Raw genomic sequence first — 96,966 nt, 5'->3', positions numbered from 1 at the left:
TTTTATTGACTAAAAACGGTACTAATCAAAATAGTCGATGTTTTTCAGTGCCCTCATTTGCGTCGGGAATTTTTTTACAAATATTTTTAAATTATCGTTTTAATAAAAGCTATTGATAAGGCTTTGTCGTTTTCAAGTTGGGATTTTAGTTCTTCAATAGAGTTAAATTTTTGTTCTTCTCTAATATGTTTTAAAATTGAAATTTGTAAATTATGGTTGTATATATCTTGGTTTAATTCAAAAAAATGGACTTCTATAGATTGTTCATTGTCTCCAATAGTAGGATTATTTCCTATGTTCATCATTCCGTAAAAAAGGGTGTCGTTTATTTTGCAAGAAACAATGTAAACACCATTCTTAGGTAGTAATTTATATGTTTCAGATAGTTTTATATTGGCCGTTGGGAAGCCAATGGTTCTGCCAATTTTTTTTCCTTCAACAACTTTTCCAGAAATAAAATAAGAATAGCCAAGATATTGATTGGTTAATTTGATGTCGCCTCCTAATAAAGCTTTTCTAATTTTAGTAGAACTAATAGCAATTTCGTCAATTTCTTTGGCGCCAATTTGTGCTACTTCAAAACCATATTTTTCCCCAAATGCAATTAAATCATTAATATCGGCTGTTCTGTTTTTGCCAAAACGATGATCATAACCAATAATGATTTTCTGAATATTTAATTGATCAACCAAAATATCTTTAACAAAATCTTCTGCAGTTAAATTAGAAAAAGCAGCATCAAATGGATGAATAATTAAAGTGTCTATCCCAAAATTTTCTAATAAAATAGTCTTTTCATCAATCGTATTAAGAAGTTTAATGCTTGAATCTTGATTTAAAACCATTCTTGGGTGAGGAAAAAAAGTAAGAACAACAGATTCATAACGACCTTTTTCGGTTCCTTTTTTTAACTTATCTAAAATAGATTTATGCCCTAGGTGAACTCCGTCGAAAGTTCCTAAAGTAAGTATGGTTTTCTTAGATGTTTTAAAATCAAATATCGAATGGTACGTTTTCAAAAGAAATTATTTTTGCAAAGATAAATTGACTTTATTAAAAATTTTAGTTTTAACCAATTAATATTATTTCAAATGTTAAAATATTCTTTTATATATATGAAATTTATTTTGTAAGGCATTGTTATTCAGTTTTTTTAATTAAATTTGAAATCCTAAATTTTATTTTAACTAAAATATTAACCAAAAATGAAAAAAACATTACTATTTTTATTTTCGTCTTTTTTTGCAGTTTGTTCAGTATCTGCTCAAAATGACAACTTTTGGAAAGAAGTTAGTCCAAATGCAAAAATGGTCAAACATCAATCTGTAACAAGAGATGATTTTCCTACAGAATTTAAATTGTTTCAACTAAATGTAGAAACAATTAAACAATCATTATTAAATGCTCCAGATAGAAAAGAAATTGGCGCAACAGGTGTTATTGTTACTATTCCAAATACAAATGGAAAATTTGAACGTTTTGAAATGTTCGAAGCGTCAAATTTTGATGAAGAATTGCAGGCTCAATATCCTAATATTAGAGCTTATGCAGGAAGAGGTTTAGATGATAAAACAGCTCAAGTACGTTTGAGTTTTGGAATCAATTCTTTACAAACAATGGTATTTAGAGCAAATAAACCAACCGAGTTTATGGAGCCTTATACACAAAATGCAACAATATTTGCACTTTACAGTAGAGATAAGGTAAATAAGAAATCACCTTTTACTTGTTTGACAGAAGATGAGCAACAAATTGCTAATCTAAGAAAAAATGCAAATGAAACATTTACGAGTAATGCAAATTTAAGAACATTTCGTTTAGCATTGTCTTGTGTGGCTGAATATTCTAATTATTTTGGAGCTACTAGTGCTGCGCAAAGCGGTCTTGTATTAACTGCTTTTAATAACACGATGACTCGTGTTAATGGTGTTAATAATAGAGATTTTGCTATACACATGAATATAGTTGCGGCTTCTACTAATGTAATATACTACAACCCAGCTACAGATCCTTATTCAGATGGAGCTACAGGTTCAGGTGGTGCGTGGAATGCAGAGTTACAAAACAATTTAAGTGATAATTTAACTGGATTATCTACTTCTTTAGCTGCGAATAATGCAGCTTATGATATTGGACATTTATTTGGCGCTTCTGGTGGTGGTGGAAATGCAGGTTGTATTGGTTGTGTTTGTACTAATGATACAGCTTCAACTATAGATAAAAATAAAGGTTCTGGATTTACTTCTCCTGGAAACAACATTCCTTCTGGAGATACTTTTGATATTGATTACGTAGCTCATGAAATGGGTCACCAATTAGGTGCTAATCATACATTCACACATTCAAATGAAGATAATGCTGTTAATTATGAACCAGGTAGTGGCTCTACAATTATGGCTTATGCAGGAATTACTTCTAAAGATGTTCAAGGAAATTCAGATGATTATTTTCATGCAGGTAGTATTGGCCAAGTTCAAACAAACATGACCGGAAAAACATGTGATGTTGAAACTGCTTTAGGGCATGGAGTGCCGGTTGTAAATGCAGGTGCTGATTATACAATTCCTAAAAGTACTCCTTTTACATTAACTGGATCTGCAACAGATTCTGGAGGAGGCGCTTTAACTTATTGTTGGGAACAATATGATGACGCTACTGGAGCAAGTCAATTATGTAGTATAACTAATTTGTCAGCTGGAGATAATGATTGTGTACCAGTTGGAACAAAAACAACAGGTCCGGTTTTTAGATCGTATCAGCCAACAACTTCTCCATCAAGAACTTTCCCAATATTACAATCTGTTTTAAATGGTTCAGTTAGTACAACTGGATCTGAAATTGCAGTTGAGTTCTTGCCTTCTGTAGCAAGAACATTAAATTTTAGACTAACAGCAAGAGATAATTCAATTGTTGGAGGTGGCGGATTAACTAATTTTGATGATGCAATTGTTACAGTAGCAAATAAAGATGCTTTAACAGTAACTTATCCATCTGTTGCAAATTCAAATGTTTATGCAATTGGATCTACTCAAATTGTAACTTGGTCTGGAACTACTAGTGGAACTACAGGACACCAAACTATTGCGGGTGGATCAACGGTAGATATTTTATTTTCTAATGATGGTGGATTAACATTTCCATACACTTTAGTTGCAGGAACAACTAATGATGGTTCTCAATCGGTAACTTTACCTGCTGGAATTTCTGGAGCAGATTGTAGATTTAAAGTAAAAGCTAGTGGTAATATTTTCTTTAATATAAGTAAATCATTTGCTGTTGGAAACTATACCTACCAACCTCAAGATGTATGTACAGATTATGTTATAAATTTTGGAGGGCTTGCTATTCCTGAAAATTCAACAAGTTTTGTTGGATACAGTGTAACTGTTCCAGATGCTTTTGTTTTAACAGATGCAAATATTAAAGTTGAGTTGACTCATGGTAACTTAGGTTCAATATTTTTAGGAGTTAGACCAGGTCATCTTGCAACAGGAGTTACTCAATTTTTTAATGGTTCTTGTTCAGGTTCTGCGAATATGAATTTAAACTTTGATACATCTGGATCAGCTTTAAATTGTGCCGCATCTACAAGTGGTGCAAATACAATTCCTCCTGGCACAGGTTCAGCTGTTGCTATAGATGGTTTTAATGGTAATTCTGCCGCAGGTAGCTGGGTGATTTTCTTTACAGATGCTGTAGTTGGAGATGGTACTACAGGAACAATTGAAAAAGTAACATTTAATTTATGTAGATCTGAAAATGTAGCAGTACTTGCAAATGAATCATTTGGATTAGATAATTTCACTTTATATCCAAACCCTAACAACGGTAACTTTAACATTCAGTTCAATTCTAATTCTGGAAATGAAATTAAAATAAATGTTCATGATATAAGAGGAAGAGAAATTTATTCTAAATCTTATACGAACAACGGTTTGTTTAATGAAAATTTACAATTAAGCAATGTTCAATCGGGTGTTTATTTAGTAACTGTTCAAGATGGTTCTAAAAAAGAAGTTAAGAAAGTTGTAGTTCAATAATTATAATTTTTTTATAATAATTTTAAAGAGAAGGCTTTAGCCTTCTCTTTTTTTGTGATTTTGTTAAAAAAATAAAAAAAAAAATTATATTTGTTAATTAATTGTAAACTTAACCAGAAAATGAAGAAAAAATTATTTTTATTAACACTTATGCTTTATGGTTTTTTTGCTTTTGGGCAAAATAAGCAACCAAGTGTAAGTCAATCGACAGGAGATTTTAGTGCTTCTGTTTCAAGAGCTAGAACTTTTGCGCCAAATGGCATAGTAAGATGTGCTTCTACAGAGTATACGAAAAGCAAACAAGCTAGAAGAACAGTTCCAAGTGATGATGTTTTTGAAGCTTGGTTGGCTCCTAAAATTGCAGAAATTCAAAGATTAAGACAACTTGGGAGATTGCCTTCGGTTATTAAAATTCCGGTTGTTGTACACGTAATTCATAACGGAGATGCTGTGGGTTCTGGAGAAAATATTTTGGATGGACAAGTATTGTCGCAAATTACCGTTTTCAATCAAGATTATAGAAAATTGACGGGTACTCCTGGTTTTGGTGCTGGAGTAGATACCACTATCGAATTTTGTATGGCTCAGGTTGATCCTTCTGGAAATCCTACTAACGGTATTGATAGAAGAAATTTAGGAATTGCAAGTTTTAATAGTGCTGCGGTAGAAACTGCTAAAGCAAATACTATTTGGGATCCTACTAAATATTTAAATATGTGGACATTTCGTTTCACTGGAGATTTAAATGGTGTTTTAGGTTATGCTCAATTTCCAACCGGATCCGGTTTAGATGGTATGCCTACAGAAGATTGTATTACAGGTGAAGCTTCAACTGATGGAGTGGTTTGTAGTTTTAATACATGGGGTTCTCGAACTATTTTTCCAACAGGATCTTATGGAGGAACTCAGTATGACAAAGGGAGAACTATGACACATGAAGTGGGGCATATGTTTGGTTTACGTCATACTTGGGGTGACGGAGATTGTACAGTTGATGATTTTTGTGCTGATACCCCAAATTGTTCTGCAGATTATTATGCCGGAGCAGGAACTGGCGGATGTATTGCACCAACACAATGTGGTGTTACAAGACAAATTCAGAATTATATGGATTATTCTGATGATGGTTGTATGAATATTTTTACACAGGATCAGAAAGATAGAATGCTTGCTGTATTAATGAATTCTCCTAGAAGAGATGATTTATTAGTGTCAACTGTATGTACTTCCTCGTCTCCATATATTCAATTTAAAAGACCAGTGTGTGAGCAAAGACCTGTAAAATCAGTAATAGAAGGCAATGGTTGTAGTTATACTGAATTTACAGTTCCATTAAGTATAGACAAAGCGCCTTCTGCAAATGCTGTTGTTACATTTATGGTTGATGGTACTTCTGTTGCAAATGCATCAGATATTCAAATTATGACTCCTTCAGTTACTTTTAATGCGGGTTCTACAGCGGAGCAAAATTTAGTTTTTAGAGTTTTAAATGATGTTTATGTTGAAACGGATGAAGAACTTGTTTTGACATTTACCGTTAATGCCAATGGAGGAAATGCATTGGCAAATCCAAATGGAGGTAGTCTTTTTAATTTGAAAATCATGAATGACGATACAGCACTAGCAGCAGTATTACCAGGGCAACAAATTTTCTATGATGGATTTGAAACATATCCAGATTTCACAATTGGTAATGTTGGTGGATGGACAATGCTAGATAATGATGGCAAATCTACATATGTTGATGATACGTATAATTTCCCTAATGAAGGATACACAGGAACTTTTATAGTTTTCAATCCTAGTCAAACTACACCATCAGCTGCGGGTTCTGGTTATGATGCTCATTCAGGAAGTAAAGGCTATTATTGTTATAACGCAGAAACTCCAGCTCCAGCTTTAAATAGTGATTATATCTTTACACCTCAAATATCTTTGGGAACTAATAGTCAATTGAAATTTTGGGCAAAAAGTTTAACTAATAATTACAATGGAGGAGAACGTTTCAAAGTATTAGTTTCTACGACTAACACAAATCCTGCCAGTTTTACTTTAATTTCAACTTTCCCTTACACAATTCCGCCACTAACATGGACAGAGTATACTTATAATTTATCAGCATATAATAATCAAAATGTCTATATTGCAATTCAATGTGTTTCTGCTGATGAATTTGTGTTTATGTTAGATGATGTTGAGGTGCTTTCTGATGTTGCAATTGCTATTGAATCAAATGTGAATACTCCAACTGCAGGTCAAAACATTTTGTCAGGATCAGGTACTGCGGCTTTTATGGATCAAACAACAAGAGATATTGCTGCGAGAGTAACTGTTAATGACGCTAGTAGCTATGGTTGTACATCAGCAGCTGTAACTAGAGCTGGTTCAAGTGCTTTACAATACGGATCATCAGTAAATGTTTTAGATTATGCAATGTCTAAACAATTTACAATTACACCAGCTAGTGTTGTTTCAGGAAATGCAACAATAACCTTCTATTTTACAGAAGCTGAAATTGCAGGTTGGGAAGCTTTTACAGGAAATAATAGATCTTTATTGTATGTGGCTAGAGACGGTGTATCAAGAGAAGTTCAACCTTTAACTATTGGTTCTTTTGGTACGGGGGTTACTTTAACAGCTACATTTACAGGAGGAATTCAAGGAGTTTATTCTTTTGCTAGACAACAAAGTTTACCAACAGATAATTTTGAATTTAACGAAATCGGGTTGTTTCCTAATCCAAATAACGGAACTTTCAATATTCAATTTACACCTTCGTCAGAAAAAACTAACGTTGTGATATTTGATGTAAGAGGAAGAGTTATCTTTGATCAACAATATCAAAACAATGGATTGTTTAATGAATCAATTCAATTAGATAATGTAGAATCTGGAATTTATCTAGTTAAAATTCAAGATGGTTCTAGAAAAATAACTAAGAAAATTATAGTAGAATAAGTATTTTACTTTAAAAGTACTAAAAAGAGAAGGCTACAGCCTTCTCTTTTTTTTTGTAATTTAACATAAAAAGCATAAATTTGTTTATTAACCCAAAAAATAACTATCAAAATGAAAAAAAAATTACAATTTTTTTTAGCAATTATTTTGTTTGTAAACTTAGGTTTTGGACAAGGTAATTTCTGGACTAAAACTTCTGAAGACAAACTGAAAAGTAATGAAAAGATGGATAGAGATGTTCATCCGTCAAGATCTCAATTATTTCATTTAGATTTTAGCGCATTTAAAGAATTACTGTTGAGCGCTCCAATGGAAAATGCAACATTATCATCAAATTTAATTGTTCAATTTCCTGATTTTGAAGGGATTTTAAAGAATTATAAAGTTTTTGAAGCTCCTGTAATGGAAAAAGAATTGTCTGATAAATTTCCTTCAATTAGATCCTATTCGGCTCAAGGAATTGATGATCCAACGTCAACATTAAGATTTAGTATAACTCACTTTGGATTACATGTAATGTCGCTTTCTGGTAAAATGGGTACCTATTACATAGATACATATACTAAAGATTTAAATAATTACATCATTTACAGTAGAAAAGATGTTCAAAAGGCAAGAACCTTTGGCTGTTTTGTTCAAGATAGCGATCCCGCTTTTGAAACAAATAAAGGATATGAAAATCAAATTTTAGTAAATGATGGAAATTTACGTCAATACAGATTAGCGATTTCAAATACCATTGAATATGCAGCATATCATTTAACCGCAGCAGGAACTCCTGCAGGAGCTTCCTTAGCTGTAAAAAAAGGAGTAGTATTATCTGCAATGGTTGTAAGTTTAACCAGGTTAAACGGGATTTATGAAAGAGATATGTCTTTACGAATGAATTTAGTTGCTAATAACGATTTGGTTATATTTATTGATTCAGACAGCTATACTAATTCGCCAACAATGATTGATGAAATACAACCTATAGTTGATGGACTAATTGGTTCTGCAAATTACGATATGGGGCATGGATATTGCACTACAGATTCTGGTATTGCTCAAGTTTCGTCGGTATGTGGATCCGGGAAAGCAAGAGGAATTACTGGAAATCCTGCTCCAGTAGGTGATCCATTTGATGTAGATTATGTTGCACATGAGATGGGACACCAGTTTGGAGCTAGTCATACTCAAAATAATAATTGTAACAGATCTGCAGCTTCAGCATATGAGCCAGGAAGTGCGAGCACAATATTAGGTTATGCTGGAATTTGCGCACCTAATGTTCAAACAAATTCAGATGCTCATTTTCATGCAAGAAGTATTTTACAAATGACTTCATTTGTAACAAGTGGAGCTGCATCTTGTAGAGCAATTAGTGCCAATGGAAATATAGCACCAGTTGTTAATGCTGGGGCAAATTTTACTATTCCTAAAGGCACTGCTTTTATTTTAAAAGGGTCTGCTACTGATGCTAATGGCGATGCTTTGACATATTGTTGGGAGCAATATAATAATGAAGTAACTACCCAGCCACCTTTACAAACAGCGACAACTGGGCCAAATTTTAAATCATTACCACCAAGTACATCACCAAATAGATATATGCCAGCGTTTTCAGATGTATTAAATGGTAATTTAGCTCCCACTTGGGAGGTTGTCCCTAATGTGGCAAGATCTATGACTTTTGCTTTAACTGTAAGAGATAATAGAGCAGGTGGAGGAATGACGAATAGAGATGATATGGTTGTTACTACTGCTAATGTAGGCCCTTTTAGAGTTACTAGTCCTGTTGCATCTACTTCTTGGAACACAAGTAGTTCTCAAACAATTAGTTGGGATGTAGCAGGTACAACTGCTAACGGTATTAATACCGCTAACGTAAATATATTAATTTCAACAGATGGAGGAGCAACATTTTCTACATTAGTTGCAAATACTGCTAATGATGGTAGTCAGTTAGTTACTTTGCCTTCTACACCTGCTTTAAATTGTAGAATTCTTATTGAAGCAGTTGGAAATATTTTCTATGCAGTTTCACCTAATTTTTCTTTAGGGTATGTTGTTACAACAACATGTAACACTTATAGTGGTACATCTATGCCAATTGTTACATCTGCAGGATTTCCTGCAAATCAAATAGGCACCATTAATGTTCCAATGACAGGTCAAATAAGTAGTATTAGTGTGTTTAATAATATCACTCATAGTTATTTGTCTGATGTTGTAACAGATATTAGTAGTCCTGTTAATCCATCTACTTTTGTTAAAGTTTATAACAGATTTTGTGGAGCTACAAATGGTACGTTAAATTTAAATTTAGTTAACAGTGGAGTGGCTGTAAACTGTACAGCAGGTGGTGCAACATTACAAACAGTGGGTTCTGGAGAAAGTTTATCAGTATTTAATGGACAAAATCCACAAGGGAATTGGACATTAAGAGTTTATGATGTTTATACTGGTGATGATGGAAACTTAAATTCATGGGCGATTGAAGTTTGTACTCAATCCATTACTTTATCAAGTGATAACTTTGGATTAGAAAATTTCACTTTATTCCCTAATCCAAATAATGGTAATTTCAATATTCAGTTCAATTCTAATTCTGGAAATGAAATTAAAATAAATGTTCATGATATAAGAGGAAGAGAAATTTATTCTAAATCTTATACAAATAATGGGTTGTTTAATGAAAATTTACAATTGAGTAATGTTCAATCTGGAGTTTATCTTGTAACGGTTCAAGATGGTTCTAGAAAAGAAACTAAGAAGATTGTGAAAGAATAATCTCTTAGTTTAATAATTAAAAAAAAGCGCCAAATTATAATTTGGCGCTTTTTTATTTTATAGTTCCCGAAATCTTTTTAATCTTATGGTCAATATTTAGAATTTCAAATTCTAAATTAAAGGAGGTGGTTTTTTCTTTTTTTTTGAGGTTTAGTTTTCCTTTTATAATAGTGAAAATTCCGGCTTGCCCTTTGCAAAAACAATGCTTCCCAAAAATCATTTTAACTAATTCAAGTTTGTCGTCCTTTAAATTAATTTCATCAAACTGATTTGGGATTTCAAATAAAACTTCTTCTCTATAACTATTGTCTTGGAATGTTGTATCTACCGTTTTGTTATATTCAAATTTAATAATAGAAGTTTTTGAATTATCTGTTAATTCATAATATATGGCACCAGTTGCATCTGTTTTAATATTTAAACTTTTATTTTCGATTAAATTAGTTGTGCATTTTCCGTCATTAGGACAGGAACTACTAGATGTTTTTTTAACAATTGAATTATTAACTTGATTTTTTGCACAATTACAGCTCATGCATAGAAAACTTAAGAATAATACAGCTTGTTTCATATATAAATTATTTATTTTCCATTATAAGTATTCATAGTGTTGTTTAAGCCTGCTAAAGCAAACGATTTTACTATTTCTGAGCTTATTTCAAGACGTTCTTTTAGTTTTTCTTTTTCTTCGGCATCCCATTCTCCTAAAACATAGTTAACTTGTTGTCCTTTTTTAAAAGCATCGCTTATTCCAAATCTAAAACGAGGATATTCAGTTGAGTTTAGTAAAAGTTGAATGTTTTTAAGTCCGTTATGACCACCATCGCTACCTTTTGTTTTAATTCGAATAGTTCCAAAAGCTAAATTCAAATCATCGGTTATGACTAACATGTTTTCTTTTTCAATATTTTCTTTTTCTAACCAATGTTTTACTGCTTTACCGCTTAAGTTCATATAGGTGTTTGGTTTTAATAGTAATAAGGTTCTACCTTTTATTTTGAGTTCGGCAACTTCGCCTAGTTTTACCGTTTGAAACGAAATACCTTCTTGATTAGCAATGTAATCTAAAATTTTAAAACCGATATTGTGTCGCGTATTTGCGTATTCTGAGCCAATGTTTCCAAGCCCAACAATTAAGAATTTCTTCATTGGAATAGTGTCTTCTTGTTTGTTTTTCTTAAATAAAGTTAAAAACCAATTCATGTTGTAAAAGTAGTGCAAAGTTTAGAAAGTTGAAAGCATAAAAAAAGCACCAGTAAAAACTGATGCTTCTTTTGTATAGTTTGTAAAGAAATTATTTTTTCTTTTTTCCACCTTTTTCTGCTTTTGCAGCTTCTTGAGCAGCTTTCATTGCAGCACGAGAAATTCTTACTTGACAAACAACAGTGTTGTCTGGGTGCATTAATTTGAAATTGTTTGTTTCTAATTTAGTTACATACAATTTGTTACCCATTTGTAATTCAGAAATACTTGCTTCAACAAAGTCAGGTAAGTTTTTAGGTAAAGCTTTAACTTTTAAACGACGTTGGTTTAAACGTAAAACACCTCCTAATAAAACACCTGGAGAAGTTCCTGTAATTTTAACTGGTACTTCCATAACGATTTCTTTGTCGTCACTTAAATTGAAGAAGTCAATGTGTAAAATTTTGTCAGAAACTGGGTGAAACTGAATGTCTTGCATAATAACATTATGAGACGCTCCGTTTAACTCAATTACAACTGTGTGCGCGTTTGGAGTGTAAACTAAATCTTTAAATGCTCTTTCGTCTGCAACAAAATGAACTGGCTGATTTCCTCCGTATATAACGCAAGGAACCATTCCAGCATCACGTACGGCTTTAGTTGCCTTTTTACCTACGTTTTCTCTTTCTGATCCTTTAATCGTAATTGATTTCATTGTAAAATATATATAATTAATAAATTCTTATTAAGGTGGTTGTTCTTGATTACATCAAAAATTTACCACTAATTGAGGTGTTATTTTGTACCATATGCATTACTTCTGCAAATAATGGTGCACAACTTACCACTCTTATTTTATTTGATTCTTTTCCTAACGGAATTGAATCGGTAACAATTAATTCTAATAATTTAGAATTTTCTATTTTTTCATATGCTTCACCAGATAAAATTGGGTGAGTACATATTGCTCTAACACTTAATGCTCCTTTTTCCATCATAACATCAGCTGCTTTTGCTAATGTTCCTCCGGTGTCTATCATGTCGTCAACTAAGATAACATTTCTACCTTTTACGTCTCCAATCAACTCCATAGTGTCAATTACATTCGCTTTTTTTCTTTGTTTGTAACAAACCACTACATCAGATTCTAAAAATTTAGAATACGCATAGGCTCTTTTTGAACCTCCCATGTCTGGAGATGCGATGGTTAAATTTTCTAAATTTAAACTTCTCACATAAGGCAAAAAGATAGTTGATGCAAACAAGTGGTCTACTGGCTTTTCAAAAAATCCTTGAATTTGATCGGCGTGTAAATCCATTGTCATGATTCGAGTTGCTCCAGCAGTTTCTAAAAGTTTTGCAACTAATTTAGCTCCTATTGGCACTCTTGGCTTATCTTTTCTGTCTTGTCTTGCCCAACCAAAGTAAGGAATTACCGCTGTAATATGTCTGGCAGATGCTCTTTTAGCTGCATCTATCATTAATAATAATTCCATTAAATTGTCTGCACTTGGAAATGTAGAACAAACTAGGAATACGCGCAATCCTCTTATTGATTCTTCAAAAGAAGGCTGAAATTCGCCATCACTATATTTAGAGAACGTAACTTTACCCATTTGAACGCCATACTTTTCAGCAATTTGTTCAGCTAAGTACACACTCTGAGAACATGCAAAAATTTTTGCTTCCGGTTCTTGATACAGCATGTTAATTTATTGTTTAGTAGTTAGTTAGTGTTGTGTCGTGTTAACGAGGTGCAAATTTAGAAATAAAATCGAACTCTGAAAGGATATTTTTAACTATTTTTTTATGAATTGCAGAATTATTTTTTACATTTGCATCCTCTTAATGATAAAATTATCATTTTCCATTGCCCGGATGGCGGAATTGGTAGACGCGCACGACTCAAACTCGTGTACTTAGGTGTGTGGGTTCGATTCCCACTCCGGGTACGATTTTAAGTACAAAATCAACCAAAACCCCTTAAATCATTCGATTTAAGGGGTTTTTTCATTTTCAATCCCTCCAAATTATTCAAGAAATAGCATTCGCAAGGTGTCCAATTAGGTGACCTATTTTGAAAATCAAAAAAGGGTCCCCTAAAATGACGGAAAGCCCAATAAAATAAGGCTGTTCAATCATTAAACATCTTGACTAAATAATAAAGAATTAGTAAATTATTTAATCAAAAGGTTACCAGACTATGAATGCAAAAATCTCTTCAACATTTATTTTGAAGTCCGCTAAAACGACTTCAAAAGGACTAATTCCAATTTACATGAGAGTTACTGTAGATGGAAAACGATTCGAAATTTCTACCCAAAAACAAGTAGAAAAATCCAAATGGTCAACTGAAATGCGCAAAATGAAAGGAAATTCAGAAGAAGCTCGTTCAGTGAATGAATATCTAACATTGTTAAGCAACAAATTGTTTGAAGCTCAAAAACAACTACTTCTGGAGAATGAAGTAATCACATTTGAAACATTACGAAATAAATTATTTGGTAAAGAAGAAAAAGCAATCACCATTGTAAAGGTGTTTAAAGACCACAACGATAAAATGGATAAACTTATTGGAACTGAATATTCCTATAACACTTGGAAGAATTTCAAAACTACTTTGTCACATTTTGAAAAGTATCTTGTAGGGAGTTATAATGTTTCGGATGTTCCTGTTAAGAAAATAGATTTTGCAATGATGACCGGATTTGATTTTTATCTAAGATCTACTTTGAAGTGCAACAACAATACGACTATTAAATATGTAAAAAGTGTCGGTAAAATCATCAATATCTGTCTTGATAATGGTTGGATAGAAAAAGACCCACTATCTAACTACAAAGCCAAACTCAAAGTTGTAGAGAGAGAATATTTAACCGAGCTTGAAATTGAAAGTATGTTGAACAAACAATTCGTGATACCTAGATTAGAACTTGTAAGAGACATTTTTGTTTTTAGTTGTTTTACAGGTTTAGCTTATGTGGATGTACAGCAGCTTAAAAAGGAAAATATTAGTATTGGGATTGATGGTAGTAAATGGATTTTTAAAAATCGTCAAAAGACAGATATAGCTTCAAAAATTCCATTGTTACCAGTTGCAGAAATGATTATTGATAAATATTCTGAGAATCCAGTTTGTTTGAACACAGGTAGTATTCTTCCTATTCTCTCTAACCAAAAAATGAATGCTTACTTAAAAGAAATTGCTGATGTATGCGGAATCAACAAAGAGTTAACTTTTCATATTGCACGACACACTTTTGCAACAACTGTAACATTGAGTAATGGTGTTCCAATCGAAACCGTAAGCAAAATGCTAGGACATACTAACCTAAAAACAACGCAGCATTATGCTAAGATTTTGGATAAGAAAATCAGTGAGGATATGCTAATTTTGAAGGATAAATTTAAAAGTTTGCATAAACAGGAAAACAATGAAAAGGTAAGTTTGACTTTATAGGAAAACTTTTAATTTTTTAACATTTTACTTGCAATATTATTAATAGATTTTAGTTTTATTTGACAAACTAAAATCTATTTTTTTTATGATAGCAAGTATAAAAAACAATTGTTTGGTAGATTTTGAACACGAATTAAGTCTAATCCTTAACACCTATTCAAATGAAGTAGAAAAAGCAAAAAAAATTATTATTTTCATTGAAGACATTCTAAAACAATTAACCGACTGGCTAAAAAATCATGTCTTCGAAACCACTCAAGAAGAAATCAAATTCTTCAAAGAAATCAAACCGAATATTGTAGCCAAACTGATTTTCTATAAAGAAATACTCTTATTAGTTGCTACATTACCTTTAGACAAAAATAAACGAGTAAAACACTTTGAAAAAAAGTTGTATGCAATCAACCAATTCCACAGAAAAAACAGAGAATTCATCAAATATATAAAAACCCATTCCACCCATTTTGATGAATTGTACTTTACTAGGAAAAAGTACAAAGACTTGTTTTTGAATGATTGTTCAGTCATAATTCATGATGCAAAATTATGTACGTCTTATGATTATTTACTAGCTGAAGTAATCGCTTTTGAATTGCTTGCGCTACACATTGAAAATCGTATCGATAATTTAAACCAATCATGTGCAATATCTACAAACAAATTTAATTCCAACCTACATTGGACAGCCAAAAAAGTAGATTTAATCGAACTCATTTACGCCTTACACGAAGCTAAAGTTTTTGATAATGGTCAAGCAGATATAAAAGAGATTACCCACGTTTTTGAAAAAGCTTTTCAAATCGATTTGGGTGATAACATCACTAGAAGCTTCATTGATATCAAAAACCGAAAATCGGATCAAACCCGATTTTTAAATCAGTTGCAAGCTGCACTAGAAATCAAAATCGAAAATGATTTAAACTAAAAACAACTAATTTCCCTCAAAAAGCATAAAAATCGTTCCCAAGTTGGTACCAACTTGGGAACTTTTCTTTTTCAAATGCAATTGTTTTGTACCAAATAACTTCAAAACATAGCATTATGAATTTCAATCACAAAGCCCTGTTCCCAGAAACAGACAACATCGAACTGCTAAACCACCAAATGGTAACAAAAAGAGATTTACTAAACTTTGGAAATTTTCTACTTCGTGAAATCAAAAGCTCAACTACTCAAGAAACACTTAACAAACCTTGGCTCAAATCAGCCGAAGTCCGTGAAATTCTAAAAATCTCCCCTGGCACCCTACAAAACCTCCGAATCAACGGCACCCTAAAATACAAACGAATCGGAGGCATCATCTACTACAACTACGAGGATATCGTAAAAATGCTAGAAAAGTAATATGGAGAAAACACAAACACCTGCAACGGCACTTGTGAAGTATGTATCTGCAAATCTCATACACAAAGTTGTCATACTGAGCTTGCCAAAGTATCTCCTGCAAAGTAGGCTAACCCTTGAATGCAGTTCAAGCAGCGCTTATCACTAATTACTATTCACTAATCACTCATTCATGAACTACATCAAACACCTGACCGGCTTCTTCGAAAAAGTAAGCGCCGATTACGACCTCAACCCAACACACATAAGCCTCTATATGGCCATATTTCAACTATGGAACCAAAACCGTTTTCAAAATCCAATTAGCATTTCACGTGATGAATTGATGCGCATCAGCAAAATTGCATCAACAGCAACCTACCACAAATGCATGAAAGATTTAACCGAAAGAGAATACGTGATTTATAAACCATCATTCAACCCATTTAAAGGTTCCATTTTGGAAGTCTGCAACCTAGATTTTTTCACCAAACCAGTTCCAAAAAAAGAACTAAAAAAGCGTGCAACCAAGTCAAAAAATGACCAAGCCATTGAACAGGTTGATGAACAGGTTACTAAACAAGCGCTGAACAAGCATCAAACAAGCTCTAAACATGTACCTTATATAAACAATATAAACAATACAAACATTATAAACATAGCTAAGCAAGAAATTTCAAAAAATGAAAAAAAATTGATTTCAGGAAATTCAAATTTTGATGAGGTTGTAGTAACGGATTTAAAAGAAGAAAAAAAGTTGCGCGAAAAAAAGAAGAAAATAGAAATTAATAAAACTACTCCAAGTCTTGAAGATGCCCAAATCTACTTCCTCGAAAAAAACTTTCCCGAAATCGAAGCACAACGGTTCTTTAACTATTTCGAAAGCAACGGCTGGTTAGTCGGTGGTAGAACCAAAATGAAAGATTGGAAAGCAGCGGCAAGAAATTGGATGCTTAACACAAAGAAGTTTGGAAACAAACCGAATAATTCTGTTAGAACAGAAACCAAAACAATAAACCTCAACCCAAACCACCTTCACGTAACTAATCAAAAAAATTATGGAGAAGCACTTTAATACCATCAAAGACACTTTCGTTATCCAAAACGGAATCAAAGTCTATAACTTCAATTGGTGCTTAAACTACATCGAGTACCAGGGCAAACTCATCTACGGTCGTTATTTCAAAATTGAAGCCATCGACCACCAAACCATTTTCAAATTGGTAATTTATGCTATTCGAGATGAAAAAATGGCTTTAGAGCTCAATTTAGACCTTCGGAAAGGTATTTTATTGTCGGGACCAATTGGATGCGGTAAAACGTCAATTATGGCATTAATTCGACCATTTTTTTACCACAAACACGACTACAAAATTAAAACATGTAGAGAAATATCTTTCGAATTCGCAAAAAATGGCTTCGAATCACTTCATCATTACACCCAAAAAGAACACACGCAATCACGTTTAATCGGCTACTGTTTCGACGACTTAGGAGCCGAACAAAACATCAAACACTACGGCAACGACCTCAACGTCATGGCAGAAATAATAATCTCACGCTATGAAGATTTCGTTCAAAATCAATCCATTACCCACATCACCACAAACCTCTCTGCCAGCGAAATCGAAACCCTCTACGGTAACCGCCTCCGCTCCCGAATGAGGTCAATGTTCAACCTAATTACCTTCAGTAATGAATCCAGGGATAAAAGATAAATTTTTAATGCCATGGGTTTGTCATACCGCGCGAAGCTAGGTATCTCCTACGAAGTAGGCTTACTATTTTAAGCGCAGCTTAAAACCACAACCTGAAACCTTAAACTTGAAACAAAATGAACAAACAACTAAACCCTCGCCAAATAAAAACCATCCAAAACTTCTGGAACTGGTTCCAAGACAACGAACAAGCAATTTACCACGCCTACAAACTAGAAATCAACAAAGGCGAAGTACTCTTTCACCTTCAAAGAAACCTCAACTTCGTTTCCAAACGAATTGAATATTTCATTACTAAACACCCACAAGATGAAAACAAATTAAAGGTTTTCATAACAGCTCACGGCTACAGAAAACTATTCCCTAAAATGAAAGAGTTACAAGAAAAAATACCAATCCTAAACTTCTTCTCAGTTCAAGTTTACATAACACCATTAAATCTTGAAATCCCAACACTACCAAGCGATTTGTTAGAAGCAATCCAAAGCACCCAAATCAAATTAGAAGATTACAATGCCGCAACTAAAAAAATAATTCTGACATTGTATTGCAAGGAAAACGATTGGGAGTTGAATAAAAAAAGAATGGAACGTTATGCGTATCTATTATTGCTTTTTACTTTGGGTGAAATCAAATACAAAAAACACATAGAGGACTTCAATTGCGAATTAAATCCTCAAAACACAAACGGCTTGCTAACATTATCAGAATTACCTGAATTCATAGACTATCTTGCTAAAATAAACTACAGTAGAAAACTAAAAATATTCTTTGAGTAAACTAATCTAGTCAAGTTTTTTCAAAATAAGTCAATCTAATTTATTTTATATCAATGATTAAATTTTTTAATTTGTTTTATTATCAATTAATCTTAATTATTGTGAAATAACTTATTTTTAATACTTAAGATTTTTGTAATATTGTATCTTCACCAATTGTTTATGATTACTACTAAACATCAACTAATTAGGTACAATAGACTAGATAGATGCTTTCAAAATTTTGGAAGAGAATATACTATTGATGATTTGTTGGAATTAGTTAATGAAGCTATAATTGAATATGATCCAAAAAGTGAAGGTATTCAAATAAGAACTTTAAGGAAAGATATTAGCTTCATGAAAAGCGAATCAGGTTACAATGCTCCAATAGAGGCAATAAAGGGATCTAACGGAAGTTATTTTTATAGATATACAAATAAAAATTTTTCAATCAACAAGAGTCCTTTGAATGATACAGAAGCAGAACAGCTGAAAAACGCAGTTTCGATTTTAACACGTTTTGAAGGAAGTCCAGAGTTTGAATGGGTAAATCAACTTGGACCATTATTGAATGATAAATTTGGTTTAAAAAATCAGGATAAAAAGGTAATGTCATTAGAATCAAATATTGATTATAAAGGTTACGATTACATTACGCTATTGTTTAATGCAATAATTAATAAGACGGTTCTTAAAATAAATTACGAACCATTTGGGAAAGAACCATACGATATAATTTTTCATCCTTACTTCTTAAAGCAATACAACAACCGTTGGTTTGTTTTTGGATACAATGAATTCAATCAAAACCCACATTGGAATTTAGCATTAGATAGAATCAATGGAAATATTGAAACTATCAAAGAAAAATATAGAAATGATGATACCGACTGGCAAGATTTCTTTGATGATATTATTGGTGTTTCTAAAAACATAGACAGTAAAATGGAGGAGGTCAAATTGGTATTTAATAAAGAACAAGCACCTTATATAGAAACCAAGCCACTGCATTGGTCACAAAAAAACAAGTATCTTGATGACGGTTCATTAGAAATAAGAATAAAAGTGATGCTAAATTATGAACTTGAAATGAGAATACTTTCCTTTGGTGAAAAGGTAAAAGTATTAGCTCCAGAAGTTTTAGCAACTAAAATTAAAGAACGAATTATAGAACAATTAAGCAATTATTAAACTGTGCACACATAATGCACAATTCTGATATACATTTGCAGAGAAGTTTAAAATCAACTATGAATAAAGCATATTACAATAGCGACCGAGTTAAGAATATATCAAACGAGATATGGCGCATTTTTGATTATTTAAGAACCTCTATTCCTGCTGAAGATTTACATGTGCTTCTCTTTTTTCTCTCTGGATATAAAGATGGTCTTTTTGATACACTTCAAGAAGAATATATTGACCTAAATAATGATCTAATTGATTACTACCATCGAGATAGAAAATACTACAATATTGCTGAGGTTTACTCATCAATTATTAGATTTATCCCAAGACAAAAATTAAGTGAAATTGTATTACTATTTAATAGAATAAATCAAAATGAGTTACAAGAATTTTTTCCAGAAATTTTTGATTCAATTCTATATAGGATATCAAATGCTCAAGGAAAAAATTCAGGTGAATTCATTCAACCACTTGAAATTAGTCGATTAATAATGAATTTGGCGGACTTAGATAAAAATGCAACAGTTTACAATCCATTTGCTGGATTAGCATCCTTTGCTACATTTCTACATCCTTATCAAAGATATTACGGTCAAGAAATAAATCATCGAACATGGGCTTTAGGCTCTCTACGCCTTATGGCTCATAATCTAGACCATTTTGATTATAAACTCGAGGATTCAATTGAAAATTGGATGAATTTTAGTGAGTTCGATTTAATTGTTGCTAATCCTCCTTTCGGAATTAAAATACCAAGACATTTTACTAATGGTGCAAATTCATCAGTCGAAATGTTCCTAATTGAGAAAAGTTTACAGCAACTTCCTAAACAAGGGCAATTGATTGCAGTTTTACCTCAATCATTCTTATATACTTCTAACAGCAATGAAAAGCGATATAGAGAATATTTAGTTAACAATAATTCGATTGATACAATAATTTCGCTTCCGTCTGGTATATTGAAACATACATCTATTCCTATCTGCATAGTAAAATTTAGAAAATATCCAGTTAATCAAGGATTTATCAAATTTGTTGATGCTTCCGAATTTGCTTTTAAATCATCGGATAAGAAAAGTAAAGTTCTTGATGATTTAAGATTAGTAGAGTATATAAAAGCAAATATTCAAAATGAATTCATTAGAAATATTGATTTTTTACAAATTCAAGATAATGATTATAATTTAAAAGTTAATCGTTATTTAAATGAAGAGGATTTTGATGGTATTAAATTATCTGAAATAGGTACCTTCTTATCTGGAACAAGAAGCGCAAGAGAAAGTGTTGCTAAACTTGTTAAAATTAAAGATTTAAAGGATGATATTGTAAACTTCTATTTAGATTCAAATACAATTGAATTTAAAGAAATACCAAGTAATAATGTTAGAAAAATTGAACAAGACTGTCTTCTTGTAGCAGTTAGATGGAAAACCCTTAAACCAACGTATTTTAAATACCAAGGTGAAGCAATCTATATATCTAATGATATTTTTGCTATCAAAATTGATGAAAATAGAGTAAATATTAATTATTTGATAAACGAACTTAGTTCTGATTATGTAAAGAAACAGTTAGATAGATACAAAATATCTAGTGTTATTCCTATGATTAGAAGAGTAGATCTTTTCAACTTGAAAATTGTATTGCCTTCTTTAGAAGAACAAAATAAAAAATATTTTTATCAAGCTGAAAAATATTTATCTACAAAAGTTGAAGAATTCAATACGGTTTACAAAGAACAAGAAATTAATGTAAATGATGAAAATAGCTTTTTAAGACATCAAATTGCTGGTTCTTTAAAAAATATAAGAGGTGCTTTTGATTTTGTTAAAAGAATATTAGAGGAACAAGTAAAACAACAAATTCCTGATTTAGATAATTTAAAAGCTGACGCAAGATTAGAAACTACTTTGTCTAGTTATATAAATATCATTGATCGTGATTTAATTTCTGTTAATAAAGCCGTTAACAAAGCTGGGGATAAAATTGACCTATTAGATTTAAACATTGAATATTTTGATTTACTCCTATTTATCAAAGAATATGCTGAAAGTCTAAAAATAAGAGCTAAAAACTTATTTACAGTAATACTTGATTTAGATGAAAATGCAATTAAAGAGTATGGCATTTCAGGTATTCAAATTCATGGAGACAAAGACATTATTAGAAAGATGTTTGATAATTTAATAGAAAATGCTGAAAAACATGCTTTTACCAATAGTATCAATAGTGGTAATAAAATCAAAATAGAATTACTATATGATTTTGAAGATGACAATGTTCAAATCGATATTTCTAATACAGGAAACCCACTGCCTGAGAGTATATCTCATGATTCTATGATTAGAAAAGGTAGTTCGTCCGGTAAAAATGCAGGAGATGGTTTAGGCATTTGGTTTGTTAATGAAGTAATGAAAATTCATAAAGGTAAATTTAGTTATACTGACGAAACTGGACCAGAGGGAATTGATGGAGAATATGTAACAACTATGGAATTAACTTTTCCATTAATACAAGCACTATGACAAAATACAAAGTAATTTGGTTTGATGACGAGCATGAAAAGTTTCAACCAATTAAGGATCAGGCAATCTTAGAAGATATTCAATTGATTGGTTATTCAAATTCAAAAGAGGGAATTCCCGAATTAAGAAATAATTACAAAGATTATGATGCTGTTGTTCTTGATGGACTATTTTTTAAGGATAGTGATCATCAAGGAACTGATATCGATGATTCAGCTTTTGGAGAAGTTGCCAAAGTGCTTAGTGAATTAAAAGCACAAAATAAAATTCTGCCTTGGTTCATATTTTCAGGACAGAAATCATTTGTAAAAGATAAAAATAGTTTTGTTGAATTATTTAAAGATACTTCTTTTGCTAATGGTAAAGTCTTTGATAAAAATAAAGATGAAGACTTTAAAGAACTATTAGCTGAAATAAAAAAAGCTGCGGATAGTAATCCTGAAAGAAAAATCAAAATTTTTAATTCCGAAGTATTCTCCATCTTTGAAGAAGGCATTTTACCTATTGAAATTGAAACACAATTATTGTCAATTTTCAAAAAACCATTTTACAATGACAAAGCTGAATTAAAATCAATTTTAGTCAACTTGAGAAGTATTCAAGAAAGCATATTTATTAAACTAGAAGGAATTGGTATTTTACAAAAAAGTATGAAACCAAATATTAAATTTAAACATCTTTCAGGTAATATCATGCGAAATAGTTCAGGTGAATTTGTACCAACAACAACTGTATATCAAACACCAGAAATTGAAAGCTTACAAAGATGGATATACTTCACTTGCGGAACTTATATTCATCATTTAGAAGATGAACATTATAATGGGTATTTAATCTCTAACTATGCTGTAAAATCTATGTTTTCAGGATTATTAGAATTACTCCTTTGGTTCAAAAAGACTTATAAAGAAAATATTTAAAACAGACTCAATTACAAACCATGATAACCGGACAATTAAAATCACAAATAGACGCAATATGGAGCACCTTCTGGACAGGAGGAGTTACTAATACCATAACAATAGTAGAACAATTAACATACCTCATCTTTATTAAAGATTTAGATGAAACAGAAACCCGTAACGAACGAAAAGCCTTACGTGGTTTCAAATACACGCCTATTTTCAGTCCTGACCAACAAAATTTCCGTTGGAAAAACCTAAAAGAAATGGATGTTGCGGCTCGTCACGATATTTTCACAAATACAGTTGATGGTATTTTTCCATTCATTCGTTCATTAGGGAAAGAAACAAGTCTTTTCGCAACACATATGAAAGGAGCAACATTCGGCATTTCTAAAGCTTCAGTACTCGACCAAGTAATGGAGAAATTAGAAAATATCGACATGTCAAACCAAGACACAAAAGGAGATATTTACGAATACCTATTATCAAAGTTAGAAGGTGGTGGAACTGCTGGTCAATTCCGTACACCAAGACACATCATTAAATTGATGGTCGAACTAATGCAACCCACTTTGGAGGATATCGTTTGTGACCCTTCGGTAGGAACTGCGGGATTCTTAGTTGCTGCCAAAGAATACATCGACAAGCACAATGATGTCACTAAACTAGACAAATACGCTGACCACATCAATAAAAAGATGTTTAATGGAACAGAATTCGATGCAACGATGTTGCGTATTGCCTCAATGAATTTATACTTACATGGTGTTGAAGAACCAAACATTATGGATGTCGATGCCGTATCAAAAGACAATACAGTAGCAAATGCATATACTTTAGTATTAGCGAATCCTCCATTTAAAGGAACAATTGACAAAGAAAGTATCGCACCGGGGTTAAAAAACGTAACCGATACTACTAAAACAGAATTACTATTCTTAGCCCTTATGCTACGCCAATTAAAAACAGGTGGACGTGCAGCAGTTATTGTACCAGATGGTGTTTTATTTGGTAGTGGAAAAGCATACAAAAGTATCCGACAAGAAATTATTGCAAACAACAAATTAGAAGCAGTAATCTCTATGCCGAGTGGTGTTTTCAAACCGTATGCCGGAGTAAGTACCGCTATTATTATTTTCACAAAAACAGGTACAGGTGGTACAGATAATGTTTGGTTTTACGATATGTTAGCAGATGGTAAATCATTAGATGACAAACGTAATTTATTAGTTGACGAAGAGTTGTTTATGGACTTTGCTTTTGGTAACGCTTTAGAAAATGCAGATGAAAAACTAAAGCGAAGCGTACACGAGAAATTCAATTTACCGCAAATTCTAGATCATTACCGTTATTACAAAAGTGATTATTTCAAAAAAATGCATGGTAAAAAAGGTGAAGTGTTACACGTAAAAGATGTACCAGAAAATTTAGGATTTAACCATTTTATGGGAGAAACATTAACGCACGATTATAGCGACAGAACCTCTCAAAGTTTTTTAGTGCCATTCAAGGAAATCAAAGCAAATGATTGGGATTTATCTATAAACTCATATAAAGAAATTGTTTACGAAGATGTCGTTTATGATGCTCCTAAGATTATTATAGATAGAATAACCGACACCGAAAAAGAAAGGTCAAAATTGATGTCTAATCTTAAAAGTAATTTATAGTGGTAGTTGATTTAAATTACGTTCCAAAAGGTTGGAAAAAAGTAAAAATACCAAAAGTCTTATTTTTTCAAGAAGGACCAGGTGTTAGAAATTGGCAATTTACCGAAACAGGTGTTAAATTATTGAATGTTGGTAATATCAATAATGGTAAAATTGATTTAAGTAAAACAAGCATCCATTTATCTGAAGAAGAAGCAAATGGTAAATACAAACATTTTTTGGTAGATGATGGTGATTTATTAATTGCTTGTTCTGGTATTGTTGTAGATAATTTTCATAATAAAATTGCTTTTGCAGAAAAAGAGCATTTACCATTGTGTTTAAATACAAGTACAATGCGCTTTAAAGCTTTGAATGACGAGGTAGATTTAAACTATTTTAAATACTATTTACAAACGGTTCATTTTACAGCACAATTAAAAAAATTAATTACAGGTTCAGCGCAACTTAATTTTGGGCCAAGTCATATTAAAAAAATCGACTTGCTGTTACCTCCACTAGAAACCCAAAAACACATAGCTCAAATTCTAGATGATGCCGCAGCTTTACGAAACAAAACAGAACAATTGACAAAAGAATATGATGCTTTAGCACAGTCTATTTTTTTAGACATGTTTGGAGACACTAAATTAAATCCTCTTAAATGGGAAATTGCAACTTTATCAGAAATATGCACTGAGATAATTGACTGTCCGCACTCGACACCTAATTATGTTGATTATGAAACTGAATTTCCTTGTATAAGAACTACTGAATTACAAAATGGAAATATAAGTTGGAAAAGAATGAAATATTTAGATGAAGTAGGTTATAAATTACGAATAAAAAGATTAAAGCCTCAAGAAGGAGACATTATTTATGGTAGAGAAGGAACCATTGGTGAAGCAGCTTTAATTCCTAAAAACATTAAATTAAGTTTAGGGCAAAGAGTTATGTTATTTAGAGCCAATTATAAATTAGTAAATAATGTATTTTTACTTAATGTGATTAGATCTAAAGGCTTACTCCATCAAGCATTAAGAAAAAATACTGGTTCAACAGTTAGCCATGTTAATGTAAAAGATATTAAAAATTTCAAAATAATTCTTCCGGATTTAGAGCTTCAAAAGCAATTCGCTGAAAAAATTACTTTAATCGAGCAGCAAAAAGAATTAGCCAAACAAGAACTCAAAGAAAGTGAAGATTTATTCAATTGCCTATTGCAAAAAGCGTTTAAAGGTGAACTAGTCTAATTATGATAAATGAACAAGATAAAATACGAGCAGAAAAAATTTGTATTCATGAAGCAGGTCATTTAATTGCAAGTAAATTACTTGGCTTTAAAACCAATGGTATTTCCATTAAAATTTATCCAACAATTGGACATTCAGGAGAAGCTACTATTATTTTACCTACTCCAGAGATTACTAATAATGATAAATTAATAGAATATTTAGAAAAACGAGTTCAAATTTTATATGCTGGAGTTATTGCACAATTTACAGATATCGATAAAAATTTTGATAATGAAAATGCATTAAAAGAATGGAGAAATGGTGGCGGAATGGTAGATTATGCAAAAGTTAGAGAGTTAACACATATACTAAGAAATATTAAGTATCCTACTACATCTGAAGAAGATGAACAACAACTAGAATTAGATAAATTAGACCAGGTAAATTTTGCTAATTCCGTAAAAATTGTATTTGAAAACATTATAGAAATCCATAGAATAGGTAAATTATTATCATATAAAGTATTACAATATGATATAACTTATACTTTAACCGAAGATGAACTATTGTAAAAATAATGTTATGAAAGACGTCTTTACACTACAAGAAATTGCCAATTGGCAATTAGAACCAAAATCATCAGGAGTAGAATTGCCTTCTATTCAAAGAGGTTTTGTTTGGAAACCAAAACAAATTGAGGACTTATGGGATTCTATCTTAAGAGGATATCCTATAGGTTCTTTTTTATTTTCAAAAACAAGTACCAACCTGCATCTAATGGATGGCCAACAAAGGGCTACATCTATATTCTTGGGCCATTTCAATCCATATCATGCAAATAATGCTACCACAGCTTGGTCTATAAAAGGAGAATTACCTATGATTTGGTTAGATATAAAACCAGAGAATAAACCCGACAATAGTAAATTTCTAGTGCGTCTTACAACGCGTTCACATCCTTGGGGCTATCAACATCGTGAAAACAATAAAGTACTAAGCGTTTCCGATAGACATAAGGCGCTTGAAATATTTAAAAAACACAAGGATAATAGTGGTGGTTACACTTCGTTTAAAAACACTACAACTTTTCCTTTTGATGCTTGGTTTCCATTACCCTTAGCTTTTTTTATAGAAGCAAATAGTACGGATGAGGTAATTGAAAAAGCGCAACAGCATTTACCTGATTATTTTAAAACACTTAGAGGTAGTTTTGAAGATAAAGAAGAATTCATAAGGATATTAAAAACCGAATTAAAACAAGACCTCGAAAGTATTTGGAACACGGTACAAAAATCAAAATCAATTATTATTAAATCAAATATAATTGAACATGAAGTTTTAAATGAGGAAAACGAATCAGAAAACCCTACACTGTTTGTTAGGATAAACTCTTCAGGCACAACCTTAACAGGTGACGATTTAATTTACTCCATTTACAAAGCCATATTTCCAGACATTAAAGACTTAATGGAAAATATGAATTTAGAATTTATTGCACCTACGCAAGTGCTTTCTTTAGCTTCTCGAATAGTTGTATCTGATTTAGAAGATAATAAGTTTATAAAGAAAATCAATGTGCGAGATTTTCAACGAAGAATAAAAAACGACGATTTCAAAGAGGGTTTAAAAAATCTCTTTCAATCCGAACAATTAAAAAAGTTATTCCAACAAGCAATAGAAATTTTATCTTGTAGAGAAAACGATTTGTTTGAAGGTGAAGTTCCTCCAGTCATTATAAAACAGTTTATAAAAAGTAATCAAGATTTGTTTTTATTCGTTGTGTATTGGCTACATATCAATAAAGTAGAATTAAATAATCAAATTAAATTGAAAATGGTTGGTAAACTATTCTCATTTGCTTGGTTTGGTTTCGACAATCTTCCTAAATTATGGAATAAAAAAATCACAAATACAAACTTTTGGGAAGAACCACTAAATGAATTAATATGGTGGAATGATAGTGAGGGAATCGAATTCTTAATGAAACCCAATTTGTTGAGAGAATATTATCTACAATCGGAAGTAGAAAATAGGTTTATAAAAGAAGATAATGACAGATGGGGACTTTTAGAAAGTGGCGTTGGTGAAAGAATAATACAATATTACAATGATGTCAAATTTCAAGAATATGATTTTCCTAAAGCAAATGAATATTTCAAGAAATTTATAAATAAAATTCAATACAACAGACAACTAATTTTATTAGCACAAAGAGAATATATAAACACCACTTTTGGAAATTATAACCAAATGGATGATTTAGACGATACAAATGTTCCTTGGGATTGGGACCATATCTATCCAAGTGAATGGGTTTATCGAATGGTAAATTGTAATCGAAGTATTCGAGACTGGAATAATACTAACGGTAATTTCCGCGCTTTATCACTAGAGCAAAACAGAAGCGAAAGTAATTCACATTCACCAAAAGTTAGACTTAAAGAAGAAGTAAATAGAGAAATATCATTTGTAAATAAGGATTGGGAATATTGGCAAAATATTGATGACCGAATTAAGGATAACAAAGTCGAAAACCATTTTAGAGCAATAACTTCACGAATGATAAATATTTACGAAGTGTTTTGGAACGATTTTAAAATAGATGAGTTAATAGATTATGAAAAATTATAAAAAGGAATCATATCCAGAAGATATAAGTGTTTTATTAAGTTATGCTGATGAAGTAGCAAAAAATATTTTAGCAAATCTGAATAATAAAAACGCTAAAAGAGTCTGTGATTTATATACTGAAATCAACGGAAAAATAATCCGTAACAAAAAGCAATTTGAAGATTTAGGTTATACTCCAAATGAGTCAAATGAATTCAAAGGTTTATATATTTTTGGAGAAGAACAAAACGGTAATGTAATTCCAGTATATGTTGGCATTAGTCGTTCAGTTTTTCGTAGATTAAAACAACATGCTTGGGGAAAATTACATAATGAATGTACATTGGCTTATTTAAAAACAAAGCAACAGAGAACAGAAATTACTAGAAAAAAGGTAACTAACGAAGACATGCTACCAGCAAAAACAATAATTCAAAATTATAAAGTCGCATTAATTCCTGTAAAAAATGATTACGATTTATATTTCTTAGAGGTAGTTTTAGCAGGAAAATTCAGAACAAAGTGGAATAGTTTCAAAACACATTAGTATCTTAGCGTTATGGAAACAAACTTTCAGTTTTTAGCAGAAGAATGGGCTGACTTTCACCAAAGAAGTGTAAAAGCAGAACAATTTGTGGTTACTGACCCTCGTACTTCGTTAACTTATGCACGTATGGCATTAGAGTTAGCTGTAAATTGGATGTTTACAAATGATGAAGAATTATCGCTTCCTTACGACACTTCGCTAAACTCATTAATGAAACAAAGAGAGTTTCAAGAACAATTTCCACACAAATTGTATAGTGAAATCGATTTAATTCGAAAAGCAGGAAATTTAGCAATTCACAACAAACCTGTCACCAAAACAGATGCTGAAAAAATAATAGAAAACCTTTTCTATTTTTCAAGATGGTTTGCTCAATCTTATACAAAAAATAGTTTAGGTACGATTCCAATGTTCAATTGGGAACTAATTCCTACTGAAGGACAAGAAGCGCTTTCCAAAGCAGATTATAAAAAAGTTCAGGATAAATTTGAATCTGATTTAGAAAGATTCAAAGACAAATTAGAGCAAGAAGCAGAAAAAAATACGGCCTTAGCTAATCAAAATGAACTATTTAAAAAACAAATAGAAGCATTACAAGCTCAAATTGAGGTCAACAAAAAAGCGGCTAACACAGCCGATACAACAAATCATCCGCGAAACGAATTTGAAACTCGTAAATATTTTATCGATGTTTCACTTCGTGAGGCTGGTTGGGATTTATCTGGAAGTAAAGACAAAGAATTCAAAGTGCAATTCATGCCTAGTTCCACAAATACCTCAGAAACTGGTTATGTTGATTATGTGCTTTGGGATGATGATGGTTTACCATTAGCTGTAGTTGAAGCAAAAAAAACTATGGAAAATGCAAGCAAAGGCGAAAATCAAGCACAATTGTATGCAGATAGTATTGAAAAAATGTTTGGTCGTCGCCCAGTTATGTATTATTCAAATGGTTTTGAAACGTATTTATGGGACGATCAGTTCTATAAAAAATCAAGAATTGTTCATGGTTTTTATACCAAGAAGGAACTACAAACACTAATGTTCAGAAGAGTTAATCGAGAAGACATTAGAGAAAAAGCGATAGATACAACCATTACTGACAGAACATACCAATTAAGAGCAATCAGGTCTGTAGCAGAACATTTTGCAGGTAATGACAAGTCTAACAATAGACTAATAGGAACACATAGAGCGGCTTTATTAGTTTTAGCAACAGGAACTGGTAAAACGCGAATCAGTATTGCCTTGTCAAAATTATTATTAGAAGCCAACTGGGCAAAAAGAATATTATTTTTAGCAGATAGAAAAAGTTTAGTAAGTCAAGCTAAAAATAATTTTGTCAAGCTAATGCCTGAGCATTCTTGTGTTAATTTATTAAAAGAGAAAGATAATATCGAAGCTCGTATCGCTTTTTCAACCTATCCAACGATGATGGGATTAATTGATGGTTCTAAAGAAAAAGACAAGCGTTTTTATAGCGTTGGACATTTTGATTTAATTATAATAGATGAAGCACACCGTTCCATTTATAAAAAGTACCAAGCTATATTCGATTATTTTGACGCACTGTTTTTAGGATTAACAGCTACTCCAAAAAACAGTATTGATAAAAACACGTATTCCATTTTTGGATTAGCTGATAAAACACCTACCGATGCCTATACATTTGAGGATGCGGTAGCAAACAAACATTTAGTACCTTATAATACCATTGAAGTACCTACTAAATTTTTAAGAAGTGGTATCCATTATGATGAACTATCCGATGAAGAAAAAGAAGAATTTGAAGATGAGATTTTAGATGGTGAAAAGGCAACGGGTCAAGAGATTATACCTTCTAACGAGCTTAATAATTGGCTATTCAATAAAGATACCGCGCTGAAAACACTTAAATTTTTAGTGGATAATGGAATTAAAAAAAGAGCTGGTGATGAAATAGGCAAAACGATAATTTTTGCAAGAAATAAAAAACATGCACAATTTTTAAAAGACATGTTTCTGGAATTAGACCCAGAACGTTATGGAAATGACTATGTAAAAGTAATTACGCATGGAGAACCAAAAGCAGAAGAATTTATTCAACGTTTTTGTGATGAAGAAAAAGAAAGATTACCACAAATAGCTATTTCAGTAGACATGATGGACACTGGAATAGACGCGCCAAGTTGTGTAAATTTAATGTTTTACAAACCAGTCAAGTCATATGCTAAATTTTGGCAAATGATTGGTAGAGGTTCTCGTTTACGTCCAAACCTATTTGGAGAAGGTCAGGATAAAGAGAACTTTCTAATATTTGATTTATATGGTAATTTCGAATTCTTCAGAGAAAATCCAAATGGAATAGAAACTGGAACTCAAAAAAGTTTAACTGAAATTGTTTTTGGATTAAAATTACAATTGGCTTTATACCTAAAAGAGGAAAATTTTAAAAACGATAGCGAACTACAAAAATACAGTGAACGATTATTGAATGAACTTCACAATTCCATTATTGAATTAAACAAAGAACGTTTTGATGTTAAGATGAAAATCGAAACGGTAATGGATTTTTCCAATAGAGAAGTTTGGAACCATTTAGATAAAAAAGAATGTAAAACCATTTTAGATGTTTTAGCACCTTTGGTAAGACCAACTAAAGAGGATTCAGATTTAGCTCGTTTTTACGACAAAATGATGTACACATTAATGCTAAAACGCATTGAAACGCCTAATACAGAAGAGTTTTTAGCAACGTTAAATGTACCAATAACAAAAGTAGCCATCATTTCAAAGAAGCTTTTAAAGAAGACTACAATACCTGAAATTAAACATAAGGAAGATCTCGTAAAACTACCATTAAATGAAGATTTTTGGAAAAATAAGGGGTTGAATCATTTAGAAAAAATCCGTGCTGGCATTCGTGAACTGGTAAAATATATTGACCCAGTGGATCAAAAATATGTCACAACAAATTTCGAAGATGCAATTCTTGAAGATCAAATTATAACTACAGTTTTTGGTGAAGGAAACCCTGAACCGTATGGTAATCCTTTTGTTAACAACAAACACCGATTAGAAGAGATAATTCGTGAAAATAAAAACAATCTAACCATCAAAAGAATTCAAGAAGGGCAACCAATTACAGAAGCCGAATTGAAATCATTGGAAAAGATGTTGTTTGCAAATAAAATTAATAAAGAAGAGCTCGAAAAAGAAATCGGACACAAATTAAATTTAGTTGATTTTATAGTGAGCCTTATTGGCCTCTCTTCCGAAAAAGTAAATGAAGCATTTGCTAAATTCACAAACAAATACCAATTATCCGCAGTACAAATTGAGTTTTTAGATACAATCAAATTATTTCTAACGACAAACGGAAAAATTAATCCTGAAAAACTTTATGATTCACCATTTAAAAATTACCATAATTTAGGAATCGATGGAGTTTTCAATGAAGAACAAGCCGATAATATATTTACAATATTAAAAGATTTTGATACTCCCAAAACAGGAAACTAACCTACTATTTTTTTAATTTTTTTCTATTAATTAATCTTATTTACTGCTGTGCACTTGTAATGCATAGTACTGATAGATATTTGCATAGTGAAACTATAAAAAAAATAAAAATGAATTTAGAAAACAATCAATTGTTTTTCTTTGTTGACAAAATTAAGTTGCAAAGTGAAAACATGCAAAAGTACCGAGATCAAATTAACAATCTCAAAGAAAAGTTAGAAGACAAAATTAAAAATGACCAAAGCAACGGGCTTAAAGTAACCAAATTTCTTTTAGCAGGTTCTTGGAAAAAAAGAACAATTCTTAAAGCTTCAGGAGACAATCCAATAGACATCGACTTAGTGCTTTTTGTAGGTGGTGATGAAAACATTCACAACGATTTAAAAAAACTACATGACTATATTGCCAAGTACCTTGAGGAAATCTATCCTCAAAAAGACATTCGTAGAGATGTTGATGCTGAAAACAATACTAAATCAATAACCATTCGTTTTTCTAGTTCAGGACTTGAAGTAGATATTGTTCCTGTAGTTCCTATAAGCAAACCTGAAAGATATGTTTGGCAACCACAACGTGGTGGCGGTGGTAAATACATCACAAGTGTAGAAAATCATTTAGATTTTTCTCTACAGAAACGTCAAAACAATCCTAGTTATACAGCAATTGTAAGAATGTTAAAGCACTGGAAAAATTATAAAGAACTTAAACCAACTGATTCTGAAGGGGGTATTTCTTCTTTCACAATAGAATTAATTGTTGCTTATTTAGATGAAAAGTATGGTGTTGAATCTAATATTGAAGAAGCTATAATTCGCTTTTTCCAATTTGTTAGTGGAGCAAATTTTCCAGAAATAAAGTTTAATCACGCAATCAATACAATTCCATATTATAATACTCCAGTCTATATTGCAGACGACACTAATAATGAAAACAATGCTGCAAAAAAAATAGATGAATCAAAATGGAAAGAAATTGTAGAAGAAGCTGAGAAAGCTTTTGATGCATTGAATTATGCTCAATCAATCAAAACAGAAGGGGCAACCATCGACGAATGGAAAACAGTTTTTGGTCCAACATTTAACATTAAATAAGCATGTACAACACTAGAACAAACACAAATACCTACACGGTAGTAGATATTCGCAAAACATTTGAATATTGCGAGGCAGATATTAGAACAATTGCAAGAAGAACCGGTAAATGGTCAATGGATTATGTTGACAACTTGATGCATGATATTTTAAAACTAGCTGAAAATGGATATTTAGATACAGTCTCTATAGCTTTAAGAGATAACAACGATTACGTAAAAAGAGCTACCAAATTTACAATAAATGAGAGTGGTAATGCCACAGACAGTGCTCGCCCGGGGCAAAATAATGATTGGGAAAATATAGTAAACACGCATTTGGTAGTATATCTTTCATATTCTTATAAATGGCATGCTTTAACAGAACAAGAGCGAAGAGATTTTCAAACAAATAATTATTTCAGAATAAGTTGGACATCAACAACTGATGATACATCTTTTTCTCACCTAAATTCGGGTAATGCCCAACTTTATGCAAACAAAGGATACGAACTTCAAAAAACAAATTTTAAATAATGGCTACAATCTTTGATAACATTACGGAGCTTCCAAGTAAGGAAGTCCAATCACAAACAGAATCTTTAGTAGGTTTTGAAAATAAATTTAATAGGATTTACAACAATTTAAAATTGTTATTAGACCAATCTGGATTGTCTGAATGGAGCAAAAAACATCATAAGGTAGAACTTCCAATTATTCAACAGTTACAAGAAAAGTACCCGTTGATTATTATGTCGGGTGATGCAGGTACTGGAAAAACAATTTCTGCAACTGCAATTGCCGATAGAATGACACGCGAATTAAAAAAAGAGGGATTCTTTTTAAAATTGAGTACTCGAGTTCGTGGAGAAGGTTTACATGGTGAAATGGGTAAACTAGTTAATGACGCTTTTGCTCAACTCAAAGAACAGGCGGGTAAAAATAGATTAGCATTTCTATTAATTGATGAAGCAGATGCAATTGCCACAACTAGGTCGACAAGTCAAATGCATCAAGAAGAAAAGGCAGCAGTAAATACCCTTATTCAAAAAATTGATGAAATCAGGGAGTTAAAAGGACGTGCAATAGTATTTATGTCAACAAACAGATTACATTTTATCGATGAAGCAATTTTAAGACGAGCAGCAATTGTTTTGGAATTTAAAAGACCAACTAAAGAAGAATGTATCGAACTTTATCAAAAAAGTTTAGTAGGTTTGACCTTTACTGAGCAACAACTAGAAGAATTAGCAGAGTTATCACTTAAAAAAGATACTGATAAAATTGGGTTTTCATTTTCAGATATTAGATTGAAAGTTTTACCTGAAGCGGTTGCCAAGGCATTTCCTGACCATCCCTTAACTTTTGAAATAATCAAAGAAACAATCATTTCTATAACACCTAGTCCAGAGATAATATGACAACAAGAAAAGCTAATATTACCGTTTTATTAATATTTGGTACATTTATTATTTTCCGAACAATTTTTCCACCTGATGAAAATGATACTTTTTCAGAGACATTGTTCAATCTATCGATTGAACTAGTTGGAGGTATTATATTGTTAGCTATTTTAAATATACTTCAAAATATTAACCGTTTATACTTCTATTTCCAAACAAAAATAGTATTAAGAAAAAAAGAGATAAGATTATCAATAGCATATCTTTTTAGAATTAAGGTAGATGGCAAATATTTATTAGTAAAAAATAGCAGAAGAAATTATTACCAACCAGTTGGAGGAGCATTTAAAACTTTACCTGGCTCTGAAAAAATATTTGAAAAATTAGAAGTCAAATCAGATAGATTAATTGAAACTGAAAAAGGAATTGCAAAAAATGACTTACGCGTTTTTGTAAAAGGAATAAATGTAATTGAATTTATTGAATGGTTTAATTCAAAAGAGGATCGTGAAACCTCACCTTGGAGAGAATTTTGTGAAGAACTTATATCTACAAATATTTTACCTTGGAAACAATTCAGATTTATTGATTATAAATTTAAAGGAACTGTTCAAACTCCTATACTAAATCTTGATAGTGGTGATAAAGGTATTTTTATTTATGAAATTTATGATTTGGTTATCAATGATGATCAAAAACCTATACTTGAAAGTCTACTAGAAAATGGTGATTCTGATAAATATATTTGGGCAGATGAAAACCTTATAAATAGATTAGGTCATAGTGAAAGTCGTAAACAATATATTTATGAAATTGCAAAACACACTAAATGGGCATTAAACATGAAGTGGAGTAAAGATTAAGCATTTAAAGAATCTAGATCTTTCATTATAAAAGGTTTTTTTATTTATACAAATGCCCCAAATAGTTTTTAACTTTTTGGGGCATTTTTTAATTTTTTCTCCATTCCTTTTGCTGTGATTATTGGTCCAATTAGATATATTAAAAAACAACCTATGAAAATAGGAATCACAATTAAGAACATAAACTTTATTATATCATTATCTGAAAATAGTGAAAAATCAGGACTGAATTTTATAAAAATAAAGTAAACGGATAAAAATAGTAACAATGCAATTCCAAAAATAACATTTGAAAAAAACTTTCTTCTTTTACTTAGCTGAATTTCAATTTTTTCTCCGTTAAGGTTAAGTAAATTCTTTACTAATTTGATATCTTCCCAAATATAGTTTCCTGACAATTCATTTTTAAATTGAATGTATTTATCAATAGATTTTTCATTAGTTTTTATACCAGTTTGTATGTAAAAATAGGATTCTTTTAAATCAGGCAAAATAAAATCCTTTTTAAAATCGGTATCGTATGTCTCAAAAAGCTTTGTAGATTCTGAAGCATACAATATTTTTTTTAGCTTTTTTCTATGTAATGTATCAAATATTTGAAACAAAGGTTGAATAGAAAATGCGCTAACAATAGCTACAACAATTGGAATTAAAACAGATAAAGATTCTAAATTCATATTTAAAAGGAAATACTAAGTCCCAAACCTTTTGAATTAGTAATAATGCTTATATTTGTTTTTTCAATAAATGTGGTTTTGTTAAGTGAGCTATTGTAAGTATCTATAGATTCTCTGATATTTTTTGAAGCACTAATTTTAACAGGAATTCCAACACCAGCAGTAACTAAACCAACAATAAGTATTGTTGACGAACCACTTCCTCCGCTATTAGCAGTAGATAAATTTGCAAGTCCTCCACCAACAAATAAACCTAAACCACCACCAACAAGAATATCACCCAATAAGGCATTGCTTTTCCCTTTTTTATACTGAGATAAGGCATATTCGTTTTTACTTAATAGTGCTTCAATTTTATCTGAAGATAAGCGTTCATCTTTTAAATATATTTTTGAAGCTGATTTATATCGTAATTCTTCCGATATTACAACATCTTTTTTGATTATGGTATCTGACTTTTTATCGTTTAATACAGCTTTAGTTTCAACTTTAGTAGGAATCGGTTGATAAACAATCGCCCCTGTATTATCAACTATTTTCTTGATGGACTTAAGAGAAAAAGACATTTCCTTATCAGCATCATTTTGAAACGATACACTATCATTCGCAATAACCAAATTTTTAAAATACAAATTTGAATTACTGTTAAAGGTTATATAACCCGATTTTACTTTTTGTTGTGAGTAACAAAAAAGTGAAATTAAAAATAAGAGTAAACTAAGTTTTTTTTTCATTGTTTTAAAATTTATTATTTTGATTTATCATAATAGATTTCAATATCAAATTATTCAACAATTTTAATAGGTATTTTAACTTTACTTTCTATAATCCCATGATAGACTTTTACTTTATTTATTCTAATTGTCTGTAAAATATCCCAAGGAGTTTGTTTTTTATAGTTAGTAGAATCGCTGTATAATTGAATTTTAGAATAATATTGGGTATTTTTATCAAGAGTTACATATTTTACCCTATCATCATCGTTATATATTGATTTATTTAAAGTCAATGAATATTCAAAAAAAATTTCTTGCTTAGGATATATAAAAAAGTTTTTTTCAATATTATTTTTTTCAAAGAAATTAAACTGATTTGATTTATAACCTAAATATTTATTTTTAAATTGATTGTAATCATTTATAAATGTTAATATACATTCATTGCTTTTAGATTGAGGTTGTTTTTGAAAATGATACTTTAATTCTTTATTTTTTGAATCAAAAACCCTCATATTTATACCAGCTTTATTAATTCCATCTATTTTATACCCACCATATTTAGATCCATTTACATAGTATATTTGATTTGAATTATTTTTAATACTAAAGCGAATAATATTGACACTATCTTTATCACTATCTTTTGAAAAGCTATATAAGTTGTTGTTTAAAATTTCAATTTCCAAATCATTTTTCTTTTCATTTGTGCATGAAATAAAAATTAATGATAAAAATAATATTAATTTCTTGATCTTATATTTTCCCATTCTCTAAGCATTAATTTATAAAATTTATTTAATTGACCTACCACGCCACTATCTGAATTTCCCATTCTATATTCGTAAGCATATGCGTCATATTCGTGCATTGCCCAAAAGCCTCCTTCGCCTAAATATCCGTTCCCATAAAGACCTTGCCAATATTCAATACGACTTCCATACCCTTTATAAGGAACCGTGTATTGGAATGCATGTCTAAATTCGTGAAATAAAGTTGAAGCAAGTTTGTAATTTGTCAAATTCTCTGATTTATTGATTAAAACTTTGTGTGATTCACTTTTATATTCTCCAACTGCTCCATCATAATCATAATCAATTTCAGGCTTATTACCTAATTCAAATGACTCTTTCAATCCTTCTACATTATTAAACAAGTCCTGTGTCCCTTCATTATTAAATTTTGGAGTTGCGTACGGACTTAAAACATATTTCCCATTTGCATCTTTTTTAAATCTGCTCAACAAAGTCTTTTTTGAATATAAATCATGCGCCAAATGATTCAATCCACTTACTATCAATCCTTGTCTTGCACCTGCCCAAAAATCTCCACCAGCAATTGTACTACCAATACCACCACTTAATCCTCCAGAAGCTAGTGTAACAGCCTTAAATAATCCTGGCTTACTAACTTTAAAGCTATTAGCTCCACTACCCCCAATTTGAGCTACACCTGTACTCATCATAGAACTAATTGCGCCACTTGCAAAACCACTTGCAAAACTACCCCCTTCAATTTCACTCATCATACCTCCAGTTGTAGCATGCAATGCAGCTTGCATTGCACCTACACTATAGGCATTGGTAAAGGTATTCGTGGCTATACTACCTATTCCAAAACTTATAGCTCCACTTATAGCTCCCATGGTTCCAGCTTTTCCAGTACCATACCAAAACGGTACGCCATTTATAGAATTACTAATTCCGTTTGTTAAAATTGCAACTGCAACAGCAATACCAACTGCTGCTAAAAATGCTAACTCTCCAGTAGGGTCTGTATAAAGTAATGGGTTATTAAATACATATCCATATCTGTTGTAACTTTGGGTGTTTTCAGGCTCCTGTACATAATTATCTGGTGACATAAACCTCCTTAATACTGGGTCATAAATACGCCCGTTCATGTGTATTAAGCCAACAGTTTTTAGATGCTCGTGCCCAGTATAACCTCTGTCAATAAGCAATCCATTAACCCAGCCTAAAGCATTTGGTGTATGAGTCGTGGTTCCAATAACAGCTTCAACTAAATTTCCCCAAGCATCAAAGTATCTTTTCTCAACAATTGTTCCATTTGCATCAGCTTTAGAAATAGCTAATATAGTGCCTTGATTATCTCTGTGTAAAAAATATTTATCATTACTTACTAAACTTCCATCGTCTAATATATCAACCTTCATATAATTTGCATTATATGGATCTCCTGTAATATAAGTAATAATTTTTGTTAATGTGCCTTCTTTTACTATTTCAATAGCTTTATCCGCAGAATAAAATTTTCTATTTGGTCTATCTGTTGGAGTAGTAGATAAGCTTCCGTAATAACTTACACTTCTTGTTTTTAAAATGGAATAATCATAAGAAATTCGATCTTTTCCTGCTAAGTATATCTCTGTAGGATTCTTAAAAGCATTATATTGAATTTCAGCAAATCCTCTTGAGCTATTTACATTTGTTCCATTTGAGTTGAAATTTACACTTTGAAGTTTATAATTTTGATCATTATAATTATATTTTCCTACAGCTGTATTAGAGGTCATTCTTCCTCTTTTATCGTAAGTGTATTCTTGTGTGGTAACACCATTAACGGCTTCTTCTAACAATCGATCTAAATCATCATACTGATAAGTTTCGTTCTTGCCAAAAAGCACGTTTTCTCTACTATTTAATACATTTTTTAAATTATCATAACTGTAGTTAATATTTAAAATGGTTTGAGTGTTTGAGAAATGTTTTATTTTTTCTAAATGAAAATTACTACTATTGTAATCCGTTTGTATTTCATAACCGTTTCCAAATTCCATATTTGTAGTTAATCCACGAGAATTAACACTATTCACTTTCCAAATTAAATTTCCTGTTTGGTTATCTATTTGGCTGGTAAGTATTCCATTGGCATCATAAGTGTTTTTCACTTCTGATGTTGTTGTGTAATTCGGTGAATTTAATGTAGTTTCTAAAGTAGTTTCATCGACTCTTCCATAGGAATCATAACTTATGCTTGTTTCATAAGTAAATTCTGGTGTTACTTCACTCTTACCAGTTACTCTAAAATGTGGATCATCATATAAAGTTGTATAAGTGTAATTTTTACCATTATAAGTCCCACTTATTGTAGTTGGTAATTGTGTTATGTTATCATAATCATATGTTTTGTTTATGATGGTATTTTCGGAAGGACTATTGGTGTTTTCTGTCAGAAGTTTTCCAGTAGAATCATAAGTGTAAATTGTTGTACCACCTTTTGGATTAATTTCTTTTTTAATTCTACTAAAACCATCATATTCGTATATATAAGTTCCTGCTGATGGGTCAATTAATTTTGTTTTATTTCCCCAACCGTCAATTTCAATTGTGGTTTTTATTCCTTCATAGTTCGTTTCTTTTAATGAGCCATTGGCATAATATTTATAATAGATTATACCTCCTGGGTCTTGTACTTTGACAACTTTACCCATTGCATCAACCCATTTAGATGTTTTTTTATGACCATCTTCAACAGAAACTTTTAAACCTTCATAACATGTAATTATATTTTTACCACTAGATGTAGTTACTTTTACTGGTCTATCTAAATAGTCATATTCGGTAGTATTCCATAATACGGTTTCTCCCTCGAAATAAGGCTGACTTTCTTTTATTTTTTTCCCGAAAATGTCATATTCAACTTCTTTAACTAGCCATTGGTCATTAAGAGTTTGGGTTTTCGTTTTAATAACCCTATCGAAAATATCATAGATACTTATGGTTTCAATTCCTCCCTCCCTTTTGTTAGATATTGAGTAATATCCTAACGGCTCAGATGGTGTAATGTTTTTAGTTATTCTAGTTTTCTTGCCTAAAAAATCAGTAATTTCTTTTACGTTCCCCCAATTATCGTATCTGTAAGAAGTTGTATGACCAAGAGGTGATATTTCAGAAAGAACTCGTCCAATTGCGTTAACATTAGTTGTTGATTCTAACAAATCTGGTGAAATTGTTTTTGTTAAAAATCTATTTGTTGTATCATATTCAAATGATGTAGTTATTGAAGTTGAAATACCAGCCGTCGACACAGTACTTGTCTGTATTTCCCCAAAAGGATAGTAGGTTAGGTCTGTTACAATGGCAGGCGTTCCATTACCATATTTTTTTGTTTGCTGAATGGTACCATTTGGGTTGAAAATTTGTTCTTCTTTTGTATAAAACGAATCACTACCTCTAAATGTTGTATTTTCGGTTTTAATGATTTTTCCAAAGAAATAATGATCACTATTATTGAATTCGGGTGAATATGTGAATTTTTCAATAGAAGAACCTTGACTACTGTAATTTGTGTTAATTTGCTTTAAAAGTAAATCACCAGCAATATCATATTCAAAACTTTTTGTGATTATGATATTTTTTAAATAGTCGGTATTTATTTCAGCTGTTGTAAGTATTTGATATCGATTATTCCCTTTGTCAATTCTTTGATTAGTCAATTGAGATTTTGTAAATATAGAATTGTCATTTAAACTACCATAGGTAGTAGAAATCATTGCATTATCTAGTAATGGGTTAAAAGTATTAACTCTCCAAAAATGAGCTGTGAAGAGATTTTTCATTCTGTATTTTCCACCTTGCAAACTACTCTCATAAGGATCACTTATAATAGTCTTTTGAAATCCAATAAACCCTTTCCCGCTTAAGTTTTGTACTGCATTTTGATAACGATATTCTTTTGTAATAATATTATCATCAAATACGGTATGCATTTTATTTACTAGATAAGTAACACCTAAATTTTTGTTGACATGGAGTGGATAATTTAGATTCAAATTTGTTGTACTATAAACATCTTCTTGGTTATTGTTATTTTTTTCAACCATTGGTTTGTATTCTACAACTTGTTTAACAGGACTTCCGTTGTCAACAATTTTAATTTGACCTTCTCTAAAATTATCATTGTTGACAATATATTTTACATCTATTTCTTTTCCAATATCATAGACTCTTAATCCAGATTTATAAGTGTTTAAAAAATTAAAATCACCATAATTTAAAATGAGTGAAATTGGACTTATAGTTTTATTATTTAATGGTATTGTAGTATTTAAATTTTCAAAAACTTGATTGCCATTAGTTAGTGTCTTTGTTTCATGAAATATTATCTTGTTTGCATAACTTGAGGTAATAGTTTCGTTAGGAATAAAAACCATTTCTCCATTAACAAACTGCATATGACTAGGTATTACAAAATCATTCAAATGTTCCAATTGTATGTTTTTTAAACTTCCATTAGAGTTGTATTTTGCCTTTCCAAATTTTCTAAATGAAATTAAATCTGTTTTACCGTCATTATTGAAATCAATAGGGAGAATTCCAGAACTACCATATTCCGTATAACTATAACTATCAGGTGTGCCTGACCAAAACTTTTCCCAACTTGAAGATTTTTTTATAATATTTCTTTGTGAAGGAGCAAAATAAGCTATCTTTTCTTGAGTGTAGTCCTTTTGGGTTTTTATAAAACCTGTTCCTGTATTAATATATTCCCACCATAAATGTGTGTCTGTTTCTATTTTTTTAAGTTCTTTAGCAGCTGTGGAACCCTCAATACTATAAATTTTTTGAGGTGTTATGAAATCAGTTAAACCATCACCATTATAATCTCCAAATAATAATGGAGTTTTTTCAGTAAAATTTGAAAGAGGAATGTTAGATAAGTTAGTTCTTGAATTTAGGGTCAAATTTTGAGTGTCAAAATCATAAACAGTATATTTAAAAGTATCTTTATCAACAGTTAAAATTTCAGGTATTCCATCACCATCAAATTCTATCGGATAAAAATCACTTTTAGCTATTAATCCGGTGTTAGTTACTTCATTCAGAGTAGCATTTCCTTCGGATAATTTTCCAATTTCAAAAAAATAAATTTTCTGTGGTCTTGTCTCATTTGAATGTTCGATGATGATAATATCGAATAATCCATCATTGTTGAAATCTCCAGGTATAATCTTTCTTTCTTCTTTGTCTCTTTTATATTGATTAATTAATGGATGTATTTTTGTTAATCCACCAGGTAAACTAATTGTTATTGTTTTAATTTTACTTGGAGATAAACTTCTTACTTTGAAGGTGTATTTGTCAATTAAATTTGTGGCTGTTGAAGGGTTGGTCGATGTGCCAATATATTCTAATTTTGAATATATTATGACATCATTTTCAGATATTTTATTATCAAATAATGCTCGACCTACATACAAGTCCATTGACTCTGTATATTGCCATTCTAACCAAGTGTTTGATTTGGAGTTATATAATGAATATTCATTGTCTTCAAATTTTACCTCAAAAATTGGAACAATATCACCAGTACCAAAAAAATCACCTGTTGCAACGCCTCCTAAACCTTTTATAGGGTGACTAACTCCTCCATATGTCATATAACCGCTAGGATATTTAGACCTTCCATATTCTACAGATAAATCTGCTGACGTAGAATTATTATAGCCAAAATTTAATGGTTTTAATACAGCACCATTTTCATTTTCAACTTCAATCTTCACTAATCTTTCAACAGTATTTCCTTGGATAAAATCATGTGTCAGTAAATATTTTCTGTAAAGTCCTCCACCAGATGATAAATATGGTGTTGTAACAGTAATATTACTTAAAACTTTAGTTGAAATATATTGAACCCCATTTCTATATGATTTTACAGGTGTAGTTCTGTTATTATAATTAAAATTCACAAAGAATTTATCATTGCTCACTGAAGTACCACCATATGATATCATGGTCAGGTTTGGTACATTTGAGTTTACACTGTAGGAGTAATGAACTTCGTTATCCAAAGAATCTTCTAAAATGGAGATGTAGTGTTGCCCAAATACTAATTCTTTGTATTTTGCAATTTTTCCATCAGTATATTGAATAATAAAACTATATTCAGCTCCAATTGCATTTTTTGTAATTTTAATTTTTGAATAGGTTTCTGTTTCAAATGTTGTTGCATTAATTTGAATTAATCTTTGACCATCAAGATAAAAAGGATCTTGATTATTATATTGATTTCCTATGGTTATTCCATCAATATATTGACTTTTTCCTCCTTGAGTAATTGTTGACACCCCTATGATATTCCATCCCCAACCAGCTTGTCCATTCCCCGATTGACTGTTATATCCTAAAGCAAGATTTGGTTGAAAATTATTAACTCCTTTCAAAACCTCAATAGGCAACATATAGGTTAGTCCCCCAAACTGATTTACATTCATTTCTCCCTTTAGAGATGGTATTGTGTCTAAACTTGAAGAATCGAATCTTGCATTTAAATCAACATTGTCGGATCTATAGCCAGAAGTATTATATTGTAATTGAATAACTTCTTCTTGAGCAAAAGAAGTTTGTATAAATAAAGAGAATAGTGCAATTAATAATTTAATTCTGCTCATAATTTCATTAAAATATGTTAGAAATGGTTGTCTATATTTTTATTACGTTTCTTGATATAAATTGTCCTGTATCTAGTTCAAATTTTATAATATACAACCCTGTAGGATAAAAAGACAAATCAACTGTAGTTCCTGATTGTGTTGGGGAAATAGTAGTTATATTTATATTTACTCCGTTCGAATTTGTAACCTGCATTTCAGTAAGCTTACCATTTATGCTAGCATCCCATGTAACATTCAATATAGAATAAGTAGGATTTGGGAATAAATAAATTTTTGAATCAATTTCTTCTATTTCAGATTCAGTATATTCTGTAGTTGTAACTGGTACTTCATCATCTGGGTCACAATTAACAATAGAAGTGGTGTTGCCTGAAACATCATAATTGAAACATAAGCCTTCAACTTCATAAAATCCCGACGGACTTTGATCAATTTCACTAATGACTAAAGAACAAGTGTTTAATAGAATTTCATTACTATATTCTTCCCAAGTAATAAAGTTGTAATTAGTAAAAAGAGCATCCAATACTGTAGGTATAGTTTCGAAATTTTGAATTGCTGGTAAATAATCGGATTGTAAAGGAGTTGGACTTCCAATTTCATATAATCCATTACTTGCTAAATGAACTGATGTAGAAGAGTAAAAATCATATCCAAGAGGGAGTGTTACAGCATCACTTGAATTGTTTTCAGTGCCATCTGGATATCCATACCCTACTGTTATTTCTTGTATTTTAAAATTATTACAATTTGTTGTATTAATAAAACCTACATGAGTTCTTATGGTTTCAAATGCATTTCGTAATATTATTTTATCTTGATATATTATTTTACTTTCTTGACCTTGAGTATTAGGAAACATTATTGGAAAGTAGTTGTTATTTGGAAAGTTTGGGATATTAACTCCAAGATTTATTGCTCCCTCATCTCTAAAGGCAATAATTAAAAAATCTCCTGAATTAATTACAGCATCATCAGGGAACTTAAATTTACCTATGTAATCTGTTATTGACCATTCTTTTAGAGAAATATCTTTATCAGAATAATTATATAACTCAATATATTCGCCTAGATGATGATGGAATACATCTCTTAAATCATTATTTTCTTCATATGGTGTGTCAAAATGTACTTCAGTAATTATAATTTGCGACCAACTTGTAAAACAAATTATATTTAATAAAAGAAGAAAAGTTATTTTATTTATTTTCATAATTACTAATCAAATTGATTCGACATTAGTTTTGTTCTAATCCCATTTAGTCTCTGGTTGTGAATTGGCTTAGAAACTAGAGCTTTATTTTTATTTATTTCAAAAATGATTTTTAGTATTTCATCTTCAGGAGTTTTATTGGTTTCCATCAATGCAATACTTATGGTTTGTAATGCTTTATCACTTTTGTTAAATTTTTTAAAATACCTAACGCATAGTAAGTTAAATCTATCAATATAATGAGCCGATGATATACCAGAGATTGAATCTGCAAAAACTAATAAATTATTTTTAGCTTCACTTTCATTTCCTTTAAATATTGAAAGCTTAAATTTTCTTGAATTAACTTCAAAATAATGATTTGGTCTAAATCTTAAGGTTAAAGCAGTATTTAATAAGTTTTGAATTTCAGAAGGGTTTCCGGTACCATCTTTCTTGTATCTTCTTAATAAAATATCTATCAATGCAATTTTAGACCAAAAAGTATTTTTAGCAGTGTCATTTAGCCTTTCAAAGTTCTCTAATGCATTTAATCGAGAATGCTTTTTACACATCCTTCTAGCTAATCTTAAGGTATTAACATCAGATGTATTGTATTGATAGAAAGCGTTTAGTTTTTGTATAACCTTATTCGGATTGTTATTCTTACTATATTTTTTTATTAGAATAATGTAAAGTTCTCTTATGTATTTAGCTCTTTTTTGATTTACAGGCTTACTTAAAAGATCACTTAATTTATTTTCAAGTGTAGCAACATTAAGATTTTTAAATCGCTTTTTAAAATTTGTCTTATTGGTTTTTCTGTAATTTTTTAAATCTAGATTTTGTCTTGCATCAACAATATTTGCTTGTTGAAGTAATTTTCTTTCAGCTTTAACAAATTGTTCATCATATTGAATATTTGTTGGCTCATTATTTTTTAATTGTAAGAAAACAGCTTTTGATAATTCAAGTAAATCTTCTTGACTATTTAATTGATTTACATATTTAGTATTTCCTAAGGCAAGTCTCATATATTCTTTAGCAACTCTCTCTTTCAATACTAAATTAGTAGGATTTTGATTTAAAGCTGTACTATACAACTGTAGAACCTCAAGTTCTTTATACTTATCTTGCAATAAAACTTTTCTAAGTCCATCATAAGCTCTTATTTCATTAGAGTCTAAAGCAATTACTTGATTATATATATTTGTCGCTAATGTCAATTCTCCATTTCTTCTTTTAAGAGCAGCTTCTCTTAAAAGTTGTGGAATGGTTTGAGTAGGCTTGTTGTCAAATAAAAAAGAAGATATTTTTAATGAAGTATTGCTAAATAAGCTTAAACTAAAAAAACCTAATGAAGAAGTTGCAATAAATTTTCTTCGATTTGTTGCCATAAGAAAGTGTTTTGTAGGAGAAAAAAGAGGAAGAGAGGATTTGAACCCCTATAATTTAAATGCGTATCTTACCGATGCTAATTTGATTAATTTACTTCCTCTTATGGTGCAAATATATAAAACATTTCTTACTTACAAAAAAAATGTTAAAGCTTATTAATTTATTTTTCTTACATATTTATAATTTTAAACGAGAAAAATAACAATCTTATTTGTTTAGTAATCTCCATCTACTTTAATTTTTTATCATTCAATTAAAAATATTTTATAATCTATATTTAACTAGAAGCGAAAGGTTCGGGCATTCTTGGTTTCCATTTTCCCGCTATCCGTTAAACACGGTATCACTTCTATCGGGGCTAGAAAGTAAGCAAATGGCTTTCTTGTTTTCTTTCTTTTTAATAGGAACGCTTCGCTAAGTTATTTGCGCCCACCCAGTCCAACGCTCCCCACCGCACAAGTGGTATTTTGTGTGTTTTTAGCACTTGTTTTCCCAAGAGTAAGTCAATAAAAAAAGGCTCCCTGTTTTCCCAACCCCTCGCGCACAGTCCGCCTTTTTTTATCCACTTACACCCAATCCCAAAAACAAACGCTAAAAACACACAAAAACCACTCCCAAGCTATTATTACATAATAAACCTTATAATTCATTCCCAACACCCCACGCAGTCCCCCTGAAAGTTATAAGGGTTATTATGTAAAATATCCGCGCCCAGCCGCACCCACCCGAAAAAGAATAGGAACGCTACCGCTAACGTAATTTTCATTGTTTTTTGAAAATGCCTCCCATTTCCAGTAGACCAAAACTGCTAACTGAAAACCGCGACTGCCAACTAAACCATAAGGCATTATCAAAAATCAAATTTTCCACACAAGAGTATGGTTTTCTTTTTCTAATTTTTTATTAAGATTTATTGTCAAACCGAGCGAAGTCGAGGTCGTCCATCAAAAAAAGAAAACCACACCCTTGTTCCGCTACTGCCCAATCACTAGGAAGTATTATATTGTTTTTTGAAGATGCCTCTCATTTTCATAACACTTTAACTGCTAACTGAAAACCGCGACTGCCAACTAACTCATCAGGCATCCTCAAAAATCAAACCACCACAAGAGTGTATTTTTATTTGCATCAACAACCGATTCACCAAGTAAGCAAATAAAAACACACCCTTGTTTACGTATCCTGATTGAATAATCCCTGTATCCGTTTTCATAAGAACATTAGGGGTAAACATTTTTACAAAAAAAAGGATAAAAAAGAAGCCAAAGGTTTGTTCCGGGTATTCAAAAAAGCAAGTTCAAGCCTTCGGTTCCGGATAAAATCTCCACCCATACATTTTCAATACCACAACATTTACTTAGCGTTTCCACAGACGCATATGGGTAGTATTTTACCCGTAAAACTTGCTTTTTTGAAACCCTCTACAAGGCAAGACGGCTTTCTTTTTTTTCCTTTTTTCTTTTGCAAAAATGTGTGTGGGGCATCTCGGTCTTCAATCACATTTCGGGCAATCACGAAGGAAAGACGAAGGAAGTTAACCTGTTAAATCCTTGTACTATGGACACAATTTTTATTAAAACCCACCAACCTGGGGCGCACTATGCCAAACCGCACTTTTTCGTATTATCAAAAGGACTGAATAGCGGAAAACCAAGCAATGAACCTTTTACAAACAGCTTTGTACTTGTATTTCAAACCGAAGCTCAAAAAGAGGACATTTTTTGGATAGCCATGAGCCTATGGAAATCCAAATTCTGGATGCCTTTTCTTCGCGGTTCGGTTATTCCGTTCTTATCTCTCTATGAATTCAAAAAAGAGTTCAATCCAAAAGCCACCCGATTGATGCGTGAACACGAGCTACATCATAAAAACATCCAAGCACTCAAGCTGCTGCAAGAACAAGAAAACCACTACAACAAAAACATTCACCTCATCAACGAGCTCAAAAACGCCATTATGATGAGGTATAGAATGAAATAATACAAAGCCTGGACAAACTTGTCTGGGCTTTTTTATTGAAATTGGATAGAAATTAAAATAAATGTATTTATATTTGAAAAACGCTGCAAACTAGCGCATATACACCCAAAATTGGTTATGTTGGCGCTATTTTGTAGCGCATATCAACGAATTAGCTTAAAATATAAAGAAAAGTACATAAATTAACACTTATGAAAGAACAAATTCAAGAGATATTTAAATCAAAAGACTTGAAAGAAATTTCTATTGAACTTGTTGAAAAAGTTTTAGATGACCAAATAACCGACGAAATTGTTAAAGAATTACCAATACTTAAGTCAATTGTAGCTGTAAAAAATGTCTACAACTCATATACTGATAGAATTTTCATAAAAAAAGCTATGAATGTTCTTCTTGAGCTTGGTGATTTAAACGAAGATGAAAAAAACACTTTACTAGATGATTTAGATGATGAAGATGAATCATCTGTTGAAAAAATTTTAATGGCAATTGATAAATTAGAAAACATAAAAAAATGTAAAGTTTTCGGTCGACTATGTAAATTAAAAGCTAAGGGTGAATTTTATTCTGATTACTTTTTAAGACTGACTAACTTAATACAAACAGCATACATTGATGACTTGCAATTGATAAAAGAATTCAGACTAAATGAAAGAAAAGAAATTTTTGAGGAAGAATATTATCCATTAATTAATTTGGGGCTGATATTTCAAGAACGTTCAGAACAAACCCCAATAGAAAGAAATCACCAATATGAGGAATATGATCCAGAATTCAAAGGTGGAGAAATTAAATTCTACTATAGATTAACCGACATTGGCGAATATCTTTATAATTATTACAATCAACTTTTTCCTGAAGATTTATAATTAACAACAAAAAATTAAATGTTATGGTACTACTATTTTTTTTACTTATTGTAGCAATAATAATTATATATAAACTGAATGACAAAGTTGAGGATGACAAAGTAATTAAGAGTAATTATAGTTGGAAAGAGGAAATTCTTTCTTTAAAAGAATCTATACAAAATCTCGAATCTAGAGAAAATGAATTACTTCAAAAAAATATGATTGATGAAATAAGCAGAAATAAAGAAAAAATTAAAGAATATAGAAATAAAATAATAAAATTAGATACTTATATCTACAATAACGAAAAATATCTAAAAGAGAAAGGACGTATTTAAAAAAAACATCTGCTAAACAGGTTTCACGTTATTTCGGGTTTTGCGCTTTATTTAAGGTTTATTTTTTTTTTTGAAATTATTGCATAATCGAAAGTTACAGCTTCTTTAATCCGCTACAGACCTAAAGCCTGGTAACGATAAAGTAAAAAAGCCTAGTCTAACGCGACTAGGCTTTCTAATACTCAGTAAAGGTTACCAATCAAAACTGAGTTTATTTCTTTTTTGAGGTTAGGCGTTTTAAAAGCACCGTAACACCAAAACTCACTACTGCTCCAATAAAGGCTAAAACTATTGTTTTTACGACATCTGCTGAGGTTAAATTAGGTATAACACTCAATGCAAATCCTCCAAAAGTTCCTGCCTTCAAAGTTAATGAATTATCCATTCCCTCCAACGTCAGTTTCGGGCTTAACCTCATCTTTTTTGTTATCTCGGGTGTCATCCTGAGCTTGTCGATGGCTTTTATCTTCAACAGTAATTTGGCTTACTGCTGATAAAACACCACCTGCAACGGCAGCATAACCCGCAACAGTTACTACAACAGCAGGTAAAGCTACTGGAGCAGCTACAATGCTTCCACTTACTGCTAATAAGGCTAATCCAATGGTGCGCAACACCTTAAAAAATTTCGGAGTGGGTGCCTTAGCACGTTCTACTATATTCATAATCTTTCTTTTTTTGTCATTCCCCGAGTTATCGGGAATCTCTATTGTACAATTAATTCTACACTTTCTTTATTATCTAAAGCTTTATAAACTAAGTCTTTCAACTTTGTAAAAGCATTTCTAGATAGCAAACCTAATCCTGGTCCAGAAAGTTTCGTAACGGGAGCAATACAGCCACGTAATTCCTTTTGTGCATTATTGGCAGGATGTATCAAAATATACGTTCTGTTCGGCACATCTACCAATTCCAAATGCCATTTGTATTTCGCACTATATCGCTTTCTAATAAAATATTTCCCTTCCGGAATACAGGAAATCCCACGTTCATTTCGTTTCCACGGCAATTCAATAGTATAACTAATCAATTTACCCTCACATTCCAATTTTCCATTCGTTCCATCAGGGAAATAAGTTCTTGTCAAAAACAGCACCATAACTGTAAACTGAGACTGCGAATGTCAACTAATTAAACCCCTCCGTCAACCGCAACAATCGATAACGGGTTAAAAGCACCATTTTTCAACGGATACATTTGCCCATTAATTTGTTGGTAAAACTCCACACCAAGTGCCAAAACAAGTGGGTGAGTAGAGTTAGCTGTAACAGTATTACTCAAGTTAATTACAGCCGTAGCCGTAGCATCCCAAGGTAAAATCGCTGTTTCAGAAGTAGCCACTTCATACGATTCTCCTGTAAAGTCAATTGCAGCACCACCAGAAATCACTTTAAAGTGAGTAGTTCCACTAGGAGCAGCAATCATATTTGCAGGAATAAAAGAAGGGATACTAACATCTAAAGTACCTGCCACACGGTCAATATCCGTAGTAAAAGGAGCAAACAAAGAAGTTCCTAATTTCCCACGAATATTAAATTCAAAACCAAGAACCAATTCAATTTCACCATCAATTACATTTCGTAATCCTCTATCACTCACTGCATCCATTTGGATAACTTTTACCATTTGTTGCGTCAAACGACTCACCATTCTACCATCCGCAGAATTCAACAATAGTGGGCGTAAAGCTGTTCTTAAAAGCTTACCTGCTTTCCCAGCTCTACCAAATTCAGAACCGTTCTCACGCGTTCTTTGAAACGCAGGGTCACTAGCAATTCTACTAGCATCAATACCACCTTTCTCACGAGCCAAATGCCCATCCTGCGTTTTATAAAAAGTAATATCCCCGATAGTACCTTTTAATTTAATTATGCCTTTCTGTCTAGCCATAACTTCAAAATTTTAATTCAACATTCATTCACTTTCACAAATCATTCAAAACTCGGTTGCAACACTTTCTGAAATAATTACTCGGCAAATTTCCCACACAAAACCAAATAAAAAACACAACAATGTCTAAAATGTCCAAAGTCAACATTTTTGTCTAAATATTTCTTTTTTTACTCAAAAGTAAAATCTCAAATCGGCGTAAATCCGAAACAAGAATTAAGTAATTTTAAGCTATCTCAAAGCCAACTCAAAAGCTAGGTTAAAGTATGAATCGACCATTAAAAAGAGCATGCATATATCCAAAAGATATACAGCTCATAACAGGAAGAAGTAATCGTCAAAGCTCAAGACTATTGAATGACATAAGAAAGTCACTCAATAAGCCTAAAAAGAGCTTAGTAAGTATTCAGGAGTTTTGTGAATATACAGGCTTAAAATTTGAACAAGTTGAACCTTATATTATTGGGTAAATTGATATTAATTGCTTATATTTGTGTATGCTATTTCAATATAATTGAAATCATATTTAAGGGGACTAATTCGGTGACCATTCAAATTTTAGAATTTGAAACACCCGAAAATAAAGAGGATGTTGGGGTTTGTTCGATTCCCACTCCGGGTACTAAACCTCTCAGAAATGAGAGGTTTTTTTATTTATTTTCTTTCAAAGTATATTTAAATTTTTATATTTGATAACTATAAAAAAGAAAAAGATGAAAAAGCAATTTGTTTTAGCAATTATAATAGGTGCAACGTTATTAGTTTCGTGTAAAAAAGACGAAGAAGTAAAGGTAGTTGAAGGAACACAACAACCTGCCCAACCTTTTTCGGGTGAAGCTTGGTTAAAACAAAGAGTTGGAAATCAAGGTCAAGCAAAACCAACACAAATACAATCTCAACCACAACAAACTACTCAAGGCTCAGTTCAAACTGCTCCCGGAATGAATCCTCCGCACGGACAGCCAGGACACCGATGTGAGATTGCAGTTGGAGCGCCTTTAAATTCAGTTCCTTCACAAAAACCTCAAACTACTCCTCAGGTGGTTACCCCTAAACCTGTTGAAAAACCGGTATTGAATGTTAATTCTAATAATGGTTCAGCAACTATAGTTGGAGCATCAACGGCTCCAGGTATGAATCCTCCTCACGGTCAAGAAGGTCATCGTTGTGATGTAGCTGTGGGAGCTCCATTACCAAAAGAATAATAAATTAGCTAAACAATTTTTTATTTACTGTTCCTGATGCAATCCAAGAGGAAATTAAGCCTAGAATTATAATAGTCATTACAACAATTCCTATGTTTTTCCATTCAAAAAGAACGGGATAGGGCATTGTGGGTGTAATCATTATAAAAGAAAAATGTTGTTGGAGTAAAATAATACCAATTGCTATTCCTAATCCAATTAGTAAGCCAAAAAGAGTAATAATAATTCCTTGGGTAAAAAAGATGGTTCGAATTGAAGCTTGTGTAACTCCAATATTGTATAATGTTTTTAAATTATCTCTCTTATCTATAATAATCATTACTATAGCTCCAGCTAAACAAAATAGAGTTAAAATAACTACTAATGTGCTAAATAAATAAATAAATAAATTTTCAGATTGTAGCATTTTATACAACGAGTCGTTAAGTTGTGCTCTGTTTTTAATTTTTATTGATTTTCCTAAAATAGAAATTAGCTCTTTGCGAACAATATTTTCGTCAGCAGAAGGTTTTAATTTGATTTCAAGATTAGTGATTTCGTTGTTTTTTAATCCAAGAAACTGTTGTGCTAGCTTCATAGAGCAAAAAACATATTTGCCGTCTAATTCTTCGTTTATAGAATAAATTCCAGAAGGGAGAAGTGCAATTTTATTAAAAGCTTCGTTTGGGTTTTCAATATCTGCTTTTCCAGGTTTTGGAACGTATGCTTCTAATGCATTATTGTAGTCAAATAAACCTAATCCTAATTTTCTACTAATATCGGCTCCAATAACTACATTTTCAGAATCAGGTTCAAACCATTCTCCTGCATATAAATGTTTATTAAAGTCTGTAATTTTTATGTATTGATCGTCAACGCCTTTTATGAATGCAAAAGTTTCTTTGTTATCATACATAAAGTAAACTCGTTCTTCAATAATTTTACTAAATGAGATGATATATTCACTTTTTTTAAGTAATTCTTCTTGTTTTTCCGTAACTAAAAATGTTTTACCTGTAACAGTTTCAATTCGCAAGTCTGGGTCAGATGCATTAGCGAAATTTAAACTAAACTCTCTTAAACCACTAAAAACAGATAAAAAAACAAAAAGCGCCATAGTACTGGCTATAATTCCAACAGAAGCAATTCCGGTAATAATGTTTATTGCTTTGTTTTTACTGAAACTTACAGCATAACGTTTGGCTATGTAAAAGGAAAGGTTCAAATTACGATTTCTTTCTTTTTTCTAATAAATCAGGATTTTCAATAGGATTTTCATCTCCAGTTAAAGCCTTGTCTATTTTTTCTATATAATCTAAACTATCATCAATATAAAATATCAAATTAGGTACTTTACGTAATTGATTTTTTACACGTTGTGCTAAGTCATGCTTAATAAGAGGTGCGTTGCTTTTTACAGCTGCTAAAATTTCGGGAGCCTTATCTGTAGGAAATACACTTAAATGAACTTTTGCAATTGATAAATCGGAAGTTACATTTACTTTAGAAACCGAAATCACTAAATTATTGATATTATTTTTACGGATTTCTCCTTGTAAAATCGAAACTAAGTCGTTTTGCAAAAGAGCTCCTATTTTTTTTTGTCTATTTGTTTCCATGGTGCAAAAATACATAAAAATTTATCAAGACGTATTCTTTTATGGCTTTATGTAAAAGTGTCTTAAGTATCGTTTATTGTTTTTTGTTAACTTTGTTTCTTTAAATTAATTTTATAAAGGATGAGAAAGATTGAACATATTGGTATTGCTGTTAAGAACTTAGAAGAATCTAATATGGTTTTCGAAAAGTTATTCGGACAACCGCCATATAAACATGAAGAAGTTAAAAGTGAAGGTGTTAAAACTTCTTTTTTTATGAATGGTCCTAATAAGATTGAATTATTAGAAGCAACAAGCCCAGATAGTCCAATTGCTAAATTTTTAGAAAAAAAGGGTGAGGGAATTCATCATATTGCTTTTGATGTGGAGGATATTTGTGCTGAAATTTCTCGTCTAAAAGGTGAAGGTTTTGTTGTTTTAAATGAAATTCCAAAGAAAGGCGCTGATAATAAGTTAGTTGCATTCCTTCATCCAAAGGGTACAAACGGAGTATTGGTAGAGCTTTGCCAAGAAATTAGATAAAGTTTAAAAAAGATTTGCGTGCAATAAAAAATAGTCTTAATATTGCATCCTCAATACTGGTCCTATAGCTCAGTTGGTTAGAGCACCTGACTCATAATCAGGTGGTCCCTGGTTCGAGCCCAGGTGGGACCACATTATTGTTTTAGAATAAAATAAGAATGCTTACTAATTAAAAATTTAAGTTTTTTCTAAAAAAAACTTGTAAAGTATAAAATTATTTATATTTTCGTATTTCTATAATAAGTTTGTGTTTCACAATATTAACATATTATTAAATAATTTCTTTTTTTAGTAAAAGAATGATATAAATTATACTTTTACCCCCTATAAGAATGATTATGAATAAAGTTATAACAATTTTAGTAGTACTTTTTAGTATTCAAGGTGTTTTTGCAGCAGATCCTGCTCCACCACCTCCTACGCCACCACCGCCACCTGGGTTACCTGTTGATGGAGGTTTGGTTGTGTTATTTGTTTTTGCATTAATTTCTGGTTATTATTTATCTAAGAAATATATATCTACAAAAAAAGGCTCTATATAAGAGCCTTTTTTTATTTTCTTAATTCGTTTAACCGACTCACATATTTCCCTATAACATCAAATTCTAGATTTACGATTGTTCCAATTTTAAAAGTATTAAAATTTGTATGGTCGTAAGTGTAAGGAATAATGGCAACACTAAATTCATTTAATTTAGAATTTACAACAGTTAAGCTTGTTCCGTTTATCGTAATCGAACCTTTTTCAATTGTAATATTGTTTAAAGAGGCATCATAATCAAAAGTAAAAACCCAACTTCCATTTGCTTCCTTAATATTAGTGCAAGTTCCAGTTTGATCAACATGTCCTTGAACAAGGTGTCCGTCTAATCTGTCTCCAAGTTTCATGGCGCGTTCAATATTTACAATGTCGCCTACATTCCAAGTTCCAATAGATGTTTTATCAATTGTTTCTTTAATTGCTGTTACAGTATAGTTCTTGTTTTCAATTTTAATAACAGTTAAACAAATACCATTATGTGCTACACTTTGGTCTATTTTTAACTCATGAGTAATTTCAGATTCTATTGTTAAGTGTAGGTTTTCCTGATCTTTTTCGATTTCTTTTATAATTCCTAGCGTTTCTATAATTCCTGTAAACATAACTGATTTAATTTTACTAAATTTGCACTTCAAAAGTAAGCAATAAATCACATTTGTTATGGTTAAAAAAGCAGAAAATATAATTGTAGGAATTTCGATTGGAGATTTAAATGGTATTGGAAGCGAAGTCATTTTAAAAACCTTCGAGGATATTCGAATGTTAGAATTATGTACACCCGTAATTTTTGCTAATGTAAAAATCATATCTTTTTTAAAGAAGGAATTAAAATTAGATCTTGCCATTCATGGTATTGATAAAATAGAACAATTAGTTGTTGGTAAAATCAACGTCTTAAATGTTTGGAGAGAAGGAGTGAATTTAGAGTTTGGAAAAAATGATGATGTTGTTGGTAGTTATGCAATAAAATCTTTTGTAGCTGCAACAAAAGCATTGAAAGAAGGTTTGGTTGATGTTTTAGTTACCGCTCCCATTAATAAGTATAATATTCAGTCGGAAGAATTTAAATTTCCGGGACATACTGATTATTTAGATAAAGAGTTGGAAGGTGATGCTTTAATGTTAATGGTTCACGATGATTTGCGTGTTGGTTTACTAACGGATCATGTTCCAGTAAATGAAGTAGCGAAGCATTTGAATGAAAAATTAATTTCAAGCAAAATCAAAACTATCATTCAAACGTTAAAACAAGATTTTGAAATTGAAAAACCAAAAGTGGCAGTTTTAGGATTAAATCCACATTCTGGAGATAATGGTGTTATTGGTCAAGAGGAAGAAAAAATTATAAAACCTGCTCTTAAAAAATTATTTGAGGCTGGTAATATGGTTTTTGGTCCTTTTTCAGCAGACGGATTTTTCGGTTCGGCACAATATGAGAAATACGATGCGGTAATTGCAACGTATCATGATCAAGGATTAATTCCTTTTAAAACGTTGTCGTTTGGTAATGGAGTAAATTACACAGCAGGGTTAAATAAAATTAGGACTTCGCCAGATCATGGCACTGCATATGAAATTGCAGGTAAAGGAGTGGCTAATCACGAGTCATTTAAAGAGGCCGTTTATTTAGCAATTGATATTTATAAAAAAAGAAATGACTATCATGAGCTGATTAAAAACCCTTTAAAAACAAAAGAAAAGCAGTTATAAACAAAAAAATGTTTACAACTAGTTTGAATTTATAAATATTTTATATCTTTGCACACCTTTTAAAAAGGTAAAACTGTTGTTATGAACAATTTAAAAGAATATTTAATTCCTTTTGTGGGATTAAAATTAGGGAAGCATCAGTTTGATTATCAAATAGATAATACGTTCTTTGAGAGCTTTGATTATGATGAATTTAATAATGTATCAGTCAAAGTAGATATTGTTTTGGAGAAGAAAAGCACAATGCTTGAGCTCGATTTTAAACATAAAGGGACAGTAAATGTACCTTGTGATGTTTCAGGAGAAGAGTTTGATTTGCCAATAAAAGGAAAATTAAAACTTTTAGTTAAGTTTGGAGATGCCTTTAATGATGATAATGAGGAGTTGCTCATTTTACCTCATGGTGAGTTTCAAGTAAATGTGGCGCAATATATATATGAGTCTATTATATTGTCTGTTCCTCTAAGAAGAGTACATCCAGGGATTAAAGACGGATCTTTAACCCATGTAATCGAAAAATTGGAATCGCTTTCTCCAGGAGAAAATAAAAAAGAAGAAGAACAAAATAATGATATTGACCCTAGATGGGAGAATTTAAAAAAACTATTAACGGATAAATAAAATAGAACAATGGCACATCCTAAGAGAAGACAGTCGTCTACAAGAAGAGATAAAAGAAGAACACATTACAAAGCGACAGTTGCTCAAATCGCAACATGTCCAATAACTGGTGAGGCACACTTATACCACAGAGCTTACTGGCATGAAGGTAAAATGTACTACAGAGGTCAAGTTGTAATTGATAAAAATGAAGCAGTAGCTTAATTACGTCAAAAAAATAGAGAAAACTCTCACTTTGTGGGAGTTTTTTTGTTAAGTAACCATTCGATTATAATTTATAAAATCGAATAGGATTCGTTTGAAATTTTTTTTGTAATTTCCACCACTTTTTGAATCCTAAAAGTTCAAGAGGAAAAATTAATCGAAGATGAATAAAATAACAGCAGCAATTACGGCAGTAGGTTCTTATGTTCCCGACTTTGTTCTGTCGAATCAAGTTTTGGAAACATTAGTAGACACTAATGACGAATGGATTACCACTCGTACCGGAATTAAAGAAAGAAGATTGTTAAAAGAAGAAGGACAAGGTACTTCTTTTATGGCAATTAAAGCCGCTCAAAACTTATTAGAAAAAGCTAATTTAGATCCTAAAGAGATTGATTTAGTGATTATGGCAACGGCAACACCAGACATGCCAGTGGCATCAACAGGAGTTTATGTGGCTACTCAAATTGGAGCAACTAATGCATTTTCATATGACTTGCAAGCTGCTTGTTCTAGTTTCCTTTTCGGAATGTCTACAGCATCAGCATATATAGCATCTGGAAAATACAAAAAAGTTTTATTAATTGGTGCCGATAAAATGTCATCAATTATTGATTATACAGACAGAGCTACTTGTATCATCTTTGGTGATGGAGCTGGAGCTGTTTTATTTGAACCCAATACAGAAGGTTTAGGATTACAAGATGAAATCTTAAAAAGCGATGGAATTGGAAGAGAATTTTTAAAAATTGAAGCAGGTGGTTCTATTTTACCTCCTTCTGAAGAAACCGTTAAAAACAAAGAACATTTTGTTTTTCAAGACGGAAAAACGGTTTTCAAATACGCCGTTTCTGGAATGGCCGATGTAAGTGAAAAAATCATGCAACGAAACAATTTGTCTCACGACGATATCAATTGGTTAGTAGCACATCAGGCAAACAGAAGAATTATCGATGCAACTGCTAATCGTATGGCATTAGACGAATCAAAAGTCTTAATCAATATTCAAAAATACGGAAATACTACTTCGGCAACCCTACCTTTATTATTATCAGATTTCGAAAACCAATTAAAAAAAGGAGATAATATTATCTTTGCAGCTTTTGGTGGCGGATTTACATGGGGTGCTATCTATTTAAAATGGGCTTACACAAAATAAAAACTAACTAAACTAAATCAAATAGTATGGATATTAGAGAGATTCAAAACCTAATCAAATTTGTAGCCAAATCAGGCGCTACAGAAGTAAAATTAGAAATGGACGATTTTAAAATCACCATAAAAACGACTGCTGAAGGGACTGAAAGCACTACAACTTACGTGCAACAAATGCCAATGCAAGGTGTTCCTCAAATGGCAGCTCCTCAAGTAGTAGCATCTCCAGCTGTTTCTGACGCGGTTGCTGCTCCAGCTTCTGATGATAATTCAAAATATATTACAGTAAAATCTCCTATTATTGGAACTTTCTATAGAAAACCAGCACCAGATAAACCAATGTTTGTTGAAGTAGGTTCTACTATCGGAAAAGGAGATGTTCTTTGTGTAATTGAAGCAATGAAATTATTTAACGAAATCGAATCAGAAGTTTCTGGAAAAATCGTTAAAATTTTAGTTGACGATTCGTCTCCTGTTGAATTTGATCAACCATTATTCTTAGTTGATCCATCTTAATAAAGTTAGAAGTTAGCCCTTCGACGTAGCTCAGGATGACAAGAAGGTAGAACGTCTATCTTTATAATTGTCTAATTGACACATTGTCTAATTATCTAATGAAAGAAACATGTTTAAAAAAATATTAATTGCCAATAGAGGGGAAATTGCACTTCGTGTAATTAGAACTTGTAGAGAAATGGGCATTAAAACCGTTGCGGTTTATTCTACAGCAGATGCTGAAAGTTTGCATGTAAAATTTGCTGATGAAGCGGTTTGTATTGGACCTCCTCCAAGTAATTTATCGTACTTAAAAATGTCTAATATTATAGCAGCAGCAGAAATAACAAACGCAGATGCTATACACCCAGGATACGGATTCTTATCTGAAAATGCTAAGTTTTCAAAAATTTGTCAAGAACACGGTATAAAATTTATTGGAGCTTCTCCTGAAATGATTGATCGTATGGGAGACAAAGCATCAGCAAAATCAACTATGATTGAAGCAGGTGTGCCATGTGTACCAGGATCTGTAGGTATTTTAGATTCGTATGAAGAAGCCGAAAAATTAGCCGATGAATTTGGTTATCCAGTTATGCTTAAAGCAACTGCTGGTGGTGGTGGTAAAGGTATGCGTGCTGTATGGAAAAAAGAAGATTTATTAAAAGCTTGGGAAGGTGCTCGTCAAGAGTCTGCAGCAGCATTTGGTAATGATGGCATGTACTTAGAAAAATTAATCGAAGAACCACGTCATATCGAAATTCAAGTAGTTGGAGATTCTTATGGAAAAGCGTGTCACCTTTCAGAAAGAGACTGTTCAGTTCAACGTCGTCACCAAAAATTAACAGAGGAAACTCCGTCACCATTTATGACTGACGAATTGCGTGAAGCAATGGGAACCGCAGCAGTTAAAGCAGCAGAATACATTAAATACGAAGGAGCTGGAACAGTAGAATTCTTGGTTGATAAACATAGAAATTTCTACTTCATGGAAATGAATACTCGTATTCAAGTAGAACACCCAATTACAGAGCAAGTTGTTGATTATGATTTAATTCGTGAGCAAATTATGGTAGCGGCAGGTGTGCCTATTTCGGGTAAAAACTACTTTCCACAATTACACTCAATTGAATGTCGTATAAATGCAGAAGACCCTTACAACGATTTCCGCCCTTCGCCAGGTAAAATTACGGTTTTACACGCGCCAGGAGGTCATGGAGTTCGTTTAGATACGCATGTTTATGCTGGATATACAATTCCACCAAATTATGACTCTATGATTGCTAAGTTGATTACAACTGCTCAAACTAGAGAAGAGGCTATCAATAAGATGAAGCGTGCTTTAGATGAGTTCGTAATTGAAGGAATCAAAACCACAATTCCATTCCACAGACAATTAATGGACGAACCCGATTATGTGGCCGGAAATTACACTACAAAATTCATGGAATCTTTTGTAATGAAAGACCCTCAAGAATAAAAAACCAAAAAGCGATTTCAATTTGAAATCGCTTTTTTTATGTTTGTTATTTTTAATCACTAAAGATTAGTTTTAAGTTTTTTTTCTTCAATAATTAATTTATTGAAAAACAAGAATAGCCAAAAGTGCACAAAATTAAATCCAAACATAAAATTGTTGTCAACTTCAAATGAGTTTACATAGAATATCATGTTATAAGGTAATGCGGCAAATCTTGCTGATAAATCACCATCATCAAATATAAAGAAAGAAATATCTGGGCCAAGTAAAAACTTATATGAAAACCCAAAGAATACAAACGTAAACACCTGAATTAAGTTTGTTATTGCAAGAAAATACAAAGAAGGTTTTACCACTCGATTAAGATAAACAGATGAAATGGCTATAACATTTAATAAACTAAAAGTGAAGAAAAACAAGGTGTTAAATTTAAAATCAAATTCTAAAAACACACTTATAATACTGGGAATTAAACAGATTAGATTAACAATTATGTAATAGATTATTATGTATTTTTTCATTTTTGATTTTCATTTTTTTTAGTTGAATCTTCTCAAATTTGAATTCAGATTTTTATCCTAAACTTTTAGTTAATTTCTTTTCGGTTTTAATTGATTTTTTTGAACTTGTCCTTGAACTTTTAAAGTGTTTCTTTTAACCAACCAAAAAATTCTTTTTGCCAAACCAACGCATTTTGTGGTTTTAATATCCAATGATTTTCATCTGGGAACAATAAGAATTTACTTTTTATTCCTTTTAATTGAGCCGCTTGAAACGCTTCTTGTCCTTGTCCAATGGGTACGCGGTAATCTTTTCCGCCTTGGATAATTAAAATTGGTGTATTCCAGTTGTTGATTAACTTAATTGGATTGAATTCGTTATAGGTTTTTTGTGCTGTTTCATTGTCTTTTTCCCAATAAGCGCCACCAGAATCCCAATTCGTAAAGAATACTTCTTCTGTAGTTCCGTACATACTTTCAGTATTAAAAATACCAGCATGAGCAATAAATGTTTTGAAACGATTTTTATGAATTCCGGCTAAATAAAAAACTGAATATCCACCATAACTCGCTCCAACTGCTCCCAAACGTGTTTTGTCTACGTATGATTCTTTAGCCACATCATCAATAGCCGCTAAATAATCATCCATTACTTGTCCGCCCCAATCGCCTGAAATTTGTTCATTCCAAGCCGTTCCGTGTCCTGGCATTCCTCTTCGGTTGGGTGCTACGATTACATAACCTTGCGAAGCCATTAATTGGAAATTCCATCGGAAAGAATACGATTGTGTTAGTGCACTTTGTGGTCCGCCTTGGCAGTATAAAAGCGTTGGGTATTTTTTTGTTTTATCGAAATTTGGAGGTAAAATTACCCAAACCAACATCTTTTTACCATCGGTAGTTGTAACCCATCGTTTTTCTGTTTTGCAAGAATTAATTTTAGCGTATGCTTCATTATTTACTTTCGTAATTTGTTTCCAAGTTTTCTTCGCTAAATCATACGAACATACTTCTGGCGCATGGTTCATATCGTTTCGAGTTACTAAAACCGAAGTTCCTGAAAAACCAACAATCGCATTCACATCAAAATCATCATTTGTTAATTGTGTTACTCGAACAGCAATTCTAGTTAATCCTGGAAAATTAACCTCAAATAATTGTTTTGTCCCTTCAATTGGCGCAATGAAATACACTTTCTTTCCGTCTTTACTCCAAGTGTAACTGTCAACTGTTCCGTCCCAACCAGAAGTTAGATTAAGATCTATTCCTTTATGGCGAACAATAATATCATTTTTATCCGCTTCATAACCATCTCGTTTCATTTGTAACCAAGTTAAATCGCCTTTAGGTGAAAATTGAGGAGCAATATCATAACCTAAATTCCTTTCGGTAAGATTTTTGGTAATTTTTGTAGCCAAATCGTATTCGTATAAATCGGTATTGGTGCTCGTTGCGTATGCAGTTCCTACTTTCTTTTTACAAACATATATGATTTTTGTTCCATCAGGCGACCAAATATAATCTTCATCACCACCAAAAGGTTTTTGAGGTGCATCAAACGGTTCGTTTGGCATAATATCAATTCCAACAGCATCTTTTTTGTTTTCCGAATAGAAAACATGGTTGTGAGTTCCGTCGTTCCAAGTGTCCCAATGACGGTAATCTAAACCCGTATACACTTGTGCCGTAGTTTTTGATAATTCTGGATAAAGATCTTTTCCTAATAACTTTTCTACTTTTACTTCTTGAGAAGATAAAAAGTACTTTCCGTCAGGAGAAACGTTTTTATCAGCTAATAATGATTTATAATCTTCCACCAAAGTAGCATTTCCACCTTGAACGGGAATTGTATAATATTTTGAATTGATATTATTTTCTTCGATAGAAGGTGTTCCTACTTTGAAAACCAATAATTTTCCATCTTTCGAAATTCCTAATGGAGTAACTCTTCCTAACTGCCATAAGGTTTCGGGAGTCATTACGTTTTGTGCGGTTGCAGCAGTTATACTCATAATACAAGTAATTAGTAAGGCTAATTTTTTCATGGTTGTAAATATTAAAGGTATAAAAATACAAAATTAAACGCATAAAAAAACCGCTCAATTACTGAGCGGTTTAGATTTCCATTTATTGAAATTATTGTTTGATAAAACGTTTCATGTTAGTTCCGTTTGCGCTAGTAACTTCAATCATGTAAGTTCCAGCTGCTAAATTTCCAACATTAATAGTATTATTTTCTACTTTTCCATTTCCTAAATCTTGACCCATAGCGCTGAAAATTCTGTATGAACCTTCACCTTCAAATCCAGAAATATTTAATACATCTCCTTTTACAGGATTTGGATATAAACTTATTGTGAATGGATTTAACTCGCTTTCTTTTGCACTAGAAGTTACATTGATTGTGTAATCTTCAACTTGTCCATATGAAAAAGATTCACAAGATGTTGGTACGCCATTATATTTCATTGAAACTCTCATTCTTTTTGCTCCTAAAGAGGTTGTAGCAGGAATTGTAAAACTTCCACTCACAGGTGTTGTTTTTGATGCAGTTTTTGTAAATACAGTTTCACCAGCATCAAGAAAATCACCATCGTTATTGTAGTCAATAAATACAGCATAGCCTTCATTATAAATTGTTCCTGTCCAAGTTGGAGTTATGGTAATTGTATTTGACGTTCCTCTAACCACATTTGTAGAAATAGAAGAAAAGTTTTCATAACCAGCAGTTCCGGTTGAAGCATTATTGATTGTTCCAAACTGAACTCTTCCGATTCTTTCGTCCGCTGTATTGTTACCTTGTGATGTACAGTAAGTAACTGATGTTGCAGCTAAAGTTGTAACGTTAACTGTATTGCTTGTTGCTGATAAATTTCCAGCAGCATCTTTTGCTTTAACAGAGAAGGAATAAGTGGTAGCAGCTGTTAATCCTGTTACAGTGTAAGTTGTTCCTGTTACAGTTGTAACTAAAGTTGTTCCTTGATAAACATTATAACCTGTTACGCCTACATTGTCTGTTGCAGCAGTCCAAGATAAATTTGTACTTGTTTGTGTAGTTCCAGATGCTGATAAAGTTGAAGCAGATGGAGCAGTAGTATCTGCTGTAGCTGTGATTAAATTTACAGTATAATCTTCAACTTGACCATAGTCAAATGCGCCACAAGATGAAGGTATAGTATTATATCTCATAACAACTCTTAATCTAGTTGCACCTGTTATTGCTGATGTTGGAATATTAAATGATCCGCTAACAGGCGTTGTAGTAGATGCAGCATTACTCCATACTAATTCTCCTGCGTCATCAAAATCTTTATCTCCATTATAATCAATCCAAACACCATATCCTTCTGAATATACTGTTCCTGTCCAAGTTGGAGTGATTGTAATTGTATAACTAGTTCCTTTAGAAAGATTTGTAGAAAGATTTGTGAAATCCTCATAACCAGCAGTTCCGGTTGAAGCATTATTGATTGTTCCAAACTGAACTCTTCCAATTCTTTCGTCCGCTGTATTATTACCTTGTGATGTACAGTAAGTAACTGATGTTGCAGCTAAAGTTGTCACGTTAACTGTATTGCTTGTTGTTGATAAATTTCCAGCAGCGTCTTTTGCTTTAACAGAGAAAGAATAAGTGGTAGCAGCTGTTAATCCTGTTACAGTGTAAGTTGTTCCTGTTACAGTTGTAACTAAAGTTGTTCCTTGATATACATTATAACCTGTTACGCCTACATTGTCTGTTGCAGCAGTCCAAGATAAATTTGTACTTGTTTGTGTAGTTCCAGATGCTGATAAAGTTGAAGCAGATGGAGCAGTTGTGTCTGTAGTAGTAGCCGCAAGTGTAGTTACATTAACTGTGTTGCTTGAAGCTGATACATTTCCTGCTGCGTCTTTAGCTCTAACTGTAAAAGTATAAGCTGTTGAAGCTGTTAATCCTGAAGCAGTATAAGTTGTTCCAGTTACAGTTGTTAATAAAGTAGTTCCTCTATAAACATCATATCCAGTTACTCCTACATTGTCTGTTGCAGCAGTCCAAGCCAAGTTAGTACTTGTTTGTGTAGTTCCAGATGCTGATAATGTTGGTGTTGATGGAGCCGTAGTATCTGCTGTAGATCCTGCTGTAATTGTGAAGTTTGTATTAGAAACATCAAAGAAAATATGGTTAGTTCCTTTAATCATAATTCTATTTTGAGTTCCAGCTGTATTTGGAATAGTAACCGATTGTGTTCCATCATTTGGAGTAGCCGCTAACAATGTTGACCAAGTTGAACCTCCATTTGTTGAAATTAAAATATCAACATTAGCACAGTTAACTCCGTTTGCAGTAGTTCCGGCAACGTTCCAAGTAATGGTTTGAGTTGAACCACCAACGTATGAAACTGCTGTATTTGGAGCAGTTACTACAAAAGGTCCAGCTGTTGCATTAACAGTAATTTTCATATCATCACTATTGTTTGATGAACCACCAGCTCTATTATCTCTAACTGTAAATCTGAAATTTAATGTTCTAGCAACAGAAGGTAAAGCTTCAACCACAATTTCTGAACCCGAAGTAGTAGTAGCTCCGGCTAAAACTCTCGACATATTTGGAAAGTATCTTATTGGAGAAGTTGTTGGACTGTACGATCTAAATGTTGGTCCAGATGTTTTTGTTGCACTTGCAGCAGAGCTTGCGCCAGTTTGAGCAGAACTTGCATTGTCAAATTGTTCCCAAATGTAAGTTAAGGCATCGCCATTAGCATCGGTTCCAGAACCTGTTAACATAAATGGAGTGCTTTTTGGAATAGTATAATCTAATCCAGCGTTAGCTGTTGGGATAGAATTTCCAGTTGCTGTAAGCGTAGGACAAGTTTTTGTTTTAATGTTATTTGTTACTTGTTGAATACTTATGGAATGGAAATACGGATCAGAATTCATTTGAATGTCTTGACTTGTAATTCCAGCATATCCCATAATTGTTGATCCAGAACCTGGTTCCATGTTTGCACCTGTTCCTTCATTACTCATGGAAAAAGTATGATTTGCTCCAAATTGATGACCTAGTTCATGTGCAACATAATCAATATCAAAAGCATCACCAGAAGGAACTCCATTTGCTGGAGAAGTATAACCACTTCCTTTTCCTAAGGGTACTGTAGAAGTTGGATTCACACAAACACAACCAATACAGCCTGCATTTCCACCACCACCTGTAGCGCCAAATAAGTGACCTACATCATAGTTAGCATTTCCAATTGTGTTGGTTAATGTAGTTTGTAACTGTTGATTCCAATTTGACATAGATGATGATGCAGAATAAGGATCAGATGAAGCGCTAGTGTAAATAACTAAATCTGTATTTGAAATCAAAACCATTCTAGCATTAAAATCTTTTTCAAAAACACCATTTACACGTGTCATAGTGTTATTAATAGCAGCTAAAGCAAGCGCTTTAGTTCCGCCAAAATAGGCAGTATATTCACCTGTAACTGACATTGCTAAACGGAAAGTTCTTAAACTTCCATCATCAGCATTTGGTCTTAAGTTAGCTCCGTTTAAAGAAGGAGTTACTCTATCTAATACACTACATTCAAATTTTGTGAAAGCTGTTTTTTTATCTGATTTTGTGTATACAGTATAGGTTTGTAAGTCTTGAGAAAAAGGCTCTACAAATACGGCTGGTTTTCCAGGGTTTAACACCATTGATTTAAAGCCAAGAGGAGAAATGCTAATGTAAGCACTTGCTGTAGGGTTTTCAATTCCAATTCCGATATACGATTTAATTTCTGGATATCTTGCAGCTAATTCAGGTTCCATGTTTGAATTTTCATAGATTCTAAATTGATCCATTGCTCCATCGGCATTTGGCAATGATAAAATTAAACTTGATTTTTGGTTAGAGAAACGTTCAGGAGCATTTCTTAAAAAACTTGTCGCAGCTGATACATCTAGATCTAAAAGTTGATTTTCCGGAAGGTCTAACTTTCTTTCCAATGCCACTTTGTTTTTGCTTTGTGCAGTTTTCCAAAATGTTCCTTTGTCTTGAGCTTGTAGGAAACTCGAGGTTGCTAATAAAGCAAGTAGGAGAAATTTTTGTTTCATAATAAATAGTTTTGGGGATTTTTAGTTACAACAAATATATCTAAGTTTTTCAATATTGCAATATCAATTATTAAAAAAATACTGCAAAAAATTACGATATTCATACTTATAGATTAAAATAATTAAACATGTGTTAAAATTTATATTTATATGTTTGAAATATTGCATATTAGTATTTTTAATTTTTAATCCAAGAAATGGAAGAATATGTAATTATCTTTTTAAGGTTCAAAAAAATATCCCTATTTTCACAATCTTAAAAGCAAACTTGATAATGAAAAAATTAGCACTACACTGGCAAATATTACTTGGAATGGTTTTCGGAGTTTTATTTGCTTTTATATTGATTCAATTTACATGGGGAAAAGACATAATTGTGGATTGGGTAAAACCATTCGGAACCATTTTCATTAATTTATTAAAGTTAATTGCTGTTCCTTTGATTTTGGCTTCATTGATTAAAGGAATTTCCGACTTAAAAGATATTTCGAAATTATCTAAAATGGGCGGAAGAACCATAGGTTTATATGTTTTAACAACGGTTTTAGCGGTTTCAATTGGATTAGCAATTGTAAATATCATTAAGCCAGGAAGTTATATTTCAGAACAAACAAGAACAGAATTAGTTGCTAATTATACTTCAGATGCAAATACAAAAATTGAAGCTGCTTCTAAGCAAAAAGAGGTTGGGCCTTTACAATCTTTAATTGATATAGTTCCCGATAATATTATTAAAGCTTCTGGCGATAATGGAAACATGTTACAAGTGATTTTCTTTGCGGTAATTTTTGGAATTGCTATGATTTTAATTCCGGAAGAAAAATCGAAACCAGTTAAAGATTTTTTTGATAGTTTTAATGAAGTGATTTTAAAAATGATTGATTTGATAATGCTCTTTTCTCCTTTTGGGGTTTTTGCATTATTAGCAGCAATTGTAGCCGAATCGCCAAGTTTAGATTTATTCAAAGCATTAGGAATGTATGGTTTAACCGTCTTATTAGGGTTGGCTTTTATGATTTTAGTTTATTTACTAATAGTAAAAGTTCTAACAAAAAAGAGTTCTAAATTTTTCTTTAACGGAATTGCACCAGCTCAATTATTGGCCTTTTCTACAAGTTCTTCTGCCGCAACATTACCGGTTACTATGGAGCGAGTTGTAGATAATTTAGGAGTGGATGACGAAGTAGCGAGCTTTGTATTGCCAATTGGCGCCACAATTAACATGGATGGCACAAGTTTATACCAAGCAGTTGCAGCTGTTTTTATTGCACAAGCTTTTGGTATGGATTTAACTTTAGGGGTGCAATTAGGAATTATTGTTACGGCTACTTTAGCGTCTATAGGAAGTGCAGCTGTTCCTGGAGCAGGAATGGTTATGTTAGTTATTGTGTTAGCTCAGGCTGGAATACCTGAAGCTGGATTAGCATTAATATTTGCAATTGATAGACCTTTAGATATGTGTAGAACTACTGTAAATGTTACAGGAGATGCCGCTGTATCTATGGTTGTAGCAAAATCGGTAAATAAATTAGCATAGATATGAACGATTTCCATTGGACCCAATTATTTAATCCCGAATTTTATATTACAATGGAAATCGGTGGAATTCCTGTTGGAATTTACGTAGTTTTATTTATTGTTTTTGCAGAAACAGGTTTGTTTGCCGGATTTTTTCTGCCCGGTGATAGTTTACTTTTTCTATCAGGAATTTACAGTCGGGAGTTAGTTGAAACGTTTTTCATGATTCCAAGTGATTTGTCAAACGTAACTATTTTAGCCTTATTAATTGCCACAGCAGCAACCTTGGGTAATGTTTTTGGCTATTGGTTTGGTTCAAGAAGCGGACAGTTTTTGTACAACAAAGAAGATAGTTTTTTCTTTAAGAAAAAATACTTGTACGAGTCGCAAGCATTTTTTGAAAAACATGGAGGTAAAGCCATAATTTTCGCTCGTTTTTTACCTATTGTAAGAACATTCGTCCCTATTATTGCAGGAATTGTACATATGCCAAAAAGTAAATTCATGTTTTACAATGTGTTGAGTTCTCTATTATGGTCGTTTTTATTAATTTTTGCCGGACATTATTTGTACGGTTTCTTTAATGAAGAATTTGGAATCGATTTAAAGAAACATATCGAAACTATAATTTTAATTTTAATTGGTATTACTTCATTTCCTTTAATTATGAAAGCAATTAAAGCGAGAAAAAAGCCTAACGATTAATTATATTAATTATTTACTTAGTAGTAAGGAATTAAACTCTTGCTTTATTTTTTCAGAATCAGGTGAAGCGGCTTTTGGATTTGATATTTCTCCATTGGAATTAATTAACACATATCTTGGAATAAAATCAATAGCCAGTTTTTTTAAGTATTCTGAAGTTTTTGGATTGATGATGAAATAACTGTTTTCTATTAATTTCTCAAATTGATTTGCTTTTTTCCATGCTTCAAAATTTGAATCTGTTGATAAATATAAAAATAACACATTAGTATATTCAGCATGTAATTTTCTCGAACTTGGTAAAGCAGCTCTACAAGGTGCACACCAGCTGGCCCAAAAATCTATATAAATTATTTTGCCTTTATTAGCTTCTATAATGGCTGATAAGGTGGTTGATTTTTTGTTCTCATCATATAAAACGACTTCAGAAGTGTTTTGTTTTAAAGCTTCAATATCTACTAAAAAAGCATTTTCAAAACCTTCTATTAATTTTGTGTCATTTGAATGTTTTTTAAAGATTGCGATGTATGTAGATAACTTTTGTGGTTCTGATTTTGCAATTCTATTTAAATAGACATACAATAAATATTCTTTCGCTTTAGCAGAAAATAAGTCTGATTGCTCAATTTGAAGGAATGCATCTTCACTATCCTCATATTGCATCCTAATATCTTTGGTTTTTGTTTTGTTGTTAGCAGTTTTTAGTTCAAAATCTTTAATTTTTTTTTCGTATTTCTTGATTTTAAATTCCTTTTTCACATAGGATTCTAAGAAATAGCGATACGATTTTATCCAAATTACCCCCTCGTTTTTAAGGGTGTTTTGGTAATCAGAGAAATTTGTTTTTGTGTCTGTGTTTAAGGAGTAAAATGTGATATAATTCAATTGAGAATCATACGTTTCTCTTGAAATTTTATCCGAATTTAAAAGTTCATCCAATGCTATTTTAGAATTCTGGATAAAATTTGTTAATTCCGTTTTATATTCCTTTTCTTCTTTTGAATTTCTACTTCTTTTGTTGTTTTGAAAAAAGACATAATTATCAATCGGAAAACTAAGATTTAGTTGCTTTTCTAAATTCAAATCATACGGTTTTACTTCACGGTTTACTATTTTGAAATTAGGAAAACCATTCTCATAATCAATTTCAACAATGTCATTGGTATATAAAATAACTCGTGAACTTTTGTTCAATTCTTTCCAATTGTGGATTAAAAAAATCTTGTCCGATTCAATTTTCAATTCTATTGTGTCATTTTTCTCTTTGTTATTTGGCGACAGATAAGTTTCCTTGTACGAATTGAATTCAGAATAATTAATTAATGCATTCATTCTTTTAAATCCGGATGTTTCTTCAAAATGATAATTACTTTTTTTAAAAATAAGCGTAATTTTTTTAGTCACATTTTGTGCTGAAAAAAGTTGGGTAAAAAACAATGTTGTTAAAAGTAAATAAATTCTCATTTTTTCGGTTTTAAATATCATAACGCAAATAACGAGATTTAGTGTATAACTAAAAACAAATTATTACATTTACTTTTTTAATCAGTTATTCATGCAACTTAGTTATTGGGAAATAAAAAATTGGTTTTCAAATGTTGATTTTACTATTGTAGGTAGTGGAATTGTAGGTTTACATGCTGCTTTGGCTTTGCGCGAAAGATTTCCTTCCTCAAAAATATTAATTCTCGAAAAAGGAATTCTACCACAAGGCGCTAGTACAAAAAACGCTGGTTTTGCTTGTTTTGGTAGTATTTCTGAAATTATAGACGATTTAAAAACACATACCGAAGAAGAAGTAATTCAACTCATTCAAAAACGATATGCGGGTTTGCAATTGCTTCGAAGAAATCTTGGTGATTCTATAATTGATTTAAAACCTTATGGTGGTTACGAGCTATTTTTAAAAGAAGACGAATCGTTTTATAATGAATGTATTCAGAAAATCACATTCATAAATGATATCATAAAACCGCTTTTTAAAACCGACGTCTTTTCAAAAGAAGTAGACCGATTTAATTTTGGAGGTATTTTTGAAAACTTAATTTTTAATCCGTTTGAAGCGCAAATCGATACAGGAAACATGATGCAGGCTTTACTAAAAAAAGCACATCAAAACGATATTCTGATTTTAAATAGTCAAACCGTAACTAGTTTTCAGGAATTGAACGATAATGTTGAGGTGGTTGCAAACGGAGTTACTTTTAAAACCAATAAATTGTTATTTACAATAAACGGTTTTGCATCGCAATTAACCAATAATCAAGTGCAACCTGCCAGAGCGCAAGTTTTAATTACAAAACCAATTCCGAATCTAGATGTCAAAGGCACTTTCCATTTAGATAAAGGCTATTTTTATTTTAGAAATATCAACGATAGAATACTTTTTGGTGGTGGAAGAAACTTAGATTTTGAAGGCGAAACCACTACTTCGCACGATACTACAGAATTGATTCAAAATCGTTTAGAAGAATTATTAAAAACAGTAATTTTACCTAATCAGAAGTTTGAAATTGAACATCGATGGAGTGGTACTATGGGAGTAGGAACACATAAAAAACCTATAGTAGAACAACTTTCTAACAACGTATTTTGCGGAGTTCGTATGGGCGGAATGGGTGTTGCCATAGGTAGTTTAGTAGGACAAGAATTAGCAGATTTAGTATAGTATGGCGAAAAAAACTACTCCAAATAAAAAAATTTCAGCAAAAAAGCCTGCCAAAAAAAGAACCACAGGTCAAAAGATATTTCGCTTCTTTTGGTTGGTATTTTTATGGTTCAACATTATTAGTTTTTCAGTTGTTTTGCTATATAAGTTTGTTCCTGTTCCGTTTACACCTTTAATGGGAATTAGAGCTTTAGAACATAATGAAGCAGGAAAAGACATGGTTTGTAGTCATGAATGGGTGCCAATTGACGAAATTTCTTTAAATCTTCAAAAAGCAGTTATAGCAAGTGAAGACGGTCGTTTTTTAGAACATTCAGGTTTTGATTTTGAGGCCATGCAAAAAGCCTATAAAAACAATTCTAAAGGGAAAAAACTAAAAGGTGGAAGTACCATATCACAGCAAACGGCAAAAAATGTTTTTTTATGGCAAGGTAGAAGTTATTTGCGTAAAGGTTTAGAAGCGTATTACACGGTTTTGATTGAACTAGTTTGGGGCAAAAAACGCATCATGGAAGTCTATTTGAATAGTATTGAAATGGGCGATGGCGTTTATGGAGTTGAAGCTGCTGCTAAACATTGGTTTCGTAAAGATGCTGCTAGTTTAACCCGATATGAAGCAGCTGGAATTGCGGCTATATTGCCAAATCCGAGAAAATATAAAGCCTCTAATTCATCTAGTTACATTAATAGAAGAAAGGCAAAAATAAGTAGAGAAATTAGTTTTGTTAAATTAGAATATTAATAAATATTGAAAAAAACAGTATTAATCACTGGTGCCGCTGGTGGAATAGGAAAACAAACAGCACTTTTTTTTGCAGATAATGGCTGGAGTGTAATTGCTACAATGTTATCACTTGAGGAAGCAGATGATTTAAAGTTTCATCCCAATATTCAATGTTATGAATTAGATGTTATTTCTACTATTAGTATTACAAATGCAAAAGATGCTATTTTAAAAAATAATAAAAAAATAGATGTAATAATTAATAATGCAGGTGTTGGGTATAGAAGTTTTGTAGAACTATCCGAAGATTCAAAAATTAATGATATTGTGGCTATAAATTGGTTAGGAGTTGTAAAAATTTGTCGCGCATTTATTCCTTTATTTCGAGCTCAAAAATCGGGTCAGTTTATAAACATTACTTCTGTAGCAGGTTTGGTTAATTTGCCTTTAGGTAATTTTTATCACTCAACAAAGCAAGCTGTAGAAAGCTTTTCTGAATGTATGGCGTATGAATTATACGATTTAAATATCAAGGTTTGTACTGTTCAATTTGGAAATGCACCAACATCGTTTCAAAAAAACGTAACAAAATGTCCAGAAACTTCAGTAAAATCATACAATGAATTAATGAAAAAAGTAAGTGATGTGCTTCAAAAGAAATCGAATAAAAACACTAATCTTACGCCATTAATAGTTCGAAAATTATACCATATTGCTGAAAATCCGAATAAAAAATTTAGACGATATACAATCGGATTTGATGCTAATTTTATGAAGTTATTGAGAAGAATATTAGGCTACAAATTATTTAATAGTGTAATTAGAAAGTCTGTTTTAGGTAAATTTTGATATTACAGAAGTAAACTCATAGGTTTCAAAAAAAAGTTATAAAAGTTTACATACTTTCTCTTACTTTTAACTTTTTAGAAATAACAGTTGAAAAAAACCATTCTATATCTTTTATTATTTTGTTGTGCGATAACGTCTTTTGCACAGCAGCCTGTAACTATACAATTAACAGAGAAGGATGGTTTGCCAGATATTGAATTCTATAATATCATTGAAGATAGTAACGGTTTTATTTGGTTAGCCGCTGATAAAGGTTTTTATTGTTATGATGGTAAAGAGTATGAAAATTATACAAATTCAGAAAAAAGAGGCTTATCTGTTTTTGAGCCAGTAGAAGATAAAAAGGGTAGAGTTTGGTGTGTAAATATTTCAGGGCAATTATTTTACACGGAAAACGGGAAGCTTATTACTTTTGCAGATCTTGGAGAAATACTAAAAGGAGAACTGATAAATTTTATTGTTAGAGACAACGATATTTTGGTTTTTTCGATAAATAATGTTTATAGTATAAACTTAAAAAGCAAATTAGTTTCTACAATTTTTGCAACAAAATCATTAATTGGGGTTCCTTTTTTTTATAATAATGAATTACTTTTAAATATAGAAAATAAAATATATGCTATAACTGGCAATAAGTTAGTTAGTAGAAATATACTAATTACATCCTATGATTTCAGTCTACTTTCAAAAACGTCTTTCTTTCAATATGATAAAGATTTGTATTTTTTACAACCGACTAATAAGTATATATTTAAAGTAGGTTTAAGTAAAAGTTCTCAAAGTATTTTACTTCCATCTGATTTACAAAATAAGCAGATCAATTATATCTTCGTAAAAGATAATATTTTATGGGTTTGCACTAGTGCTGGAGTTTATGTTTATAGCATTAAAAACAATCAATTTATTTTAAAAGCGAAGTATTTGGAGAATATTTTCGTTACAAAAATGATTTTTGATCACAATGAAAATTATTGGTTTGGAACATTAAAAGACGGGATTTTTGTTATTCCTAACATTCATATAAACAAGTACGCATTTAGACTCAAACTTGGATCTATTAGCTGTTTAACAAAAGTGAATGAAGAAATCTTGTTTTATGGTACTACAAATGGAGAAGCTGGATTGTATAATATAAAAACGAACACAGTAAAAAGCATTCCTCTTTTATCTAAAAGAAATATAACTTCTGCATTATATAATCCGCTTTTAAATGAAATTTATATTAGCCAAGAAGACAAATCATATTACTATAATGTTAAAAAACATTCAATAGAAAATCAAAATACTTTTTTAAATGCAAAAAGGTTGACTTTAATAAATGAAAACACTTTTCTTTCTACTTCGTTTAATGGAGCAGAAATTATTAAAAACAGGAAAGACATGCCCATTTCTAAAAGGGATGATTTGATTTTTAAGAGAACATACACTTCACATTTCAGTTCACATTCAGGGAAAATTTACGTTGCTTATGTAGATAATTTAGTAGTATTTGACAAGAATCTTAATGAATCCATAATCAGAAATAATGGAAAACCAATATTTGCAATAGATATAGTAGAAACAGCAGATGGAACTGTTTGGGTTTCTACTTTTAAAGATGGCGTATTTGGCATCAAAGATGGAGAAATAATTGTTAACTATACCGAAGCAAATGGATTAGTATCGAATCAAACCTCTAAAATTAAAAACCAAAACAATAATTTATGGATTGTAACAGATAAAGGAATTCAACTTTTAAATACAGCTAAAAGCTCTTTTCAAACCTTAACCAAAACAGACGGAATAGATTCGTATACAATTTCTGGATTGGAAATTTTTGACAAGCAACTTGTTTTTTCTTCTAACAAAAACCTTTTTAGTTTAGACACAAAAAATGTATTTAAAAAAACAAATAATACTAATATCTATTTTACTAGTGTTGCAATAGATGAAACAGAAGTAAAATTAGGAAGAAAGTATGTGTTAGAACATCAAAATAATTCAATTAAAATAAGTTTTAATTCTAATGGTTTTTTAAGTTCTAATAAATATACATATAAATATAGATTACTTGGATTGAATAAAAAATGGGTTAATCTTGAAAGCGGAATTAATTTTGTAAAATATAATAGTTTACCTGCAGGTGATTATGTTTTTCAAGTTGCCTATCAAAATGGATCTCTTTTTGAAAATTCGATTAAAGAAATTGCGATTGAAGTACAAAGTCCTTTTTGGGAAAAATGGTGGTTTTATAGCATTATTGGAGTTTGCTTATTAGCTTTTTTTTGGGGATATTTCTCATGGAGAATTAATCGATTAAAGCAACGCCAAAAAGAAATACTAGACAAAGAATTGATCAATAAAAAATTGGTTTTTTCTCAGTTAGAAGCTTTAAGGTCGCAAATGAATCCGCATTTTATTTTTAATGCATTAAATTCTATTCAAGAATATATTGTGCTTAATGATGGTAAATTAGCAAGAATGTATTTAGTTAAGTTCTCCAAACTAATTAGAATTTATTTAGAGCATAGTCAGCAAAACGAAATTGTTTTAAAAGAGGAAATAAAAGCATTGGAGCTATATTTAGAATTGGAGAAACTTAGATTTGAGGATGTTTTACAATATGATTTAACTATAGCGGCAAATTTAAGTCAAGAAAAAACAAAAATTCCTTCCTTATTTATTCAACCTTACGTAGAAAACGCTATAAAACATGGTTTGCTGCATAAAAAAGGAGAAAGAAAATTACTGGTTTCATTTCGTTTGAATTTAGAAGAAACACATTTAATTTGTTGTGTTGAGGATAATGGTATAGGTAGGAATGCATCCTTTATTCTTAATCAAAATAAAGTAAAGTATCATACTTCTTTTGCTACATCTGCAAATGAGAAAAGATTAAATCTTATAAATATTGATAGACTGCAAAAAATTTCTATCGAAACAATAGATTTAAGTAAAGAAAATAACGAATGCGCAGGTACAAGAATAATAATTACAATACCTTTAAATAATTAAAGTATGAAAATTTTAATAATTGACGATGAAAATAAAGCCAGAAAATTACTAGAAGTTTTGCTTTTAGAATCTTCCAATGAGATTGCTCAAATTCTAGAAGCATCCAATTTAGAGGAAGGAGTTGCGATTATTAAAAGAGAACAACCCAATATTGTTTTTTTAGATATTGAAATGCCAAATCATTCGGGACTTCAAATTTTAGAATTTTTTGAAGATCAAGAAGTGAATTTCCAAATTATATTTACTACAGCTTATAATCAATATGCGGTAGATGCATTTAAATTATCGGCAATTGATTATTTATTAAAACCTATTGATGAAGTAGAATTAAAAATTGCTTTAGAAAAAGCCATTGCAGTAGTTAAGCAAAAAAGTGTAAATTCTAAATTAGAAGATTTAAAAAAGGCATTTCAACAACTTTCATTAAATAAAATAGCCTTAGAAATCCCAAAAGGAATAATCTTTGTTAATCATGATGATATAATTTTCTTTGAAGCAGATGCTATGTACACTCTTGTATATTTACAAAACGGTAAAACCGAACTAATATGTAAGCCACTAAAACATTTTGTTGATCAATTAGAAAACAAAAATATTTTTTACAAACCACACCGTAAATACTTAATTAACTTAAAACATATAAAAGAACTTTCTAAAAAAGACGGTTTCTTTTTAATTATGGAAAACAATAAAACTATTCCAATTGCAAGAGATAAGAAAGAAGAATTTATCAAAATAATTCAAGAAGTTTTTTAGCATTTTACCAATTAGAAAAAAATATCAACCGTTTAGAAAGTAAAACGCAGTATTTTTTTTATTAAAGTAAACTTTGTACTCATAACTATAAAAATATATTTTTTATGAGAGCAATTTTACTTTTATGTTTATTTACTTTTTCATCTGTTTTTTCTCAAATTCCAACGGACGATATCAAACGATATTTATTCACAAACGGAAGTTTGGTTAATGAAGCAACCCCTGGAACTTCAGATTTAGTAGCTGCAGGTAACAGTAGAACTCTAACTCTAGATCCTTTAAGTACTCCAAACAACGCAATTTCTTTAAATGGAGATCAATTAAGTGCTGGAAATAGAATTCCTTCTGGAGGTTCTATTGGTAATGGAGAGGTTTCTATAAGTTTTTGGTTTAAATCTAATACTACAGATAGTTCGCCAAGAATGATAATTTCACAATATGGATTTGAAACTTCTGGCTATTATGGTTGGAGTGTATTGCTACACAACGGTAAAATTAAACTATCTAGTATATCATTAATAAACGGAATAACAATTACACCAGAATTGGTAATTGAAAGTGCATCTTCTTTGGCAGATAATAATTGGCACCATGTAGTATGTATTGTTAATAAAACTACATTTTTCTCTGGCGGATGGACAAATGGTCCGCAAGCTACTTTATATGTAGATAAGGTAATTCAAGGTTCGAATTATTCGGGTGGGGCAACTAGTCAGCCTTTAGTTTATTTAAATCCAAATAACAAAAACATTGTTATTGCAGAGGGTTCTTCGGTTTTTACTGAAAATATTGATAATATTAGAATTTATAATAAAACATTATCAGCAGCAGAAATTCAAGCTCTTTTTTATGAATACACGGGGACTTTCGTAAAATTATTTGTAGATCCAAATGCAACAGGTGCAAATAATGGAGGTTCATGGGCAAACGCATATACAAGCTTGCAGCAAGCTTTAAATGTTACAAATAATCAAGATATATGGGTAAAATCAGGAACATATAAACCACATGTTTCAGATAGAGCAACTTCTTTTGTAGTTCCATCAGGAGTTAATATTTATGGAGGATTTAATGGAACAGAATCACTTTTGTCTGAAAGAGATTGGATAGCTAATCCTACAATTATTTCTGGGGATTTATCTGGTAATGACGATGCTAACGTTTCATTCTCAAATCCATTAAGAAATGATAATTCTTATCACTTGGTTAAAGCAAATGCAAGTAATATTTTATTTGATGGTTTTACTTTTACAGGTGGGCATGCTAATGGCTCTGGAGCAGATAGATCAGGAGCGTCAATTGTTAAGATTAATACTGCTATGGGGCTTTCAATAAAAAACAGCAAATTTGAAAACAATGTTAGTTTAGATGCTGCGGCAGGAATTTTTGCAGATAATTCAGTAACTGGAACTTCTAATTTCACTATCGAAAACACTATTTTTAAAAATAACTTAGCAACATATGGAACCTCTTTCTATTTTTTTACAAGTTCTAACAACGTCTTTAATGTTAATGTTAGTAATTCACTTTTTGAAAACAATAGAACAATAGATAACGGCGCTACAAAGGGATATGCTGGAAGTGCTGGCTGGTTTAGAGCTATTGCTGTTTATTCTTCTATAAATGCAAATTTTGTAAATAATACATATGTTAATAATATTGATTCTGGCACTAATTCTTATCTAGTTAATAGAGCTATTATTGGTTTAGAAAGAGTAGGAGGAGCTAATGTAAATGGTAAAATATATAATTGTATATTTTGGAATAATACTGGAGTAGGAGGAGCAACATCAAAAGCGATGAATAATATTGTTGATTCTTATCCAGTATCTATAATTGCAAATAACTCATTAGATAGTGATAATTTTTCTACAGCATCTTCTAAGTCAAATATTATCATAACAGACCCTCTATTTGTAAGTAGTTCAGATTTTCAAATAGGAATAGATTCGCCAGCAAAAGACATGGGAGATAATACATATGTTAGTTTACCAACCGACTTAAATACCAACCCAAGAATAGATAATGTAACAGTAGATATGGGTGCTTATGAAACGGAAGATTTATGTAATTTTCTGATTAATTCTATTACAGATAATAGTGCAGTAGTAGGTTGGAACTCAAGTATAACTACAGATTTATTATATGTTATTTCTGGCGACCCAATAACAAATGGAGTAACGATGTCTGGAATAGTTTCTAATACAGCTACTTTAACAAGCTTACTGCCAAATACATTGTATAACGTTTACTCAAGTGCAACATGTGCATCTTCTTCAAATGCTGGTTGGTATTTAGTTGGTACATTTATGACAAAAGGAACAATTTATGTTGATAATACCGCTACAGGTGCAAATAACGGTACCTCTTGGACAAATGCTTATACAAGCTTACAACAAGCGCTTAACGCTGCTGTTACTCAAAATGTTTGGGTAAAAACAGGTACTTATAAACCACATGCTACGGATAGAACAGTTTCTTATACAATTCCTACAGGAATTAGTGTTTATGGGGGGTTTAACGGTACTGAAACTCTTTTGTCTCAAAGAAATTGGAGGGCAAATCCAACTATTATTTCTGGAGATTTAGCAGGGAATGACGATGCTACTATTTCGTTTACGAATACTTTACGTAACGATAACTCTTATCATTTAATTAAAGCAAATGCTAATAATATTACAATAGATGGTTTTGTGTTGTCAAATGCTCATGCAAATGGCGCTGCTGGAGATGATAAAATAGGTGCTGCTATTTACAAAGACTTTAATGTAAATAACTTAACAGTTAAAAACTGTGAGTTTAAAGATAATGTGAGTTTAAATGCTGCTGCTGGAATATTTGCTAGATACAATGTTAGTGGTGCTTTATTAGTTGAAAACACTAAGTTTACAAATAACTTATCTACATATGGAACTTCATTTTATTTATATACAGATTTAGCAAGTAGCACTGTAAATGTAGATGTTTCAAATTCTCTTTTTGACGGGAATAAGGCTATTGATAATGGCACTACAAAAGGTTTTGCAGGTAGCGCAGGTTGGTTTAGAGCTTACGCCGCTAATTCAACAATTAATGCAAACTTTATTAATAACACATATGTAAATAATATTGATACAGGAACTTATGCTGGAACATCTCGAAGAACTCTTGGACTTGAGAAAACAAGTACGGCAATTATGAACGGAAAAATTTACAATAGTATTTTTTGGAATAATAGAGAAATATCAAATGCACAAACAAAAGCAGTTGGTTCTGTTTTAGACGCTTTTCCAACTACAATGATTGTAAACAATTCATTAGATAGCGATAATTTTTCTAATGTAACTTCTAAGTTAAATATTGTTACAACAAATCCATTATTTGTAAATAGTTCAGATTATCAATTAACTGCAACTTCACCAGCAATAAATACAGGAGATAATTCAAAAGTTCCGGCTTCAATAACAGAAGATTTATTAGGTGCATTTAGAATATTTGATACAACAGTTGATATGGGAGTTTATGAATTTGGTTCTACTGTTTTAGGTAACACTTCTTTTACTTCATTTAACGAATTTACAGTATATCCAAACCCAACTTCTGGCATTTTAAATATTGATTTAGACGAAGAAATAGAAAAGATAGATATTTATTCTTTATTGGGTAGAAAAGTAGGAACTTCTACAAATACACAAATGGATATTTCAAATTTAGCAAATGGTATTTATTTACTTTCAATTGAAACTAAAGATGGAAAAGTAGGAACAAAAAGAATTGTAAAACAATAGCTTTTTAGATATTTTAAAAATGCTCTCTTTTATAGAGAGCATTTTTTGTTTAAATTAGTTTCGTAACATTTTTTTAAAATTTCCGACCAATAAATAAAAATCAAACAATTATGCAAGCACACGAAATAGATTACCAAATTTTTGGCGAAGAAATGCAATATGTAGAAATAGAACTTGATCCGCAAGAAGTTGTAGTAGCTGAAGCTGGAAGCTTTATGATGATGGATAGCGGTATTAAAATGGAAACTATTTTTGGCGATGGAAGCCAGCAAGAAGGTGGAATTTTCGGAAAGTTACTATCTGCTGGTAAACGTGTTTTAACAGGCGAAAGTTTGTTTATGACGGCTTATCAAAATGTTGAGCATGGAAAGAAGAAAGTTTCATTTGCCTCGCCTTATCCTGGAAAAATTGTACCAATTGATTTAAACAAATATGGCGGAAAATTCGTTTGCCAAAAAGATGCATTTTTATGTGCTGCAAAAGGAGTTTCAGTAGGAATTGATTTCTCTAGGAAACTTGGACGCGGACTTTTTGGTGGTGAAGGTTTCATTATGCAAAAACTTGAAGGAGACGGAATGGCCTTTGTTCATGCAGGTGGAACGTTAGCAAGAAGAGAATTGCAAGCTGGTGAAATTTTAAAAGTAGATACAGGTTGTATAGTTGGTTTTACCAAAGATGTAAACTATGATATTGAATTTGTAGGCGGAATTAAGAACACTATTTTTGGTGGTGAAGGTGTTTTCTTTGCTACACTTCGTGGCCCAGGAATTGCCTATATTCAATCATTACCATTCAGTCGTTTAGCCGATAGAATTATACAATCTGCGCCACAAATGGGCGGAAAAGACCGAGGAGAAGGAAGCTTACTTGGTGGACTCGGCAACCTTTTAGATGGGGATAATAGGTTTTAATTTTATTTGAGTGTAAATCAAAAAAATCCCGTTTCATGGTGAAACGGGATTTTTTAATAATTGTGTTGTAATTTATTTTTTTAATTCTCTAACGCCCATATTATATAGAATAAAAGCTTGAATATCTACCTGCTCATTAATAGTTGCTTCTGTAGATTTTCCTGCTCCGTGACCTGCATTTACGTCAATACGAATTAATGTTGGGTTAGTACCAGTTTGTTTTGCTTGTAATTCTGCAGCAAATTTAAAACTATGTGCAGGAACCACTCTATCGTCATGATCGCCAGTTGTAACCATTGTTGCAGGATATTTTGTTCCTGCTTTTACATTATGTACAGGAGAATATCCTTTAATATATTCAAACATTTCTTTGCTTTGCTCGCTTGTTCCGTAATCGTAAGCCCAACCTGCACCTGCAGTAAAAGTATGATAACGTAACATATCTAAAACGCCAACTTGTGGAATTGCAACTTTCATTAAGTTTGGACGCTGTGTCATCGTTGCACCAACTAATAAACCTCCATTTGAACCTCCTTTTATTGCTAAATAATCGGAAGAAGTATATTTTTCTTTAATTAAATATTCTGCAGCAGCAATAAAATCGTCAAATACATTTTGTTTTTGCATTTGTGTTCCTGCATCGTGCCATTTTTTGCCATATTCACCACCACCGCGTAAATTGGCAACAGCATAAATACCACCGTTTTCCATCCAAACAGCATTTGCAATACTAAAACTTGGTGTTAAACTAATATTAAAACCTCCATAAGCATATAAAATAGTTGGGTTTTTGCCGTTTAATTCTGTTCCTTTTTTATAGGTAATAATCATCGGAACTTTTGTACCGTCTTTTGAAGTGTAGAAAATTTGTTTCGATTCGAAATCTTCTGATTTGAAATCAACTTTTGGTTTATTATAGACTTTAGAATTTCCGGTTTTAGAGTCAAATGCATAAATAGTTCCTGGTGTTACATAATTTGTAAACGAATAATACAAAGTAGTTTCTTCTTTTTTACCACCAAATCCACCAGCAGAACCAATGCCCGGCAACTTAATATCACGGACTAATTTACCTTCGTAATCATATTGTTTTACAAGAGATACAGCATCTTTCATATAATCCGCAAAAATAAATCCACCACCTGTTGCTGTAGATAATACATTTTCAGTTTCAGGAATAAAATCTACCCAATTTTTTTGACTTGAATTTGCTAAATCAAATGTAACCACTTTTTTATTTGGTGCATTGTAGTTTGTTTCAACATAAAATTTAGCGCCAACATTATCAATTACATTATAATCGTTTTTAAAATTATTTACAAGATTAATGATTGCACCATTTTTAGATAAATCTTTATAATACAATTCATTACCAGATGTTGAGGTCGCAGCCGTTATTATTAAATAATTTTCGTCTTCTGTAACTGCCGCACCTACATATCTTCTTTTTTCGTTTAAACCAAAAATCACTTTGTCTTCTTTTTGAGAAGTTCCTAATTTATGGTAATACAATTTATGTTGATCAGTTTTTGCTGAAAGTTCACTTCCTGTTGGTTTATCATAGCTCGAGTAGTAAAAACCATCGTTTTTGTACCAAGACATTCCGCTGAATTTAACATCCACAATAGTGTCGCCAACAATTTCCTTAGTTGCCGTTTTTAAAACAATCACTTTTCTCCAATCGCTTCCGCCTTCAGAAATAGCATAAGCAGCCATGGAGCCATCTTTAGTAAAACTAAGTCCACCTAAAGAAGTTGTTCCATCTTTTGAAAATGTATTTGGATCTAAAAATATTTCTTCTTGTCCAGAAGCATCTTTTCTGTACAAAACCGATTGATTTTGTAAACCATCATTTTTATAAAAATAAGTAAAATCTCCTTCTTTAAAAGGTGCTCCTATTTTTTCGTAATTCCAAAGTTTTTCTAGTCTTTCTTTTAATTGGCTTCTAAAAGGAATTTTTTCTAAATAGCCAAAAGTAACTTCGTTTTGTGCTTTTACCCAAGCTTTGGTTTCTTCGCTATGATCGTCTTCAAGCCAAAAATAAGGGTCTTGAATAGTATCGCCAAAGTAAGTAGCTAAGGTGTCTACTTTTTTAGTTTCAGGATAGGTAACACTCATGTCAATTTCTTTGATTTCTTCTTTTTTACAAGCCACAAAAGCTGCAGCAGTAAATAATAAGATTAATGATTTTTTCATATTCGTTTTTTTCTGTTCCAACAAAAATAAGGATTTGATTTTAACTAGTTGTTAAAAAACACAAAACGACTGAAAATTCAGTCGTTTTGTACTAAATATTGCTGGTTTATTAATCTATTTCTATATTAAAAGACACTTGTGCATCTGTACTTCCTTCTGCATTAGTTATGTCTCCATTTGCTACTCCATTTGCAGACTTTATTGGTTCATGTCTTAAGGTAACTGTTAATGTTCCCGTTGAACCAGAAGTTCCTGCTACTAAAGTAAATTCTAATCCAATTGGATCTCCATTTACATCAGTATCATTATAAGTCACTGTGCCTAAAGAAGCGGCTAGTTGGTAAAATACCTGATGTTCATCTCCTTCTTCTTCCACTTCCATTGTAATATCTTCTGCAGGATTTGCTAATTCATTTGAGAATGTTGTTGAACCTAAATAAGTTCTTCCTGCTACTAAATTTTCTGAAACAGTAATTATTGGAGTATTTGGGCCATCGCCATCTAAGTCTGTTGAAGTTAAAGTAATAACTTGTCCACCACCTGTTAATGTTGTCGTAACAGTTGTAATAACTTCTTCTTCATTTACAACGGTATCTTCGTTAGAGCAAGAAGTTAAAATTAATGTAGGAATTACAAATAAGGCGATAAGTTTTAAATTTTTCATGATGTGATTTTTTAATAATTAAATTTTAATTGAATTTGAATATTTCTACCCATTTCGTCTACAAAAAAACGTTGACGATTTAGGTAATCTCGATACGTTGTGTTAGCAATATTTTGGATACTAAATGAAGTGGTTAAGCTATTTTTTTTATTGATATTAAAAGTCATTTCGCTATACAAATGTAATAAATGATAGCCTTTTGGTGGCGAACTAATATCAACAGTAACAGGTGTTAATACATTATTTACAACAATGTTGGTTTCAAAATTATAATTTGGAAATTGATTTTGACTGAAAACCAATTCACTTTTTATCTCGGACACAAAATGGAACCAAGATTCATTTTTATATTGAATTTTATTATTGATGACAAATGGCGGCATATCTATTAAATACTCATCAGTATTTAGATTTTGTCCATTTACATAGGCTAATCCTAATTCGTGTGAGAAATGATTCGAAATAGTCCATTTGGTATTGACATCAAAACCAGTTAGTAAAGCTTCTGTTTGTTTGTATTCCCAAACTGGAAAAGCCCCGCGAATAGTAGTTTCAAAACCAATAGGTTGCAAATAAATGAAATTCGAAATTCGATTAATAAACGGATTAAGTTGCACTTGAAATAATTTCCAATCTTTCTTAAAAGTGGTATTGAATTTATACGCTTGCTCTTTTTTTAATCGTAAATCACCCAATTCAATTTGACCAGTAGAATGGTGTAATCCATCGCTAAATAATTCAGACGGATTTGGATTTCGAGAAGCCAAACTCATATTCACTAACCATTCCATTTCATGATGAAATTGCTTTCTAAACCCAATGTTTGCTGTAAAATTATGATAATCAAAAGTAGGTTTTGTAAGCCATTGATTGCCTTCGTCACCCACAATAAAATGAGAAAATTCAGCATCATAGCCACGTTCGGTCCATCTTGATTTTAAATAATATTTTGTCGCTTCAATAGTCGAAAAATCATAACGAATTCCCGATTCTAACGAAGTCGCATTGTCAATTTTATAAACGGCAATTCCGTATAAACCGGCATCCAATTTTTGATAACTCGGAATTAATGGTCGAACTCCTGTTTTTGGATTCGCAAAATTATTTTGGTAACCTAAATTTAGACCCGATTTTATTTTCCAGTTTCCAATAGAAGTTTTGTAATCGGTTAAAAAAGTATGCGTAGCCAATTGTAAATCTAAAGCCGCTTTGTCGGTGTTTGCGTTTGTTCTTCTAATATCAAATTCCAAACGGTTGTTAAATTGAAATGCGTATTGAAAATCTAACGAACTATTATCATTTAGCCATCTTTGATAATTAATTTTTGCTAAATGATGTTGCACTTCTTGTTTTGGGGCGTTAATCGAGTAGCTAAAAGGCTCAATTACGCTTGGTTGTTGGTTGTTGATGGAATTGTATAAATCATTTACATTTCCAATATGAGATGCTTTGATGATTCCAATTTGTGCATTGTAAAAACTGTACATCGCATTGAAATTATATTTTTCTTGAGCATAACGAATGCCTCCTGAAAAATTTTGTTCTCGATTTCCAGAATTTGACAACACATAATCTGGTGTTTCGCGATCTCCTAAGTATTTGAAAGTGCCTAAAGCATTCCAACTCCAACCATAACGATTTCCTTTTTGAAGACTTGAACTCAAGCTTCCGCCCATTCCGTTAGAAGCTAAGTTGACAATTGTTTTTCCAACCAATGTATCTTTTTTAATTACTTCGGGTTCGATGACAACAATTCCGCCAATCGCATCACCACCATATTGCAAAGCCGAAGCACCTTTAATCACTGTGATTTTTCCAGCCGAATTAATGTCGAAATTAGGTGCGTGTTCTGTTCCCCATTGTTGGTCTTCTAATCGAACATTATTATTGATTATCGGCACACGATTACTATGTAAACCATTAATTACTGGCTTAACAATAGTACTTCCTGTTTTTAAAATGGAAACTCCAGACACTTCTTTCAAGGCTTCACCCAAGGTTTGATTGCTAAATTTCTCAATAGTGGCACTTTTTAGAACTTGTTCGTTACTACTTTCACTTTTTGAATTAGAAAGTTGTTTTATGGTGATATCTTCTAATTTGGTAACATCTAATTTTAATTGACGATTGATAGTTAAATCGCTTGAAATTTCGATAGTTTCCTCAATAACATGATAGCCTATAAACGAAATATAGAATTTCTGTTTGCCTTTTGGAATGCCAGATAAAACATAAGTTCCGTTTGTATCGGTTGAAGTAGTTTTATTGGCAATGTGTACGTGAGCATCTCTCAATGGTAAGCCATTTTCATCCGAAATAACGCCCGTAATTGTAACTTGAGCGTATCCAAAAAAGCCAACCAAAAAGAAAAATAATATCGATAAGAATCGCATTTCTTTTAGTTTAAATGTAACAACAACGTATCATTATTTTTGGTAATGAAATCGTATTAAATAGTTAAACTAAAACAGGTGGACCTCGAAGGTAGAACGAATTTCCTTCAAACGTAATGCAAGTTTCATTACTGTTGAATTGATAGGGAATTTCGTAAAAAGAAGGAATAAAATTAAAATGTAAAACTTCTGGTGAAAGAAAAGCCACGAATTTGAAATCACAAACAGGGCAATTTTCACTTTCGGTAAACGTTTTTTCAGAAGATTTAAATGTTACATGATGCAAATCATCACAACATTCTGTTTTAACATGGTGTTCGTGAGAAAAAGCATGTATAGATTGATAACAAACAGTAAATAATACTGCCAGCATCAGTCCGATATTTATATAAAGTAGCTTCTTTTTCACAACCACAAATATACAGCTTTTAAGGATAAGCTAAAAAAGAAACCACGAATTAACGATTTTTTAAGTTTTGATGACTTATTTCGTTAGTTCGTGGTTGTTTGTTTTAGCCACGGATTAAAGGATTCAAAAGGATTCAATCCGTGTTAATCTGTGTAATCTGTGGCTAAAATTATACTAAATGATTTGCAACCAAATATTTAGAATTGAGCGCAAAGAAATTCTTCTTGCCACGGATTAAAGGATTCAAAAGGATTCAATCCGTGTTAATCTGTGTAATCTGTGGCTAAAATTATACTAAATGATTTGCAACCAAATATTTAGAATTGAGCGCAAAGAAATTCTTCTTGCCACGGATTAAAGGATTCAAAAGGATTTAATCCGTGTTAATCTATGTAATCTGTGGCTAAAATTATACTAGATTATTTTCAACTAAATATTCCGCAATTTGAATCGTGTTCGTAGCTGCTCCTTTTCTTAAGTTATCCGCTACAATCCACATGTTTAATGTGTTGGGTTGGCTTTCATCTCTTCGGATTCTGCCTACAAAAACATCGTCTTTTCCTTGCGCGTAAATTGGCATTGGATATGAATACGTGTCTAAATTATCTTGAACTGTTACACCTGGCGTGTTGTGTAAAATTTCACGCACTTCGTTTACATCAAAATCATTTTCAAACTGAATATTAACTGCTTCACTGTGTCCGCCAACGACTGGAATACGAATTGCCGTTGCTGTAACCGCAATAGTGTTATCGTTTAAGATTTTTTGTGTTTCACGAACCAATTTCATTTCTTCTTTGGTGTAACCGTTTGCTTCAAAACTATCACATTGTGGAATCGCATTTCTATGAATTGGATATTTATATGCCATTTCATCTTGAATTCCCGCATATTCGTTTTCTAACTGACGCACGGCTTTTACACCAGTTCCAGTAATAGATTGATAAGTAGAAACTACAATACGTTTGATATCATATTTAGCATGCAAAGGCGCTAAAGCCATTACCATTTGAATCGTTGAACAGTTTGGATTTGCAATAATTTTATCTTCTTTAGTTAAGATAGAAGCGTTGATTTCTGGAACTACTAATTTCTTCGTCTCGTCCATTCGCCAAGCGGAAGAATTATCGATTACGGTTGTTCCGGCAGCAGCAAATTTTGGAGCCCATTCTAAAGAAGTTTCTCCACCTGCCGAAAACAAAGCAATCTCGGGTTTCATATCAACAGCGGTTTGTAAACCAACCACTTTATAGGTGTTCCCTTTCCATTCGATTTCTTTCCCAACTGATTTTTCAGAAGCAACTGGAATTAACTCGGTTACAGGAAAATTACGTTCTGCTAATACTTGAAGCATTATTTCGCCTACCATTCCGGTAGCGCCAACTACGGCTACTCTCATTTTGATGTGTGTTATTTAATGATGCAAAAATATAGAATAATCAAATGACTTAGCAAATATTGATGAAATTATAACAAAAGTTTTGATTTGTAACGGGATTTTAAAAATTTATATTTGTAAATCCATTTTAGACAAGACAATAAGTTTGAAATATTACTGAAATTCTTCTGAATCAATTTTTTCCATAATTGTAGCATTGAGAGAATCAACATTAAAACTTGCATTACCCAAGAAAGGAGAAATTGGAAGATCAAAATCAATAAGTTCTTCAGGTAATACAGTACGAATTGAAATTGTAGAAATGTTTTTCAAATGATTTTTATCTTGCTTAATTATTTTTATCAAATAATTTAAATAAGAGGTTTCCAATTGATTAAAAGAATATTTTTTAGATTTTATTAATCTGCAATCATAACTAACTCTTTTATCATTAAAATAAATTGTAAGTTCACATAAATTCATATAAAAATAAACAAAATCGCCTTTTTTATTTTGTAAAAAAGAAGTCTGAGCTTTTAATATTGTTTCATTCAAATTATCAAAAATAAATTTTGTTTTTTTAGCATCTAAATTTAGATCACTTGTTTCTATAAAATCAGCATTATTATAAATGATTCTGTTATTGCTATTTACAATGTCTTGTTTTGTTGTGTATAAACAAAAATAAATTGACACTAAAACACCAATTGTTATTAAAATGATTAAATAAATTTTAAAATTTTTTTTCATTGTTTTTTTTTCTTTGCTCTCACTGGAATCCTTACGCGTGGTTCTACAATTTAAAATATTTAAAAACACAAACATGGTCTAGTAATCCTTTTTCTCCAGCATAGTCAGGAGCACTACTATATTTGTAGTCTTTAGGTCTAAATACTATTCCTTCTTCAACTGGATTATTGTGAATATAATCTATTTTTTGTTGAATAACTTCATTACTCCATAACTCAATTGGTTTATTGTCATGTCTCCAAAATTGAAAATTGGTTGTGTTTGAACTTTTTTCAGCTTCTTTCTTAAAATAGTCTAATAGAAATTCTTTTCTGCTTTCTTTTGGGTTTTCTTGTATGGCTTTGACAACGCTTCTACTTGTAAACCTTTTAAAATCGCCTAATAAAAGTTCTGGTTTTTGATTTTCTATACTTCTAAAAATTAAATGAACATGGTTGGTCATTATGCACCAAGCATGTATTTCCATTCCTTTATTTTTTTGACAAAATTCTAAACTTTCTAAAACTAAATCTTTGTATTCATTTCTTGTAAAGACATCCAACCAACCCACAACAGCAAAACTTACAAAATATAATCCTTCAGGATTATGAAACTTATAATTTCTACTCATTTTTTCTTTTTATCAAAAATAATGAAACCTTTGTTGTTAATCAAGTGCCACGCGAAGGGATTCGCGCGGGAGCGGGGGATAATCTTTCCAAGTTTTCTTAGGTTTTAATTACTAATAATTAAACCAATAAATCCCTGATTCTTCTTCGAATTTTCCTAAATAAAAAACCCCATAATCTAAATTAATCAGAAAACATCTCTTTGAAACAGCATCAGGTATTACCCCAGGAGCAAAATCATCTTTTGTAACTATAGAGTGATAAAATTTATTAAAAAATATTTTATTTATTTTTTTGAAATTTTTATTTTCGACAAGAACATCTGTTCCAACATAGTAATCTCCATAATTACAATTTCTACCTAAATAATATGATTTATTGTTATTATTAATATAAAATTTTAGTTTAACATCACATCCACTTTTATAAGAATTATTTGGAATGAAATATATTGTATCTTTTAAATTTACAGACCAAAATCCATCAGCAACTGTTTTATTATTAGAAATTAATTTAAACCTCTTATATTTAATAGTTTTGATAATTATCTCTTCATCTAAATTAATAAAATAGCTTTTTCCAATTCGATTGTTTTTGTCAACATTTTTAAAGTATAAAACTTCATGGTTGGAATTTAAGTTTTTATTAACTTTATTCAAATTGAAATTAACACAAGAAATTAACATAAAAAAAAAGGAGTAATACAGGTATTTGAAAACTCTAACTTTTATTTTTCTTTTCATTTTTCTTTTTTTCTTTTTGTTCTGTTTTAAACTTTGTTACTGCTCTTTGAACTGCTTGGTATATAATCATTGCTTCCGAACCATTTTTGTATTGGCTTGGTCTAGGAGAATAACCTTTTTTCATTCCATCAAGAATTGTCTGTTCTTCTTCGGAAATTTTATTTGCCAAAGGGTTAAATGCAAAAAATTTATAATGATGAGAATGTTCTACAGATTTGTTTCCATTTATATTTTCTTCAAAATGAGCCTCGACTTCATGTGAAACATCATTCATAAGATTAATGACATTATTTTCATTAATGTTATTTTCATTAACCAATATTAAATGATGTTCATATTCTGTTTCATTTAATATGTCTTCTTTATTCATTCCTAATGCTTCGAAAATTGAAACATATTCATTATATGTTTTTTTAGCTTTCCCTTTTAATTTAAATTTTTTTCCATTTTGTTCTTCTCGAGATTTTCTATCATCAACTCTTTTTATGTTAGACGCCATCACTTTTAAATCCTCAAAATCATATGTTCTTCCACCCCAATTATTATCTTTTTTAAGTTTTTTAGGATTAATATTTACAATATGTAATTTGATATTGCATTTTGTTTCATCTTGAACTTTGTCGTATAATTTAACTAAAATCTCATCTTTAGAAATAATTTCGAAAAAAATTTCTCCAAAATCAGCCATTTTCCCTTGTAAAATTAATTCTTCTAATCCTTCTAATTCAATAGCATCAATAACTCTATTCCCACTAAATGAATATGGCGTATAATGGGGATAAGATTTAGTCAATGGATCCACCGCAAAAAACCTACCCACTCTTGGGTCGTGCATTCTAAAGGTGTAATTTAGAGAGTTTCCTTCCCCTTTTAACTCATCATCTTTTTCTTGTCCTTGGAAGCCGTAACGATAAGCAGGGCTTGATGCGTGGCGGTTAGGCACGAGCATTCCGAAAGCGTAGTAGTTGTGTATAAGAACGTAGGGTAAAAATACTAAAATTTATTTATAAAAATCATCACTAAATCTGCAACACGAGGTTTCATTTTTCATCATTTGCTTCGATTTAAACCCATTAAAAAGCAAAAAAGACGAACTATGTAGCTCATCTTTTTTACAATTATTTTTAATTTTAAATGATTATTAATTGGTTAGTGTTTTGGTTGTGAGTCATCACTAAGTTTGAAACATTAACCCCAAATTACCATTTTATCTCTGGAATATTGTTTCTTAAATAGTTGTTTTGTTTTACAAATGATACAATATCTAAATAATCATAATATATATCTTGCCACTCAGTACCATCAAGCCCATGAGCTAAATAAAATGATGCCTCAAACCACATTTCCTCTTCATGAAGCAAGCTTCTTTTTCTTTTTAAAGAAAACTCCACAAGATTTAACGCTATCTCAACTGTTGAAATATCAGGTGAAATATAATAATCCTTTCTATCACTTCTAAATTTAATAACATTTAATCTTAAAGAATTTATTTTTTTAACAATATCCATTTGAATTTATTTTGGGTTATCAATTTTTTTAAAACTTGAATTAGTCTCATAATTTAAAACATCACTTTTTATCTGAAGACCGCCACCTTCAACTGGATTTCCAAATTTATCATAGTAGGGTGCTAAATTTTTCTGATGAGTGGAAAAAATAACTTTTTGACTACCTTTCGTTGTAACCATATAAGTTTCTCCAATATCATCAAGTCTTAATCCAATTTGCTCAGGTGAGGTACCAGGTAAAGCATAATAAACTCCTTTTGTTCCCTCATATCCTTTAAGCCTATATTGTATAAGTACAGTTCCTTCTTCTAAAGTTTCAGTATAAACTTTTTCATCAAAATTAACATAATCTGTCTGCAATCCCCAACTTTTAGCTAATGTTTTTCTTATTTGGATTTTTTGATTTAAAGGAGAGGATTCTATAATCTTGTATGTGCCGTTTAATGCTCCATTAAAAGTCCCAGCAGTTTTTAAAGCTAACTTAGAATTAGCAATTGTTTTAAAGATTCTTGTGTTTTTAACATAACTAAAAGCACCTTCTGTTGCAATATCTAAAGCTATTTCAGGAACGCCTACTGCAACCCCATGTGATATAATATTTGTTGGGTTTGCGAATAGTAATTTTTGTCTATCATTTTCAACTTTTTGCCATTGAGCAGACTTTCTCTGTCTTTCCCTTTCTTCAGCAGTCCTATTATCTTGTGTAATTGTTGGTCCATCATAATCATTATGTTTTTGTTGCATTTCTTGTAAAGCTTTTTCAGCAGCCTCATAGCTTGTGTAATAATTTACTGCTGGTCCTGCATAAACAATCTGATTATCTTTAATGGCAAAAGTTTCTTCTAATCCTTCCAATTCTCTGAATGCTATTACTTTATTTCCTGAGAATTGATAAGGCGTATACCAAGGATATTTCTTCTCAAGCGGGTCAGTTGCAAAAAACCTACCCACTCTCGGGTCATGCATTCTAAAAGTGTAATTTAAAGAATTTCCTTCTCCTTTTAGCTCATCATCTTTTTCTTGTCCTTGGAAGCCGTATCGATAAGCAGGGCTTGATGCGTGGCGGTTAGGCACGAGCATTCCGAAAGCGTAGTAGTTATATGTAAGAACGTAGGGTAAAAATACTAAAATTTATTTACAAAAAGCCATCACTAAATCTGCAACACAAGGTTTACCATTTCATCATTTTCTTCGATTTAAACCCATTTAAAAGCAAAAAAGGATAAACTATATAGCTTATCCTATTTGTAATTATTTTTAATTTTTAAATGATTATCAATTAGTTAGTGTTTTGATTATGGGTCATCACTAAGTTTGAAACATTACCACTCTATACTAATTTTAATAACTAAACATAAAATTACGATGTTTGGAATAGTCAAAAAAAACGTTATTCAAATTAACGGTCATTGTATCACCCACAGTAATTGTTTCGTTTCGGTCCATAGGATAAAACTTTTTTATAGACAAATTAATAAGTTTAATACGACAAGTAAAATAAAGTGAATCTAAAATAACTTCTTTATCTACAATAATCCCAGATAAATTTATTAATTCCTCATCATTTTTATTAATAAAAGTATTAGGACAATTAATGTCAAAAATATGACCTTCTTTAATAGGTTGAATTAAATGTAAAGTATCTTTTAACTTAAACAAGTTAAATAAATATTGTGCTTTTTCTTTACGTTTTTTTTCACAATAATAAAAATCATTGTATTCCCATTTCTTTTCCTCGATAAGTTCATCTAACTTATATGGCTTTTCATGATATTTTCTGTGAAGGCATATTAACATAATATCAGTCATAAAACTAAAATCTTCTATCCTATTTTTTTGAAAAAAATAAGAAATCTTCTTTCCAATTGAATCATTTCTAAAAAATGACTCATAGGATTTGTTTTTACCCTCTTTAATTGTTATATAAGCTGTTTCTTCTTGATTATTTTTAAAAGTATCTAACTCTTTTTTTGAAAAATACTTTTCAAACTTAATTAAACCGTTTTCAAACTCATCATTGTTTTTACTGCATCTAACAAATAAAAAAAGTAATAAACCTATTCCTAAAAATAATTTCAATATTTTACTTGTTTTCTTTTGTATAATCAATAGGTTTTCCATTTTCATCTCTAATAGGTTTGTTTTTTGACCCAGGTAAATTTTCTTTTACTGTTTTATCTTTTTCTGTTTTAAAATCATAGAACTTTAATTGTCCAATTTTATTAACTAAATACACATTAAGACTATATTCTTCAGCCATCGCTTTATCACCCTCATAACCACCTAAAGGGCTATGATTTTTCCCACTAAAATTTAAACTGCCTTGAGCATGGGAATGAGCTAGCGCTACTGTTATTCCCGGTAAATAAATTGTTGGTCCCCAAATCATATGACTTTGATCTTCAGGCGCAAGTGCATTTATTTTGAAAGGACCATCCCTTCTATTTCCTACATCTAAAGGTGAAACAAAACGCTCTCGACCTTCAACAATTTTGCCTAACAAGTATACTTTTCCTGATACTTTTGTCCCTTCAGCATTGAATAATTGTACCTCATTGATTCCAGCACCATATTCTTTATTTACAATTACGGATTTTGAGTTAATTTTATTCCCAAAATATTCTGCTGCTTCATCTGCGGAATTAAATGTTTGATATGTATTATTTAAAATCTCATCTTTCATATAATTATATAAAAACGAGGCCTCTTTCTTATTTAAAGCATCAATTTTTTCCTTTATTTTTTCAGGAAATTGGTTCGAATGAACTACTCTAATTTCTGTACTATTTCCAATTTTTCCAATAAATTTTCCATCAGCTGCATATATTTCCTCTAATCCTTCTAATTCTCTAAAAGCAATGACTTTATTACCACTAAAAGAATATGGTGTATAATGAGGATATTTATGAGTCAACGGGTCAATTGCAAAAAATCTTCCCACTCTCGGGTCGTGCATTCTAAAGGTATAATTTAAAGAATTCCCTTCCCCTTTTAACTCATCGTCTTTTTCTTGTCCTTGGAAGCCGTATCTATAGCTATTGCTGCTTCCGTGGCGGTTTGGTACGAGCATTCCGAAAGACTGGTAGTTGTGTATAAGAACGTAGGGTAAAAATACTAAAATTTATTTACAAAAAGCCATCACTAAATC

78 protein-coding genes and 2 tRNA genes are annotated in these 96,966 nt (G+C 31.3%); 45 read left to right on the top strand and 35 right to left on the bottom strand.

The window, feature by feature from the left end; translation table 11 throughout:
* Positions 1 to 86: 86 nt before the first annotated feature.
* Complete coding sequence (locus tag GFJ99_RS11510; RefSeq protein ID WP_153208932.1) at positions 87 to 1,019, bottom strand: bifunctional riboflavin kinase/FAD synthetase; 933 nt, start codon at positions 1,017 to 1,019, stop codon at positions 87 to 89.
* Between the two features lie 186 nt (positions 1,020 to 1,205).
* On the opposite strand from GFJ99_RS11510, the gene GFJ99_RS11505 reads away from it, so the two are divergent.
* The 3 genes from GFJ99_RS11505 to GFJ99_RS11495 all read left to right on the top strand — a co-directional run bounded on the left by GFJ99_RS11505 (position 1,206) and on the right by GFJ99_RS11495 (position 9,770).
* On the top strand, positions 1,206 to 4,040 hold the full coding sequence (locus GFJ99_RS11505; protein WP_153208930.1) for a zinc-dependent metalloprotease: 2,835 nt from the start codon (positions 1,206 to 1,208) through the stop codon (positions 4,038 to 4,040).
* A 120-nt stretch (positions 4,041 to 4,160) separates the two neighbouring features.
* A complete protein-coding gene (locus tag GFJ99_RS11500; RefSeq protein WP_153208928.1) occupies positions 4,161 to 6,998 on the top strand; it encodes a T9SS-dependent choice-of-anchor J family protein in 2,838 nt (945 codons plus the stop codon).
* Positions 6,999 to 7,109: 111 nt separating this feature from the next.
* Positions 7,110 to 9,770 carry a zinc-dependent metalloprotease family protein gene (locus tag GFJ99_RS11495; protein ID WP_153208926.1) on the top strand — a complete coding sequence of 887 codons (2,661 nt, stop codon included), beginning with the start codon at positions 7,110 to 7,112 and terminating at the stop codon, positions 9,768 to 9,770.
* Positions 9,771 to 9,822: 52 nt separating this feature from the next.
* On the opposite strand, the gene GFJ99_RS11490 is transcribed toward GFJ99_RS11495, so the two are convergent.
* The 4 genes from GFJ99_RS11490 to GFJ99_RS11475 all read right to left on the bottom strand — a co-directional run bounded on the left by GFJ99_RS11490 (position 9,823) and on the right by GFJ99_RS11475 (position 12,658).
* A complete protein-coding gene (locus GFJ99_RS11490) occupies positions 9,823 to 10,305 on the bottom strand; it encodes a hypothetical protein (RefSeq protein ID WP_162524027.1) in 483 nt (160 codons plus the stop codon).
* Between the two features lie 47 nt (positions 10,306 to 10,352).
* Positions 10,353 to 10,919, bottom strand: coding sequence for an aminoacyl-tRNA hydrolase (pth, locus tag GFJ99_RS11485; RefSeq protein WP_153208936.1), 567 nt, complete (start codon positions 10,917 to 10,919; stop codon positions 10,353 to 10,355).
* Positions 10,920 to 11,064: 145 nt separating this feature from the next.
* Positions 11,065 to 11,667 carry a 50S ribosomal protein L25/general stress protein Ctc gene (locus GFJ99_RS11480; RefSeq protein ID WP_008255053.1) on the bottom strand — a complete coding sequence of 201 codons (603 nt, stop codon included), beginning with the start codon at positions 11,665 to 11,667 and terminating at the stop codon, positions 11,065 to 11,067.
* Positions 11,668 to 11,716: 49 nt separating this feature from the next.
* Positions 11,717 to 12,658 carry a ribose-phosphate pyrophosphokinase gene (locus GFJ99_RS11475; protein WP_153208921.1) on the bottom strand — a complete coding sequence of 314 codons (942 nt, stop codon included), beginning with the start codon at positions 12,656 to 12,658 and terminating at the stop codon, positions 11,717 to 11,719.
* Positions 12,659 to 12,824: 166 nt separating this feature from the next.
* On the opposite strand from GFJ99_RS11475, the gene GFJ99_RS11470 reads away from it, so the two are divergent.
* The 20 genes from GFJ99_RS11470 (at position 12,825) to GFJ99_RS11375 (ending at position 35,709) form a co-directional block, all read left to right on the top strand.
* Positions 12,825 to 12,904 (top strand) — tRNA-Leu (locus GFJ99_RS11470).
* A gap of 251 nt (positions 12,905 to 13,155) precedes the next feature.
* A complete protein-coding gene (locus GFJ99_RS11465) occupies positions 13,156 to 14,412 on the top strand; it encodes a site-specific integrase (protein WP_153208919.1) in 1,257 nt (418 codons plus the stop codon).
* A gap of 85 nt (positions 14,413 to 14,497) precedes the next feature.
* On the top strand, positions 14,498 to 15,337 hold the full coding sequence (locus GFJ99_RS11460) for an RteC domain-containing protein (RefSeq protein WP_153208916.1): 840 nt from the start codon (positions 14,498 to 14,500) through the stop codon (positions 15,335 to 15,337).
* Between the two features lie 116 nt (positions 15,338 to 15,453).
* Positions 15,454 to 15,756, top strand: coding sequence for a helix-turn-helix domain-containing protein (locus GFJ99_RS11455; protein WP_153208913.1), 303 nt, complete (start codon positions 15,454 to 15,456; stop codon positions 15,754 to 15,756).
* Positions 15,757 to 15,928: 172 nt separating this feature from the next.
* Positions 15,929 to 16,810 carry a transcriptional regulator gene (locus GFJ99_RS11450; protein WP_153208912.1) on the top strand — a complete coding sequence of 294 codons (882 nt, stop codon included), beginning with the start codon at positions 15,929 to 15,931 and terminating at the stop codon, positions 16,808 to 16,810.
* Positions 16,794 to 17,453 carry an ATPase gene (locus GFJ99_RS11445; protein ID WP_153208910.1) on the top strand — a complete coding sequence of 220 codons (660 nt, stop codon included), beginning with the start codon at positions 16,794 to 16,796 and terminating at the stop codon, positions 17,451 to 17,453. Before GFJ99_RS11450 ends, GFJ99_RS11445 begins: the two co-directional genes overlap by 17 nt.
* 116 nt (positions 17,454 to 17,569) lie before the next feature.
* Complete coding sequence (locus GFJ99_RS11440; RefSeq protein ID WP_153208908.1) at positions 17,570 to 18,232, top strand: hypothetical protein; 663 nt, start codon at positions 17,570 to 17,572, stop codon at positions 18,230 to 18,232.
* 162 nt (positions 18,233 to 18,394) lie between these two features.
* Positions 18,395 to 19,405, top strand: coding sequence for a YafY family protein (locus tag GFJ99_RS11435; RefSeq protein WP_153208905.1), 1,011 nt, complete (start codon positions 18,395 to 18,397; stop codon positions 19,403 to 19,405).
* A gap of 59 nt (positions 19,406 to 19,464) precedes the next feature.
* Positions 19,465 to 21,927 (top strand): N-6 DNA methylase, encoded by a 2,463-nt coding sequence (locus GFJ99_RS11430; RefSeq protein WP_162523968.1) that lies wholly within the window; start codon positions 19,465 to 19,467, stop codon positions 21,925 to 21,927.
* Complete coding sequence (locus GFJ99_RS11425; RefSeq protein WP_153208901.1) at positions 21,924 to 22,847, top strand: hypothetical protein; 924 nt, start codon at positions 21,924 to 21,926, stop codon at positions 22,845 to 22,847. The genes GFJ99_RS11430 and GFJ99_RS11425 overlap by 4 nt, the downstream gene beginning before the upstream one ends.
* Before the next feature lie 20 nt (positions 22,848 to 22,867).
* Complete coding sequence (locus GFJ99_RS11420) at positions 22,868 to 24,502, top strand: class I SAM-dependent DNA methyltransferase (RefSeq protein WP_153208899.1); 1,635 nt, start codon at positions 22,868 to 22,870, stop codon at positions 24,500 to 24,502.
* Positions 24,502 to 25,734 (top strand): restriction endonuclease subunit S, encoded by a 1,233-nt coding sequence (locus GFJ99_RS13910; protein WP_153208897.1) that lies wholly within the window; start codon positions 24,502 to 24,504, stop codon positions 25,732 to 25,734. The genes GFJ99_RS11420 and GFJ99_RS13910 overlap by 1 nt, the downstream gene beginning before the upstream one ends.
* 2 nt (positions 25,735 to 25,736) lie before the next feature.
* On the top strand, positions 25,737 to 26,288 hold the full coding sequence (locus GFJ99_RS11410) for a hypothetical protein (RefSeq protein WP_153208896.1): 552 nt from the start codon (positions 25,737 to 25,739) through the stop codon (positions 26,286 to 26,288).
* Between the two features lie 10 nt (positions 26,289 to 26,298).
* On the top strand, positions 26,299 to 28,347 hold the full coding sequence (locus GFJ99_RS11405; RefSeq protein WP_162523967.1) for a DUF262 domain-containing protein: 2,049 nt from the start codon (positions 26,299 to 26,301) through the stop codon (positions 28,345 to 28,347).
* A complete protein-coding gene (locus GFJ99_RS11400) occupies positions 28,334 to 28,873 on the top strand; it encodes a hypothetical protein (RefSeq protein WP_153208894.1) in 540 nt (179 codons plus the stop codon). The genes GFJ99_RS11405 and GFJ99_RS11400 overlap by 14 nt, the downstream gene beginning before the upstream one ends.
* A 12-nt stretch (positions 28,874 to 28,885) precedes the next feature.
* Positions 28,886 to 32,374, top strand: coding sequence for a DEAD/DEAH box helicase family protein (locus GFJ99_RS11395; protein ID WP_153208893.1), 3,489 nt, complete (start codon positions 28,886 to 28,888; stop codon positions 32,372 to 32,374).
* A gap of 110 nt (positions 32,375 to 32,484) precedes the next feature.
* Positions 32,485 to 33,465, top strand: a complete 981-nt coding sequence (locus GFJ99_RS11390) for a CBASS oligonucleotide cyclase (RefSeq protein WP_153208892.1) — start codon at positions 32,485 to 32,487, stop codon at positions 33,463 to 33,465.
* Positions 33,466 to 33,467: 2 nt separating this feature from the next.
* Complete coding sequence (locus tag GFJ99_RS11385) at positions 33,468 to 33,980, top strand: hypothetical protein (RefSeq protein WP_153208891.1); 513 nt, start codon at positions 33,468 to 33,470, stop codon at positions 33,978 to 33,980.
* Positions 33,980 to 34,864 carry an ATP-binding protein gene (locus GFJ99_RS11380; protein WP_153208890.1) on the top strand — a complete coding sequence of 295 codons (885 nt, stop codon included), beginning with the start codon at positions 33,980 to 33,982 and terminating at the stop codon, positions 34,862 to 34,864. The genes GFJ99_RS11385 and GFJ99_RS11380 overlap by 1 nt, the downstream gene beginning before the upstream one ends.
* A complete protein-coding gene (locus tag GFJ99_RS11375) occupies positions 34,861 to 35,709 on the top strand; it encodes a hypothetical protein (protein WP_153208889.1) in 849 nt (282 codons plus the stop codon). The genes GFJ99_RS11380 and GFJ99_RS11375 overlap by 4 nt, the downstream gene beginning before the upstream one ends.
* Before the next feature lie 68 nt (positions 35,710 to 35,777).
* Here the strand turns inward: GFJ99_RS11375 and GFJ99_RS11370 are convergent, their stop codons facing one another.
* From GFJ99_RS11370 to GFJ99_RS11345, 6 genes are read right to left on the bottom strand one after another with little or no spacing between them, the layout of a single operon-like run.
* Positions 35,778 to 36,386: a hypothetical protein gene (locus GFJ99_RS11370; protein WP_153208888.1), complete on the bottom strand. Its 609-nt coding sequence runs from the start codon at positions 36,384 to 36,386 to the stop codon at positions 35,778 to 35,780.
* Positions 36,387 to 36,388: 2 nt separating this feature from the next.
* The gene (locus GFJ99_RS11365; protein ID WP_153208887.1) at positions 36,389 to 37,120 is read right to left on the bottom strand and encodes a hypothetical protein; all 732 of its coding nucleotides are present in this window, start codon (positions 37,118 to 37,120) and stop codon (positions 36,389 to 36,391) included.
* A 50-nt stretch (positions 37,121 to 37,170) separates the two neighbouring features.
* Positions 37,171 to 37,872 carry a hypothetical protein gene (locus tag GFJ99_RS11360; RefSeq protein ID WP_153208886.1) on the bottom strand — a complete coding sequence of 234 codons (702 nt, stop codon included), beginning with the start codon at positions 37,870 to 37,872 and terminating at the stop codon, positions 37,171 to 37,173.
* Positions 37,845 to 44,516, bottom strand: coding sequence for an RHS repeat-associated core domain-containing protein (locus tag GFJ99_RS11355; protein ID WP_153208885.1), 6,672 nt, complete (start codon positions 44,514 to 44,516; stop codon positions 37,845 to 37,847). The genes GFJ99_RS11360 and GFJ99_RS11355 overlap by 28 nt, the downstream gene beginning before the upstream one ends.
* Before the next feature lie 31 nt (positions 44,517 to 44,547).
* Positions 44,548 to 45,732, bottom strand: coding sequence for a lamin tail domain-containing protein (locus GFJ99_RS11350; protein WP_153208884.1), 1,185 nt, complete (start codon positions 45,730 to 45,732; stop codon positions 44,548 to 44,550).
* A 5-nt stretch (positions 45,733 to 45,737) separates the two neighbouring features.
* Positions 45,738 to 47,108, bottom strand: a complete 1,371-nt coding sequence (locus GFJ99_RS11345; protein WP_153208883.1) for a M48 family metallopeptidase — start codon at positions 47,106 to 47,108, stop codon at positions 45,738 to 45,740.
* Positions 47,109 to 48,666: 1,558 nt separating this feature from the next.
* On the opposite strand from GFJ99_RS11345, the gene GFJ99_RS11340 reads away from it, so the two are divergent.
* From GFJ99_RS11340 to GFJ99_RS11330, 3 genes are all read left to right on the top strand, one after another.
* A complete protein-coding gene (locus tag GFJ99_RS11340; RefSeq protein ID WP_153208882.1) occupies positions 48,667 to 49,089 on the top strand; it encodes a hypothetical protein in 423 nt (140 codons plus the stop codon).
* Between the two features lie 191 nt (positions 49,090 to 49,280).
* Positions 49,281 to 49,958 (top strand): hypothetical protein, encoded by a 678-nt coding sequence (locus GFJ99_RS11335; RefSeq protein ID WP_153208881.1) that lies wholly within the window; start codon positions 49,281 to 49,283, stop codon positions 49,956 to 49,958.
* 23 nt (positions 49,959 to 49,981) lie between these two features.
* The gene (locus GFJ99_RS11330) at positions 49,982 to 50,278 is read left to right on the top strand and encodes a hypothetical protein (protein WP_153208880.1); all 297 of its coding nucleotides are present in this window, start codon (positions 49,982 to 49,984) and stop codon (positions 50,276 to 50,278) included.
* Positions 50,279 to 50,489: 211 nt separating this feature from the next.
* Here GFJ99_RS11330 and GFJ99_RS13665 read toward each other — a convergent pair whose 3' ends face one another.
* From GFJ99_RS13665 to GFJ99_RS11315, 4 genes are read right to left on the bottom strand one after another with little or no spacing between them, the layout of a single operon-like run.
* Complete coding sequence (locus GFJ99_RS13665) at positions 50,490 to 50,663, bottom strand: hypothetical protein (RefSeq protein ID WP_203228788.1); 174 nt, start codon at positions 50,661 to 50,663, stop codon at positions 50,490 to 50,492.
* On the bottom strand, positions 50,656 to 50,943 hold the full coding sequence (locus GFJ99_RS11325) for a hypothetical protein (RefSeq protein ID WP_153208878.1): 288 nt from the start codon (positions 50,941 to 50,943) through the stop codon (positions 50,656 to 50,658). The genes GFJ99_RS13665 and GFJ99_RS11325 overlap by 8 nt, the downstream gene beginning before the upstream one ends.
* A 41-nt stretch (positions 50,944 to 50,984) precedes the next feature.
* Positions 50,985 to 51,377, bottom strand: coding sequence for a DUF5675 family protein (locus tag GFJ99_RS11320; RefSeq protein ID WP_153208876.1), 393 nt, complete (start codon positions 51,375 to 51,377; stop codon positions 50,985 to 50,987).
* A gap of 32 nt (positions 51,378 to 51,409) precedes the next feature.
* Positions 51,410 to 52,168 (bottom strand): hypothetical protein, encoded by a 759-nt coding sequence (locus GFJ99_RS11315; RefSeq protein WP_153208874.1) that lies wholly within the window; start codon positions 52,166 to 52,168, stop codon positions 51,410 to 51,412.
* Between the two features lie 713 nt (positions 52,169 to 52,881).
* Here GFJ99_RS11315 and GFJ99_RS11310 point away from each other — a divergent pair.
* Entirely contained in the window at positions 52,882 to 53,373 is a 492-nt protein-coding gene (locus GFJ99_RS11310; RefSeq protein ID WP_153208871.1) for a hypothetical protein, read from the top strand.
* 4 nt (positions 53,374 to 53,377) lie between these two features.
* Here GFJ99_RS11310 and GFJ99_RS11305 read toward each other — a convergent pair whose 3' ends face one another.
* Positions 53,378 to 54,577, bottom strand: coding sequence for an FtsX-like permease family protein (locus GFJ99_RS11305; protein WP_153208869.1), 1,200 nt, complete (start codon positions 54,575 to 54,577; stop codon positions 53,378 to 53,380).
* 1 nt (position 54,578) lies between these two features.
* Complete coding sequence (gene rbfA / locus GFJ99_RS11300; RefSeq protein WP_008255045.1) at positions 54,579 to 54,971, bottom strand: 30S ribosome-binding factor RbfA; 393 nt, start codon at positions 54,969 to 54,971, stop codon at positions 54,579 to 54,581.
* Between the two features lie 120 nt (positions 54,972 to 55,091).
* On the opposite strand from rbfA, the gene mce reads away from it, so the two are divergent.
* The 3 genes from mce to GFJ99_RS11285 all read left to right on the top strand — a co-directional run bounded on the left by mce (position 55,092) and on the right by GFJ99_RS11285 (position 56,035).
* Complete coding sequence (gene mce, locus GFJ99_RS11295; protein ID WP_153208867.1) at positions 55,092 to 55,493, top strand: methylmalonyl-CoA epimerase; 402 nt, start codon at positions 55,092 to 55,094, stop codon at positions 55,491 to 55,493.
* Between the two features lie 58 nt (positions 55,494 to 55,551).
* Positions 55,552 to 55,625 (top strand) — tRNA-Ile (locus GFJ99_RS11290).
* Between the two features lie 206 nt (positions 55,626 to 55,831).
* Positions 55,832 to 56,035, top strand: a complete 204-nt coding sequence (locus GFJ99_RS11285; protein WP_050765710.1) for a hypothetical protein — start codon at positions 55,832 to 55,834, stop codon at positions 56,033 to 56,035.
* A gap of 10 nt (positions 56,036 to 56,045) precedes the next feature.
* Here GFJ99_RS11285 and GFJ99_RS11280 read toward each other — a convergent pair whose 3' ends face one another.
* Positions 56,046 to 56,636, bottom strand: coding sequence for a riboflavin synthase (locus GFJ99_RS11280; RefSeq protein ID WP_153208865.1), 591 nt, complete (start codon positions 56,634 to 56,636; stop codon positions 56,046 to 56,048).
* A gap of 58 nt (positions 56,637 to 56,694) precedes the next feature.
* Between GFJ99_RS11280 and pdxA the strand changes: the two genes are divergently transcribed.
* From pdxA to accC, 6 genes are all read left to right on the top strand, one after another.
* Positions 56,695 to 57,744: a 4-hydroxythreonine-4-phosphate dehydrogenase PdxA gene (gene pdxA, locus GFJ99_RS11275; protein WP_153208864.1), complete on the top strand. Its 1,050-nt coding sequence runs from the start codon at positions 56,695 to 56,697 to the stop codon at positions 57,742 to 57,744.
* An 81-nt stretch (positions 57,745 to 57,825) separates the two neighbouring features.
* A complete protein-coding gene (locus GFJ99_RS11270; RefSeq protein ID WP_008255035.1) occupies positions 57,826 to 58,365 on the top strand; it encodes a DUF177 domain-containing protein in 540 nt (179 codons plus the stop codon).
* Between the two features lie 9 nt (positions 58,366 to 58,374).
* Positions 58,375 to 58,569 (top strand): 50S ribosomal protein L32, encoded by a 195-nt coding sequence (rpmF, locus tag GFJ99_RS11265; RefSeq protein WP_008255033.1) that lies wholly within the window; start codon positions 58,375 to 58,377, stop codon positions 58,567 to 58,569.
* A 163-nt stretch (positions 58,570 to 58,732) separates the two neighbouring features.
* Positions 58,733 to 59,728: a beta-ketoacyl-ACP synthase III gene (locus tag GFJ99_RS11260; protein WP_008255031.1), complete on the top strand. Its 996-nt coding sequence runs from the start codon at positions 58,733 to 58,735 to the stop codon at positions 59,726 to 59,728.
* A gap of 26 nt (positions 59,729 to 59,754) precedes the next feature.
* Complete coding sequence (accB, locus tag GFJ99_RS11255; RefSeq protein WP_153208862.1) at positions 59,755 to 60,240, top strand: acetyl-CoA carboxylase biotin carboxyl carrier protein; 486 nt, start codon at positions 59,755 to 59,757, stop codon at positions 60,238 to 60,240.
* A gap of 109 nt (positions 60,241 to 60,349) precedes the next feature.
* Complete coding sequence (gene accC, locus GFJ99_RS11250; RefSeq protein ID WP_153208860.1) at positions 60,350 to 61,699, top strand: acetyl-CoA carboxylase biotin carboxylase subunit; 1,350 nt, start codon at positions 60,350 to 60,352, stop codon at positions 61,697 to 61,699.
* Positions 61,700 to 61,758: 59 nt separating this feature from the next.
* On the opposite strand, the gene GFJ99_RS11245 is transcribed toward accC, so the two are convergent.
* The 3 genes from GFJ99_RS11245 to GFJ99_RS11235 all read right to left on the bottom strand — a co-directional run bounded on the left by GFJ99_RS11245 (position 61,759) and on the right by GFJ99_RS11235 (position 68,277).
* Positions 61,759 to 62,220, bottom strand: coding sequence for a hypothetical protein (locus GFJ99_RS11245; RefSeq protein WP_153208858.1), 462 nt, complete (start codon positions 62,218 to 62,220; stop codon positions 61,759 to 61,761).
* 119 nt (positions 62,221 to 62,339) lie between these two features.
* Entirely contained in the window at positions 62,340 to 64,244 is a 1,905-nt protein-coding gene (locus GFJ99_RS11240; protein WP_153208856.1) for a S9 family peptidase, read from the bottom strand.
* Between the two features lie 91 nt (positions 64,245 to 64,335).
* The gene (locus tag GFJ99_RS11235; protein ID WP_153208854.1) at positions 64,336 to 68,277 is read right to left on the bottom strand and encodes a reprolysin-like metallopeptidase; all 3,942 of its coding nucleotides are present in this window, start codon (positions 68,275 to 68,277) and stop codon (positions 64,336 to 64,338) included.
* A 274-nt stretch (positions 68,278 to 68,551) separates the two neighbouring features.
* Here GFJ99_RS11235 and GFJ99_RS11230 point away from each other — a divergent pair, with 274 nt between their 5' ends.
* On the top strand, positions 68,552 to 69,814 hold the full coding sequence (locus GFJ99_RS11230; RefSeq protein ID WP_153208852.1) for a dicarboxylate/amino acid:cation symporter: 1,263 nt from the start codon (positions 68,552 to 68,554) through the stop codon (positions 69,812 to 69,814).
* Between the two features lie 2 nt (positions 69,815 to 69,816).
* Positions 69,817 to 70,500: a DedA family protein gene (locus GFJ99_RS11225; RefSeq protein ID WP_153208849.1), complete on the top strand. Its 684-nt coding sequence runs from the start codon at positions 69,817 to 69,819 to the stop codon at positions 70,498 to 70,500.
* A gap of 9 nt (positions 70,501 to 70,509) precedes the next feature.
* On the opposite strand, the gene GFJ99_RS11220 is transcribed toward GFJ99_RS11225, so the two are convergent.
* Complete coding sequence (locus GFJ99_RS11220) at positions 70,510 to 71,964, bottom strand: TlpA disulfide reductase family protein (RefSeq protein ID WP_162523966.1); 1,455 nt, start codon at positions 71,962 to 71,964, stop codon at positions 70,510 to 70,512.
* A gap of 91 nt (positions 71,965 to 72,055) precedes the next feature.
* Between GFJ99_RS11220 and GFJ99_RS11215 the strand changes: the two genes are divergently transcribed.
* The 7 genes from GFJ99_RS11215 (at position 72,056) to GFJ99_RS11185 (ending at position 83,169) form a co-directional block, all read left to right on the top strand.
* A complete protein-coding gene (locus GFJ99_RS11215) occupies positions 72,056 to 73,168 on the top strand; it encodes an FAD-binding oxidoreductase (RefSeq protein ID WP_153208846.1) in 1,113 nt (370 codons plus the stop codon).
* A gap of 1 nt (position 73,169) precedes the next feature.
* Positions 73,170 to 73,910, top strand: coding sequence for a monofunctional biosynthetic peptidoglycan transglycosylase (gene mtgA / locus GFJ99_RS11210; RefSeq protein ID WP_153208843.1), 741 nt, complete (start codon positions 73,170 to 73,172; stop codon positions 73,908 to 73,910).
* A 6-nt stretch (positions 73,911 to 73,916) separates the two neighbouring features.
* Positions 73,917 to 74,741, top strand: a complete 825-nt coding sequence (locus GFJ99_RS11205) for an SDR family NAD(P)-dependent oxidoreductase (RefSeq protein ID WP_153208841.1) — start codon at positions 73,917 to 73,919, stop codon at positions 74,739 to 74,741.
* Positions 74,742 to 74,828: 87 nt separating this feature from the next.
* Positions 74,829 to 77,735, top strand: coding sequence for a sensor histidine kinase (locus GFJ99_RS11200; protein ID WP_153208839.1), 2,907 nt, complete (start codon positions 74,829 to 74,831; stop codon positions 77,733 to 77,735).
* A 3-nt stretch (positions 77,736 to 77,738) separates the two neighbouring features.
* Entirely contained in the window at positions 77,739 to 78,491 is a 753-nt protein-coding gene (locus GFJ99_RS11195) for a LytTR family DNA-binding domain-containing protein (RefSeq protein WP_153208837.1), read from the top strand.
* 104 nt (positions 78,492 to 78,595) lie between these two features.
* On the top strand, positions 78,596 to 82,258 hold the full coding sequence (locus GFJ99_RS11190) for a choice-of-anchor Q domain-containing protein (protein ID WP_153208835.1): 3,663 nt from the start codon (positions 78,596 to 78,598) through the stop codon (positions 82,256 to 82,258).
* A gap of 110 nt (positions 82,259 to 82,368) precedes the next feature.
* On the top strand, positions 82,369 to 83,169 hold the full coding sequence (locus tag GFJ99_RS11185; protein WP_153208833.1) for a TIGR00266 family protein: 801 nt from the start codon (positions 82,369 to 82,371) through the stop codon (positions 83,167 to 83,169).
* Positions 83,170 to 83,241: 72 nt separating this feature from the next.
* Here GFJ99_RS11185 and GFJ99_RS11180 read toward each other — a convergent pair whose 3' ends face one another.
* The 13 genes from GFJ99_RS11180 to GFJ99_RS11120 all read right to left on the bottom strand — a co-directional run bounded on the left by GFJ99_RS11180 (position 83,242) and on the right by GFJ99_RS11120 (position 96,912).
* Positions 83,242 to 85,365, bottom strand: coding sequence for a prolyl oligopeptidase family protein (locus GFJ99_RS11180; RefSeq protein WP_153208831.1), 2,124 nt, complete (start codon positions 85,363 to 85,365; stop codon positions 83,242 to 83,244).
* A 109-nt stretch (positions 85,366 to 85,474) separates the two neighbouring features.
* Positions 85,475 to 86,029, bottom strand: a complete 555-nt coding sequence (locus tag GFJ99_RS11175; RefSeq protein ID WP_153208829.1) for a type 1 periplasmic binding fold superfamily protein — start codon at positions 86,027 to 86,029, stop codon at positions 85,475 to 85,477.
* An 11-nt stretch (positions 86,030 to 86,040) separates the two neighbouring features.
* Positions 86,041 to 88,422, bottom strand: a complete 2,382-nt coding sequence (locus tag GFJ99_RS11170; protein WP_238990096.1) for a TonB-dependent receptor plug domain-containing protein — start codon at positions 88,420 to 88,422, stop codon at positions 86,041 to 86,043.
* 64 nt (positions 88,423 to 88,486) lie between these two features.
* Positions 88,487 to 88,795 (bottom strand): hypothetical protein, encoded by a 309-nt coding sequence (locus GFJ99_RS11165; protein WP_153208827.1) that lies wholly within the window; start codon positions 88,793 to 88,795, stop codon positions 88,487 to 88,489.
* 445 nt (positions 88,796 to 89,240) lie between these two features.
* Entirely contained in the window at positions 89,241 to 90,230 is a 990-nt protein-coding gene (locus GFJ99_RS11160; RefSeq protein WP_153208825.1) for an aspartate-semialdehyde dehydrogenase, read from the bottom strand.
* A 153-nt stretch (positions 90,231 to 90,383) separates the two neighbouring features.
* Positions 90,384 to 91,028, bottom strand: coding sequence for a hypothetical protein (locus tag GFJ99_RS11155; protein WP_153208823.1), 645 nt, complete (start codon positions 91,026 to 91,028; stop codon positions 90,384 to 90,386).
* Positions 91,003 to 91,569, bottom strand: a complete 567-nt coding sequence (locus GFJ99_RS11150) for a transposase (RefSeq protein WP_153208821.1) — start codon at positions 91,567 to 91,569, stop codon at positions 91,003 to 91,005. The genes GFJ99_RS11155 and GFJ99_RS11150 overlap by 26 nt, the downstream gene beginning before the upstream one ends.
* Positions 91,570 to 91,680: 111 nt before the next feature.
* Positions 91,681 to 92,226, bottom strand: coding sequence for a hypothetical protein (locus tag GFJ99_RS11145; RefSeq protein WP_153208819.1), 546 nt, complete (start codon positions 92,224 to 92,226; stop codon positions 91,681 to 91,683).
* Between the two features lie 61 nt (positions 92,227 to 92,287).
* Positions 92,288 to 93,283: an RHS repeat domain-containing protein gene (locus tag GFJ99_RS11140; protein WP_370514059.1), complete on the bottom strand. Its 996-nt coding sequence runs from the start codon at positions 93,281 to 93,283 to the stop codon at positions 92,288 to 92,290.
* 226 nt (positions 93,284 to 93,509) lie between these two features.
* Positions 93,510 to 93,818 (bottom strand): hypothetical protein, encoded by a 309-nt coding sequence (locus GFJ99_RS11135; RefSeq protein ID WP_153208815.1) that lies wholly within the window; start codon positions 93,816 to 93,818, stop codon positions 93,510 to 93,512.
* A 6-nt stretch (positions 93,819 to 93,824) separates the two neighbouring features.
* Positions 93,825 to 94,949 carry an RHS repeat-associated core domain-containing protein gene (locus tag GFJ99_RS11130; protein ID WP_370454314.1) on the bottom strand — a complete coding sequence of 375 codons (1,125 nt, stop codon included), beginning with the start codon at positions 94,947 to 94,949 and terminating at the stop codon, positions 93,825 to 93,827.
* A 210-nt stretch (positions 94,950 to 95,159) separates the two neighbouring features.
* Positions 95,160 to 95,897, bottom strand: coding sequence for a hypothetical protein (locus GFJ99_RS11125; RefSeq protein ID WP_153208811.1), 738 nt, complete (start codon positions 95,895 to 95,897; stop codon positions 95,160 to 95,162).
* Between the two features lie 4 nt (positions 95,898 to 95,901).
* Positions 95,902 to 96,912: an RHS repeat domain-containing protein gene (locus tag GFJ99_RS11120; protein WP_370514058.1), complete on the bottom strand. Its 1,011-nt coding sequence runs from the start codon at positions 96,910 to 96,912 to the stop codon at positions 95,902 to 95,904.
* Positions 96,913 to 96,966 lie beyond the last annotated feature (54 nt).

It is taken from the genome of Flavobacterium sp. LMO6, assembly GCF_009495795.1.
GTDB lineage: Bacteria > Bacteroidota > Bacteroidia > Flavobacteriales > Flavobacteriaceae > Flavobacterium.
The sequence above is the reverse complement of the archived record's forward strand: the minus strand, read 5'-3'. Positions and strand labels throughout refer to the sequence as shown.

Bases quoted from the DNA above. Each gene is read 5' to 3' on its own strand.
- GFJ99_RS11505 (WP_153208930.1), top strand. From the start codon at position 1,206: ATGAAAAAAACATTACTATTTTTATTTTCGTCTTTTTTTGCAGTTTGT.
- GFJ99_RS11500 (WP_153208928.1), top strand. From the start codon at position 4,161: ATGAAGAAAAAATTATTTTTATTAACACTTATGCTTTATGGTTTTTTT.
- GFJ99_RS11495 (WP_153208926.1), top strand. From the start codon at position 7,110: ATGAAAAAAAAATTACAATTTTTTTTAGCAATTATTTTGTTTGTAAAC.
- GFJ99_RS11490 (WP_162524027.1), bottom strand. From the start codon at position 10,305: ATGAGCTGTAATTGTGCAAAAAATCAAGTTAATAATTCAATTGTTAAA.
- pth (WP_153208936.1), bottom strand. From the start codon at position 10,919: ATGAAGAAATTCTTAATTGTTGGGCTTGGAAACATTGGCTCAGAATAC.
- GFJ99_RS11480 (WP_008255053.1), bottom strand. From the start codon at position 11,667: ATGAAATCAATTACGATTAAAGGATCAGAAAGAGAAAACGTAGGTAAA.
- GFJ99_RS11475 (WP_153208921.1), bottom strand. From the start codon at position 12,658: ATGCTGTATCAAGAACCGGAAGCAAAAATTTTTGCATGTTCTCAGAGT.
- GFJ99_RS11465 (WP_153208919.1), top strand. From the start codon at position 13,156: ATGAATGCAAAAATCTCTTCAACATTTATTTTGAAGTCCGCTAAAACG.
- GFJ99_RS11460 (WP_153208916.1), top strand. From the start codon at position 14,498: ATGATAGCAAGTATAAAAAACAATTGTTTGGTAGATTTTGAACACGAA.
- GFJ99_RS11455 (WP_153208913.1), top strand. From the start codon at position 15,454: ATGAATTTCAATCACAAAGCCCTGTTCCCAGAAACAGACAACATCGAA.
- GFJ99_RS11450 (WP_153208912.1), top strand. From the start codon at position 15,929: ATGAACTACATCAAACACCTGACCGGCTTCTTCGAAAAAGTAAGCGCC.
- GFJ99_RS11445 (WP_153208910.1), top strand. From the start codon at position 16,794: ATGGAGAAGCACTTTAATACCATCAAAGACACTTTCGTTATCCAAAAC.
- GFJ99_RS11440 (WP_153208908.1), top strand. From the start codon at position 17,570: ATGAACAAACAACTAAACCCTCGCCAAATAAAAACCATCCAAAACTTC.
- GFJ99_RS11435 (WP_153208905.1), top strand. From the start codon at position 18,395: ATGATTACTACTAAACATCAACTAATTAGGTACAATAGACTAGATAGA.
- GFJ99_RS11430 (WP_162523968.1), top strand. From the start codon at position 19,465: ATGAATAAAGCATATTACAATAGCGACCGAGTTAAGAATATATCAAAC.
- GFJ99_RS11425 (WP_153208901.1), top strand. From the start codon at position 21,924: ATGACAAAATACAAAGTAATTTGGTTTGATGACGAGCATGAAAAGTTT.
- GFJ99_RS11420 (WP_153208899.1), top strand. From the start codon at position 22,868: ATGATAACCGGACAATTAAAATCACAAATAGACGCAATATGGAGCACC.
- GFJ99_RS11410 (WP_153208896.1), top strand. From the start codon at position 25,737: ATGATAAATGAACAAGATAAAATACGAGCAGAAAAAATTTGTATTCAT.
- GFJ99_RS11405 (WP_162523967.1), top strand. From the start codon at position 26,299: ATGAAAGACGTCTTTACACTACAAGAAATTGCCAATTGGCAATTAGAA.
- GFJ99_RS11400 (WP_153208894.1), top strand. From the start codon at position 28,334: ATGAAAAATTATAAAAAGGAATCATATCCAGAAGATATAAGTGTTTTA.
- GFJ99_RS11395 (WP_153208893.1), top strand. From the start codon at position 28,886: ATGGAAACAAACTTTCAGTTTTTAGCAGAAGAATGGGCTGACTTTCAC.
- GFJ99_RS11390 (WP_153208892.1), top strand. From the start codon at position 32,485: ATGAATTTAGAAAACAATCAATTGTTTTTCTTTGTTGACAAAATTAAG.
- GFJ99_RS11385 (WP_153208891.1), top strand. From the start codon at position 33,468: ATGTACAACACTAGAACAAACACAAATACCTACACGGTAGTAGATATT.
- GFJ99_RS11380 (WP_153208890.1), top strand. From the start codon at position 33,980: ATGGCTACAATCTTTGATAACATTACGGAGCTTCCAAGTAAGGAAGTC.
- GFJ99_RS11375 (WP_153208889.1), top strand. From the start codon at position 34,861: ATGACAACAAGAAAAGCTAATATTACCGTTTTATTAATATTTGGTACA.
- GFJ99_RS11370 (WP_153208888.1), bottom strand. From the start codon at position 36,386: ATGAATTTAGAATCTTTATCTGTTTTAATTCCAATTGTTGTAGCTATT.
- GFJ99_RS11365 (WP_153208887.1), bottom strand. From the start codon at position 37,120: ATGAAAAAAAAACTTAGTTTACTCTTATTTTTAATTTCACTTTTTTGT.
- GFJ99_RS11360 (WP_153208886.1), bottom strand. From the start codon at position 37,872: ATGGGAAAATATAAGATCAAGAAATTAATATTATTTTTATCATTAATT.
- GFJ99_RS11355 (WP_153208885.1), bottom strand. From the start codon at position 44,516: ATGAGCAGAATTAAATTATTAATTGCACTATTCTCTTTATTTATACAA.
- GFJ99_RS11350 (WP_153208884.1), bottom strand. From the start codon at position 45,732: ATGAAAATAAATAAAATAACTTTTCTTCTTTTATTAAATATAATTTGT.
- GFJ99_RS11345 (WP_153208883.1), bottom strand. From the start codon at position 47,108: ATGGCAACAAATCGAAGAAAATTTATTGCAACTTCTTCATTAGGTTTT.
- GFJ99_RS11340 (WP_153208882.1), top strand. From the start codon at position 48,667: ATGGACACAATTTTTATTAAAACCCACCAACCTGGGGCGCACTATGCC.
- GFJ99_RS11335 (WP_153208881.1), top strand. From the start codon at position 49,281: ATGAAAGAACAAATTCAAGAGATATTTAAATCAAAAGACTTGAAAGAA.
- GFJ99_RS11330 (WP_153208880.1), top strand. From the start codon at position 49,982: ATGGTACTACTATTTTTTTTACTTATTGTAGCAATAATAATTATATAT.
- GFJ99_RS13665 (WP_203228788.1), bottom strand. From the start codon at position 50,663: ATGGATAATTCATTAACTTTGAAGGCAGGAACTTTTGGAGGATTTGCA.
- GFJ99_RS11325 (WP_153208878.1), bottom strand. From the start codon at position 50,943: ATGAATATAGTAGAACGTGCTAAGGCACCCACTCCGAAATTTTTTAAG.
- GFJ99_RS11320 (WP_153208876.1), bottom strand. From the start codon at position 51,377: ATGGTGCTGTTTTTGACAAGAACTTATTTCCCTGATGGAACGAATGGA.
- GFJ99_RS11315 (WP_153208874.1), bottom strand. From the start codon at position 52,168: ATGGCTAGACAGAAAGGCATAATTAAATTAAAAGGTACTATCGGGGAT.
- GFJ99_RS11310 (WP_153208871.1), top strand. From the start codon at position 52,882: ATGAAAAAGCAATTTGTTTTAGCAATTATAATAGGTGCAACGTTATTA.
- rbfA (WP_008255045.1), bottom strand. From the start codon at position 54,971: ATGGAAACAAATAGACAAAAAAAAATAGGAGCTCTTTTGCAAAACGAC.
- mce (WP_153208867.1), top strand. From the start codon at position 55,092: ATGAGAAAGATTGAACATATTGGTATTGCTGTTAAGAACTTAGAAGAA.
- GFJ99_RS11285 (WP_050765710.1), top strand. From the start codon at position 55,832: ATGAATAAAGTTATAACAATTTTAGTAGTACTTTTTAGTATTCAAGGT.
- GFJ99_RS11280 (WP_153208865.1), bottom strand. From the start codon at position 56,636: ATGTTTACAGGAATTATAGAAACGCTAGGAATTATAAAAGAAATCGAA.
- pdxA (WP_153208864.1), top strand. From the start codon at position 56,695: ATGGTTAAAAAAGCAGAAAATATAATTGTAGGAATTTCGATTGGAGAT.
- GFJ99_RS11270 (WP_008255035.1), top strand. From the start codon at position 57,826: ATGAACAATTTAAAAGAATATTTAATTCCTTTTGTGGGATTAAAATTA.
- rpmF (WP_008255033.1), top strand. From the start codon at position 58,375: ATGGCACATCCTAAGAGAAGACAGTCGTCTACAAGAAGAGATAAAAGA.
- GFJ99_RS11260 (WP_008255031.1), top strand. From the start codon at position 58,733: ATGAATAAAATAACAGCAGCAATTACGGCAGTAGGTTCTTATGTTCCC.
- accB (WP_153208862.1), top strand. From the start codon at position 59,755: ATGGATATTAGAGAGATTCAAAACCTAATCAAATTTGTAGCCAAATCA.
- accC (WP_153208860.1), top strand. From the start codon at position 60,350: ATGTTTAAAAAAATATTAATTGCCAATAGAGGGGAAATTGCACTTCGT.
- GFJ99_RS11245 (WP_153208858.1), bottom strand. From the start codon at position 62,220: ATGAAAAAATACATAATAATCTATTACATAATTGTTAATCTAATCTGT.
- GFJ99_RS11240 (WP_153208856.1), bottom strand. From the start codon at position 64,244: ATGAAAAAATTAGCCTTACTAATTACTTGTATTATGAGTATAACTGCT.
- GFJ99_RS11235 (WP_153208854.1), bottom strand. From the start codon at position 68,277: ATGAAACAAAAATTTCTCCTACTTGCTTTATTAGCAACCTCGAGTTTC.
- GFJ99_RS11230 (WP_153208852.1), top strand. From the start codon at position 68,552: ATGAAAAAATTAGCACTACACTGGCAAATATTACTTGGAATGGTTTTC.
- GFJ99_RS11225 (WP_153208849.1), top strand. From the start codon at position 69,817: ATGAACGATTTCCATTGGACCCAATTATTTAATCCCGAATTTTATATT.
- GFJ99_RS11220 (WP_162523966.1), bottom strand. From the start codon at position 71,964: ATGAGAATTTATTTACTTTTAACAACATTGTTTTTTACCCAACTTTTT.
- GFJ99_RS11215 (WP_153208846.1), top strand. From the start codon at position 72,056: ATGCAACTTAGTTATTGGGAAATAAAAAATTGGTTTTCAAATGTTGAT.
- mtgA (WP_153208843.1), top strand. From the start codon at position 73,170: ATGGCGAAAAAAACTACTCCAAATAAAAAAATTTCAGCAAAAAAGCCT.
- GFJ99_RS11195 (WP_153208837.1), top strand. From the start codon at position 77,739: ATGAAAATTTTAATAATTGACGATGAAAATAAAGCCAGAAAATTACTA.
- GFJ99_RS11190 (WP_153208835.1), top strand. From the start codon at position 78,596: ATGAGAGCAATTTTACTTTTATGTTTATTTACTTTTTCATCTGTTTTT.
- GFJ99_RS11185 (WP_153208833.1), top strand. From the start codon at position 82,369: ATGCAAGCACACGAAATAGATTACCAAATTTTTGGCGAAGAAATGCAA.
- GFJ99_RS11180 (WP_153208831.1), bottom strand. From the start codon at position 85,365: ATGAAAAAATCATTAATCTTATTATTTACTGCTGCAGCTTTTGTGGCT.
- GFJ99_RS11175 (WP_153208829.1), bottom strand. From the start codon at position 86,029: ATGAAAAATTTAAAACTTATCGCCTTATTTGTAATTCCTACATTAATT.
- GFJ99_RS11170 (WP_238990096.1), bottom strand. From the start codon at position 88,422: ATGCGATTCTTATCGATATTATTTTTCTTTTTGGTTGGCTTTTTTGGA.
- GFJ99_RS11165 (WP_153208827.1), bottom strand. From the start codon at position 88,795: ATGCTGGCAGTATTATTTACTGTTTGTTATCAATCTATACATGCTTTT.
- GFJ99_RS11160 (WP_153208825.1), bottom strand. From the start codon at position 90,230: ATGAGAGTAGCCGTAGTTGGCGCTACCGGAATGGTAGGCGAAATAATG.
- GFJ99_RS11150 (WP_153208821.1), bottom strand. From the start codon at position 91,569: ATGAGTAGAAATTATAAGTTTCATAATCCTGAAGGATTATATTTTGTA.
- GFJ99_RS11135 (WP_153208815.1), bottom strand. From the start codon at position 93,818: ATGGATATTGTTAAAAAAATAAATTCTTTAAGATTAAATGTTATTAAA.